Source organism: Desulfurobacterium crinifex (assembly GCF_054656775.1).
The window spans coordinates 894,095-1,009,437 of the sequence record NZ_BAAHXO010000004.1 but is presented as its reverse complement, the minus strand read 5'-3'; the positions used below and the strand labels follow the sequence as shown (position 1 = coordinate 1,009,437).

109 protein-coding genes and 1 tRNA gene (2 of these 110 running past the window's edge) are annotated in these 115,343 nt (G+C 39.8%); 55 read left to right on the top strand and 55 right to left on the bottom strand.

The features are described from left to right. The 5 genes from purB to ACYQ3A_RS07275 all read left to right on the top strand — a co-directional run. Nucleotides 1-245: the final stretch of an adenylosuccinate lyase gene (gene purB, locus ACYQ3A_RS07295; RefSeq protein ID WP_459896552.1), read on the top strand. Its footprint begins 1,078 nt before the window's first position; the window shows 245 of its 1,323 coding nt (coding positions 1,079-1,323); its start codon lies beyond the left edge, outside the window; the stop codon is at nt 243-245. Between the two features lie 216 nt (nt 246-461). Further along, a complete protein-coding gene (gene amrS, locus ACYQ3A_RS07290) occupies nt 462-1,463 on the top strand; it encodes an AmmeMemoRadiSam system radical SAM enzyme (RefSeq protein ID WP_459896551.1) in 1,002 nt (333 codons plus the stop codon). A 28-nt stretch (nt 1,464-1,491) separates the two neighbouring features. Next, nucleotides 1,492-1,950 carry a YbhB/YbcL family Raf kinase inhibitor-like protein gene (locus tag ACYQ3A_RS07285; RefSeq protein ID WP_459896550.1) on the top strand — a complete coding sequence of 153 codons (459 nt, stop codon included), beginning with the start codon at nt 1,492-1,494 and terminating at the stop codon, nt 1,948-1,950. A gap of 14 nt (nt 1,951-1,964) precedes the next feature. Further along, a complete protein-coding gene (locus tag ACYQ3A_RS07280; RefSeq protein WP_459896549.1) occupies nt 1,965-3,221 on the top strand; it encodes an MBL fold metallo-hydrolase in 1,257 nt (418 codons plus the stop codon). Continuing rightward, nucleotides 3,218-4,858 (top strand): hypothetical protein, encoded by a 1,641-nt coding sequence (locus tag ACYQ3A_RS07275; protein ID WP_459896547.1) that lies wholly within the window; start codon nt 3,218-3,220, stop codon nt 4,856-4,858. Before ACYQ3A_RS07280 ends, ACYQ3A_RS07275 begins: the two co-directional genes overlap by 4 nt. 133 nt (nt 4,859-4,991) lie before the next feature. Here the strand turns inward: ACYQ3A_RS07275 and lpxC are convergent, their stop codons facing one another. The 11 genes from lpxC to moaA all read right to left on the bottom strand — a co-directional run bounded on the left by lpxC (nt 4,992) and on the right by moaA (nt 16,086). Next, entirely contained in the window at nt 4,992-5,912 is a 921-nt protein-coding gene (gene lpxC / locus ACYQ3A_RS07270; RefSeq protein WP_459896546.1) for a UDP-3-O-acyl-N-acetylglucosamine deacetylase, read from the bottom strand. 90 nt (nt 5,913-6,002) lie between these two features. Further along, complete coding sequence (locus tag ACYQ3A_RS07265; protein WP_459896545.1) at nt 6,003-7,643, bottom strand: radical SAM protein; 1,641 nt, start codon at nt 7,641-7,643, stop codon at nt 6,003-6,005. A 110-nt stretch (nt 7,644-7,753) separates the two neighbouring features. Further along, a complete protein-coding gene (gene ftsZ / locus ACYQ3A_RS07260) occupies nt 7,754-8,851 on the bottom strand; it encodes a cell division protein FtsZ (RefSeq protein ID WP_459896543.1) in 1,098 nt (365 codons plus the stop codon). 13 nt (nt 8,852-8,864) lie between these two features. Beyond that, the gene (locus ACYQ3A_RS07255; protein WP_459896542.1) at nt 8,865-10,109 is read right to left on the bottom strand and encodes a cell division protein FtsA; all 1,245 of its coding nucleotides are present in this window, start codon (nt 10,107-10,109) and stop codon (nt 8,865-8,867) included. Next, entirely contained in the window at nt 10,088-10,819 is a 732-nt protein-coding gene (locus ACYQ3A_RS07250; RefSeq protein ID WP_459896541.1) for a cell division protein FtsQ/DivIB, read from the bottom strand. Before ACYQ3A_RS07250 ends, ACYQ3A_RS07255 begins: the two co-directional genes overlap by 22 nt. Beyond that, entirely contained in the window at nt 10,816-11,691 is an 876-nt protein-coding gene (locus tag ACYQ3A_RS07245; RefSeq protein ID WP_459896540.1) for a D-alanine--D-alanine ligase family protein, read from the bottom strand. The genes ACYQ3A_RS07250 and ACYQ3A_RS07245 overlap by 4 nt, the downstream gene beginning before the upstream one ends. Beyond that, on the bottom strand, nt 11,688-12,995 hold the full coding sequence (locus tag ACYQ3A_RS07240; RefSeq protein WP_459896539.1) for a UDP-N-acetylmuramoyl-tripeptide--D-alanyl-D-alanine ligase: 1,308 nt from the start codon (nt 12,993-12,995) through the stop codon (nt 11,688-11,690). Before ACYQ3A_RS07240 ends, ACYQ3A_RS07245 begins: the two co-directional genes overlap by 4 nt. Continuing rightward, a complete protein-coding gene (locus tag ACYQ3A_RS07235) occupies nt 12,964-14,424 on the bottom strand; it encodes a UDP-N-acetylmuramoyl-L-alanyl-D-glutamate--2,6-diaminopimelate ligase (protein ID WP_459896538.1) in 1,461 nt (486 codons plus the stop codon). The genes ACYQ3A_RS07240 and ACYQ3A_RS07235 overlap by 32 nt, the downstream gene beginning before the upstream one ends. 100 nt (nt 14,425-14,524) lie before the next feature. Next, nucleotides 14,525-14,821 (bottom strand): YtxH domain-containing protein, encoded by a 297-nt coding sequence (locus tag ACYQ3A_RS07230; RefSeq protein ID WP_459896537.1) that lies wholly within the window; start codon nt 14,819-14,821, stop codon nt 14,525-14,527. A gap of 44 nt (nt 14,822-14,865) precedes the next feature. After that, nucleotides 14,866-15,111: a hypothetical protein gene (locus ACYQ3A_RS07225; RefSeq protein WP_459896536.1), complete on the bottom strand. Its 246-nt coding sequence runs from the start codon at nt 15,109-15,111 to the stop codon at nt 14,866-14,868. After that, nucleotides 15,112-16,086, bottom strand: a complete 975-nt coding sequence (gene moaA, locus ACYQ3A_RS07220) for a GTP 3',8-cyclase MoaA (protein WP_459896535.1) — start codon at nt 16,084-16,086, stop codon at nt 15,112-15,114. Between the two features lie 88 nt (nt 16,087-16,174). Between moaA and ACYQ3A_RS07215 the strand changes: the two genes are divergently transcribed. From ACYQ3A_RS07215 to ACYQ3A_RS07185, 7 genes are all read left to right on the top strand, one after another. Next, nucleotides 16,175-16,744, top strand: a complete 570-nt coding sequence (locus tag ACYQ3A_RS07215) for a TetR/AcrR family transcriptional regulator (protein ID WP_459896534.1) — start codon at nt 16,175-16,177, stop codon at nt 16,742-16,744. Nucleotides 16,745-16,912: 168 nt separating this feature from the next. Beyond that, nucleotides 16,913-17,146, top strand: coding sequence for a hypothetical protein (locus tag ACYQ3A_RS07210; RefSeq protein ID WP_459896532.1), 234 nt, complete (start codon nt 16,913-16,915; stop codon nt 17,144-17,146). Nucleotides 17,147-17,174: 28 nt separating this feature from the next. Further along, a complete protein-coding gene (locus ACYQ3A_RS07205) occupies nt 17,175-18,131 on the top strand; it encodes a ketopantoate reductase family protein (RefSeq protein WP_459896531.1) in 957 nt (318 codons plus the stop codon). Then, nucleotides 18,121-18,381 (top strand): thioredoxin family protein, encoded by a 261-nt coding sequence (locus tag ACYQ3A_RS07200; RefSeq protein ID WP_459896530.1) that lies wholly within the window; start codon nt 18,121-18,123, stop codon nt 18,379-18,381. Before ACYQ3A_RS07205 ends, ACYQ3A_RS07200 begins: the two co-directional genes overlap by 11 nt. Further along, nucleotides 18,378-18,929 (top strand): peptide-methionine (S)-S-oxide reductase MsrA, encoded by a 552-nt coding sequence (gene msrA, locus ACYQ3A_RS07195; RefSeq protein ID WP_459896529.1) that lies wholly within the window; start codon nt 18,378-18,380, stop codon nt 18,927-18,929. Before ACYQ3A_RS07200 ends, msrA begins: the two co-directional genes overlap by 4 nt. After that, nucleotides 18,913-19,656 (top strand): nitrilase-related carbon-nitrogen hydrolase, encoded by a 744-nt coding sequence (locus ACYQ3A_RS07190; protein WP_459896528.1) that lies wholly within the window; start codon nt 18,913-18,915, stop codon nt 19,654-19,656. Before msrA ends, ACYQ3A_RS07190 begins: the two co-directional genes overlap by 17 nt. A gap of 2 nt (nt 19,657-19,658) precedes the next feature. Further along, nucleotides 19,659-20,768 carry an aminopeptidase gene (locus ACYQ3A_RS07185; RefSeq protein ID WP_459896526.1) on the top strand — a complete coding sequence of 370 codons (1,110 nt, stop codon included), beginning with the start codon at nt 19,659-19,661 and terminating at the stop codon, nt 20,766-20,768. On the opposite strand, the gene rsmA is transcribed toward ACYQ3A_RS07185, so the two are convergent. The 3 genes from rsmA to ACYQ3A_RS07170 all read right to left on the bottom strand — a co-directional run bounded on the left by rsmA (nt 20,757) and on the right by ACYQ3A_RS07170 (nt 24,365). After that, complete coding sequence (gene rsmA / locus ACYQ3A_RS07180) at nt 20,757-21,518, bottom strand: 16S rRNA (adenine(1518)-N(6)/adenine(1519)-N(6))-dimethyltransferase RsmA (RefSeq protein ID WP_459896524.1); 762 nt, start codon at nt 21,516-21,518, stop codon at nt 20,757-20,759. The genes ACYQ3A_RS07185 and rsmA overlap by 12 nt on opposite strands. Beyond that, nucleotides 21,515-23,572 carry a molybdopterin oxidoreductase family protein gene (locus ACYQ3A_RS07175; RefSeq protein ID WP_459896523.1) on the bottom strand — a complete coding sequence of 686 codons (2,058 nt, stop codon included), beginning with the start codon at nt 23,570-23,572 and terminating at the stop codon, nt 21,515-21,517. The genes rsmA and ACYQ3A_RS07175 overlap by 4 nt, the downstream gene beginning before the upstream one ends. 178 nt (nt 23,573-23,750) lie before the next feature. Continuing rightward, nucleotides 23,751-24,365: a LolA family protein gene (locus ACYQ3A_RS07170; RefSeq protein WP_459896522.1), complete on the bottom strand. Its 615-nt coding sequence runs from the start codon at nt 24,363-24,365 to the stop codon at nt 23,751-23,753. A 68-nt stretch (nt 24,366-24,433) separates the two neighbouring features. Between ACYQ3A_RS07170 and rsmD the strand changes: the two genes are divergently transcribed. From rsmD to uvrC, 3 genes are read left to right on the top strand one after another with little or no spacing between them, the layout of a single operon-like run. After that, a complete protein-coding gene (gene rsmD / locus ACYQ3A_RS07165) occupies nt 24,434-25,009 on the top strand; it encodes a 16S rRNA (guanine(966)-N(2))-methyltransferase RsmD (RefSeq protein ID WP_459896521.1) in 576 nt (191 codons plus the stop codon). Nucleotides 25,010-25,012: 3 nt separating this feature from the next. Continuing rightward, nucleotides 25,013-25,672: a 6-pyruvoyl trahydropterin synthase family protein gene (locus ACYQ3A_RS07160; RefSeq protein WP_459896520.1), complete on the top strand. Its 660-nt coding sequence runs from the start codon at nt 25,013-25,015 to the stop codon at nt 25,670-25,672. After that, nucleotides 25,672-27,423, top strand: coding sequence for an excinuclease ABC subunit UvrC (gene uvrC / locus ACYQ3A_RS07155; protein WP_459896519.1), 1,752 nt, complete (start codon nt 25,672-25,674; stop codon nt 27,421-27,423). Before ACYQ3A_RS07160 ends, uvrC begins: the two co-directional genes overlap by 1 nt. A 220-nt stretch (nt 27,424-27,643) precedes the next feature. Here the strand turns inward: uvrC and ACYQ3A_RS07150 are convergent, their stop codons facing one another. Together ACYQ3A_RS07150 and gyrB are read right to left on the bottom strand one after the other, a co-directional pair. Continuing rightward, nucleotides 27,644-28,057 carry a gamma-glutamylcyclotransferase family protein gene (locus tag ACYQ3A_RS07150; protein WP_459896518.1) on the bottom strand — a complete coding sequence of 138 codons (414 nt, stop codon included), beginning with the start codon at nt 28,055-28,057 and terminating at the stop codon, nt 27,644-27,646. A gap of 9 nt (nt 28,058-28,066) precedes the next feature. Beyond that, the gene (gene gyrB / locus ACYQ3A_RS07145) at nt 28,067-30,481 is read right to left on the bottom strand and encodes a DNA topoisomerase (ATP-hydrolyzing) subunit B (protein ID WP_459896517.1); all 2,415 of its coding nucleotides are present in this window, start codon (nt 30,479-30,481) and stop codon (nt 28,067-28,069) included. A gap of 70 nt (nt 30,482-30,551) precedes the next feature. Here gyrB and ACYQ3A_RS07140 point away from each other — a divergent pair, with 70 nt between their 5' ends. Both ACYQ3A_RS07140 and mobB read left to right on the top strand, forming a co-directional pair. Further along, nucleotides 30,552-32,309: an ABC transporter substrate-binding protein gene (locus tag ACYQ3A_RS07140; RefSeq protein ID WP_459896516.1), complete on the top strand. Its 1,758-nt coding sequence runs from the start codon at nt 30,552-30,554 to the stop codon at nt 32,307-32,309. Nucleotides 32,310-32,380: 71 nt separating this feature from the next. Next, on the top strand, nt 32,381-33,058 hold the full coding sequence (gene mobB, locus ACYQ3A_RS07135) for a molybdopterin-guanine dinucleotide biosynthesis protein B (protein WP_459896514.1): 678 nt from the start codon (nt 32,381-32,383) through the stop codon (nt 33,056-33,058). 131 nt (nt 33,059-33,189) lie between these two features. Here the strand turns inward: mobB and typA are convergent, their stop codons facing one another. Continuing rightward, nucleotides 33,190-34,992, bottom strand: a complete 1,803-nt coding sequence (gene typA, locus ACYQ3A_RS07130) for a translational GTPase TypA (protein WP_459896513.1) — start codon at nt 34,990-34,992, stop codon at nt 33,190-33,192. Nucleotides 34,993-35,061: 69 nt separating this feature from the next. On the opposite strand from typA, the gene rlmB reads away from it, so the two are divergent. Next, nucleotides 35,062-35,778, top strand: coding sequence for a 23S rRNA (guanosine(2251)-2'-O)-methyltransferase RlmB (rlmB, locus tag ACYQ3A_RS07125; RefSeq protein WP_459896512.1), 717 nt, complete (start codon nt 35,062-35,064; stop codon nt 35,776-35,778). Here the strand turns inward: rlmB and ACYQ3A_RS07120 are convergent. The 13 genes from ACYQ3A_RS07120 to ACYQ3A_RS07060 all read right to left on the bottom strand — a co-directional run bounded on the left by ACYQ3A_RS07120 (nt 35,770) and on the right by ACYQ3A_RS07060 (nt 49,148). Further along, nucleotides 35,770-36,993, bottom strand: a complete 1,224-nt coding sequence (locus tag ACYQ3A_RS07120) for a glucose-6-phosphate isomerase (protein WP_459896511.1) — start codon at nt 36,991-36,993, stop codon at nt 35,770-35,772. The two genes, rlmB and ACYQ3A_RS07120, sit on opposite strands and share 9 nt — an antisense overlap. A gap of 92 nt (nt 36,994-37,085) precedes the next feature. Beyond that, a complete protein-coding gene (gene ppsA, locus ACYQ3A_RS07115; protein ID WP_459896510.1) occupies nt 37,086-39,512 on the bottom strand; it encodes a phosphoenolpyruvate synthase in 2,427 nt (808 codons plus the stop codon). Nucleotides 39,513-39,562: 50 nt separating this feature from the next. Next, a complete protein-coding gene (locus ACYQ3A_RS07110; RefSeq protein WP_459896509.1) occupies nt 39,563-40,414 on the bottom strand; it encodes an NAD(P)H-binding protein in 852 nt (283 codons plus the stop codon). Then, on the bottom strand, nt 40,369-40,491 hold the full coding sequence (locus tag ACYQ3A_RS07105) for a hypothetical protein (RefSeq protein WP_459896508.1): 123 nt from the start codon (nt 40,489-40,491) through the stop codon (nt 40,369-40,371). Before ACYQ3A_RS07105 ends, ACYQ3A_RS07110 begins: the two co-directional genes overlap by 46 nt. 73 nt (nt 40,492-40,564) lie before the next feature. Next, entirely contained in the window at nt 40,565-41,680 is a 1,116-nt protein-coding gene (gene mqnE, locus ACYQ3A_RS07100; RefSeq protein ID WP_459896507.1) for an aminofutalosine synthase MqnE, read from the bottom strand. An 8-nt stretch (nt 41,681-41,688) separates the two neighbouring features. After that, complete coding sequence (mqnE, locus tag ACYQ3A_RS07095) at nt 41,689-42,804, bottom strand: aminofutalosine synthase MqnE (RefSeq protein ID WP_459896506.1); 1,116 nt, start codon at nt 42,802-42,804, stop codon at nt 41,689-41,691. Continuing rightward, a complete protein-coding gene (locus ACYQ3A_RS07090; RefSeq protein WP_459896505.1) occupies nt 42,792-43,217 on the bottom strand; it encodes a metal-dependent transcriptional regulator in 426 nt (141 codons plus the stop codon). Before ACYQ3A_RS07090 ends, mqnE (ACYQ3A_RS07095) begins: the two co-directional genes overlap by 13 nt. A 160-nt stretch (nt 43,218-43,377) precedes the next feature. Then, a complete protein-coding gene (locus ACYQ3A_RS07085) occupies nt 43,378-44,844 on the bottom strand; it encodes an FAD-dependent oxidoreductase (RefSeq protein ID WP_459896504.1) in 1,467 nt (488 codons plus the stop codon). A gap of 19 nt (nt 44,845-44,863) precedes the next feature. Next, on the bottom strand, nt 44,864-45,895 hold the full coding sequence (trpD, locus tag ACYQ3A_RS07080; RefSeq protein ID WP_459896503.1) for an anthranilate phosphoribosyltransferase: 1,032 nt from the start codon (nt 45,893-45,895) through the stop codon (nt 44,864-44,866). A gap of 15 nt (nt 45,896-45,910) precedes the next feature. Then, complete coding sequence (locus ACYQ3A_RS07075; RefSeq protein WP_459896502.1) at nt 45,911-46,348, bottom strand: GIY-YIG nuclease family protein; 438 nt, start codon at nt 46,346-46,348, stop codon at nt 45,911-45,913. A gap of 66 nt (nt 46,349-46,414) precedes the next feature. Next, nucleotides 46,415-47,788 (bottom strand): protoporphyrinogen oxidase, encoded by a 1,374-nt coding sequence (gene hemG, locus ACYQ3A_RS07070; protein ID WP_459896501.1) that lies wholly within the window; start codon nt 47,786-47,788, stop codon nt 46,415-46,417. A gap of 19 nt (nt 47,789-47,807) precedes the next feature. Next, complete coding sequence (gene hemH, locus ACYQ3A_RS07065) at nt 47,808-48,734, bottom strand: ferrochelatase (protein ID WP_459896500.1); 927 nt, start codon at nt 48,732-48,734, stop codon at nt 47,808-47,810. Further along, on the bottom strand, nt 48,735-49,148 hold the full coding sequence (locus tag ACYQ3A_RS07060) for a secondary thiamine-phosphate synthase enzyme YjbQ (protein WP_459896499.1): 414 nt from the start codon (nt 49,146-49,148) through the stop codon (nt 48,735-48,737). A gap of 103 nt (nt 49,149-49,251) precedes the next feature. Between ACYQ3A_RS07060 and ACYQ3A_RS07055 the strand changes: the two genes are divergently transcribed. From ACYQ3A_RS07055 to ACYQ3A_RS07015, 9 genes are all read left to right on the top strand, one after another. Continuing rightward, nucleotides 49,252-49,836, top strand: coding sequence for an FAD-dependent oxidoreductase (locus ACYQ3A_RS07055; RefSeq protein WP_459896498.1), 585 nt, complete (start codon nt 49,252-49,254; stop codon nt 49,834-49,836). 19 nt (nt 49,837-49,855) lie between these two features. Further along, complete coding sequence (gene fabD / locus ACYQ3A_RS07050) at nt 49,856-50,785, top strand: ACP S-malonyltransferase (protein WP_459896497.1); 930 nt, start codon at nt 49,856-49,858, stop codon at nt 50,783-50,785. An 8-nt stretch (nt 50,786-50,793) separates the two neighbouring features. Continuing rightward, the gene (locus tag ACYQ3A_RS07045) at nt 50,794-52,509 is read left to right on the top strand and encodes an adenosylcobalamin-dependent ribonucleoside-diphosphate reductase (RefSeq protein ID WP_459896495.1); all 1,716 of its coding nucleotides are present in this window, start codon (nt 50,794-50,796) and stop codon (nt 52,507-52,509) included. A 16-nt stretch (nt 52,510-52,525) separates the two neighbouring features. Further along, nucleotides 52,526-54,196, top strand: coding sequence for a clostripain-related cysteine peptidase (locus tag ACYQ3A_RS07040; protein WP_459896494.1), 1,671 nt, complete (start codon nt 52,526-52,528; stop codon nt 54,194-54,196). A 2-nt stretch (nt 54,197-54,198) separates the two neighbouring features. Continuing rightward, a complete protein-coding gene (locus ACYQ3A_RS07035) occupies nt 54,199-54,582 on the top strand; it encodes a hypothetical protein (protein ID WP_459896493.1) in 384 nt (127 codons plus the stop codon). Continuing rightward, the gene (thiL, locus tag ACYQ3A_RS07030) at nt 54,569-55,522 is read left to right on the top strand and encodes a thiamine-phosphate kinase (protein ID WP_459896492.1); all 954 of its coding nucleotides are present in this window, start codon (nt 54,569-54,571) and stop codon (nt 55,520-55,522) included. The genes ACYQ3A_RS07035 and thiL overlap by 14 nt, the downstream gene beginning before the upstream one ends. Next, the gene (locus ACYQ3A_RS07025; RefSeq protein WP_459896491.1) at nt 55,519-56,286 is read left to right on the top strand and encodes an undecaprenyl-diphosphate phosphatase; all 768 of its coding nucleotides are present in this window, start codon (nt 55,519-55,521) and stop codon (nt 56,284-56,286) included. Before thiL ends, ACYQ3A_RS07025 begins: the two co-directional genes overlap by 4 nt. A gap of 152 nt (nt 56,287-56,438) precedes the next feature. Beyond that, nucleotides 56,439-57,518 (top strand): type IV pilus twitching motility protein PilT, encoded by a 1,080-nt coding sequence (locus ACYQ3A_RS07020; RefSeq protein WP_459896490.1) that lies wholly within the window; start codon nt 56,439-56,441, stop codon nt 57,516-57,518. Between the two features lie 2 nt (nt 57,519-57,520). Next, on the top strand, nt 57,521-58,735 hold the full coding sequence (locus ACYQ3A_RS07015) for a type II secretion system F family protein (protein ID WP_459896489.1): 1,215 nt from the start codon (nt 57,521-57,523) through the stop codon (nt 58,733-58,735). On the opposite strand, the gene ACYQ3A_RS07010 is transcribed toward ACYQ3A_RS07015, so the two are convergent. Further along, nucleotides 58,727-59,941, bottom strand: coding sequence for a peptidase U32 family protein (locus ACYQ3A_RS07010; RefSeq protein ID WP_459896488.1), 1,215 nt, complete (start codon nt 59,939-59,941; stop codon nt 58,727-58,729). The genes ACYQ3A_RS07015 and ACYQ3A_RS07010 overlap by 9 nt on opposite strands. Nucleotides 59,942-60,034: 93 nt before the next feature. Here ACYQ3A_RS07010 and ACYQ3A_RS07005 point away from each other — a divergent pair, with 93 nt between their 5' ends. Further along, nucleotides 60,035-60,421, top strand: coding sequence for a hypothetical protein (locus ACYQ3A_RS07005; RefSeq protein ID WP_459896487.1), 387 nt, complete (start codon nt 60,035-60,037; stop codon nt 60,419-60,421). 283 nt (nt 60,422-60,704) lie between these two features. Here ACYQ3A_RS07005 and acs read toward each other — a convergent pair whose 3' ends face one another. From acs to ACYQ3A_RS06975, 6 genes are all read right to left on the bottom strand, one after another. Continuing rightward, nucleotides 60,705-62,600: an acetate--CoA ligase gene (gene acs / locus ACYQ3A_RS07000; protein ID WP_459896486.1), complete on the bottom strand. Its 1,896-nt coding sequence runs from the start codon at nt 62,598-62,600 to the stop codon at nt 60,705-60,707. Between the two features lie 21 nt (nt 62,601-62,621). Continuing rightward, entirely contained in the window at nt 62,622-63,272 is a 651-nt protein-coding gene (locus ACYQ3A_RS06995) for a 3'-5' exonuclease (protein ID WP_459896484.1), read from the bottom strand. Continuing rightward, nucleotides 63,273-65,093, bottom strand: coding sequence for a putative nucleotidyltransferase substrate binding domain-containing protein (locus ACYQ3A_RS06990; RefSeq protein WP_459896482.1), 1,821 nt, complete (start codon nt 65,091-65,093; stop codon nt 63,273-63,275). It lies immediately after the preceding gene. 61 nt (nt 65,094-65,154) lie between these two features. Further along, the gene (gene actP, locus ACYQ3A_RS06985) at nt 65,155-66,672 is read right to left on the bottom strand and encodes a cation/acetate symporter ActP (RefSeq protein ID WP_459897439.1); all 1,518 of its coding nucleotides are present in this window, start codon (nt 66,670-66,672) and stop codon (nt 65,155-65,157) included. Nucleotides 66,673-66,761: 89 nt separating this feature from the next. Beyond that, entirely contained in the window at nt 66,762-67,073 is a 312-nt protein-coding gene (locus ACYQ3A_RS06980; RefSeq protein ID WP_459896480.1) for a DUF485 domain-containing protein, read from the bottom strand. A 21-nt stretch (nt 67,074-67,094) separates the two neighbouring features. After that, nucleotides 67,095-68,357, bottom strand: coding sequence for a DcaP family trimeric outer membrane transporter (locus tag ACYQ3A_RS06975; RefSeq protein WP_459896478.1), 1,263 nt, complete (start codon nt 68,355-68,357; stop codon nt 67,095-67,097). A gap of 126 nt (nt 68,358-68,483) precedes the next feature. Here ACYQ3A_RS06975 and ACYQ3A_RS06970 point away from each other — a divergent pair, with 126 nt between their 5' ends. Further along, on the top strand, nt 68,484-69,134 hold the full coding sequence (locus ACYQ3A_RS06970) for a response regulator transcription factor (protein WP_459896476.1): 651 nt from the start codon (nt 68,484-68,486) through the stop codon (nt 69,132-69,134). Nucleotides 69,135-69,329: 195 nt separating this feature from the next. Further along, on the top strand, nt 69,330-70,496 hold the full coding sequence (locus ACYQ3A_RS06965) for an IS256 family transposase (protein ID WP_459896368.1): 1,167 nt from the start codon (nt 69,330-69,332) through the stop codon (nt 70,494-70,496). A 29-nt stretch (nt 70,497-70,525) separates the two neighbouring features. Here ACYQ3A_RS06965 and ACYQ3A_RS06960 read toward each other — a convergent pair whose 3' ends face one another. Together ACYQ3A_RS06960 and uvrB are read right to left on the bottom strand one after the other, a co-directional pair. Next, nucleotides 70,526-73,216, bottom strand: a complete 2,691-nt coding sequence (locus ACYQ3A_RS06960; protein ID WP_459896474.1) for an EAL domain-containing protein — start codon at nt 73,214-73,216, stop codon at nt 70,526-70,528. Nucleotides 73,217-73,317: 101 nt separating this feature from the next. Continuing rightward, entirely contained in the window at nt 73,318-75,309 is a 1,992-nt protein-coding gene (gene uvrB, locus ACYQ3A_RS06955) for an excinuclease ABC subunit UvrB (protein WP_459896472.1), read from the bottom strand. A gap of 49 nt (nt 75,310-75,358) precedes the next feature. Here uvrB and ACYQ3A_RS06950 point away from each other — a divergent pair, with 49 nt between their 5' ends. The 4 genes from ACYQ3A_RS06950 to ACYQ3A_RS06935 are packed head-to-tail and all read left to right on the top strand — an operon-like array spanning nt 75,359 to nt 79,406. Beyond that, the gene (locus ACYQ3A_RS06950; protein ID WP_459896470.1) at nt 75,359-78,091 is read left to right on the top strand and encodes a tetratricopeptide repeat protein; all 2,733 of its coding nucleotides are present in this window, start codon (nt 75,359-75,361) and stop codon (nt 78,089-78,091) included. Further along, nucleotides 78,091-78,669 carry a DUF507 family protein gene (locus ACYQ3A_RS06945; RefSeq protein ID WP_459896468.1) on the top strand — a complete coding sequence of 193 codons (579 nt, stop codon included), beginning with the start codon at nt 78,091-78,093 and terminating at the stop codon, nt 78,667-78,669. The genes ACYQ3A_RS06950 and ACYQ3A_RS06945 overlap by 1 nt, the downstream gene beginning before the upstream one ends. After that, entirely contained in the window at nt 78,647-78,946 is a 300-nt protein-coding gene (locus ACYQ3A_RS06940) for an FtsB family cell division protein (protein WP_459896466.1), read from the top strand. Before ACYQ3A_RS06945 ends, ACYQ3A_RS06940 begins: the two co-directional genes overlap by 23 nt. Beyond that, entirely contained in the window at nt 78,936-79,406 is a 471-nt protein-coding gene (locus ACYQ3A_RS06935) for a DUF8052 family protein (RefSeq protein WP_459896464.1), read from the top strand. Before ACYQ3A_RS06940 ends, ACYQ3A_RS06935 begins: the two co-directional genes overlap by 11 nt. Before the next feature lie 77 nt (nt 79,407-79,483). Here the strand turns inward: ACYQ3A_RS06935 and ACYQ3A_RS06930 are convergent, their stop codons facing one another. After that, nucleotides 79,484-80,794 (bottom strand): nucleotide sugar dehydrogenase, encoded by a 1,311-nt coding sequence (locus ACYQ3A_RS06930; protein ID WP_459896462.1) that lies wholly within the window; start codon nt 80,792-80,794, stop codon nt 79,484-79,486. Further along, the gene (locus tag ACYQ3A_RS06925; RefSeq protein WP_459896460.1) at nt 80,791-81,870 is read right to left on the bottom strand and encodes a glycosyltransferase family 4 protein; all 1,080 of its coding nucleotides are present in this window, start codon (nt 81,868-81,870) and stop codon (nt 80,791-80,793) included. The genes ACYQ3A_RS06930 and ACYQ3A_RS06925 overlap by 4 nt, the downstream gene beginning before the upstream one ends. Before the next feature lie 69 nt (nt 81,871-81,939). Between ACYQ3A_RS06925 and ACYQ3A_RS06920 the strand changes: the two genes are divergently transcribed. Continuing rightward, on the top strand, nt 81,940-82,857 hold the full coding sequence (locus ACYQ3A_RS06920; protein WP_459896458.1) for a glycosyltransferase family 9 protein: 918 nt from the start codon (nt 81,940-81,942) through the stop codon (nt 82,855-82,857). Here ACYQ3A_RS06920 and ACYQ3A_RS06915 read toward each other — a convergent pair. Genes ACYQ3A_RS06915 through ACYQ3A_RS06905 form a run of 3 tightly spaced genes read right to left on the bottom strand, consistent with a single transcriptional unit; the run spans nt 82,849 to nt 86,509 of the window. Beyond that, nucleotides 82,849-84,585: an ABC transporter ATP-binding protein gene (locus ACYQ3A_RS06915; RefSeq protein ID WP_459896456.1), complete on the bottom strand. Its 1,737-nt coding sequence runs from the start codon at nt 84,583-84,585 to the stop codon at nt 82,849-82,851. The two genes, ACYQ3A_RS06920 and ACYQ3A_RS06915, sit on opposite strands and share 9 nt — an antisense overlap. An 8-nt stretch (nt 84,586-84,593) precedes the next feature. Continuing rightward, entirely contained in the window at nt 84,594-85,406 is an 813-nt protein-coding gene (locus ACYQ3A_RS06910; RefSeq protein ID WP_459896455.1) for a polysaccharide deacetylase family protein, read from the bottom strand. Next, nucleotides 85,403-86,509 (bottom strand): glycosyltransferase, encoded by a 1,107-nt coding sequence (locus ACYQ3A_RS06905; RefSeq protein ID WP_459896454.1) that lies wholly within the window; start codon nt 86,507-86,509, stop codon nt 85,403-85,405. Before ACYQ3A_RS06905 ends, ACYQ3A_RS06910 begins: the two co-directional genes overlap by 4 nt. 31 nt (nt 86,510-86,540) lie before the next feature. Here ACYQ3A_RS06905 and ACYQ3A_RS06900 point away from each other — a divergent pair, with 31 nt between their 5' ends. Then, nucleotides 86,541-87,665 (top strand): glycosyltransferase family 4 protein, encoded by a 1,125-nt coding sequence (locus ACYQ3A_RS06900; RefSeq protein WP_459896453.1) that lies wholly within the window; start codon nt 86,541-86,543, stop codon nt 87,663-87,665. On the opposite strand, the gene ACYQ3A_RS06895 is transcribed toward ACYQ3A_RS06900, so the two are convergent. The 3 genes from ACYQ3A_RS06895 to ACYQ3A_RS06885 form a co-directional block, all read right to left on the bottom strand. Beyond that, nucleotides 87,589-88,854 (bottom strand): O-antigen ligase family protein, encoded by a 1,266-nt coding sequence (locus tag ACYQ3A_RS06895; RefSeq protein ID WP_459896452.1) that lies wholly within the window; start codon nt 88,852-88,854, stop codon nt 87,589-87,591. The genes ACYQ3A_RS06900 and ACYQ3A_RS06895 overlap by 77 nt on opposite strands. Next, a complete protein-coding gene (gene thiE, locus ACYQ3A_RS06890; protein ID WP_459896450.1) occupies nt 88,851-89,549 on the bottom strand; it encodes a thiamine phosphate synthase in 699 nt (232 codons plus the stop codon). Before thiE ends, ACYQ3A_RS06895 begins: the two co-directional genes overlap by 4 nt. 48 nt (nt 89,550-89,597) lie before the next feature. After that, nucleotides 89,598-89,672, bottom strand: a tRNA-Val gene (locus ACYQ3A_RS06885). Between the two features lie 63 nt (nt 89,673-89,735). On the opposite strand from ACYQ3A_RS06885, the gene rnr reads away from it, so the two are divergent. The 16 genes from rnr (at nt 89,736) to ACYQ3A_RS06805 (ending at nt 105,211) form a co-directional block, all read left to right on the top strand. After that, on the top strand, nt 89,736-91,850 hold the full coding sequence (gene rnr / locus ACYQ3A_RS06880) for a ribonuclease R (RefSeq protein ID WP_459896448.1): 2,115 nt from the start codon (nt 89,736-89,738) through the stop codon (nt 91,848-91,850). Nucleotides 91,851-92,013: 163 nt separating this feature from the next. Beyond that, complete coding sequence (locus ACYQ3A_RS06875; protein WP_459896447.1) at nt 92,014-92,919, top strand: histone deacetylase family protein; 906 nt, start codon at nt 92,014-92,016, stop codon at nt 92,917-92,919. Between the two features lie 92 nt (nt 92,920-93,011). Further along, nucleotides 93,012-93,686: a tetratricopeptide repeat protein gene (locus ACYQ3A_RS06870; protein ID WP_459896446.1), complete on the top strand. Its 675-nt coding sequence runs from the start codon at nt 93,012-93,014 to the stop codon at nt 93,684-93,686. After that, nucleotides 93,683-94,336, top strand: a complete 654-nt coding sequence (gene upp, locus ACYQ3A_RS06865) for a uracil phosphoribosyltransferase (RefSeq protein WP_459896445.1) — start codon at nt 93,683-93,685, stop codon at nt 94,334-94,336. The genes ACYQ3A_RS06870 and upp overlap by 4 nt, the downstream gene beginning before the upstream one ends. Then, nucleotides 94,326-95,558 (top strand): histidine--tRNA ligase, encoded by a 1,233-nt coding sequence (gene hisS, locus ACYQ3A_RS06860; RefSeq protein ID WP_459896444.1) that lies wholly within the window; start codon nt 94,326-94,328, stop codon nt 95,556-95,558. Before upp ends, hisS begins: the two co-directional genes overlap by 11 nt. Nucleotides 95,559-95,560: 2 nt before the next feature. Next, nucleotides 95,561-96,679, top strand: a complete 1,119-nt coding sequence (dxr, locus tag ACYQ3A_RS06855) for a 1-deoxy-D-xylulose-5-phosphate reductoisomerase (protein WP_459896442.1) — start codon at nt 95,561-95,563, stop codon at nt 96,677-96,679. Continuing rightward, nucleotides 96,670-97,182 (top strand): cob(I)yrinic acid a,c-diamide adenosyltransferase, encoded by a 513-nt coding sequence (locus tag ACYQ3A_RS06850; protein WP_459896440.1) that lies wholly within the window; start codon nt 96,670-96,672, stop codon nt 97,180-97,182. The genes dxr and ACYQ3A_RS06850 overlap by 10 nt, the downstream gene beginning before the upstream one ends. Next, nucleotides 97,157-97,333, top strand: a complete 177-nt coding sequence (locus ACYQ3A_RS06845; protein ID WP_459896439.1) for a hypothetical protein — start codon at nt 97,157-97,159, stop codon at nt 97,331-97,333. Before ACYQ3A_RS06850 ends, ACYQ3A_RS06845 begins: the two co-directional genes overlap by 26 nt. Next, nucleotides 97,333-98,004: a 7-carboxy-7-deazaguanine synthase QueE gene (locus ACYQ3A_RS06840; protein WP_459896437.1), complete on the top strand. Its 672-nt coding sequence runs from the start codon at nt 97,333-97,335 to the stop codon at nt 98,002-98,004. The genes ACYQ3A_RS06845 and ACYQ3A_RS06840 overlap by 1 nt, the downstream gene beginning before the upstream one ends. Then, on the top strand, nt 98,004-99,176 hold the full coding sequence (locus tag ACYQ3A_RS06835) for a 3-deoxy-D-manno-octulosonic acid transferase (protein ID WP_459896436.1): 1,173 nt from the start codon (nt 98,004-98,006) through the stop codon (nt 99,174-99,176). The genes ACYQ3A_RS06840 and ACYQ3A_RS06835 overlap by 1 nt, the downstream gene beginning before the upstream one ends. A gap of 2 nt (nt 99,177-99,178) precedes the next feature. Further along, nucleotides 99,179-100,282, top strand: a complete 1,104-nt coding sequence (gene lpxK / locus ACYQ3A_RS06830; RefSeq protein WP_459896435.1) for a tetraacyldisaccharide 4'-kinase — start codon at nt 99,179-99,181, stop codon at nt 100,280-100,282. Continuing rightward, the gene (locus tag ACYQ3A_RS06825) at nt 100,212-101,072 is read left to right on the top strand and encodes a lysophospholipid acyltransferase family protein (RefSeq protein ID WP_459896433.1); all 861 of its coding nucleotides are present in this window, start codon (nt 100,212-100,214) and stop codon (nt 101,070-101,072) included. Before lpxK ends, ACYQ3A_RS06825 begins: the two co-directional genes overlap by 71 nt. Continuing rightward, complete coding sequence (gene miaA / locus ACYQ3A_RS06820) at nt 101,051-101,959, top strand: tRNA (adenosine(37)-N6)-dimethylallyltransferase MiaA (protein ID WP_459896432.1); 909 nt, start codon at nt 101,051-101,053, stop codon at nt 101,957-101,959. Before ACYQ3A_RS06825 ends, miaA begins: the two co-directional genes overlap by 22 nt. Then, nucleotides 101,956-102,189, top strand: a complete 234-nt coding sequence (gene hfq / locus ACYQ3A_RS06815; RefSeq protein WP_459896431.1) for an RNA chaperone Hfq — start codon at nt 101,956-101,958, stop codon at nt 102,187-102,189. The genes miaA and hfq overlap by 4 nt, the downstream gene beginning before the upstream one ends. Continuing rightward, nucleotides 102,182-103,597, top strand: coding sequence for a hypothetical protein (locus ACYQ3A_RS06810; protein ID WP_459896429.1), 1,416 nt, complete (start codon nt 102,182-102,184; stop codon nt 103,595-103,597). Before hfq ends, ACYQ3A_RS06810 begins: the two co-directional genes overlap by 8 nt. Next, nucleotides 103,598-105,211 (top strand): Rqc2 family fibronectin-binding protein, encoded by a 1,614-nt coding sequence (locus tag ACYQ3A_RS06805; protein WP_459896428.1) that lies wholly within the window; start codon nt 103,598-103,600, stop codon nt 105,209-105,211. Here the strand turns inward: ACYQ3A_RS06805 and ACYQ3A_RS06800 are convergent. The 5 genes from ACYQ3A_RS06800 to argB all read right to left on the bottom strand — a co-directional run bounded on the left by ACYQ3A_RS06800 (nt 105,173) and on the right by argB (nt 110,363). Then, a complete protein-coding gene (locus ACYQ3A_RS06800; RefSeq protein ID WP_459896427.1) occupies nt 105,173-105,844 on the bottom strand; it encodes a Bax inhibitor-1/YccA family protein in 672 nt (223 codons plus the stop codon). The genes ACYQ3A_RS06805 and ACYQ3A_RS06800 overlap by 39 nt on opposite strands. Nucleotides 105,845-106,204: 360 nt before the next feature. Further along, a complete protein-coding gene (locus ACYQ3A_RS06795) occupies nt 106,205-106,609 on the bottom strand; it encodes a hypothetical protein (protein WP_459896426.1) in 405 nt (134 codons plus the stop codon). Between the two features lie 153 nt (nt 106,610-106,762). After that, nucleotides 106,763-107,953 (bottom strand): cytochrome d ubiquinol oxidase subunit II, encoded by a 1,191-nt coding sequence (gene cydB / locus ACYQ3A_RS06790; protein ID WP_459896425.1) that lies wholly within the window; start codon nt 107,951-107,953, stop codon nt 106,763-106,765. Nucleotides 107,954-107,968: 15 nt separating this feature from the next. Next, nucleotides 107,969-109,369, bottom strand: a complete 1,401-nt coding sequence (locus ACYQ3A_RS06785) for a cytochrome ubiquinol oxidase subunit I (protein ID WP_459896424.1) — start codon at nt 109,367-109,369, stop codon at nt 107,969-107,971. 115 nt (nt 109,370-109,484) lie between these two features. After that, on the bottom strand, nt 109,485-110,363 hold the full coding sequence (gene argB, locus ACYQ3A_RS06780) for an acetylglutamate kinase (RefSeq protein ID WP_459896423.1): 879 nt from the start codon (nt 110,361-110,363) through the stop codon (nt 109,485-109,487). 133 nt (nt 110,364-110,496) lie between these two features. On the opposite strand from argB, the gene ACYQ3A_RS06775 reads away from it, so the two are divergent. Continuing rightward, nucleotides 110,497-111,069 carry a UbiX family flavin prenyltransferase gene (locus tag ACYQ3A_RS06775; RefSeq protein WP_459896421.1) on the top strand — a complete coding sequence of 191 codons (573 nt, stop codon included), beginning with the start codon at nt 110,497-110,499 and terminating at the stop codon, nt 111,067-111,069. A 7-nt stretch (nt 111,070-111,076) separates the two neighbouring features. Here ACYQ3A_RS06775 and ACYQ3A_RS06770 read toward each other — a convergent pair whose 3' ends face one another. Next, nucleotides 111,077-112,021, bottom strand: a complete 945-nt coding sequence (locus tag ACYQ3A_RS06770) for an amino acid--tRNA ligase-related protein (protein WP_459896420.1) — start codon at nt 112,019-112,021, stop codon at nt 111,077-111,079. Nucleotides 112,022-112,053: 32 nt separating this feature from the next. Here ACYQ3A_RS06770 and ACYQ3A_RS06765 point away from each other — a divergent pair, with 32 nt between their 5' ends. Next, the gene (locus tag ACYQ3A_RS06765) at nt 112,054-112,770 is read left to right on the top strand and encodes a metallophosphoesterase family protein (RefSeq protein ID WP_459896418.1); all 717 of its coding nucleotides are present in this window, start codon (nt 112,054-112,056) and stop codon (nt 112,768-112,770) included. 1 nt (nt 112,771) lies between these two features. Further along, nucleotides 112,772-114,202, top strand: coding sequence for an aldehyde dehydrogenase family protein (locus ACYQ3A_RS06760; protein ID WP_459896417.1), 1,431 nt, complete (start codon nt 112,772-112,774; stop codon nt 114,200-114,202). Between the two features lie 86 nt (nt 114,203-114,288). Here ACYQ3A_RS06760 and ACYQ3A_RS06755 read toward each other — a convergent pair whose 3' ends face one another. Then, nucleotides 114,289-115,083: a 2-amino-3,7-dideoxy-D-threo-hept-6-ulosonate synthase gene (locus ACYQ3A_RS06755; RefSeq protein WP_459896416.1), complete on the bottom strand. Its 795-nt coding sequence runs from the start codon at nt 115,081-115,083 to the stop codon at nt 114,289-114,291. 84 nt (nt 115,084-115,167) lie between these two features. Next, nucleotides 115,168-115,343 carry the 3' portion of a D-sedoheptulose 7-phosphate isomerase gene (gmhA, locus tag ACYQ3A_RS06750; protein ID WP_459896415.1) on the bottom strand. 436 nt of this gene lie beyond the right edge of the window, so the window shows 176 of its 612 coding nt (coding positions 437-612); its start codon lies off the right edge, out of view; its stop codon occupies nt 115,168-115,170.

Below are 115,343 nucleotides of genomic sequence, written 5' to 3'. Positions count from 1 at the left end.
TTTTCTCCCAGAGAGTTCTTCTCACTCTCATTGAAAAGGGTGGACTTTCAAGAGAGGATTCTTACGCAATCGTTCAGGAAAACGCAATGAAAGTCTGGAACGAAGGGGCAGACTTTAAAGAGCTCCTTAAAGCCGATGAGAGAGTCAGAAAGGTTCTAACAGAAGAAGAGATTGAAGAGATTTTTGACCTTTCCTACCATACAAAACACGTTGACTACATATTCAAGAGAGTCTTCGGAGAGTAATTCAAACTATCACTATACCCCCCCTTTGTAAGGGGGGTATAAAGTTTCCTCCTTTTCGAATGGGAGTGGGAAAATTATTACACTTTCCCTTTGTTTAAAGGGAACTGGGGGAATTAAATAAAACCTAATAGATGTCTTAACTTCCTTTTTTTCTTGCTGTTCTTTCCCTCCAGAAGCACTTAAATTAAGAAACAGAACATGAATCTGGAGGGAGAGATGTCTACTGTTGAAGCCAAATACTGGGAACCACTTGAATCAAATAAGGTAAAGTGCACCCTATGTCCTCGGGGCTGCATAATTCCTGATGGAGGACAGGGATTTTGTCTCGTCAGAAAGAATAAGGGGGGAAAGCTCTACACGAGCGTTTACAGTGAGATAACGTCAGCAAATTACGATCCAGTTGAGAAAAAACCTCTTTACCACTTCTATCCAGGTTCTGTAATTTTTTCAATTGGGACAAACGGTTGCAACCTTGACTGCAAGTCCTGTCAGAACTGGGAGATAGCAAGACAAGAGACTCTGAGACAACTGTTCACTCCTGAAATGGCTGTTGAATATGCAAGACGCTACGGTTCAATAGGTATTGCTTATACCTATAACGATCCAATAATCTGGTTTGAGTATGTAAGAGATACTGCTGAAAAGATGAAAGAAGCTGGACTTGTAAATGTTATGGTAACAAACGGGAACATAAACATAAATGCTCTTAGAGAGCTTTTACCTTTGATAGATGCATTTAACGTTGACCTGAAAGGTATGGATAGGGATTACTATCTGAGATTTTCATCCTTTCCAAATCCCAATGTCTGGGAAGTTTGTGAAGAGATAAAGAAAGCAGGAAAGCATTTAGAGTTGACAAAGTTAATCGTTCCAGGTTTTGATGGTTTCACCGTAGAGTATTTTGAAAGGTTTGGAAAGTGGGTTTCAGAAAATCTTGGTAAGGATGTACCCATTTATTACTCAAGGTTCTTCCCTGCTTACAAGCTGATGGGCACTTCACCGACTCCCCTTGAAGTTATAGACATGGCTTACGATGTTACTAAAGAGTACTTGTACTACGTCTATGTCGGGAATGTCATTGAACCAGAGAAGGAATCAACCTACTGTCCCCAGTGTGGAGCTCTTCTTGTCAGAAGAGTTGGCTACAACGTTGAAGTTCTCTTCAATCCGGACGGTAAGTGTCCAGAATGTGGCAGGCCTGTTGATTTTGTGTTTTAATAGAAAGTAAAGTGATTTGGGGGATAGGATGAGACTTTTCAGTCTAGCATTTGGAAATGGGGAGTATATACCAATCAAATACACATGCGATGGTGAAGATATTTCTCCACCGCTTCTCTTCTTTGACATTCCAGATGAAACACAAAGTTTTGCCATTATAGTGGACGATCCAGATGCGCCATCCGGAGTTTTCACTCACTGGATCATTTACGACATTCCTGGGAATTTCGAAGGACTGCCAGAAGATGTTCCTCCCGCATCTGAACTTGAATATGGCATAAAACAGGGAGTAGACAGGTTGGGCAGGATAGGTTACAACGGTCCCTGTCCTCCTCCGGGAAGACCTCACAGGTACTTCTTCATCCTCTTTGCCCTTGACGTTCCAACAATTGGACTTCCGGCAGGAATTTCAAAGGGAGATTTCCTTAAAGCCATTGATGGACATGTAATTACACAGGATGAGCTTGTGGGTCTTTACGGTAGATAATAAATTTCTCCTCCATGGAAAACTTACTTATACCGATTGGTGGTGGAAATGAGATAGGAGCCAGTTCCTATCTCTATATAGTGGATGGTGTTAAGATTCTCGTAGATTCGGGGATAAGGTTTAACATTAAAGAGCCTTATCCCGATTTTGAACTCCTCAAGAGCATTGCTCCTGAGCTCGATGCAATTTTCATTACCCATGCCCACGTTGATCATTGTGGAAGCATTCATATCCTCTCTTCGCTCTATCCAGAAACTCCAATTTATACCACCCATGAAACTGCCCAGCTTCTCTCCCTCATGGTTGAAGATGCGATAAAGGTCAGATACATAAAAGAAAAAAGTCTGGATGAGTGGAGAGAGTACAGGCTTCTTGATGAAGCTCTGGCAAGGATTGAGAGGAGAGAATTCTACGATACAGTGACAATAAAGGATGTTGAAATTCAGCTTTTTCCAGCTGGACACATACTTGGTGCTGCCTCAGTTCTGATAAAGTATGGAGAATCAAGATCCATTTATCACACTGGAGATATCTCACTTCAATCACAGTCAACAGTTGGATCGGCAGAACTTCCCGATTCAGAGGTTGATCTCCTTGTAACAGAGAGTACTTACTACTATTCAGACAGGAGATTTAACAGGGAAAAAGCAGTTGAGGAGTTCTATGAAACAGTTGTAAGAGTAATTGAGAGAAAAGGAAAAATTTTGATTCCGGTTTTTGCCCTTGGCAGAGCCCAGGAAATCATCCTCCTACTAACAGAAGGAATGAGGTTGGGGAAAATACCTCCGATGACCGTCTATGTTGATGGCCTTGCAAGGGAAGTTTCAAATATTTACGAAAATCTTCTGAACAGGAGACTCTTTAACTATTACGTTCAGCCAGCACCTACTTATGAAGGACTGGACTTTAAGGAGGCCTGTGAGGAAAACTTGAGAGAGGCTGACTGCATAATCTCTACCTCTGGAATGCTCATGGAGGGAACTCCCTCTTATGTTTATGCATCTTTTCTTGCTAAGAATGGAAAAAGCGCAATAGTTTTCAGCGGTTACATGGTTGAAGAAAGTTTCGGATACAGACTTCTCAACGATAGGGAAACTTTTAAAAGCTTTAGATGTGAACTGAAAAAACATCACTTCTCTGCTCATTCAGACAGAAACGAGCTCCAGGAATTGATTGGGAAGTTGTTTCCAAAGAAAATCGTGTTCGTTCATGGCTATCCTGGAAGAGAGGTCAAATATCACGGATTCAACAGAGAGGTGATAAGGTTTTGAGAGTCTATTTGGGTTATCCAGATTCCTTTTCGAGTGAGGGCTCTTTCAGGTTAAAAGACCTGTTCCTGAATGAAATAGGTGTTGATTACGAAACGGTTCCTGTTGAAGTTAAAAGGAAGCTCCTTTCACTCTTGGATAACCTTGAGCAGAAAGAGTACATATATCTTGGTAGTGTTATTTATGATGCCATTGACGTACTTGAGTTTGCTCTCTTTTCAATTTCAGCAGAGAACTTTGAAGAGATAATACTTCCAGGATATCTCTACGGTAAACCAACTTTCCTGATCAGAAATCTCTTTAAGAACTCCTTCAATAGAAGATTCTCCATCTATTACGATTTTAACTTCTTTTCTCCTGAAACAATCGTTGTAAATGTTGGTTATAGAAGAACTTCAGTCTCTATAGGAGGAAAGCTTTTAGCTATTCTGCCTCTTGGGGAGTACCACTTTGTTGATATTCTGGGTAGTTACCTTTTTAACAGGTTTTTAGTTGAAAAGGGGTTATCCAACAGAGACCTTAGAAAGAGTGGATTGAGAGGAGTGCTCCTTGATAGGTTCAGAGGTCTTGCAGGACAGATCCTTTTTAAAGGCAGAAGGGAATTTTTCCTGGAAGAGCTTGGTTACGGAAGATCGATTTCTGCTGAAGAGATCTTTTTAGCTATTTCGCCCTATACAGGGTTCTCAAACTATGGAGATTTTATTGAGAAACCTGTAGATATTGCTTCTTCTATCGTTTTATCACTCTACAACTACGAGGAGATTTTTAAAGAGAGACCGCCTGTTAGGAGTGCTGTTCTAATAGGAAGGCTTACTTTTCCTTTTAAGGAGGTCCTTCAAAGGATTTTCCCCATTCCAGTTCAAGAAATTGATGAAAAGGAATTCCTTAATCTATCTGTTGTTAACCCGGTTTTTAAGGTTTCCGTTAAAAAGGTGGACTTTCCAGCAGACAGCAGAGCTTTGAACTTTAAAACTCCAGATGCAAGTCCGGAAGAAGAGGCTGATATTCTACTTCTAAGAAAATACTACAATAGACAGGATTTGAGAGGGATTTTCCTGATAGAGAGGTTAACAGAGAATCAGCTTGATGATAGAGAAAAAGAACAGTTTATCTTTGAACTTCTTTCCATTCTGAAGAGAAGTACTTACAGAACCAGGGAAGACATATTCTATCTCAACTACGCTATAGCTGCTCTCTCTAAGGTTGATATTCCAGGGGAGCTCTTTCAAAAAGTTCTTGACGAGATGGTAGATAAGGCGTTTAACTGGTTTCTACCCTTTGAAACAAAGATGAATATTCTCTACTTCTGTTACAGGTTTGCAGACAGGATAAAAGATGAAAGATTTAAGGTCTTCCTTCCCCTCCTTTTAACCTACATCAGAGACAAAAAACTGACAGAAGGTGAGAGAAACTTCATCAGAACAGCAGTTGAGTCAATCTTTAAACTTGACTTTTATCGTTACAAAGGCGAGGAAGGCCGTGGAAATGACGGCTGTAATTGTAGAAGAGAGACAGAGGGGGAGAAAAAACTTATTTCCAGTGAAGTAATAGGCTACAGAGGAAACAAGCCCGATTCCAGGGAATGCAGAAAGAATGCTGTACTCTCTTCTTTTGAAGATGAAGAAGAGCGGGAAAATTAAGGTGTTTAAGATCATACATCGAAGGGAAAGAATCCTTAGCGGGTAGTTTATCGGAACACTCTCTCTTAAAACGGGAATAAAGAGAACCACCAATATGAAGAAGATGGTTATCGCTATCTGAACAAGATATTTTCTAATTAATTCCGTAAGCTTCTTCATCTGCAAGGAGAGGAGATAGGGTTTCTCTTTCTTCAGCTTCAAACTCAACCACTTCGTAAGCCTTTTCCTGATAAACGGCTTTAACTAAAGCAGCGTTCAATGCATGACCGGTACGGTAAGCCGTTATCTTTGCAAGTAGGGGGTATCCTAAAATGTAAAGGTCTCCCACGAGGTCAAGTGTTTTGTGGGCTACAAATTCGTTATCCATTCTGAGTCCTGTTTCGTTCAAAATATCGTACTTATCTATAACTATTGCGTTTTCAAGACTTCCACCTTTTGCAAGACCAGCAGCTCTCAGTGCTTCAACCTCATGGGAGAAACAGAATGTTCTTGCCTTAGAGATCTCCTTGAAGTTTTCAAGGTTATGGGTGTAAACAAGTCTCTGATATCTGACTTTTTTGTATGTATGGTCAAAGGAGATTGTATTATCTATTACAAGTCTATCGGAAGGTTCAGCTTTAATCCTCTTGTTATCGTGCTCAATAGATATCTCTCTTGTAAGCCTCAGATACTTTCTCTTTTTCGGCTGTTTTTTTACTCCGAATTCTTCAAACAGGTAAATGTAAGGAGCCGAGCTTCCGTCAAGGATGGGAAGTTCCTCAGAATCAAGGTAAACAAAGAGATTATCTATTCCAAATGCAGAAAGAGCTGCCATCAGATGTTCAACAGTTTGAACACAGATTTCTCCGTTTGAAAGGTTTGTTGCATAGAAAAGCCTTGATAGGTATTCTGGAGAAGCTTTTATCGACGGAGAACCGGGAATGTCTGTCCTAATGAATACTATTCCAGTATCCGGAGGTGCAGGAGTAAGCCTCACGTTTACCTTTCTTCCTGTGTGAAGTCCTATCCCACTAAAATGTATTTCCCTGTTGATTGTTCTCTGAAAAACCTGCATCTGCCTCTCCTGGTAATCGTTCACTGAGGATTATAGTTTAGGAATGTGAAAAATTTCTAAATTCTATGGGAAACTTTTTGCAAAATTGCATTAGTCACAGAGACCACACACCTTGCATCCTGGGAAACAGGTTGGAGTGGACTTTCTCTCAAAGGTATTCTGATATTCTCTCCAGAGATAATCTCTTCGTATTCCACTTTCTACTATGTCCCACGGGAATACTTCATCTTTTTCCCTTTCACGGGTGTAGAGATTGTCAAACCTCAAGCCTCTTTCCTTTAAGGCTTTACGGAAATTTACTCCGTGGATGGCGGATTCGATGGCAGCTTCTCCTACTCTTGTATCTCCACGTGAGACAATAGCTTGAAGAATAGCTTTCTTGACATTTTCATGAGTGAATTTCACATTTGGAATTTTACTGAGTGCTTTTTTAAGAAACTTTATTCTCCTTTCAATTTCAGATTTAGAGTTCATTCCATACCACTGAAAAGGGGTGAAAGGTTTTGCTATGACAGGATTCACACTCAGGTGAATCTCACCAGTTTTTCCTCTCTCTTTCCAGTATTTAAGTGCAATTTCCCTGAATACTTTCGTCATATCAACGATTCCTTTCAAATCCTCTTCCGATTCTCCGGGAAGACCAATAAGGAAGTAGAGTTTTAAGTTCTCTGCACCATGTTGAAGAGCTTTCTCAGCAAAAGAGAAGTATTTCTCATCCGGAACTTTCTTGTTTACTGCATATCTGAGAGATTCACTTCCGGCTTCTGGGGCGATCGTTACAGTTTTCTGTTCTGATTCCTCAATGATTTTGAAAATGTAAGGTGAAGGAGAAGAGGCTTTGAGCGAAGAGAAAGAAGCCTTTACGTTGTATTTTCTGAGGATTCTATAGAGTTCTTCCATTTTAGAGTAGTCTGTTACGCCTGCTCCAATAAGTCCTACCTTGTTTCCATACTTAGATGCTATCTCAATCTCTTTTTCTACAACTTCTATTTCCTTTTCTCTGAATGGAAGTCCCATGTAAGTTGCCACACAGAAACGGCACTTTTCTATACAGCCCCTGTTAAGCTCAATTAGAAACATATCTTTAAAAGTAATATCTCCAGAGAGAAAACAGGAGTGGGAAAAAGTTTTTGGAAAGATTGGAGATCTGAAAATTCTCTTTCTCTCACCAATGATTTTCTCTACAAGTTCGCCATTGTAGAAAAACTGGTACTTTTTACTTACTACTACATTGTCAAACTTATTTAGGGTTTCTGGTTCTCCTCCGGATACTACCATTTCTTTAATTACTTCTTCAAGCCGTCCCTCAGCCTCTCCCAGATAAATGACGTCAAAGATAGGCATAAAAGGTGCAGGGTTGTAGAAAAGACCTATTCCTCCTCCAAAAATTAGTGGATAAATTTTTTCTTTTTCCCTTTCCTCTCTCAGAGGGGGAATTCCTTCTCTATGAAGAATAGAAGCGACTGTAAACAGATGGTCTTCATACGTAATGGAGAAAGCTACAACATCAAACTCTTTAAGTTCTTTTCCAAGAAAGTAAGAGGAATCTGAATCTATAAAAAAGAGGTCACAACTTACACCTTCTATGGAATTGATGAGAGAGTATATTCTGTGAACAGCAAGGCTTGAAAGCCCTACTCTTGTTTCTCCAGGATAAACCAGGCAAATTGTTAAATCGTCTGGATTTAACTGTAAATGGTTACACTCATTTATTAGGATAATTTCAGACATAAATCTCCCAATTTGATTTGAAATCAAAGATAAAATAGTTCAAAAGTTAAAATTTGGAAACTTTATATTAAAAATAAAAAGGGCTGAAAGCCGCAAGAGTAGAGGTAGGATCAATCTTCTTTTAATTGTTCCAGTAGTTTGGATATGTCTATATCAAGATCTCCTATAACTTCTTTGCTTCCCAAAGATGATCCCATGGTTTCATGGTGGTCTCTCTTAAATCCTGTATCAATTCTTAGAGGTCTTCCTTTTTCGTCAAATCCTGTGGCAATTACTGTAACTTCTATGGAACCTTCTAAGGATTCATCAATGCTCACGCCAAAGAAGAAGTTAGTATCATCCCTCTTAGCCCTCTCCTTAATAAGCCCCGCAGCAGCATAAGCCTCATCAAGAGTTAAATCATTTCCTCCAGTAATGTTTACTAAAATCCTACTTGCCCCCTCAACCTGAACATTCTCAAGAAGAGGATTATCAATAGCCTTCCTTGCAGCAGTAAGAGCCCTATCTTCTCCACTCGCCTCTCCTGTACCCATAAGAGCATATCCACCACTATGCATAACTGACTTTACATCGGCAAAGTCAAGGTTAATAAGACCAGGTCTTGTAATAACCTCACTTATTCCCTTAACAGCCTGATAAAGAACATTATCAGCAAGCTTAAAGGCATTAAGAATACTCATATCCTTTGGAGCGACAGTAAGAAGCTTCTGGTTAGGAACAACCATAAGAGTATCTACAAACTCTTTCAGTCTTCTGATACCAGCTTCTGCAAACTCATGTCTTTTTCTACCTTCAAAATCGAAAGGTCTTGTAACAACACCGACAGTCAGGATACCCATATCCTTGGCAATCTTGGCTACAATAGGGGCAGCTCCAGTACCTGTACCACCTCCCATACCGGCAGTGATAAAGACCATATCGGAACCTTCGAGGACTTCTCTGATTTTGGGTTCATCTTCAAGGGCAGCCTGTTCACCAATTTCAGGTTTACCGCCGGCGCCAAGACCCTTTGTGAGCTTCTCACCGATCTGGACTTTTATAGGGATAGAGAGCTTAGAAAGAACCTGGGCATCGGTGTTAACTGCAACGAATTCTACGCCCTCGATACCTTTTTCGAGCATTCTTGCGACGGCATTTCCGCCGCCACCGCCTACGCCAATGACCTTTATTACAGGGCCATGAAAGGCTTCATCTGCTATGTCGAACATGACTCCTCCGGTCTTAGATCAAATCGGTTATAAATCTCCATATACCAGAGAAAAAACCTCCTTTTGAGTAATCCTTTGTGAGATCTTCTTTTATATCTGATAATCTTTTTTTGTTCTTCAAAGACAGAACGTAGTTTGTTACTCCAACGATTGGTGCAAAAGATGGGTCTTTTAGCTTTTCATCCTTTGAGTTCATAACAACAGCAGGAGCTTTGAGTATTTTTGATGTCAGGAGTTCTACGTCAGGAAGTTTTGATAGGCCTCCTGTTAAGTAAACTCTGTTCAGTTCACTGACGAAAGAAGGATCTCTTGAGTGAAGTTCCTCTTTTATATCCTTAAGAAGCTTTTTAAGTTGCATGTGGATGAATATAGGGATAAGAACCTTAGGAACTCTTTTATGGTTTGCTCCATAGTTTATCGTAATAACTTCTTCTGGATTTACGTTAAATGCATAGGCACTTCCGTACTCCTTGAAGAGTCTCTCTGCCTCCTTCCTGCTTACCTTTAACTGCTGAACAATGAAGTCTATAATGTCTTCGCTTCCGAAAGGTATATGTTTACTGAGAACCGGTTTGTCCTCTCTGAAGTAGAAATACTCAGTATTTCCAGCTCCCATGTAGACCATGAGATTGTTGTTAAAGTAAGTTTTTTCATCTTTTATTCCATGAAAGGCTGCCAGAGACTGAAGTACTAACCCTTTAAGTCTCAGGTTTACCTCTCGCAGCAGGGACTCTATCGTCTTCATAGAAGACTTTGCAGCGAGAACAACAAAAGCCTTCATTGTAAGTTCTCTACCGTTGTGTCCTATAGGGTTCTGGATTCCTGTAAGGTTTTCAATAATAAATTCCTGGGGAATAATGTGAATCACCTCGTAGTGGTTTTTAACAGTTTGTCCCAGTTTCTTCATTAGTTCTTTTTGAGCTTTATTTTTAACCTCGTTGACATCACTATATGATATCGTTTGGATTCCAGGGAATGTTATTTTTGATTCAACAACATAGCTCAACGTGTGGGCTCCAGTTATTAACACGTATGCTTCAGCAGGAATCGTTGTTGAAGTTTCCATTTTCAGTTTGTTGAGTGCCGACTTTAAGGAATCCCTTGCTGACTGGAAGTTTACAATGTTCCCACTTTTTATCCCCCTGGATGGGGCTGTTGTTATGGTTATGTTTCTTTTCCCATCCGAATCGACAACAGAGAGAGCTGTTCTTATTGATGAAGTCCCAAGATCTATGGTCAAGATTTTTTGTTCAAGCATTGACTCCTCCCTCTTATTAGCAAGTTGGAGAAACGGAAGTCGTAGACACCGGGAATTAACCCTTTTGCAAGTTTATCAAATTTTATGAAGTTATTCCAGGAATTTCCGCTGTTATCCAGATAAACAATTGTTTTAGTTTCTGGAAAAATCAGGTTTATTCCTATATCTGTTATAGTTATTTCCGGTTTTAATTCTCCAATTTTTAAACTTTTCAATCTCTCCTTTACGAGGGAAATTTCCATCTCAATGATATTTTTTAGTTTAATAAAACCATTTTCCATAGTAAATGGTGAAGTTTTACCTTTGTAATAGTAGAGAGGATCTATAGAGTAAAGTCCCGATTTCTTGTCGAGGACAAAGCCATCCTCTCCAATAAGGTAGGTGTTTCCTGCAAAGAAGATACCCAAGGAGGGTTTAGATTCAACCACTCTAACAATTAACGTTCCATTTTTTAGAGCTATTTCACAGCTTTTTACCCATGGTAGAGCATTTATTGTTTCTTCAAGATATTCAAGTTCTTCAGGATCCATCCTCTCTCCAGGCTTAATAAGAGGAAAAATCTGTTGACTAATCTGGGGTTTCCAGATGCCGTTACCTTCAGATATTTCCAGTTTTACTTGTTTGATTTTCTGAGGTGCTGTCGTGAAACCGTAAACTATAATTCCCACAATGGCAATAATCAGAAGAGAGAGTGTAATTAGCTTTTTCACCCCTTTAGAATCTCCTCTATGAGATCTTCAAATTCCATCCCTGCAGCTCTGGCAGCTTTTGGCAGAAGGCTTCTTTCTGTCATTCCAGGGATCGTGTTAACCTCAAGAATGTAGGGATTGTTCCATTTGTCTATTCTGAAGTCGATTCTGACAGCTCCTTTACACTCAAGGACTTTGAAAGTCTTTTCTGAGATTTTCCTGATTCTTTCTTCAAGTCGGGAAGTGAGTTCAGCAGGAATTTTGTACTGTGTTGTCGGTTTTGTGTACTTTGAGTCGAAGTCGTAAAATCCTGACTCTGTAATGATTTCAACGGGAGGAAGAGCTTTTCCATTGATAACAGCAACTGTTAATTCTCTTCCATCTATGTACTCTTCAACGAGGATTTTCGAGTCGTACTTAAAAGCTTCTTCTACTGCCCTTTTGAAAGACTCCTCATCTCTGGCAAGACTTATTCCTACTGTAGAGCCTGTTCTTGCTGGTTTTACTACACAGGGAAACTCAACAGGTTCAACTCTATCTCCTTTAAAGTATGTCTCCCCAGCAGGAACAGGTATGCCGTAGGTTTTGAGAATTCTCTTGGTTACGTCCTTATCCATACAGATTGCGCTGGTTTCTGTGTTGCATCCTGTGTATTTGAAACCTGTTATCTCAAGAAGTCCCTGAACAGTGCCATCCTCTCCTGGTGAACCATGGAGAACAATGAATACTTTCTCGGGATTAATTTTTTTTAGTTCTTCAACAATGGTTTCATTGAGCTCTATTTCAAAAACTTGATGTCCCTTTTTCTTCAATGCAGAAATTACACTTCTGGCACTTTTCCTTGAAATATCAGCCTCAGGAGAAGGCCCTCCATAAATAACGGCTACTTTCAATTTTTATACCTCTGTCTTATTATTTTTATAACTTCTTCAAATCGATTTCCTCTGGAACCCTTTACTAGAACAGCCCTTCCAGAAAATGAATATTTATTAATAAATTTAATAAATTCTTTTCTGCTTGTAAAGTGGAACTTAATGCCTTCAAACACTTTAAAGGTATATTCGGTCTCTTTGCCGTAAGCTATGAGAGTTTCCACTCCTGCAAGCTTCAGTAATTCCCCAACTTTTTCGTGTTCCTCTTTTGACTCTTTTCCCAGCTCGAGCATTTCTCCAATAATGGCAACTTTTGGTAACTCCTGTAAGGAGAGGACTTTTATAGCATTTTCCATTGATTTTGGATTGGCGTTGTAGGCATCATCTATGAGAATCACGCCGTTGAGCTTTTCTATATGGAGCCTCATTTCTGGTGGTGTAAATGTCCCGATCAGCTCAGGAAGTTCCCAAATGTTGATTTTGAAGACTTCTGCCAGTCCAACAGCTATTAGTGTTGAATTGACAATTCCATAACCCGGAACTCTTGTCAGGAACTGAATTTTTCTACCAAAACTCTCTACTGTGAACTCTGTTTTGTCTGGAAAGAAGTTAACCTCCATTAGTTTGATATCACCTTCTCTGCCAAATGTTATTGTTTCTCTGCTTCTTGATAGTTCTTTAAACTGAAATGGAACTATTGAGAGTGAAGTTCCTTCTGTTATTGAAAGTTTCTCTTCCACAATCTCATCTACGTTTCCAAATCCCTCTGTGTGGGCTTTTTCAACGGTTGTTACTATTGAAATTTCAGGCTTTATAAAATCCACAAGTTCTGGAATTTCTCCTTTTCTGTTTGTTCCCAGCTCCTGAATGTAAACTTCAGCACTTAGAGGAAGGTTTGAAAGGGTGTGGGTTACCCCCAGAATGTTGTTAAAACTCTTGATGTTCCGGTACGTTTTAAAGAACTTGGAGAAAACGTGGTTGAGGAGCTCCTTTGTTGTTGTTTTACCAACACTTCCTGTAACAGCAACGGTTGTTCCTTTGAAGTTTTCTCTCTTCCACTTTCCGATAGATTTGAAAGCTTCAAATGTGCTGTCAACCTCAATCAGAAATTTTCCTTCAGGGACTTTTATAACCTTTTCTGAGAGAGTCCCAGAGGCTCCCCTTTTAAAGGCATCGTCTATAAACTGATGACCGTCCCTATTCCCCTTTAACGGAACAAAGAGACTTCCTTCTTTTATATTCCTTGAATCAAATTCGAAAGATTCAATCTTACCTCTTCCTCTAAGCCTTCCTTTAACTATCTTTGCTACTTCCTCTGCTCTCATAGAACTCTTCTACAACCTCTCTATCGCTAAACTCAAGTTTTTGGTTTCCAATGATCTGGTAGTTTTCGTGTCCTTTGCCGGCTATCAGAACTATGTCGTCTTCTTCTTTTTCACTTAGAGCTCTGAAAATTGCCTCTCTTCTGTCAAGAACTACGGTAACCTTCTTTCTATTTTCTATTCCTGAAAGGATATCCTCGATTATTTTCTGAGGATCTTCACTTCTTGGATTATCGTTTGTAATTATAACTCTATCCGAAAGCTTTTCTGCGAGTTTACCCATTAGAGGTCTCTTTTCTCGATCTCTGTCTCCTCCGCACCCAAAGACCGTTATCAATTTTCCCTTTTTAATCTTCGAGAGTGCTGTTAGCACCTTCTCAAGGGCGTCAGGAGTGTGAGCATAATCAACAAAGATTCCGCTTTTAACCTCCTCAAGCCTTCCGGGAACTCTGATATTGTCGAACAGGTCTTTAATCTCTTCTCCTTCAAAGCCGAGGGCAACGAGAAGTCCAAATGCTGCCGCGACGTTGTAGGCGTTGTAATCTCCTTTCAGATTTGTCCTGATTCTGTATTCTTTCTTTTCAAAATGAAGAGTTATTTCACTTCCAAAAGATCTATTTTCCACAGATTCTATCTTTACTTTTCCGTGTTTTCCATAGGTTATAGTCTTACAGGGGAAGATGGATCTCATACCGGATAAAACTTTTCCAAACTGGTCATCATAGTTTACAAGTGAAACCTTTTTTGTAAGGAAAAAGAGTTTCTCCTTTGAAAGGAAGTAATTGTAGATATTTCCGTGGAAATCCAGATGATCCTGTGTCAGATTTGTGAAAATTGCTCCCTCAAACCTGATACCTGAGACCCGGTGGAGCTCAAGACCATGAGATGAAACTTCAGAAACCACAAATTCCACCCCTTCATCCAGGAACTCTTTCAGTATTCTGTTGTACTCAATTGCAGATGGAGTAGTTCTTCTTGCCGGTTTTCTATTTTCAGGAGTGCCGTACTCCACTGTTCCTGTTATTGCCGTTTTTCTGCCGAGACGATTCAAAACAGTGTAAAGTATGTATGAAGTTGTTGTTTTCCCGTTTGTTCCCGTTATTCCGATTACTCTCAGCTTTTTTGACGGTTCTCCGAAGAACTTTGATGCTATGAGAGCTTCTTTTTCTCTGATATTTTCAACGTAGATAACAGGGATTCCATATTTTTTTGAGTATTCTCGTGCTTTTTCTCTATTATCAGAAATAACGGCTACTGCTCCTTTTTTAACAGCGTCAGGAATAAATCTGTTTCCATCTGTAGAGAATCCTGTTACTGCAAAGAAAAGCGAACCTAAGGTAACAGTTCTTGAATCCTCTGTGATATCTGTTATCTCTGGATTCTTTCCGTAATAGGGAATGCCTGCATAATCTAAGAGCTTCTTAAGTTTCATTTAATCCTTACTGTCTTGAATTCAAAGATAATATAAAAAAGCTTACTAAACCCCCTATAGAAAAGGGGGAAAGTAAGGAGATTAACAACAGAAAAATTATTTACTTCCCTCTGTGAATTGTCTCTTCAAGCTTCTGAATCTTTGCTTCAACTTCTTCAAGAATGTTTTTCTTCTCTTCTTCGCTCATTGCCTCTTCGCCTGATGTGAGTAGATGGTTTATCGATTCTGAGATCTCTTTCACAAGGTTCTTCGCCCTTTCTGGCAGATCACTTTCCTTGATCTGTTCCTGGAGCTCCTCAATTTTCTTGAGAATTTCTTCCTTTCTGGTTGCTGCAACGTAGGCTGCTCCTGCACCTAAAATGCTTCCAATTAAGAACATTATGGAACTCTTCTTCATAATTCCTCCCTTAATAGGCTTTACTTTAATATAGGTCATTTTCTCTATTTTTTTCTAAACTTCCTTATGAACGAAACCGTGTCATTTACCATTTGAAAAGCCTCTGTAAGATTCAGGACAGTTTTTTTAAGCTCAATTACAGCCGGCCTGAGCTGATTGTTTACTGTGTCAACACTCTCCTCAAACTTCTTCAGGAGTCTGTATGTAACAGTAGCCAGTCCAACTGAAGCTATCGTAATTACAACCATGCAAACGGCTATAACTGCAAGAGAGATTTCAGCAACTACCATCTATCCTCCAATCGTAAACATTTTTCTTGAGCATCCAAGACTTTCAAGGGCTTCAATCCCGTTAATGTCAGATTTCTTCAGAAGTGCCTCAGCAATTGCTTTTCTGAGGTGATGTCTTTTATATTCAGGGTTTCTGATTATCGATTTCAGGTTTATCTCTTTATCGCTCATAAGGCACAATCTCAATTTTCCATCAGACGTTAATCTCACTCTATTACATGAATCACAGAAGTGTTCACTGATGGATGGAATGAAGCCTATTCTAGCATTTGTTCCTTCTACAATGAAGGATTTTGCAGGTCCATTCTTTTTGGTCTTAGCTGGGATGAGCTTTCCAAATTCTTTTTCAATTTTCTCTTTTATTGAAGCAATTGAAATAAAGTTTTCCTTGGAGAAAAACTTTCCCCCAACCGGCATGAGCTCTATGAATCTAACTTCCACTCCGTAATCTTCCGATAATTTAATGAATGACTCGATTTCCTCATCGTTGAAACCTTTTATCAGAACTGTGTTCACTTTAACCGGTCCCAGTCCCTCCTCAATTGCTTCTTCCAATCCAAGAAGAATTTTTGACAGGGCATTGATATTCCCAGTTCCCGTTATGAACGCAAATTTCTTCGGTTTCAGGGTATCGATGCTGATGTTGACTCTGTCCAGTCCATGCTCTTTTAAGGATTTAGCTTTTTCTGAAAGAAGATAGCCGTTTGTTGTTAGGGATATATCTTCAATCTCTTTCAGTTCTCTTATCTGGGCTATTAGATTTTCGATACCTTTTCTTACAAGTGGTTCACCGCCTGTAAGCCTGACTGAATCGATGCCAAATTCTGTGAAAACTTTAACAATTTCGGTTATCTCTTCGTATCGGAGTATTTCTGGATGGGGAATAAACTCTTTTGTCCCCTCTGGCATGCAGTATCTACACCTGAAATTACACCTGTCGGTAACAGAAACCCGCAAATAGTTTATTTTCTTCATTTTTAAATCCTCGTTCAAATTCTATCACAAGCACTCAGTATATAATACACGATGAAATAATGAAACAAAGCATACTGGAGGAATTTAATTGAAAGACAGAATTCTTGAAGCAGCTGAAAAAGTCTTTTCTGAGAAAGGTTTTTACGATGCAAAAATCTCAAAAATTGCTGAGTTGGCTAACGTTTCTGTAGGAACTATCTACAGGTTTTACAGAAGTAAAGAGGAACTCTATGGAGAGGTTATAAAGAAAAAGCTTCTGGAAATGGAAAAAGAAGTAGAAGAAGCTGTTGAAGGGAAGGAACCTCTTGAGGCTATAAAAGTCTATGTTAATACCGTTGTTGACTTTTTTTCCAAAGAGCAGGACTTTTTTGAAATATTCATGATGGAGTTGGGGAGTTCATTCATAATAGATACAGAAAGGTTTAACCTATCTGAGTGGTACAGAGATTACGTTAAGAAACTTTCAAAAATTGTTGAAAAGGGAATTGAAGAGGGAATATTTAAGAAGTTAAACCCAGAGGGGATATTCCTCCTTATTTCAGGTGCTCTTGCAAACATTGACTATTTCCGTTTGAAAGGTTTTATAGATATGAAACCGGAAGAGGTTAAAGAGCTCGTCTTAGAAGTGGTTCTCACAGGGCTTCTTAACAGGAAGTAAACTTCAAATTATGTTTTAAGGCTCTATTCCTGGTTCTCCCAGGCTTTTGTTACTGAGCCTAATAACTCAACGCAGGTAATAAGATAGAATTCCCCCTTTCGTAAAGGGGGTGAGGGGATCTATAAGTTATAAATTTTCAAACAACCTCATACAGACCACTCTGCAGCTTTGCTGGAGTTCATAAAGAAAGAAGGAAAAGTTATTGGAGTAAAATATTTTAGTTCTCAATCCTCTACAAACGGTCTTGGCGTGAAAGAGGAGTACTTTGGCAATAAACCAAGGGGTATAAAGGTCATCTTTGTAGGAAGGTTGGAACCTGTTGAAAGCTGGAGCTTACTGCGGGCTTCAAAGACTGCAGTGAAGTATAAAGCTAAGGAACTCTGGAGACATTTGCTTTCCTAATCTAAACTTCAAGTAAGAGAGGTCTGAAATGAGATTTGCAATATTCGGAACCGGCGGAGTTGGAGGATTTTACGGCGGAATGGTTGCCCGCTGTGGTCATGAGGTCGTTTTCATTGCAAGAGGTGAAAAGTTAAAAGCAATGAAAGAAAAGGGATTAACTGTTAAGAGCTTCAAGCACGGTGAATGGACAGTTAAGGAGGATGGAAAAAGAGTTATCTTCACAGACAAACCAGAAGAGGCTGGAAAAGTTGACGTTGTCTTTGTCTGCGTGAAGTCCTACGACACTGAAAATGTTGCTCCAAAATTACCCCCAATGTTAAAGGAAGATACTGTTGTTGTTTCCATCCAAAACGGAATTGAAAATGAAGAGATACTCGCGAAATACGTTGGCGAGAATAGAGTTTTAGGAGCTACAGCGTTTGTAGGAGCTTACGTTAAAGAACCTGGAGTTGTTGTCCATGAAGCAGCAGGTCTTTTAGAGATCGGAGAAATGAGTGGACAACAGTCAGAAAGGGTTGAAAACCTTGTTGAAGAGCTTAAAAAATGTGGAATTGAAGCAAGGGCTTCAAAAGATATCAGATACACCCTCTGGAAAAAGCTGGTCTGGAACGTTGCATTTAATCCTTACTCGGTCATAACGGGAGCAACAGTTGGAGAAATGCTTTCTATGCCGGAAAGTTATGAAATACTGAAAAACTTGATGGAGGAGTGCTACAGAGTTGCTGAAGCCCACGGCGTTAAGTTAAAACCTAAGATCATGGAAAACTACTTAAAATCCTCTCCAGACTTGATGGACTACAAAACTTCAATGCTCTTAGATTTTGAAAGAGGCAAACCGATAGAGTTGGAAGGAATAACAGGAGCCCTAATCAGAAAGGCTGAAGAGAAAGGAATTGAGATTCCTTACAATAGATGTGTTTACGGTACCGTCAAGATCCTCTTAAAGAAGAGAGACGAAAGACTGGAGGAAAAAAGTGGAAATTAAACTCATACTCTTTTCCTCTGAACGCTGTTCAGTCTGTCATGCACTGAAGCCAAAGGTTGAGGAACTCGCCAAGGAGTTCAAAGCTCAATTCGAAGAGGTCTCAATAGACGAAAATCCTGAAGTTGCTGCAAATAGGCTCATCCTGTCTGCTCCAGTTATTCTCCTTGAAATTGATGGAAAAGAAGTAAACAGGTGGACTGGAGTCTTTTCAATTTCTGAGATTGAGAGTTTCCTAAGGAGGATTTTGTGAAAAAAGCAACTTTTGCAGGTGGTTGCTTCTGGTGTCTTGAGGAAGCATTTTCTAAGGTTTCTGGGGTTGTAGAAGTTATTCCTGGATATGCTGGGGGTGATGTTGAGAATCCTACCTATGAAGAAGTTTGCTCCGGAAAGACAGGACACGTTGAAGCTGTTCAGATAACTTACGATCCAGAAAAGGTTTCTTATAGAGAACTTCTCATAACTTTCTGGACTTCAGTCGATCCCACAGATTCAGGTGGACAGTTTGCAGATAGAGGAAGTCACTACAAAACTGTGATTTTCTACCATGATGAAGAACAGAAGGAACTGGCTGAGAAGAGCAAAAAGATTCTTGAAGAAAGCGGTCTTTTCTCTGAAACTATAGCTACAGAAATTAAGCCTTTCAAAAACTTCTACGTGGCAGAGGAATACCACAGGAGATTCTTTGAAAAAGAGCCGATGAGGTACTATTACTATAAAATCAACTCCGGAAGGTCTAAGTACTGTGAGATTGTCTGGGATAAGAAGAATGGAAGGAAACTCCTTGAAGAAAAGCTTTAAAGCCTATGCAATTCAGTTTGAAACAGTCGCAGGTGAGTTTGAGAGGAACTACAGTCGATTTTTAACGTTTCTAAACCTCTGCGAAAAAGGTTCTTTGGTTGTTATTCCTGAGGTTTTCCTCACAGGTTTTTACTATGAAGATATCGAATCTGCCGCAAGGTTCTCTGAAAGGGTCGTTGGTGAGCTCTTAGAATTCTCAAAAGGACTTGAGCTTACCCTCGTTTACACAGTAGTTGAAAAGATTAACAGCAAATTCTTTAATTCTGTTCAAATCATCGATAAAGGGAAACTCCTCCTTTCTCGTCCCAAGATAAAGCTTTTTGCTCCAATGGATGAAGATAAATATTTTGTTGCTGGCAGTGAAAAGGATTTGAAGCTCGTAGAAACTTCCATTGGCGTAATAGCACCCTTAATCTGTTTTGAGCTAAGGTTCTCTGAAATCTTTTTAAAGCTCTTAAAAAGCGGAGCTGAAATCTTCACTGTTTCTGCCCAGTGGGGAAAAGCAAGGAAAGAACACTGGAAAGTTTTAACTTCTGCAAGAGCCATTGAAACACAGCGCTTTCTGGTTGCATCAAACGGTATTGGTGAAATGGCAGGAAACTCAATAATTGTTGATCCGTGGGGAAGAGTCTTATCTTCTGCTGGAGAGAGTGAAGGGATAATTTCAGGGAGAATAGATTTATCTGTAATAAAACAGGTTGAGAGAAAGCTTCCAATGGGGAGGTGAAGATGGGAATCTGGGACTGGCACGATGAAAAGGTAAAAAAAGCAATTAAAAACTCATTTATAAAGAATCTTTGTACATCTAAGGAAGATAAGGTTCTAATCCTTTCAGATACCTACAAAGAAAGGATTGGAGAGCTCTTCTTTTCTGTTGGAACTAACTTTTCAAATTACATCCTCCATCTGACATATCCACCAACGGGAAGACACGGTCTTGAACCACCAGAGGTTGTCTGGAGGGGAACCTTTGGTTCTGAGTTCGTTGAAGAACTAAAATCAAAGGGACTTTTTGAAAGGATACAGAGAAAAGAATTAACTCAAAGCGATGAAGAAGAGATAAAAGAAATTCTCCTTGAAACAACTTCTCCCCTTGATTTGCCATCAGTAGTCGTTTCCGTGAACGAACATTCTCTAAGCCACACGCTTTTCAGGAAGCTCTGTACAAATTTCCTTTCAATGAGATTTGCAAGTATGCCTCTGTTTGAACCATTCATGTTCTACACTTCAATGCAGGCAGACTGGAATCTGGTTGCAAAACGCTCAAAAGTTCTTGCAAGCCTCCTAACAGATGCAACAGAAGCCCACATTACATGTTCACTTGGAACAGATATAAGATTTTCTCTTGAAGGAAGAGAAGGACTGGCAGATACAGGAAAACTCTGTACACTCGGAGACTTTGGAAACCTACCAGCAGGAGAAGCATTTATTGCACCAGTTGAAGAAACAGCTGAAGGAGTCTTTGTAACAAAATATGCACCTACAAGGAAACTGGACGAACCAGTAAAGCTATTCGTCGAAAATGGAAAGGTCATAGAAGTAAAGGGTGAAGAAGAGTTTTCAAAATTCTTGACAGATTTAATCCATCATGAGAAGAATGCAGACAACATTGCAGAGTTTGGGATCGGAACAAACGAAAAAGCAGAAAGGTTTGACAACATACTCGAGGCTGAAAAAATCCTTGGAACCTGTCACATAGCAATTGGAGACAACAGCGCTTTTGGTGGAGAGACAAGAGCAAACGTTCATATAGATCTCCTGATAGATAAACCGACAATTAAACTCAAGATTGGTGAAAAAGAAGTTGAAATAATGAGAGAAGGAAAGTTATTGGTGTAGCTGAAAATCTCGAACTGTATAAAAAAGCTCTAGTAGTTTCTCTGGAGGGAGCTCCTCAGCTCTTTTTTCCATGTATTCTGAAATCTCTTCTGGATAATTTTTGAGTTCCAAATTGCTTTTTAATTTCTTTCTCCGCTGTGAAAATGCTCTTTTCAGGAATTTCTCAAATTCAATTAGCTCTTTTTCTTCCATATCAAACTCTTTCGGAGTCATCATAAAAACGGTTGACATAACCTTTGGAGGAGGAGTGAAAGCCCTTGGAGGAACGTCAAAGAGTTTTTTTATATCAAAGAAGAGAGAAAGAAGTGCCGGCAGATAGCCGTACTCCTTACCTTTTCGTGCAGAAAGCCTATTGGCAACCTCTTTTTGAATCATAAAGATTCCCTTTTCCATCGACTCCCTGTGGTCAAGAAGGTTTCTGAGGATTGCAGTTGAAACGTTGTATGGAAGGTTTCCAAAGTATTTAAACTTTCCATCCAAAGAAGAAAAGTCAAACTTGGTTGCATCGGCATTTACGATTTTAATTCTGTCACTAAACTTTTCCCTTAAATGCTCCACCCAATCCTTATCAATCTCAATAACTATAAATTCCTTTGGATTTCTTTTAAGTATTTCCTCAGTTAGAGCTCCCCCTCCTGGCCCTATTTCAATCACTCTATCTCCAGAAGTAATATCTCCAAAATCAACTATTTTTCTAATTATGTTCTTATCCCTCAAGAAATGTTGTCCCAGTGATTTCTTAAGCCTCATTCCACAACTTCCACTTTCACTTTTACCGACTTAAACCGTGCAGTTCTAACAAGTTCATCCGATTCATCACCAAAAAGGAAGTTAACCTTACTCTTAGAACGATGGAAAGTTACAAAAAGCGTTCCTTTCTTTATATGGCGATTGAATTCAAGAGGTAAAGATTCAGTTTCCCCATACTCTGATTGCAGTTTAACCCTCTTTGCATTCTTCAATTTCTCTCTATCTTCTTCGCTGGCATAGACAACATCTTCCTTAAAAAGCTTAAACTTATCAAGTGTTTTACAGTTTCCAGTCTGAACACTGTTGTTGTAGTGAACAAGAATCCTTCCCGTTGTGAGATAGAAGTCTGAAAATTCTCCTTTTTCAAGGAGCTCCTTTACCATTCCTCTCGGTTTAAACTGGTTATACCTGAAATGTCCCTTTCCATCCGGAGTTGAAAACTTTTCGGTATGAAGAATCTTCGTCCCCTTACCATCTTTAACAGGCCATTGAGGAGAATTGAGGAAGTGCTTCCTTAAAACTTCATAAGTTGCCCCCGAAAATCTCTTTGGTGCTGCTTCTCTGACCTCGTTCCAGACATCCTCTGAATTTGAATAGTTAAATTCTGCTCCCATTCTATTTGCTATTTCTGAGATCACCTCCCAGTCGTCCGGTAGATCTGATCCAAAGATCGGTTGACTGAGATGGAGCCTCCTTTCAGCATTTATATAAACCCCTGTCTTCTCGTAACAACTTTTTACCCCAAAAACAACATCTGCAAACTTAGTAACTTCGCAGGGGAAGAGCTCATTGACAACCAAAAACTCGAGCTTTTCAAGAGCTGAATGAATCTTTCTCTGGTTAGCGTGAACGTGGGCAATATCTTCTCCCATCACAAAGAGTGCCTTTATCCTTCCATCGAAGATAGCATCAATGATGTCTGGAGTCATTAGTCCTATCTCATCCGATCTTCTGTAATCAGGCAAGTAGTAAGGAAGCACACCCATATCACAGGCACCCTGAACGTTGTTCTGCCCACGAAGAGGCATCAAACCTGTTCCTTTCTTCCCGACATTTCCCGTCAGAAGTGCAAGGTTTGCAATTGCCATAACGGCATAACTACCATCAATATGCTCAGTTACTCCAAGCCCCCATAGAAAGATTGTCTTCTTTGAGGCTATTTCTCTTGCAAGTTCTCTGATTCTCTCTGATAAGCCTTCGTAACCAGGTAATCTTTTAAATATTTCAGGATCAGAAAACTCATCAGCAAGAATGGAATTCCTATACTCCTCAAAACCTGCAGTTCTCTGCTCTATGAATTCCCTATCGTAAAGCTCCTCTTCCAGAATTACTCTGGCAACTGCATTCAGAACCAGAAGGTTTGATTCAAAAGGAATCAACAGTCTATGCTGGGCAAACTTAAAGAGTCCAATCTCTCTAACATCGATAACTGCAAGCTTTCCACCCTTTCTTACTTTTTCAATAATTCTATGACTCACTATCGGATGGGCTTCTGTTGTGTTTGAACCTATTACAACAATGAGTTCAGCGTTGTAAATCTCATCAAAAGGTGCAGAGGCTGCTCCTTCTCCAACAGTTTCAACAAGTCCTCTGAGACTTGGTGCATGACAGATCCTTGCACAGTTATCAACATGAGGAGAACCCATAACCTCCCTTGCAAACTTCTGGAAGACATAGGCACTCTCACAGTTCGTTCTCGCTCCTCCTATGGCAGCAAAAGCCTTTCCGCCATACTTATCCTTTATCTCGACTAACTTTTTCGCAACAACATCGTAAGCCAAAGAATACGGAACTTTCACAAAATTTTCATCATAAGTTTCAAAATCATCCACATTTAAACCAGCTTTTATTAGAAAGGATTTCCTTACAAGAGCTCCTTTTATTCTCTTTGGACTGGTTAAAAACTCATGACCAAAGTTTCCCTTGATACAGAGCTTCCCTTTACTTACAATACCTTCTCTTATAGGAACAGCCTTAACTGGAAAAGAACCATCTGTTTCAAATCCCAGTTCACATCCAACACCACAGTAGGTACAGACCGTTTTCTTCAGCACAAAAGACCTCCTGAGTTTCGTGCGAGGTAATTTTACCTGAGAGAAGAAAGATTAAATCTCTTTAATGATAGAAAATTCTATACTTGACAGTTTGTAATTTTTGAATAAATTTACTATTACCCCCTCCTTCCAGTTCCCATGGTACCCTCCCGGCCGGCGTAGGCCGGCCTACCCTCTACTATTTCAAAGACCCCTGAAAGCAGGGAATTAATTTAAAAAGATCCTCTGACACTCCGAGATTTTCGTTAAGCTCTTTTACTATGTAGGTACTTGAAGTTCCGTCTAACTGAACCGTTTTGAAAGCTTTCAGCTTGCAGTTCTCACCTATAAAAAGAATAATCTTTTCAAAGATTGAATCCTTATACTTTGGTTTGAGCTCAAGCACTTCCATCTTTCCATCTCTCTCATCGCTCAAAACTTCAAAAAGTTCATCAAACTTGTCTGGACTATCGAGAATCTGAAAAAGAGGAAAGAGTTCACTCTTTGAGTCAAGCTCCGCCACCTGACACTGCTTATCCGATGGGAAAACAGTTTCTATGAACTTTCCATCTGAAACAACAAAAATATCGCTTCCTCTTGTGTACTCCCAGCGAAATCTCGATGGCTTTTCATAGTAGATAACTCCGCCATACAGGTCAACTTCATTTCCTGCCACAGGAATCTTCGTCTCCTGGGAAAAGACAAGCCTTAACGTTTTAACAGACTTCAGTTTTTTCAGAAAACAGTCTACATTTCCATAAGCAGAAGTTGTAAGAAACAGAACCAAAAACCAGATAGACAAAATCTTCTTCATACTGCTCTCCTTTCCTACATGGCATAATTTATTACTTGGCAGCATTTAAACAAATCCCGGGAGAAAAGATGAGAATAATCGGTGGAAAGTACAAGGGAAAAAGGATAAAGTCTCTTCCCAAACGTTCCGATACAAAACTTCTTAGACCTACAACCGACAGAGTTAAGGAGTCCGTTTTTTCAATTCTCAACAACTACCTCGAGGGAGTCAAGTTTTTAGATCTCTTTGCAGGAACAGGAAACGTTGGGATAGAAGCTATCAGCAGAGGAGCTGGTAAAGTTATTTTTGTGGAAAATGACAAACGTTTCTGCAATCTGATAAGAGAAAACCTTAAAAAGCTTGGTGTAGAAAGGGAAAAGTATGAAATAATCTGTGACGATTACGTAAACGCTATAAAGAAACTTGCAAAAAGAGGAGAGAAGTTTGACTTCATCTATGCAGATCCTCCTTACGAAAAGGGTTACTACACAAGAATTGTGAACATGATAAAGAACTTTAATCTTCTTGATGAAGACGGTCTTCTCATCCTTGAAGAACCAAAGAACACACCTTTTCTACCAGAAGATGAGAAATGGATTGTTGAGAGAAGAGGTTACGGAACAACCCTTGTTACATTTATAAACTTTCATCCAGAAAAGGAGTAAGAGATGTTTGAAATCTCAAAAACAATCGAATTCTCTGCCGCCCATTCAGTTTACTCACAGAAGTTAAACAGTAAATGGACAAAGAATACTTATCCAAAGTGCCGAAGACTTCCCGGTCATGGTCATAACTATAAACTTGTCGTTTACCTAAAATCAAAAGAACTGGATTCTTCCCAGATGGTTACAGACTTTGGACATCTCTCCTGGTTAAAGGAGTTTATAGATGACTGCTTTGACCACAAGCTGATTATTGGAATAGAAGATCCAGCTTTTGAATTCTTTTTCGGCAAATTGGGACTTATAGAAAATGGAAAATGCATCCTGCCGAGAATAGATGGCAAAATACCTGAAGTCGAAGTTATTGCTGTTAATAAAGACTATAAGGTAACAAAACTTGATTTTGAAGAGCTAAACCTTTCAGAGATAAAACAGCTCAAGTTCCTAACTTTCCAGAACTTTAAGATAGATTCAGATTCTTTTGAGGCAGATTTCTACCAGAGACTATTTGATGGAATTGCTCTTTTCAACGGTTCTCCTACATCAGAGAACCTTGCAAGGTTCTTTTTCCACTTTGTAAGCGAAAACATAAAACCTCTTGGAATAGAGTGTTCCAAGGTCTCCATTCATGAAACTCCAACTTCCTGTGCCACATACAGCGGATGATGAGAGAGAAACTCCAGACGGTTCCAGACGCACCAGGGGTCTATTTTTTTAAAGATGGGAAGGGAAGAGTAATCTACGTTGGAAAAGCTCGACGCTTAAAGAATCGTCTCTCTTCCCACCTCAACTGTACAAATCCAAATGAGAAAAGTTACAGAATTGTTAAGAATGCTGCAGATTTTGACTACATAGTTGTGAAAAATGAAAGAGAAGCACTCACCTTAGAAGCAGAGCTCATAAAAAAGCACCTTCCAAGATTCAACGTTCTCCTTAAGGATGACAAGAGTTATCCCTATCTTGTAATCACAGATGAAGAATTCCCAACGGTGAAAATCATCAGAAAGAAAGAGAGTGCAAATGGAAAGCGGTTTGGCCCTTTTATCCCACCAAAGAACGCCAGAGCTTTAAAAGAGCTAATTCATAAGGTTTTCAAACTGAGAAAATGTAAAAAGTTAACTAAACGTTCAAAACCCTGTCTTCAGTACTACATAGACCGCTGCACGGCTCCATGCTGTGGCTATGTCTCAAAAAGTGATTACAGAAAGCAGGTTGAAGGAGCTCTCTCTTTTCTCACAGGAAACGTCAAAAACTACATAAACAGGCTCTACAACGAGATAGAAGAAGCAGCTGAAAATTTGCAGTTTGAAAGGGCTGCCATCCTCAGAGATCAGCTCATAGCCATAAAGAACATTTACGAAAGAGGCTCTATTTTCTTTGAGGATCACCCCAACTGTGACGTATTCTACCTTGAGAAGAGAAACGGACTTTTCTTGGGTGTCAAGTTAACCGTCAGAAACGGCATTATCTACGGAAAGGAAACATTTCAATTTGATCCTATAGACCCCTGGGATGAGAATTTACTCTTAGAAGTTTTCACATATGGAGTAAATGAAATAAACGAAGATATAGTTGGAACCATCTGGATTGAGGGAACTTACGAAAATGAAGAACCTCCAGAAGAGATTTTAACCAACTTCCGTTATATGAGAAACAATATTCCTATTAAGGAGATCCCAGAAGAGATACTTCAGTTTGTCAGGAAAAATAGAACTGTTGGGAGAGTTAATCTAAACTTAGAAAATCTCAAGTCAGAATATGAGAGCGTATTCTTAGACACTTTTCCCGAAAGGGTTGAGGTGTTCGATATCTCTACACTACAGGGAACTGGAACAGTCGGTTCCTGTGTGGTCTGGGAGAAAGGAAGGTTTGTTAAGGACGACTACAGAAGATATAAGGTAAAAACAGTCAAAGGTGTAAACGATTACGCCTCTATGGAAGAAGTTCTAATGAGGCGTTTCAGGAGAATAAAAAATGGAGAGGTTAAAAAACCCGATCTCGTTCTGATAGATGGTGGAATTGGACAGCTTAACGTTGCGATAAAGGTAAGGGACACCTTCGGTCTCGACTTCAGAGTCTTTTCTATTGCCAAAAAGGAAGAAATCGTTTACACAGACGATGGAGAAGTTGTTGAAACGAAAAAATACCCATATCTGTTCAGGTTCTTTACAAATTTGAGAGATGAGGCACACCGGTTCGCTATAACGTTCAACAGGAAAGTGAGAAATAAACTGATGGTAAAGAGTGTATTTGACGGAATTAAAGGGCTTGGAGTTAAAAGAAAAAAGATTCTTGAAAAGTTCTATCCCGATATCAGAGAATTGGCAGAAACAAGCGTAGATGAACTTGTAAAGATAGGAATACCAAGAAAAGTCGCAGAAGAAGTTTTGGAAAGAATAAGGAACTGGCACACTTAGGGCTCAAAAAGGATCCTGTTAATTCCCGACATCTTAGGCAATAGTAAGAATACTGCTTTAAATTACGCTTACGTCATTCTGAGCTAAGCGAAGAATCTCTTTTTATAGTGTAATGAACAAAACTTTTTAGAGATTCTTCGGCTGCAAAGCAGCCTCAGAATGACATTGAACAAATTTTTCTTGAGTATTGATATAAGAACCGAAAAGAAGACAAAAATATTTAAAGTTTCATCAACTTCTTTACAAACTCTTTCCAGTTTCCAAAGGGAACTTCTGTAAAGGATAGCCTCTCGACAACTGAAGGATTCAGAATGTAAACCCAGGCATCAACAAAATCGTTAAAAGGAATGAGCCTTACGGGCTTTTTGATTCTGATATAGAGGCTCCTTTCAGGAAAGTGCTCGTAGAACTCTTCAAAAAGGTCAATTGCTGCAAGGGTGAGGGAATCGACTCTATAAACTTCTCCGAAAACTTTTCCTTCACCTTCAATAACTCCAGGATACCCTTCTTCTAAGTGAAGAAGCTTTGCACCATAGAGAATCCCGTGGGCAACAAACTCTGAATCAAAAAGGAATGCATGGGCAGAAAGCCCAGACATTAAAGTGCCATAAACAAAAAGAAGTTCGTAGTACATCAAACTTCCCTAAATATCAAGGTTTCTTACCTCTTTGGCAAATTTCTGAATAAACTCCTTTCTCGGCTCTACCTTGTCTCCCATCAGGATTGTAAAGATCTCGTCTGCCTTTACAGCATCGTCAACAGAAACTTTGAGGAGAGTTCTATTTTCAGGATTCATCGTTGTTTCCCAGAGCTGGTCTGGATTCATCTCACCAAGGCCTTTGTAACGCTGAATGTAGATACCCTCTTTTCCAACCTGAAGGAGGTAATTGTAGAGTTCTTCAAGGGTCAGAAACTCTTTAACTTCACCCTTCTTAGTTTTAACTTTGTAAGGAGGCTCTCCAAGTCTTTCCCTAATTCTGGACTTTAAGCCTCTTCCCTGTTTATAGAGGTCTGACATCAACAGGTCTTCATTTATCTCGACGGTCTTTTTGAGATAGCTATCAAAAGGAATACGGCAGATGATTCTGAAACAGCAGTGCTCCTTATCCTCTATAAGCTCAAACTCTGTTTCCCTTAGCGATTCTGGAAGGTTCTCCTTTATCTCCTCTACCAGCTTTTCAGCCTTTTCTCTATCGTAGAGATCCTTATAGTCAGCTCTGATTCTAAGGAGGATATTAACAATGTCTCTGTCTCTCTTCCTGGAGAGTATTGAAACAACATTCTCAAGTTTTGAAATATCCTCAACAATTTTCAGTCCCTCTTCTTTCGGAACCTCCTTGCCATCACCGTCAAGGAATGAGACAGAATCGAGGGCAAAATCCAAAACAACACTCTCAAGCTCAGAGTCACTCTTTATATAGATCTCCCTCTTACCCCTCTTTACCCTGTAAAGCGGAGGCTGTGCAATGTAAAGGTGTCCCCTCTCAATAATTTCTGGAAACTGTCTGAAGAAGAAAGTAAGGAGAAGAGTTCTGATATGAGCTCCGTCAACGTCCGCATCTGTCATTATGATTATCTTGCTATAACGGAGCTTACTCATATCAAAGTTCTTACCGATTCCAGTTCCAAGGGCTGTAATTATCGTTTTAATTTCATCGTTTGAGAGAACCTTCTCAATCCTTGCCTTTTCAACGTTTATTATCTTACCTTTGAGTGGCAAGATTGCCTGAAAGCGTCTATCCCTTCCCTGCTTTGCGCTACCGCCGGCTGAGTCACCCTCAACTAAGAAAAGTTCCGTTTTCTCAGGATCTCTTTCAGAACAATCTGCAAGCTTTCCGGGAAGGGAGAACTCCTCAAGGGCACTCTTACGTCTTGTCAGCTCCCTCGCCCTTTTGGCAGCTTCTCTCGCCCTTGCGGCAGTTATCACTTTCTCTGCAATCTTCCTTCCGATATCAGGACGTTCAGTCAAAAAGGCATAAAGTTTATCGTAAACAATAGAAGCAACAATAGGTCTAACCTCTGAGTTTCCAAGCTTTGCTTTTGTCTGACCTTCAAACTGAGGATTTGGAACCTTAACAGAAATTACAGTAACAAGACCTTCTCTTACATCATCTCCAGTTACAGAAATCTTAGCGTTCTTTGGCAGGAGGTTGTTTTCCTCGATGAACTTGATTACAACCCTTGTCAGAGCCGTTCTAAAACCTGCAACGTGTGTTCCACCCTCACGGGTATTGATGTTGTTAACAAAGCTAAAGACTTGCTCTGTGTAGGTTGAATTGTACTGAAGGGCAACTTCAACGAGGATATCGTCCTTCTCTCCTGTTATATAGATAGGCTCAGGAAAGAGAGGATCTTTCTTTTCATTGACTCTCTTAACAAACTCAACAATTCCGCCTTCGTAGTAGAAAACCTCTTCTTTTGAAGGCTCGACTCTCTCGTCTATGAGAGTTATTTTCAAACCCTTATTGAGGAAAGCCAACTCTCTCAATCTATTAGCAAGAATATCCCAGCTAAACTCTGTTACCTCAAATATCTCTGGGTCTGGCTTGAAGGTTACAATCGTTCCCCTTTTCTTTGTCTCTCCAATACACATAAACTGAGTTACAGGATTACCCCTTTCATAAACCTGTTTGTAAACTTTTCCATCCCTGTGAATCTCAAGCTTTAACCACTCAGAGAGCGCATTAACAACAGAAACGCCAACGCCGTGAAGACCACCGGAGTATTTATAAGCTTTCTTCTCAAATTTACCACCAGCGTGAAGAACAGTCATAACAATTTCTGCTGCCGGTTTACCGTACTCAGGATGTATATCAACTGGGATTCCCCTTCCGTTATCCTCAACCGTTATTGAGTTATCTTCGTGGATTATTACCTTTATCTCTGTACAGTATCCAGCAAGGGCTTCATCCACACTGTTATCAATAATTTCAAAGACCAAATGGTGGAGACCGTAGCTTCCAGTATCTCCAATGTACATTCCAGGTCTTTTTCTTACAGCTTCAAGCCCTTCAAGAACCTTTATCGCTGAAGCATCATACTTTTCGTTGTTTGCCATTAACTCTCCTTTCAACGAGAATTTTGTTTAAAATTATAGCAGGAAACTTTGTAAATCAATGGATAAAACGATGAAAGTACTTTTCAAACTGCTGTTTGCTTCAGTCTTATTCATTGCTCTGGTCTTCCTGCCTCTCTTCTTCATTCCAGAGCCAGAAGGGAAAAAAGAGAGCTATTCTCTGGGAAAAACGGTTAACATCGAAAAGGTCAGATTTCTACCGGGGAATTATGGAGGAACTCTATATACTGCAACATCTTCTGATCCAAAAACATTTAACCTTGTAATGGCACACGAAACATCGTCAACAGATGCCGTTGGGGAGCTCTTTGAAGGTTTAACAGAGGTTGACTTAAAAACTTTAAAGCCAAGAGGAGCTCTTGCAGAGAACTGGGAATTCAAAAACAACGGTCTAAAGTGGGTCTTTCACCTTCGAAAAGGTGTTAAGTGGTTTGATGGAAAGGAATTCACAGCTGACGATGTTGTTTTTACCTACAACCAGATCTACTTCAATCCGAAAATTCCTAACTCTACAAAGGACATGTTCCTTATAGATGGAAAACTACCAAAAGTTAGAAAGATAGACAGATATACAGTTGAGTTCGACCTTCCTGAACCCTTTGCTCCTCTTCTCTATTCGCTATCAGCGCCGATATTTCCGAAACACGTCCTTGAAAAGGCTGTAAAGTCCGGAAAGTTTATGGAAACCTGGACTGTTTCTACACCTCCTGAAAAACTCATCGGAACAGGTCCTTACAAACTGGTTAAATACGTTCCAGGACAGTATCTGGTCTATGAAAGGAACAGAGATTACTGGAAGAAAGATGAAGAGGAAAAGACACTTCCCTACATAGATAAAAAGGTCAAGTTTATCCTCCCTGACCAGAACACCCAGCTTTTAAAGTTTAAGGCTGGAGAGCTCGATTTCTATGGAGTCAGAGGTGACGATTTTCCAGAGCTGAAATCTGGAGAGAAAAAAGGAAACTACACAATCTACAACCTTGGACCTTCCCTAACTGCCGATTTTATCTGCTTTAACCAGAAAAAGGGAGCCATACCTGACTGGAAGTGGAAACTCTTTACAAACAGAAAGTTCAGATGGGCAATTTCCCATGCGGTTGACAGGAAAGGAATAATTCTTACAGTTTATAACGGCTTAGGATATCCTGTCTATTCTCCCGTAACCCCTGCAAACAAGCTCTACTATGATCCAGACTATCCAAAGTTCCCCTACAATTTGGAAAAGGCAAAGAAACTCTTAGAAGAGATAGGATTGAAGGACAGGAATGGAGACGGATGGCTTGAAACTCCAGATGGACATAAGGTAGAGTTTAACCTTCTGACAAACTCAAACAATCCTTCAAGAGTCCAGATAGGTGCAATAATCAAGTACGACCTTAAAAGACTTGGAATAGACGTTCACTTCCAGCCCCTCGACTTTAACAACCTTGTTGAAAAGCTCCTCCATACCCACGACTTTGACGCCGTGATAATTGGATTAACAGGGTCAATCGACCCAAACGGTGGCAGAAATGTCTGGATGAGCAGTGGACAGCTCCACATGTGGAATCCGAACCAGAAAAAACCGGCAACGGAATGGGAAGCAGAGATTGATAGACTCTTTGAAGAAGGAGCAAGAGAGCTTGATTTCAAGAAGAGGATTGAAATATACAAGAAGGCATATAGGATAATCTCCTACGAGCAACCATTAATCTACATAGCTGCTCCGTTAGTCCTCGAAGCAGCAAGGAACAGGGTGAAAAACTTCTTCCCCACAGTCTGGGGAGCTTACGAAGCCGAGAGAATGTTTATCGGAAGGTCTAAAGATTAGGAGACCGACTAAATTGTGATTTCACCCTGGTTCGGTATGATTTGTAGAAATTGCAAACTTGGAGGAAGCTCATGGTTCCTGTTATTTCCTTTATCGGATATCACAATTCAGGAAAGACAACGTTTGCAGCGAAAGTTGTTGAAATACTCAAAAACAAGGGATACAGAGTAGCCGTCCTGAAGTCAACAAAACACAAGGGTGTAATAAAAGATACAGAAGGAAAAGACAGCTACAAATATAAAGAAGCCGGGGCTGATGCCGTTGGTATCGTTACTCCAGAAGAACTTATCCTCTTTCAGAAAATTGGAGAGATTGACCTTAAATACCTTTCCTTCCTCCTCTTCGACGACTACGATATTGTTATATGCGAAGGCTTTAAGCACTCCAACGTTCCAAAGTTCGAGGTAACAAGGAAAGAGCTAAACCAACCAACTCTTCTTGGGCAAGTGGAAAACGTTATTGGTGTTATATCTGATTACAAAGTTGAAGGAGTCAGAAACTTTTCCATAGATAATCCTGAAGAAGTGGCTGAATTTATTGAGAAAAATTTCATTGAAAAAAGAGAAGACCAGTTCTCTGACGAAGTTGAACTCTTCATTAACGGAAATAGAGTTCCCTTAAAACATTACGTTCGAGCAACCCTGAAAGAAATTCTTTTCGGTTTTGCCAAGCCACTGAAGGGCATTGAACATCCAATTGAAAAGATGGAAATTAGAATTGTTATTGGCAGAGGAAAAGAGGTTAGTTAAAGAAAAACTTCTTAATTAAATAGGTAGTGACAGCAACTTGAATAAGTTTTATAGAAACCGAGAGGAGGATCAACCTCCTCTTCGGCATGGTTTTTACTTTTTGATAAAGCTGCTTTAATCTGCTCAATTCTCTATCCCATTCTCTGCTTCTGGTACCTCTTCCTCTCATTTGGATCGAGAAACTTCTTCCTGAGTCTGATAGACTCTGGAGTTACTTCAACGAGCTCATCTTCTTCAATCCACTCTAAAGCTCTTTCAAGTGTCATCTCAATGGGTGGAGCAAGTTTTATAGCTTCATCACTTCCAGCAGCTCTGATATTTGTCAGTCTCTTACCTCTTATAGGATTAACGTCGATGTCTCCTTCCCTATTGTGCTCGCCGATAATCATTCCTTTATAGACTTTATCTCCTGGTTTTACAAAGAGCTTTCCTCTATCCTGAAGGTTGTAGAGGGCGTATGCTGTTGCAACGCCATTTTCCATTGAAACAATTGCTCCGTTCTTACGTCTATAAGGAGCTCCCGAAAACTCTCTAAACTCTAAAAAGGTGCTGTTCATTATTCCTTCACCCTTTGTGTCTGTGAGAAACTCACTTCTGTAGCCTATCAAACCCCTTGAAGGAATGACAAACTCAATTCTGGTTCTTCCTGCTCCCATTGGAGACATGGAAACCATTTCACCTTTTCTTTTTCCAATTTTCTCAATAACAGCTCCTGTAAACTCGTCTGGAATATCAACAACGAGGAGCTCAAAAGGCTCCAGCTTTTTACCATTCTCCTCTTTAACGATAACTTCAGGTCTGCTTATCGAGAACTCGTAGCCCTCTCGCCTTAGAGTCTCTGCAAGAATAGCAATCTGGAGTTCCCCTCTTCCAGAAACCTTGAATTTTCCTTCTCCGAGCTCCTCAAATTTCATCGCAACGTTTGCTCTCATCTCTCTCTGAAGTCTGTCCTTCAACTTTGTGGCGGTTACATGCTTTCCTTCCGTTCCAGCAAGAGGCGAATCGTTAACACTTATAAAGACACTTATTGTTGGCTCTTCTATATGAAGTGGAGATAGAGGAACTGGATTCTCGTAGTCTGCAATTGTGTCACCGATGTTGAGCTCCTCAAACCCTGCAACTGCAACGATGTCACCAACAGGTACCTCGTCAACTTCAAGCCTCTCAAGACCTTTAAATGTGTAGAGCTTTGTAATCCTTCCTTCTCTAATCTCTCCGTTCTGCCCAATGACTTTGGCTGCCATTCCCCTCTTAACTATTCCGTTGAAAACCCTCGCAATTCCAATTCTTCCAACGTAATTGTCGTAATCAAGTGTAAAGACCTGCATCTGAAGTGGAGCATCAGGAGAGCCAGATGGTTCAGGAATATGGCTGATTATCGTTTCAAAGAGCGGTATCAAATCGTTATTATCTTCTTCAAGGTTGAGTTTGGCATACCCGTTCTTCGCAGATGCATAGATAACTGGAAAATCCAACTGCTCCTCAGTAGCGTCCATATCAACGAACAGGTCAAAAACTTCATCAACAACTCTATCAGGCTCGGCTGCAGGTTTATCTATCTTGTTAACAACGAGAATCGGTTTAAGTCCAAGAGAAAGTGCTTTCCTGACAACAAACTTTGTCTGAGGCATAACTCCTTCTTGAGCATCAACAAGGAGCAGAACCCCATCAACCATTTTCAGAACCCTTTCAACTTCACCGCTGAAGTCTGAGTGGCCGGGAGTATCAATTATGTTTATCTTGTAGTCTCTGTAGAAAATAGCTGTGTTCTTTGAGAGGATAGTTATTCCCCTTTCTCTCTCAAGATCAAAAGAATCAAGAACTCTCTCTTCTTCAAGCTTCCTTAGGGTTCCGCTCTGCTTCAGCATCTCATCAACAAGTGTAGTTTTCCCATGGTCAACGTGGGCAATTACTGCAATATTCTTAATTTTCATGAGCTCTTCTCCAGTCTTTATTTTGGATTGATAAAAAGTATGAGAAAATTGAAACTTAACAAGGAGGAAGTGTTGAATCTGGTTATCTGGGGACGTAATACGGTTGAAGAAGCGATAAAGTCTGGAAAGAGGTTAGAAAAGCTTTACCTTCAGTATGGTCACTATTTTGAGCCTAATTTCCTCAACTGGTTAAAGAAGAAAAACGTTAAATTTCAGTGGGTAAAGAAACAGCAGCTCGAAAAGCTGGCGAAAACTAAGAAACATCAGGGAATAGTGGCAATCCTATCACCAATAGATTACGTTTCTCCCGAAGAGTTATTCAAGAAAACTATTGTAACAAACAGTTTTTTCGTCGTTCTTGACGGAATAACAGAACCTCAGAATTTAGGAGCTATCGCCAGAACTGTAGAGTCTTTTGGAGGAGTTGGAATCCTTTTACCAGAAAAGGGTTCTGCACCGATAAACGAGGTCGCTGTTAAATCATCATCAGGAGCTCTTTTTCATCTAATGGTTTCAAGGGTTTCTTCCCTATCTGAAGCTCTATTCTACTTTAAAGAGCTCGGTGGTAAACTCTATGCTGTTGAAACAGGCGGAGAGGACATAAGAAATATCAAACTTCAAAAACCCTTAGGACTTATCCTTGGTTCCGAGGGAAGGGGTATAGAAAGAGCCCTTCTGAAACTTTCAGATAAGATAGTAACAATCCCAACCGTTGGGAAAACCCCATCCCTCAACGTCTCGGTAGCAGCAGGAATAACTATCTGGAACGTGTTTGCATCAAGTTAAAGAACCTATCTCTAAATTTTTGAGTTTTTCGTAAGCTATCTTTTTCCCGATCTCCACCGCAGGCTGACCATAAGGATTTACTCCCATAAGCTTTGCAATGATTACTGTAGCCATCATATAACTCATGAATATGTATCCCATATTCCATGGAGAAAGTTCATCCATCCTGATCTGAACCACCGGTCTCCCACGACTTAGAAGAGCTTTAACTGTTCCCTCAAACTCTGCTCTCATAACGTCTGAAAGTTTTTTATTTGATATGAAATCAAGTATCTCTGTTTTTTCGGGAAGAGAAATATTTTCAGGGTAATTTTCAATCATGAAAAACTGGTAAACCTTGTCATCCTGACCATCCATAAAGAGTTGAAGAACCGAATGTTGAGAGGAGGTTCCTATTGCTTTCATAGGTGTTTGACCTTTTCCATCTTTCCCAAGACTTTCTGCCCAGAGCTGAGCGTACCACTCAGTAAACTCTTTCAAATAGTTTGAATAAGCCATTATTACAGAAATTGTCCTATTCTTGAGATAGTGAAGATATTTATAAACTCCCAGACGAATTACAGGTTCTGGATTTTCAACTGCTGAACGCGCTCCGCTCAATAATTCCTCAATGCTATAGTCTATAAATTCAGCAGGTACAAGCCCCACAGATGTTAAAACAGAAAACCTTCCACCAATTTCTGGAGGAATAGAAAAGAAAAGTGAATCAAGTCTACTTGCCAACTCCTCAAAACTATTTCCTGGATCCCCAATAAAAATCATGTGTCTTCCAGGATTTTCAATTTTCCTTTTCTGAAACTCATTGATTATGATGTTCAACAGAGTAACTGTCTCAAGAGTCCTTCCTGACTTACTGATAAAGGCAAAAGCTGTTTTCCTCCAATCAATTGAATCCAAAGACCTCTTTATATAAGTAGGATCTACATTGTCAAAAAAGATCAGCTTCCTACCATAAACAGGCTCTCCAGCCGTTACAGTGTTGTAAATGGCTTTTGTTCCAAGGGAAGAACCTCCCATACCTACAACCACAAGAGTATCAAATCTGTCTTTAAAATCTCCCATTGTTCTTTTGATTTCTCCCAGATCTGTCTGTAGAGATTTAATAAATGGCATTTCATTCTCATTTATCAGACCGTAAAGATTCTGTTCTTCTATCATTCTCTGAATATCCAATTCTGAAATACCAGATCCATCAAATGAGAAAACCACCGCCATTCCCCTTCCTCCTTAGTTAAACTATGGAATATCTACACTCACCTGTCCTTCTAAGCATTATATCAAAAACCGCAACACTTTTTCTTCCACCTTCAGTGAACTCCAAGCTCTTTTTCAATCTCATAAACAGCTTTGATAACTTCAAGGATTGAGTCGGGATTAATCGATATAGAATCGATCCCTTTTTCAACCAGAAATTTGGCAAAACCTGGATGGTCTGAAGGAGCCTGACCACATATTCCGACTTTCCTTCCATACCTCTTACCGTTTTCAATAGCCCAAGCAACCATTCTTTTAACGGCTCCGTTTCTCTCATCGTAAAGATGAGCAACAAGGTTGGAATCTCTATCTACTCCGAGTGTTAGCTGTGTAAGGTCGTTTGAACCGATCGAAAAGCCGTCAAAGATTTCAGCAAACTGTTCACCAAGAATGACATTTGAAGGTATCTCACACATCACATAAATTTCTAAACCATCTTTCCCTCTTTCAAGCCCATACTCTTTCATAACTTCCTGTACCCTTCTTCCCTCCTCAGGAGTCCTACAAAAAGGAATCATCACTATAACGTTTCTCAGTCCCATTTCCTCTCTAACTTTCTTTATGGCAAGACATTCAAGACCAAAAGCCTCTTTAAACTGAGGGGAATAGTACCTTGAAGCACCTCTCCATCCGAGCATCGGATTCTCTTCCTTAGGTTCAAAGTATTTCCCACCTAATAGACTTGCATACTCGTTTGACTTAAAGTCTGAAAACCTTACAACTACCGGTTTTGGATAGAAAGCAGCAGCAATCTTTGCAATACCAAAGGAAAGTTTATCGACGTAGAACTGTCTTTTATCATCATAACCAACCGTTTTCTTCTCTATCTCTTCTGCAAGCTCAGGATCTCTTTCCTTAATCTCCTCAAAGTTTATAAGAGCATTAGGATGAATCCCTATGTAGTTGTTTATGATGAACTCTTCCCTTGCAAGTCCAACTCCACTGTTTGGAAGAAACGAAAGATCAAATGCTCCTTCCGGTGTTGCTATGTTAAACATTATCGGAGTTTTTGGCTCTGGAAGAGTTGAAAGGTCAACCTCCTCAACTTCATAGGCAATCTTTCCATCATAGACATACCCTGTAGTCCCTTCAGCACAGGAAACTGTAACATACTGTCCCTCTTTGAGAACCTCTGTTGCATTGCCAGTTCCAATAACAGCAGGGACTCCCAATTCTCTTGCAACTATCGCTGCATGGCAGGTTCTGCCTCCTCTATTTGTAATAATTGCAGCTGCCTTTTTCATTATCGGTCCCCAGTCAGGGTCGGTCATATCTGTTACCAGTATATCCCCTTCTTCAAATTTATCTGCATCCTCAACAGACAGGAGAATTTTTACCTTTCCTTCTGCTACCTTTCTTCCAATAGCTATACCAGAAACAAGTACTTTCTCTTTTCTTTCCTCAGGCGGTTCAGTTATCCTGTAGATCGTTAATTTGTTATGGCCACTGCGGGAATGAATTGTCTCAGGTCTTGCCTGAAGGATGTAAAGTCTATTAAGTTCCCCATCCTTTGCCCACTCCACATCCATAGGTGTCCAGCTTTTGTTCCTTTGAGAATAATAGTTCTCTATCTCAACTATCCAGTTAGCAAGAGTCAGAACTTCGTCATCCGTAAGACAGAACTTTTTTCTGTCCTCAGGGGAAACAGCAACCTCCTTCGTTGGCTCCTCTTCACTATCACCGTATATCATTTTTATCTTTTTATCACCAAGCTTTTTCTCTATTATTGACTTGTAACCTTCCTTCAGCGTTGGTTTAAAAACAAGCCACTCATCAGGAGTAACAGCACCTTTAACAATCATCTCCCCAAGACCATAAGAACCTGTAATGAGGACTACGTCTTTAAATCCACTCTCAGTCTCAACTGAAAAACCAACACCCGCTGAAGCTAAATCCGACCTGACCATTTTTTGAACGCCCGCAGATAGAGCAACCTTGAAGTGATCAAAACCAAAAGCTTCTCTGTAAGAGATTGCCCTATCTGTAAAAAGAGAAGCAAAGCAGTTCTTTATTGCGTTAAGAAGATTTTCAATGCCCCTGATGTTTAAGAATGTCTCCTGTTGACCAGCGAAAGAAGCTTCGGGCAAGTCCTCTGCAGTAGCGGAGGACCTTACTGCAACGTCAACATTTTCTGTGTTGTATCTCTCCGAAAGTTCAAAGTAGTACTCTTTTATTAAGTTTTCTAAATCCTTTGGAAATTTGCCGTTACTTATCAGTTCCCTTATTTTCTCTGCTCTTCTGGAAAGATCATCAATATCGTTTATATCAAGTCCCTTAAGAATTTCCTTTATTCTATCAACGAGACTATTGTAGTCTAAGAAATATCTATAGGCATTCGCTGTTACAATAAAGGCATCTGGAATATTTATACCTTTTGGAGAAAGAACTCTCATCATTTCACCAAGAGAGGCGTTTTTCCCCCCAACGAGAGGAACATCTTCAATACCAACTTCTTCAAGCCAAAGAACCAGTTTTTCCATCTCTCCCTCCACTCTTCTTCATTTATTCATTCTATCAAACATACCTATAGCTAATCACAAACCAGTCCCGGTAAAGGCGTTATTCCCAAATTTTTAAAGCCATCAACCAAACAAACGTTATCCATCTCCATCATGTAGTATTGATCAAGAGTCATTCCAACACCAAGGAAAGCAAGCGGCAGAAGAATCTGCTTTGGAGCTTCTATTACTATTCTTCTTTTGCCAACACAAGAAAGGACAAATTGAAAGAGTTCCTTCAGAGAGACCACTTTTTTCCCACAGAGTTCATAAGTTCCTGTTATATCTTCAAATATTGCTTTCCTTATTGCCCTAACAACATCCTTTACATTTACCGGCTGAACTCTGTACTTCGGGACAATGATCAAAGGAGTAAGTTTTGAAATCAACTTCAGATCTTCAAAAAGCTTCTGTCCTCTCCCCATAACTATTGATGGTCTAAAAATCACGTAAGAAATACCAGACTGCTTTATGTATTCTTCAGCCTGAAACTTTGTCCTGTAATATCTGCTTTTCGTTTTATCAGTAACGCCAAGGGCTGAAATCTGAATAAACTTTTTGACTCCCGATTTTAAAGAAGCATCAACCAATAGCTTTGTATAGTGAAAGTGAACTTTTTCAAAGGTTCCTTCTTTTGATTCTTTCAGAATTCCAAGAAAGTTGATAACTACTTTAGGTCTATAGATTTCAACTGCCCTCTGGAGGTTTTCTTCTGAGAAAGGAATAAAAGTAGCTGAAGGATACTTCTCTTTTACTTTTTCATTTCTCGAAATGAGAAGGAGCTCCTCCTCCGGGAGCTCACTTATAAGGTGGGTTGCAATAAACCCCGAAGCACCTGTTATGAGGATTTTTGCTTTTTCTTCTCTTCTAACGTGTGTTTCCATGCCAGTATCGCAAAAGAGAGTGGTAGAGCTATTGCAATAATTGTACAGATTATTCCAAGGATTGTATTCTCAGACATCTTTACCCCCAGAACAGATTATCTGGGTAATAATATACTAATTTCACAATAAAGACAAAAAGATAAAGTTTTGCTAATCATATATTTTTATAACGTTATAGAGAGTATCCCTCTCAACAGGAATCTTTCCTGCTTCCTTTATAAGCTTTATGAGTCTATTCTTTGGCATGTACTCTCCAGCTTTTGCTCCGGCAGCTTGAGTAATATCCTCCTCCGTAACTGTTCCATCTATGTCATCAGCTCCAAACTGGAGAGCAACCTGAGCAATTTTCTCTCCTAACATTATCCAGTAAGCCTTTACGTGCGGAAAGTTATCAAGGAGAAGCCTTGAAACGGCTATAGTCTTAAGCTCATCAACTCCCGTTGTATAAGCTGCTCCGGGAATCTCCGTATTAAGAGGATGGAAAGCAAGTGGAATAAAAGTTTGAAAACCTCCCGTTTCATCCTGAGCTTCTCTCAGTCTCAAAAGGTGATCAACTCTATCAGCGTAACTTTCAATATGTCCAAAGAGCATCGTTGCGTTTGACTTCAAACCAAGTCTATGAGCAGTTTTATGAATTTCTATATACTCTTCACCAGATATTTTGTCTGGACAGATTTTCTTCCTTATCTCTTCTCTTAATATCTCTCCGCCGCCTCCTGGAATTGAACCAAGTCCCGCCTCTATCAAGTCTTTTAAAGTTTCATCAATGCTTCTTTTTCCCTTCTCCGCTATGTATTTGATTTCCTCAGCGGTATAGGCTTTTATGTGAATGTCCGGAAAGTTCTCCTTAACAGCTCTCACTATTCCAACGTACTCATCGTATCCCCACTCTGGATGAAGCCCTCCAACAATGTGAACTTCTGTAAGTCCAGGATTCTGTTTTCTGTAACCCTTCAGTTTTTTCAATATCTCCTCAACAGTTAGCTCGTAAGCTCCCTCTTCTCCTTTTTTCTTTCTGAAGGCACAGAATTTGCATGTTCCAACGCAGATATTTGTAGGAGTTATGTGGACATTAACATTGAAATAGGCAAATTCGCCATTCTTCTTCTCAGCAACATAATTCCCAAGAAGTCCCAGAACCGGAAGGTCAAAGGAATTGAAGAGTGTCAGTCCATCTTCAAAGGAGAGTCTTTCTCCGGAAAAAACCTTTTCAACAATAGGAATTAACTTTTTATCCTTTACAAGAGAAAGAATAACCTCTTCCATCAGCACCCCTAATCGTAGACTTTGAGAACGTTATAAACTGTATCCCTCTCCACAGGTACTTTTCCAGCTTCTTTTATAAGCTTTATGAGTCTCTCTTTCGGCAGAAAAGAACCTGTGTTTGCACCCGCAGAGTGGGTAATTGACTCCTCAACAACAGTTCCATCAAGGTCATCAACTCCAAAATGAAGGGAAACCTGAGCAAGCTTCTCTCCAAGCATTATCCAGAAAGCCCTTATATGAGAAAAGTTGTCTAAGATAAGTCTTGCAACAGCAAGCATCTTGAGGTCATCAAATCCAGTTGTTAGATTGCCACCGAGTTCGGTGTTCTCTGGATGGTAGGCAAAAGAGATAAAAGCCTGAAAGCCTCCAGTCTCGTCCTGGAGCTCCCTCAGTCTCAAAAGGTGGTCAATTCTATCTTTATAACTCTCAATGTGACCATAGAGGATTGAAGCATTTGTTTTTAAACCGAATCTATGAGCAGTTCTGTGAATCTCAAGGTACTTAGCAGAAGAAAGCTTCTCTGGACAGAGTTTCTTTCTTAGCTCCTCGTTGAAAATCTCAGCTCCACCACCGGGCAGTGAACCAAGTCCCGCCTCTATTAAATCGTGAAGAACCTCCTCAACACTCTTCCCAGAAATCCTTGAGAGATAATCAATTTCCTCTGCGGTAAACGCCTGGATGTGAACATTCGGGAAATTCTTCTTTATTTCTTTCAAAAGAGTTATGTAATAATCGTACTTCCAGTCCGGATGTAGACCACTAACTATGTGGACTTCGGAAACACCTTTGAAAGATTCAATCTTTCTCAAAACTTCTTCTATTGACAGCTCATAAGAACCAGCATCTCCCCTACGCCTTCTAAAGGCGCAAAACTTACAGCTTCCAACACAGATATTTGTAAGGTTTACATGTCTATTAACAACAAAATAGACAAGATTTCCGTTCTTTTTCCTATTTACAAAATCAGCAAGCCTTCCAAGAGTTAAAAGGTCTTCTGTCTCAAAAAGCTTAACTCCATCCTCAAACGAGAGCCTTTCACCGGATAGAACTCTCTCTGCTATCGGAATGAGCTCTTTATCCTCCACAAGCTCTGGAACAAAGAATTCAGTCACTATTCCTTCCATACAAACCCCTTAAACTCTTCAGAAAGTCCTTTCTCCTTGAAGAACTCAATTAATCTTTGAATTCTCTCAACTGTCTCCTTCGAAAGGTGGTGCTCCATTAAACACCCTTCTTCCTCTGCAACTTCTGGTGGAAGTTGAAGAACAGTTTTCATGAAATCTATGAGAACTTCGTGCTTTTTGTAGAGACTCTCTGCATAATCCTTTCCCTTTTCGGTTGTCCTGACGTAGCCATAGGGTTCATAGAAGATATATCCCCTTTCTGAAAGCCTCCTCAAAACCTCAGTAACCGTCGGCATTTTTACGTTTCTCTCTTTGGCTATTTCCTTAACCCTTGCAACACCGTTCCTCTTCTCTATGAGGTAGATTGTCTCAAGGTAATCCTCAAGCCTTGGAGCTAACTTTTCCTCTTTCATTGTCTCCTCTGATAACTTAGTTAGGTATTTCTAAATTATAAAATATAACAATTTAAAATCTCATAATAAATAACCTCAAGGTGTTCAATCGTGCTGTCATTCTTCTGGCTTTACCCTCAAAACGACGATAAAGTATCTTTTTGACAGAGTACCAACAATTTTAACTCTTAACCTTTATTCCACAATGTTGGCACAGTGAAGCTTCAGAAACTATAGAAAGATTCTTTCCTGAAGTTCTCTCTGGTTTTAGTCTGTAAAAGTCAACCATAAACCATGCTCTATCCCACAGACCAAGCCTTTTAAGAATTTCATAGGCTGCAGTCCTTCCATCTCTAACTGCCTCAATTACAGAAGAGACACCGTTGAGGGAATCTCCAACTACAAAGATCCCGTTTTCAAAAAGTTTTTCTCCCGAAACACCAAAAGTTTCAAAAATCTCTCTATCCTTCTCAAAACCAATGGCAGGAACTAAATAATCAAACTCAACCTCTCCGCAAGAGAATCTAATTTTGTTATCTTCAATCAGTTCCGGCTGGCAGTTTGTATAGATTCTCACTCCCTCTCTCACAGCAGTGTCTACCTCTCTCTGCTGAGCTCTCACATTTTTAGTCTCTCCTCTATAGAAGACAAGGGCTTCTCCACCATTTCGAACTGTAAGCCTTGCAACATCAAAGGCTGTATCTCCTGCTCCAACGATTACAACTCTCTTAGCCTTTAATTCCGGTGGAGTTTTCAAAAATGAAAGAGGATAAAGAATCACTGGATTCCCTTTGATTGGAATATCCAGCTTCTTTGCCTTTTGAGCTCCAGTTGCAATGACAATGAAATCGTAGCCTTCCAGCTTTGATCTGATTTCGCTGTTTAAGAAAACCTTAATGTTTTTAAACGAGGTTATGAACTCAATTTCCCTTCGTAGAAAAGCTTTATCAAGTTTAAAGTCGGGTATCAGGTTTAAAAGTCCTCCAAGCTCACCTTCCTTTTCAAAAAGCTCAACTTTCACACCTGTTGAGGCAAGGTAGTAAGCTACGGTTAATCCAGCAGCCCCTCCACCTATGACAGCAACTTTTCTATCAACAATTGGAAAGACTGGGTCTCTCTCTATTATTTCAATTTCCTCAAGGACTCTTCTCCCAAACTCTCTGTGAACCTCTCTTATCCTAAGTGGTCTCTCAGGAAGAACTCCACACTTTGTTTCGCACTGAGCAGGACAGATCTCTCCAAGAGTAAAGGAAAAGGGAGCTCGTGTCACAAAAGAACCAAAAGCCTTTCTGAAATCTCCTATACTTGAGTAGCTCATAAAAGTTGGAACGTTGACGTTCGCAGGACAGAAATCCTCACAGGGAGAAGTTTCCCTTTTAGCCCCTCTTCTGGCATCAAGAGCCTGAATGACGTAGAGGAGAAGCTGAGCCAGAACAAGTGTAACTGAACCATAGTTAATTCCAAATCCTATGAGGTAGAGGTAATAAAAAGGAAAGAGAAAAATCAAAAGAAACGAAATTCCGGAAACCCAGCGTTTCTGGTAGAGTTGTCCAAGTCCTGGGAACAGAAGTGAAAGGTAGAAAGCTTTTTTGCGCTCTTTTAGAATCTTTTTTCCTTTTATATGAAACTCAAAATCGGGAAAGTTCACTGCTTTTAGCCCCTTGATGCTAAAAACTGTTTGTCACTTTAACGACTTTACAGAGGAGCTCGTAAGGCTTTCCTTCCTCTATAATTGAATTGGCAAGCTCTATCCCCTCTTCTACAGAGCTTACTTTCTCTGCTGCAAGGAGTGCAAAAGCAGCATTTAGGAGAACAACGTTTCTCTTTGCTCCTTTCTCTTCTCCCGTCAGAACTCTTCTGACAATTTCCTTGTTCTCTTCCAGGGTTTCGCCACCCTTTATCTCCTCAAAAGAGGCTCGCCTGATGCCAAAATCCTCTGGAGAGACTACGTAGCTCTTTATATCACCGTTTGAAATTTCTGTAATCTTTGTCACGTCGCAGATGGTTATCTCGTCTGTTCCATCTTTCCCATGAACGATAAAGGCTTTTTTAGTTCCAAGCTTCAAGAGAACTTCACCCAACTTTTCAGTCAGGTAGTCTGCAAAGACTCCCATGAGCTGTCTCTTAGCTCCAGCCGGATTTGTCATTGGACCAAGGAGGTTAAAAACCGTTCTAATTCCAAGCTCTTTTCTCGGTCTTACAACAGAAGCCATTGCAGGATGAAACTTTGGAGCAAACATAAATCCAAAGTTTGTCTCTTCTATACACTTTGCAACCTGCTCCGGCGTCAGATCTATTTTCACCCCAAAAGCTTCTAAGATATCTGCACTTCCGCACTTGCTCGAGACAGACCTGTTTCCATGCTTTGCAACAGGAACACCGCAGGCAGCAACAACAAGGGCAACGGTTGTAGATATGTTAAAGGTTCCTCTCAAATCTCCACCGGTTCCACAGGTGTCAACTATTCTCTCCCTTATATCTTCGGAAAGCGGAACTTTCAGGCTCTTCTCTCTCATTACAGAAGTTGCACCTGCTATCTCCTCTGTTGCCTCTCCCTTTGATCTGAGAGCAACTAAGATTCCGGCTATCTGAACGTCTGTCAGTTTTCCATCCATTATCTGTGTGAAAAGGTCTCTTGTTTCCTCAAAAGAGAGATTTTGCTTTTCAACGAGCTTATTTAGAATCTCTTTAACTTCCATCTTCTTCTCCGCCTGTCAGATTTCGAAAATTTTAACATTGAATTCTTCAAGCAACCGTTTTCTTAAGTTTTCAATTTCACTAACTCTGAATAAGTGAGATGGACAGTTACAATCGGTTGAACCAAAACCGATAATAGGTTTTTCTGTCTCAGATATTAAATTGGCTAAGGAACATTCAACTTTTTTATCTTCAATAATCCAAATCTCAAGGACTTTAAAAGAATTGTCCGTTGAAATGAAATCTAAATGCCAGTGCTTTTTCTTTTCCTTTTTGAGATGTCTTGAAATTCTTTTCCTTAAACCACCGCTCCCAAAGGCTGAACCAACATAAACATAAATGCCTTTCTTGAGTGAAAACTGTTTACCGCTTTTAACTTTGAATGAAAGAGTGTCTATCACAAAAAGAATGCAATAAGTTCCTTTTGTTTCCGGAAACTCAAAGCTGAAGCTCATTAAAGAGTCTCTCTATCCCGCCTTATAGCTTCAATAGCTGAGACTTCCCAGTCACTCAACCTAACCTTAGCCAACAAGAATTCTCCTTGCAACCTCTTCTGCTGCTTTCGTGCAGTCGTTGACCCCAACTCCAGTGTAGGCATTGTTGCAAAGATAAAGACCGGGATATTTACCAATTAGTTTAAATATTCTTTCCACCTTCTCAGTATGTCCAACCGTATAGTGTGGAATACCCTTTTTGTGCTTGAAGACCTTTATCTTTTCTGGATAGTGGCGGATTTTCATTATTCTTTTGAGCTCTTTGAGAGCAATGTTTACAAGCTCATCATCTGGCAGGAGTGCAAGTTCAGGCTGTCTTGCACCACCTATCATAACTCTTATCAGGACTTTCCCTTCTGGAGCTCTATTTGGAAAGACCGAACTATCCCAGAGAGCTCCAAGGATCTTTCTCTTTTCACTCCTTGGAATAAGGAAACCAAAACCATCAAGGTTGTGTCCAAGTCCTCTCTTTTCAAATCCAAGAGCAACAACGGAAATTGGAGAGTACTCTATCTCTGAAAGGAGCTTAGAAAGTTCTGGATCCAGATCTTTTAAAAATTTAGCAGTTACATAAGCCGGCGTTGAAAGGACAACAGCTTCAAAAGTTTCTTCATAAACTTCATTCCCTTTTTTATACTTTATCTTCCAGCCTTCCTCTACTCTATCAAGACCTAAGATTTCCACTCCTGTCTCAACAGAATCTCGTAGGAACTCACTTAGAGAATCAATTAAATCTTTTACTCCTCCTTTAAAGGAAGTGAGAACTCCTCCGGGACCTGCTGGACCGCTTGACTTCTTCCCACTCTTCTTTGCTTCTTTCATCTTTGCTATGAGACCCTTTATAAGACCTCCATACTGTTTCTCAAGGTAATAGATGGCTGGAAAGGAGGCTTTGAGGCTGAGTCTGTCAGGGTCTCCAGCAAAAATTCCCGCAACCATTGGATCAAGGAGCTTCTCAAGGGCTTCCTCTCCGATTCTCCGCCTTGCAAATTCTGAGAGACTTTCATCCTTAGGATCTTTTTTCGGTGGGACAAGAAACTCTCCAACAAGCCTCAGTTTTCCTTTCCACGAAAGTAAATAAGAACTGAGAAAAGCTATCGGATTTTCAGGAAGCCTTACAAGTCTTCCATCTGTGTATATGAACCTCTTCCTTGCTTTGTCAGAGCTCCTGTAGAGCTTACTCTCAATTTCAAGCTCTTTCACAAGGTTTAGAGTGTAGGGTTTTCCATCAAGAAAGCCATTTGGCCCTGTTTCTATTATGTAACCATCCTCATGGAGCGTTTTCATCTTACCGCCGCAAGTTTCTTCCCTTTCAAAGACTTTGACTTCAGCTCCACCCTTTCGTAGGTAGAAAGCTACTGAAAGTCCGGAAATTCCAGCTCCTATAACGGCAACCTTCACAAATCCTCCCCTAAACAGTTTAGTGTTTTCTTAATTTATCAATTTCCAAAACAATTGCATCTATCAGAAGAGGACTTTTGTGGTCAAGCTTCACTCTCCTATAGTCCAGTCCAAATTCCTGTGCAACCTCTCCATATTCAATGTCAAGCTCAAAAAGGGTTTCAATGTGCTCTGAAACAAAGCTTATCGGGAAAACAACGACCTCTTTTCTTCCCTCTTCTGAAAGCTTTTTTAAAACCTCCTCAGTTGATGGCTCAAGCCACTCTATCGGGCCAACCTTACTCTGATAGGAAATCCTGTATGGAACGTCTGGAAACTTCTCCATCACAGATTTTGCCGTGTCCTCAATCTCTCTTACGTAGATATCTCCCTGCTCAACAAAGTATTTTGGAAGACTATGGGCTGAAAAGAGTATCAGAGGCTCCTTTAGGTCTTTGAGCTCTTTTTCAATTAAATTCTGAATCCACCTTATATAGAAAGGATTTCTGCACCAGGATTTGACAAAAGTGTAGTTAACTTTTCCTCCTAAAAACTTTTCAACATCTCTGAAGCAAGCCCCAGCAGTTGCAGTTGAGTACTGGGGATAGAGTGTGAGAACATAGAGTTTATCTGGACTGTACTTCTCAATTTCCCTGGCAACTCTTTCAAGTAGAGGTTCCGAGTAGAGCATTCCAACAAAAGTTTTAAGCCCTGTCTTCTCTTCAATTAGCTCAGCCTGTTCCTGAGTGTATTTCACAAGAGGGCTTCCACCACCGATTGCCTCGTACTGGGGTTTTACCTTTGGAGCTCTTAAGCTCGAAATCAGATAGGCTAAAGGTTTCTGAAGAAAAGCAGGAACTCCAAAGTTTATAAGGTCTCTATCTGAAAAAAGTCTATAAAGGAAAGGCTGAATTTCTTTAATAGAAGATGGAGCTCCCATGTAAGTTAAAAGAACAGCTTCTTTCATCTATTCTCCAATTATTTTAATAATAACTCTCTTTGGTCTCTGACCGTCAAATTCAGCGTAAAAGATCTCCTGCCAGGGACCAAGGTCTAACTCTCCATTAGTTATCGGAAGAACCACTTGAAGGTGAACTAAAAGGTTTTTAAGGTGAGCATCTCCGTTAACCTCACCAGTCCTGTGGTGTCTATAGTTTGACTTAAACGGTGCAAGCCTTTCCAACCACTCCCAGATATCTTCGTGGAGTCCTTCCTCATCGTCCTGAATAATGACCGCTGCTGTCAGATGCATCGCAGAAACAAGGCAAAGACCCTCTTTAACACCAGACTTTTTGACAGCTTCTTTTACAGTATCTGTTATTCTGATGAGCTCCCTTATTTTTTTGGTATTGAACGTCAAGTACTCGGTATAGGCTTTCATCTCACCTCCGAATAGCTTAAAAGCAATGATACCAAAAGTTTCGAACATGATTTTTCGAATTTTATGCTATTATCATAGCTATAGCATTCTCGAGGAGGAGGAAATGTACGACGTTGTAATCGTCGGAGGAGGTCCAGCAGGACTTTCCTGCGCTCTAACGCTTGCAGATGGAGCAAAGAGATTCGATTTTGCTAAAGGAAAGAAATTTGTTGTCATTGATTCAGTAAATTCTGATGCTCTTAAGGCAGTTCTTAACAACGTTCCAGGCATAAAGAAAGGGACAACAGGAGAAGAGTATCTTAAGTTTCTGACAGCACAGGTTGAAGAATTTGAAGAGGTTAACCTCGTTGAAGGAGAGGTTTCTGAAATCTCAGGGAAGAAAGGAAACTTTACAGTGGTACTCTCTGACGGTAGGAAACTTCAGGCAAAACTTGTTGTCCTCGCTACAGGTTTTCACTCTTTTGAAATAAAGTGTGATGGTGTTGAGGTTATCCCCCATCCAAAAACTCCAAGACCTGGAAAAATCGCGCTTAAACCTACAAAAGAGGGAATCTTCGTTGCAGGTCTTGCTGCCGGTGTAATTACAATGATTGTTGCTGCAGTTGGAAGCGGCGTTGAGGTAGCCTGCGACATACTTTCAGAGTGGGCTGGAAAAATTGTTGTAGGTCACGACTCAATAAAACAATAAAGAGTAAAGGAGAGAAAGGATGGCGGTTGCATTCATCTTTCCTGGTCAGGGTTCTCAGTACAGTGGAATGGGAAAAGAGCTTTTTAACGCTTTCCCGGAAGCAAGAGAGGTATTTGAAGAAGCTTCTGAAGGCGCAAAAGTTGACATAGCAAAGCTTTGTTTTGAAGCTCCAGAAGAGGAGCTAACCCTTACATATAATGCACAACCAGCAATATTCTCCGTCAGTATGGCAGTCTTAAAAGTCCTTGAGAAAGCTGGCTTTGACGAAAAACCGGTTATAGTTGCAGGTCACTCCCTCGGTGAGTTTTCTGCTGCCGGCGCAGCTAAGGTATTTTCTGTTCACGATGGAGCTCTCCTTGTAAGAAAGAGAGGAGAGTTTATGCAGGAAGCTGTACCACCCGGTGTTGGTGGAATGACAGCAGTAATAGGACTCCCTTCTGAGAAAATAGAGGAAGTTCTAAAAACCGTTGAATCTGGATTCATTCAGGTGGCAAACTACAACAGCCCAGAGCAAACAGTAATCTCTGGGGAGATTAAAGCCCTTGAAGAGGCTGAGGAAAAACTCAGAGAAGCTGGCGCAAAAAGAATCGTAAGGCTTGCAGTTTCAGCTCCCTTTCACTCAGAGCTCATGAAACCTGCTGCAGAAAAGCTAAAAGTCCTGATGGAAGAGATTACGTTCAAAAACGCTGAAGTTCCAATTATCAACAACGCCGACGTTAAGCCCATGAAAAATCCAGAAGAGATAAAGGACTCCTTTTACAGACAGATGTTCTCTCCAGTCAGATGGGTTGAGGACGTTTTAAAGATGAAGGAAATGGGGATTGACACTTTCTACGAAATTGGCCCAAAGAATGTTCTGAAGGGACTCATAAGAAGAATCGATAGAAGTCTGAAAGTCATAAACGTTGAAAAGCCAGCAGACATAGAGAAGCTTTTAAACCAAACCTAAGGAGAGAAATGCTCTCTGAAACAGCACTTGAAATACTGAAAGCAAGGTATCTGAGGGCAGGGGAGACCCCCGACGAGATGTTCAGGCGGGTTGCAAAGGCAGTTTCAATGGGGGAGCTCCTCTATCACCCTCCCCAATTTGCAGAGAAGTGGGAAGAGAAGTTTTACACTGTAATGAAAAACCTTGAATTTCTTCCAAACTCTCCAACGCTGATGAATGCCGGAACGGAGCTTGGCCAGCTTGCTGCCTGCTTTGTTCTACCTGTTGAAGACTCGGTCGAGGAAATCTTTAATTCTGTCAAGTTGATGGCAATAATCCAGAAAAGCGGTGGAGGAACAGGTTTTTCCTTCTCTCATCTGAGACCAGAAGGAGATATTGTCAAACTGACAAACGGTATAGCCTCTGGCCCCGTTTCATTCATGAGGGTTTTCGACTGTGCAACAGACTCGATAAAGCAGGGAGGGAAAAGACGTGGAGCAAACATGGGGGTTCTCTCTATACACCACCCCGATGTCAAAAAGTTCATAACCTGTAAAAGAGACAAGAAAAGCTTTCAGAACTTTAACATATCTGTTGCAGCAACGGATGAGTTCTTTGAAAAAGTAAAGAGTAATGGAGAGATGGAACTTAAAAACCCAAGAAACGGTGAGGTCTGGAAAAGAGTAAAAGCAAAAGATCTGTTTGACCTTATAGCAGAGTCTGCCTGGGATTCAGGAGACCCCGGAATTCTCTACATAGATGAAATAAACAGGAAAAATCCAACTCCAGACCTTGGAAAAATAGAGGCAACAAACCCCTGTGGAGAAGTCCCTCTCCTTCCTTACGAGGAATGTAACTTAGGTTCAATAAACCTTGCAAAAGTGATAAAGAACGGACAAATAGATTGGGAAAAACTTGAAGAACTGGTAGAAATTAGCGTCAGATTTCTTGACAATGTAATAGATGTTAACAGGTATCCAGCAAAAGAGATAGAAGTCATGGCAAAAGGAAACAGAAAAATAGGCCTCGGAGTGATGGGATTTGCCGAGCTCTTAATAAACATGAAAATCCCTTACAACAGTAATGAGGCTTTAGAACTTGCAGAAAAAATAATGTCCTTTATAAACAAAAAAGCTTTTGAAACTTCCGTTAAGCTTGCAGAGAAAAAGGGTAGTTTTCCCAACATAGAAAAGAGCATCTACAAAGGAAAAAAGGTTAGAAACGCCACAAGAACAAGCATTGCTCCTACTGGAACAATAAGCATGATTGCAGGAACAACCCCAAGCATAGAACCTCTCTTTGCCATAGCCTATGTAAAGAGGATTCTCGAGGACAGAGCAGCCGTTCAGATAGACCCATTTTTCCTTAAGTATGCTGGAAACACACTCTCGGAAGAACAGCTAAGAGAGATTCTGAAAACAGGAAGTATTCAAAAAATCCCTGGAATTCCAGAAGATGTAAAAAGGATTTTCATAACAGCTCTTGATATACCTCCAGAATGGCACGTTAAGATGCAGGCAGCTTTTCAAAAGTATACGGACAACTCTGTTTCAAAGACTGTAAACTTACCGTACAATGCTACAGTTGAAGACGTTAAGAAAGTTTTCTGGCTGGGATACCAGTTAAAGTTAAAAGGAATTACTGTCTTTAGATACGGTTCAAAAGAAGGAGTGATAGAATTTGGGATTGAAAACCTAGAGATTGAAAAACTTATAAAAAGTAAAGCGTGCAGTTGTCAACTTTGATTTTGGAGGCTCTACTTTGAGGAAGCTTTCACTCGTTGCCATTTTGTCTTCACTTCTTTTTTCCTGTGGTAGTGGTGGGGGTAGTGAAAATATAACTATAAGTGGAAAGGTTGTTGCAAGTAGTGTAAAGGGTTTAAAAGTATGTATAAAGAACTCCGATACTTGTAGTCTGACGGATGAGAATGGAAACTTTTATCTTAAATCGCCTGCTCCTTTCCCTACCTTAAACTTTTACGTAGATAACATTCTGCTTGCAGACTACACCCTTAAGGAAAACGGAGAGATCATAACTCCTTTTAAGATGGCGGAAGGAAATGAAACTGTTGGAGATATTCTTTCAAAGATTATTCACGCTTTTGGCGGTGACGTTAACGGTACAGAACCTGTAATTGACCTTAGCAATATATCCGATGTATCTATAAATGATCAATCTATCGATTCAACCAATTCAATAGAAGATTACCTTAGATCGGGAGAAACTGTAAAGGTAGAGTTTTATAGTGATGGAAAGACTTACGCAGTTGAGTGCTATCCATCAAACTCAACTGTTAAACTTTGTGAAGACTCAAACTGCACCTCCGTAAACTACCGTCAGTGGCTCGTCCTTATTTATATGGATGGTGATAATTCTCTTGGCAGTACAAGAGAGAACTCTTACGTCTCTTTTGACCTCTCCGAGATGGAAAATGTCCTCTTTCCACCTCAGGTAAAGGTTGTTGTTCTTGTTGACTACTATGGAGATACGGGAGGAGAAATATATGAAACAGACGACACCGGAAAGCTGGAAAAAGTAGCCGATACTAACGAACTTAACATGGGAGATCCAGAAACGCTGGTTAACTTTGTTAAAGAGTATATGGATAAATATCCGTCTCCAAAGAGAGCTCTAATCTTCTGGGATCACGGAGATGGCTGGAGGTCTGTAAACTATCAAACAAGGTTTTCAGCAATTGACGAAACAGATGGTGATACACTCTTTATGTTTGAAACCGAAAATGCTCTAAAATATTTAAGTGACAATGGCTACAAGATTGATCTTATCGGTTTTGATGAATGTTTAATGGGAATGATTGAACCACTTTACGATATAAAGGACTTCGCTGAGTATTTTGTTGCTTCAGAAGCTCTTGAACCGGCAGATGGCTGGAATTACGAAAGAGTTTTTGGAAAGCTTTCCTCAAACCCTTCATCTTCTCCTGAAGAGTTTGGAAAGATGATTGTTGATTCCTTCAAGGAAGAGTATGAATATTATAACTCCGACCTGACTCTAACCCTCTTTAAAAGTAGCGATATTGACTACATAGTTAACAATCTCAATCAGTTCGTCAGCTATTTGGATAGCACCAATTACGAAAACTTTAAGAGTGCAAGAGAAAACTCCTGGGAAGTTCCGAACTGGGAAGGTGGAAACTATGTTGACCTTTACTCTTTTTTGAGCAACTTTTCTTACGACAGTGCAGTAAACATAAGGCTTAAAATAGATAGTCTTTACAAGTTCAGGAAAGGAAACTTGAACGGAATTTCTATCTACTTCCCAATTAGCGAAAGCAATATAGATGAATGTTACTATGTGGCTTATCCTCAAACCTGCGAATTTAATGGAGAAATTGTTAATGGTTACTACAATCCGTTTACAGATACGGAATGGGACGAGTTCCTAAAAGAATATTATACCTTGACGGAGTGAAGATGAAACTTTTAAGGAAATTTCTGAATTTTACTCTCGTTGTTCTCTTCTTCTCTTCCTGCTCTTCTGTTACATTGAACGGAGAAGCTCGTTTCAGGCTCGAAACGATCGGTAATATAAAAAAGAACTGTAATAGATTCACTGGTAAAGAAGTTGTTATAAGAGCCAAATATATGGGATGGAATTGTCCTGCAGAATGTAGGAATCCTGGAATTACAAGGTCGGACTCCTGTATAGTTGATTCTACCGGTTGTATCTACTTAGAAGCAACAGGGGGGCTTGATCCTCTTACAGATCGGGGAAAAAGATACCTCTTTAAAAGCATTGTGAAAAAGTTTAACAATACCTGCTACCTAAAGGTTGTAAAGGCTGATGAAACTAAGTGAATTTGAACTCATAAGCAAGTTGACAAAAAAGCTTTCTTGTCCTTCTGAAAAAGTTGTAGTAGGGATTGGTGATGACGCTGCTGTTGTGAAGTTAAACGACTCTTACCAAATCATTACTTCAGATGCTCTTGTTGAAAACTCCCACTACAAAAGAAAGTGGATAGGTAGGATTCCAGAGCTTTACTATTACTTAGGAAGAAAACTTTTATCAATCTCTGTAAGTGATGTTGCCTCTATGGGAGGAGCCCCCGAGTTTGCAATAGTTAACTTAGGAGTATCCAGTCAATCAGAGGAAAAATTATTAGAATCGCTTTACGATGGTCTTTCAGATGCTTGTAAGGATTACAACGTGTCAATTATTGGAGGAGATACGGTAGCTTCAGAAACGGAATTTTTTGACTCAACACTTACAGGAAAGAGCAAAGGCTACATGTTAAGATCTTCAGCAAAACCTAAGGATTTGGTTGCAGTAACAGGAACCTTTGGAGATAGCAGAGCTGGACTTGAGATTCTTTTGGAAAACAGACCGATTGACAATTATCTTATTGAAAGGTTTCTCAATCCGTCTGCAAGAGTAGAAGAAGGTAGAGAGGCTTTAAGCCTTGGCGTTCGGTGTGGAACAGATGTTAGCGATGGACTGATCTTTAACCTCTATACGATTTCTGAGAGTTCCGGGGTAAAAATAAAAATTTTCAGTGATAGAATACCTCTTTCTGAAAGGCTTATTTCCTACGCAAGTAGCCGTGAAAAGGCTCTTCAATATGCCCTGTTTGGTGGAGAGGATTACGAACTCATAATTACCTTTCCTGAAAATCTACTTGATAGTGTAGAAAGAATTGGATTTAAGGTCATAGGAGTTGTCTCCGAAGGGAGCGGTGTTTTCGTTGATGGAAAAAAAGTTCAGAAAGTCGGATTTGACCACTTAAGGAGAACAGAATGAACATACTGGATGCCATCATACTGGGAATAGTTGAAGGAGTTACCGAATTCCTTCCCATCTCTTCAACGGGACACATGATTTTAGTTTCTTACCTTCTCGGATTGAAACAGAACTCCTTTGAAAAAACTTTTGAAATTGCTATTCAGCTTGGAGCTATCCTGGCAGTGGTCTCCATCTACAGAGAAAAGCTCACCCACAATCTTGAACTGTGGAAAAAGTTAATCGTAGCCTTTATTCCCACAGGGATAATAGGCCTTGCGTTACACCACTACGTTGAAAAGCTGTTCAACCCGTTTGTTGTCAGCGTTGCGCTAATATTCTGGGGAGCAGTTTTTATCGTAATCGAGCTCCTATATAAAGAGAAAGAACATCACATATCTGAACCCGAAAAGATAAGTTATCTAAAGGCTGCAATGATTGGAATTTTTCAATCCCTTGCAATGGTTCCGGGAACATCCCGTTCCGGAGCCACCATCATAGGTGGTCTTCTCCTTGGAATGAAAAGGGTAGCTGCAACAGAATTCTCCTTCCTCTTAGCCATTCCAACAATGTTTGCTGCAACAGGTTTTGAAATGGTTAAGAACTTTAAAGAATTTACCCCAGAAGGTGGTGTTGTTTTACTCGTTGGCTTTGTTACAGCTTTCGCATCTGCCTACATTTCAGTTAAGTGGCTTTTAAACTTTATAAAAACCCACACATTCATTCCATTTGGAATTTACAGGATTGTTATAGGTTTTCTCTTTCTAAAACTGTTCTTGTTATAATTCCAAAAATAGACAATGGGTAGCTTCTCATTAAGATGCTACTTGTGGGAATCTCTACTTGAGACCCCTTAGGGATTCTGAACCTGCTAAAGCAGGTTCAGAGTGACGATAAAGCATTTTTTGCACAGAATACCAGACTATGGAACGGAAGTATGACAGTAAATATTATTGATCTTTTAAAGGAAGTCGTTGAACGTAAAGCGTCAGACCTTCATATTGCACCCGGAAGTCCTCCAAGATTGAGAATTAACGGAAAGCTAATTCCCGTTGAAGGTTATGGCGTCCTTTCTCCATCAGACACCAAACAACTCATATACAGTGTCCTAACCGATTTTCAAAAGAAAAGGTTAGAAGAAGACCTGGAGTTGGATTTCTCTTTTGGAATAAAAGGACTTGCAAGATTCAGAGGTAATGCTTATTATCAAAGAACAACCTTAGCTGCTGCCTTCCGTTTGATTCCTTACGAAGTTCCAAAATTTTCAGAACTTGGATTACCGCCAGTAGTAGAAAATTTTGCTCATAAAGATAAAGGACTTGTACTTGTTACAGGTCCTACAGGTTCAGGTAAATCAACAACTCTTGCTTCTTTGATAAATATCATTAATGAAACCTATCCATACCACATTATAACGATAGAGGATCCCATAGAGTTTGTTTATGAACATAAGAAATCCCTTGTAACTCAAAGAGAACTGGGAGTAGATACAAAATCCTTTGCAAATGCCTTAAGAGCTGCTCTTCGTGAAGATCCAGACGTTATTCTGGTCGGTGAGATGAGAGATCCTGAAACAATTGAAGCTGCTCTCACCGCAGCCGAAACTGGGCACCTTGTGTTTTCTACTCTACATACAAATTCAACTATAGAAACAATTAACCGTATAATCGATGTCTTTCCCCCAGAAAAACAAGTTCAAGCTAGAATTCAGTTATCTTTCGTTCTGGTCGGTGCTATTGCCCAAAAACTTCTAAGGAGAAAAGACGGAAAGGGACGGGTCGCCGCTGTAGAAGTTTTTATTCCTACTCCCGCTATAAGAAATCTCATAAGGGAAAACAAACTTCATCAAATATACTCGTTAATGCAAACAGGACAGGCTGCTACAGGAATGATAACTATGAATCAATCACTTGCAAAGTTATACACTGAAGGTCTTATAACTATTGAAGAAGCCAAAAAGGTATCTCCAGATGTAAGGGAACTTGAATCACTTATCAAAGCCTATTCTAAAAGATAGCGATGGCAATATACACATACGTTGGCAGAGATGTTCTTGACAGAAGGAGAAAAGGAAAGATAGAAGCAGACAATGAAGAACTGGCAAGGGAGCTTCTTTTCTCTAGAGGAATAGTTCGCATAGAAAAGCTTAAAGAAGATAAGTCATTTTTCAAAACTGAATTAGACTTTTCCTTCCTCAATAGAGTAACTCTAAAAGACATTCTTGTATTTACCAGACAACTGTACGCCATGGTACATGCAGGTATTCCCATTGTCGCTGCACTTAAAGTTATAAAAGAGCAAATCTCAAACAAAAGACTTAAACAAATCACTGGAGATCTTGCTTCCCATATTGAAGAAGGTGGAAGGTTTTCAACTGCCCTTTCAAAGTACAAGAATGTTTTTGGAGATCTTTACATTAGTATGATAAAAGCAGCAGAAGAGTCAGGTACACTGGAAGAAACTCTTAAAAAACTATCGGACTACCTTGAAAAAATTGAAAAACTTAGAGGAAAAATCAAAAGTGCCCTCTCTTACCCCGTTTTCGTTCTGGTGATAACTACAATAATAGTAGGAGGTATTCTCGTTTTTGTAGTTCCTACGTTTAAAGCTCTCTATGAGGATTTAGGAGGCGAGCTTCCAGCTCTTACACAGCTTGTAATCAACACAAGTAACTTTTTGAGAGACTATATTGGTTGGATTGTTTTGGGATTTGTTGTGACTATTGTTCTACTGATTCAATTACGAAAAATCAAGCAAGTAAGATATGTAATGGATTCATTCTTTCTCCGCCTTCCAATTTTTGGAGAACTAATCCTAAAATCTAACATTGCGAGTTTCTCTCGAACACTGTCTTCAATGATCGGAAGTGGTCTTAACATCCTCGATGCGCTTTCAATAGCAGGAGAAACAGCAAACAATGAAGTTTTGAGAAAAGCTATAGATGGAGTCAGAGAACAGGTTGAAAAAGGAGTCAGTATCTCAGTTGCACTTTCAAGATACAAAGTTTTTCCACCAATGCTCATTAATATGGTAGCAATTGGAGAAGAGGCAGGAACCTTAGATGAGATGCTAACCAAAGTTGCCGACTTCTACGAAGAGGAAGTAGATAGAACTGTTGATGCTTTGACATCTTTGATAGAACCAATGATGATGGTAATCATAGGAGGAATTATCGGATTTATCATCATCGCTATGTATCTACCAATTTTCAAGATGGGAGAACTACTAAAGTGATTCTTTCCTTCTCAATATTGCGTTTTCTGGAATTTTCAGTTCATCCTCTAGTTCTAAAACAGCTATCTGATTCGGATGAGCAACTTCTACCACTTCAAGTGTATCTTTCCTGAAAATCCGAATGCCTCTTATAAAGGTCTTTCTTGTTTTAGCATCTGGAGTAAAAATCTCTACTTCATCACCAACCTTTAATGCATTTCTTACATTCCACTTTCCATCTTTAAAGACTGCAAGAAACTTGTAGTTTCTTATGTAGGAACTTGTCTCGTAGTGCTGGAGATTCTTTCCGTTTCCTGAAAGAAATCCTATGGTGTAAGGTCTGTGACTAACTTTTTTAAGCTCTTCAAGGAGAAGTGGAAGTTCTTTTCTGAATGTTTCCCTGTCATTTAAAATCAGATCAACAGCTCTCCTATAAACACTCGTTGTAACAGCAACGTAGTAGGCACTTTTTACTCTTCCCTCAATTTTCAAAGAATCAACACCAGCATCTATCAGCTCTCCAAGAAGTGGAAGAGCACAGAGATCCTTTGAGTTGAATATATATGTCCCTTTTTCATCCTCCTCTATCGGTATAAACTCTCCCGGACGGGTCTCTTCAACGAGATAGTACTTCCATCGACAGCTTTGAGAACACGCACCCTTATTACTTTCCCTGTAAGAGAGGTAATTGGAAAGAAGACATCTTCCAGAGTAAGCCATACACATTGCTCCGTGGACAAACACCTCGACTTCCATATCTGGGACTCTCTCTTTGATTTCCCTTATCTCATCTATTGAGAGTTCCCTCGCAAGGACAACTCTGCTTACCCCAAGGTCTCTATAAACCTTCACAGCTCTATAGTTTGTGGTGTTTGCCTGCGTGCTTATGTGAACATCAACTTCAGGGGCTATATCCTTAACTGTGGAAAGAACACCCAGATCTGAGACGATGAACGCATCTGGATGAAGTTCCTTAACCTCTTTTATAAACGTCTCTATTCCTTCAAAATCGGAATTTCTCGCAAAAGCATTCAACGTTACATAAACCTTTCTGCCTCTTTTGTGGGCGTAATCGATTCCTTCCGCCATCTCTTCAATGGTGAAGTTGTTCGCCTTTGCCCTGAGGTTAAAAAGTTTACCTCCAAGGTAAACTGCATCAGCTCCGAAATCTATTGCAAACCTTAGCTTTTCAAGATTTCCTGCCGGTGAAAGGACTTCAGGTTTCATTCATTTCCCATGAAAATGTTTTTTCTATGTGAGAAAATATAAGCAATTCCCTTCAACAGACAATTAAACATTAAAAAGGAGGCTAAATATAAGATGTGGAACAACCCTTTAACATGGCAAATATTAACAGCAGTCATAGGAGGTATAACAATTATATTAGGTATTTCTCAAGTCATTTTAATTAGAAAGAAGAAAGAACTCTGTTATGAATTATTACAGAATATACCACTAATAAAAATCGATAGCAATGTTAAGAACAGAATAGAAATATTCTTTGACGGAAAGAATGTTAGTGATGTTTCTTTAATTTTATTTAGAATTATCAATTCTGGAAATGTTCCCATAACTAGAGACGATATCATTAAACCTATCATTGTAAACTTTGGTGATAACTCTAAGATCCTAGAACTTTCTATTGAGAGAAAAAAACCACCTAACATAGAAATGGACATTATTACTAAAAAAATTTTGTTCAAATAAATCCCACTCTTTTAAATCCAAAAGATAATATAACTTTTAAAGCTTTAGTAAGTCAGCTCGAGAAAATACAAGTGACTGCCCGCATTGTTGATGTAAAAGAAATCAAAGATTTAACGTATAGAAGAGAATTATATAAGAGCATATTAGAAAACACGTCTATACCACCATTATCTCCATATCTTGCTCTAACCAAACTCATCAAAGAAATAATCTTTAAGAGATAATTTCTTGCTAATAAGTTCAAGAAAATATTAAAGGGAGGGGGCAGAAGCCCCCACTACAATTAATCTTCAAGAGTTGAAAGGTCTCCTGGATCCATTCCCAGTTCTTTGGCTTTGAGAACCCTTCTCATGATCTTACCGCTTCTTGTCTTTGGAAGTTTATCCACAAACTCAATTTCTGATGGGACTGCAAGAGCTCCAAGCTCCATCCTAACGTGGTATTTGAGATCGTTAACGAGTTTCTCAGAAGCGCTGTAACCCTCCTTGAGAATTACAAACGCTTTGATTGTCTCTCCCTTAACAGGATCAGGCTTACCAATAACAGCAGCTTCTGCAACCGCTGGATGGGAAACAAGAGCTGACTCAACTTCCATCGTTCCTATTCTGTGTCCGGAAACGTTGATAACGTCATCCGCCCTACCAAGGATCATTATGTAGCCGTCCTTATCCTTAACTGCAACGTCTCCAGCTGTGTAACAGTTTGGAATGGTGTTCCAGTACTGCTCGTACCTTTCTGGGTTCTTGAAAATAGTCCTCATCATGGAAGGCCATGGATACTTAATAACAAGGAATCCACCTTTGTCAGCCTCAACAGGATTTCCTTCTTTATCAACAACATCTGCAATAACACCGGGAACAGGTTTACCAGCTTTACCTGGTTTCATTGGAAGGCCATCGATTGTTGTAATCATCACAGCACCGGTTTCTGTCTGCCACCATGTATCAACAATTGGACATTTTTCTTTACCAATAACTCTGTAATACCAGAGCCATGCTTCTGGGTTGATAGGTTCACCAACAGAACCAAGAAGTCTGAGAGATGAAAGATCATACTTGTTAGGCCACTCTTCTCCAGCTTTCATGAACATCCTGATAGCAGTTGGTGCTGTGTAGAAGATGTTTACACCGTACTTTTCAATTATCTTCCACCATCTTCCAAAGTCTGGATAGTTTGGAGCTCCTTCTGCAATAACCTGTGTAGCTCCAGCAACAAGAGGTCCATAAACGATATAGCTGTGTCCTGTAATCCATCCTGGGTCAGCAGTACACCAATAAACGTCATCCTCTTTCAGGTCAAAAATAGTCTTCATTGAGTAGTAAGTTCCAACCATGTATCCACCAGTTGTGTGGAGAACACCCTTCGGCTTACCTGTAGAACCAGATGTGTAGAGAATGAAGAGAGGATCTTCTGCATCCATCACTTCTGGCTCACAGTAGTCAAGGTGTCCATCGATAAACTCGTAGAAATCAACTTCCTTTTCACCAATAAGGTCAACCTTTGGCTCCAGCCTTCTCAGAACAACAACCTGCTCAACGAATGGAAGATCCATAATTGCTTCGTCAACAATTCTCTTGAGAGGAATTGCTCTTCCTCTTCTAATCGTTACGTCTGCTGTGATTACAAGCTTTGCTTCTGCATCCTCTATCCTGTGTCTGAGAGCTGGAACGCTGAATCCTGCATAGACAACTGAGTGGATAGCTCCAATCCTTGCACAGGCAAGCATTGCAGCAACCTGCTCAACAACAAGAGGCATGTAGATTACGACTCTGTCTCCCTTCTTGATTCCGGCAGCCTTCAGAGCATTTGCCAGTTTGTTTACCAATCTGTAAAGTTCACCGTAGGTAACAACCTTTTCGTTTCCAAGCTCATCTTCCCAGAAGAACGCAACTTTGTTTTTCTTTCCATTCTTGACGTGTCTGTCAAGAGCGTTGACAGTTATGTTTGTCTTTCCACCAACAAACCACTTTGCATAAGGGTAGTTCCACTCAAGAACCTTTTCCCACTTTTCGTACCAGAAGAGTTCTTCGGCAACACTTGCCCAGAATTTTTCAGGATCTTCCTTGAACCTGCTGTACTCAGCTTCGTAGTCCTTTACGTTTGCCTTTTCTACAAACTCTTTTGGCGGATAGATAACGTTTTCCTTTTTCAGCAGGTGGTCGAGCTTCTCTTCTGCCATGGTTACCTCCTTTTATGTGGTTTAAATGTTAACTGCTTTTTTCCAGTTAATTCCTGTTTTTACAAAGTAGAGAAAGACAAAGGCAGAAATAAGACAGTCACACATAGCATCGTGCCTCTTTTCCACTTCAATTCCGAGCTCTTTCGCCATCTCATCGAGACTCTTTTCCTCTGATATACGGCTGGTTAGATACCTTTTCCTTAGACTCAACTGGTAGAGCTGCTGAAGATCTATGTAGGGGTTAAGAATCTCAAAACCGAAAAACTTCTTTGTGTATTTTGAAATCATTGCTATATCAAACGTTACAAAGTAACCCAGGAGTACTGTTCCTCTTATGTAATCAAGGAAATCAGGCAAAACCTCTTTTATGGATGGAGCATTCTGGAGTTCCTCTTCCCTGATCCCATGAATCAACACATTTTCCTTATCTAAATTTCTCCCAGGTTTAACAAGAGTGTAAAACGTAGTTGAAAAATCAACTTTAAAATCGATTATCTTCACTGCTCCTATTGAAATGATTTCATCATTTTTGAAATCAAGCCCAGTTGTTTCGAGATCAAAAGAACAGAAAACAACGTTCTCTGGTTTACTAAGGTTAACCTCTTTAAAAAATCTCTTAAAATGAGGATTATTTCTGTACATAAACTTTTTTATTTCTCTAACAACACCCATTTATACCCTCAATCTAAAGTGAACTCCCAGCATCTCCTGAAATCTTGAGATTACTTTAAAGGCATCTTTTAGTAAATCTCTTTCAAACTTTGTTAATTTATCTGGATTTATGTAATTATCTGGCTTCAGCCCTTTGCTAATTTTATCCAACTGATTCTTCAGTCTAAGAGCTTGGAGAAATTTAAAAGTTTCAATAAGCTCTTCGCTAAAATCCTTTCCTATCCGATCCTTTAGAAGTTTCAATCTCTCTACCGTGTTTGTTTCACTTATGCCATTTTCAAGAGCAAGTACCCGAACACCCTGAGTGATGGGAAAAATTCCACCTCTCTTGAGATCGAGCTCTCCCTTGTGTTCTCCACTCTTTTCAAGGACAAACCTCTGAAAAATGTTCAGAGGAAGTGTTGCCTCAAGGACTTTATAGACCATCGCCACAAGGAAATTTCTGTAGTTCTTTGCCAGTTTATTTACAAAATCCCGGAGTTCCTCTGCCAAACTCCTATCTCCATAGACAGGTCTAAAGTCAAGAAAGATACTCGATTTCAGGATACTTTTCCCATCCGGTCTGGAAAACCACTCTTCAAGAGTATATTTCCAGCCATCAAAAGATTTCACCCACTCTGAATTGGAAGCCATAACTTTTCCAGGACACTCTGGAAAGCCTATTTCAAGCAAAATTTCTGTTATGGCTTTCCCAAGCTTTAAGAAATACTCTCTCTCCTCTGGATTCCTGTAGATTATTGCGTTATCAATATCGGTCTTTATCGTTTGCTCTCTTCTCCCTTCACTACCAAGAACCAGAAATGCGAAATCACCTGTCGGCTTTCCAACTCTTTCAAAAGCAAGTTCTACAGCCTTTTTAATGAACTTGTCGTTTATTTCACTTATGTAACGTTGGAGAATTACTATGTCCTTTCCTGTCTTAAAGAGAGGTTCTATTGCCTCCTCTACAGAAAGGAAAAGCCGTTTAAGGTTTTTAATCTCCTTTTCAGCCTCTATCTCTTTTGCAAGGAAAACAAAGTTTCTCGACTGCTGAATAAAAATTGTTCTATCTTCCAGAACTCCAATTATTTCTCCATTTTCAACTACTGGAAGCCTTTTTACATTGTTGTTAATCATTTTTATAATTGCTTCAAAGACAAAATCATTACTATTTATCATTAAAACAGGAAAAGTGGCTATCTCTTTTGCTTTTACATCTAATGGATTCAATCCTTTTGCAACAACTTTTGTCTTTATATCCATATCTGTGATAATTCCAGTCTTTTTTGATTTAACCAGACAGTAGGAAGTCCCTTTCTCTACCATTTTTTCTGCTACAACTTTTATGTTTTCACCTTCCTCACAGAAAACAGGAGGACTAAGTCTCAACTCTCTAACAGGAAGAAGTGATATAGTGTCCTCTACACCTGGCTGAATCTTTCTATAACCTTCACTGAGCCTTTCAATAGTTGTCTTTGTGAAAAACTCCTTAAACTGTGGGTATTCCTCCAGAATTTTTTCAAAAACTTCTCGGGGAATCATGTAGAGAATCGAATCTTCAGCAGCCTTTACAGTAAACGTTGAAGGCTCTTTGAATATTATCGATGAAGCTCCAAAGAAATCTCCCTTTTCAAGAATATCAACGACTTTTCCATCCTTCTTAACAATACAGCTTCCTTTAACAATTATGTAGAGATACTTAACCTCTTCACCTTCTTTCAAAATTTCTGCATCTCTTCTCACATAATCGGCAACAATCGCTTTAGCTAAAAACTTCATCTCTCCTTCAGGTAAATCTTTAAAAGGCTCTATTGTTTTAAACAGCTTTACTGGATCAAGCATGTTCTCTCCTGACTTAGACTAAAAAGCAGGGAGGGAGGTGCCTCCCTGCCAAAGTATTTATCTACTCAGCACCAATTCCCAGATACTTCCTTACTTTCATTTCCTCAAACTTCTCTTCTGCTTCAGGTTCTTTTGTGAAGAGAGAAACGATAATTCCAACAATAAACGCTGCAGTCATTGAGATGATTGCAGGGTTCTTGTAAGGGAAGATAGGAGCAGGATTCTTGAGAATATCTACCCAAACAGTCTTACTGAGGATGATGAGAATAACTGAGAGAACAAGTCCAGTTATCATGCTTGCGACAGCTCCAGCTGTTGTAAACCTCTTCCAGGAAATGGACATGATTAAAGCTGGGAAGTTTGTACTTGCCGCAATGGCAAACGCTAAACCAACAACAAAAGCAATGTTCTGATCCTTAAACGCAATTCCAAGGACAATTGCAATGATTCCGAGGAGAAGAACAGCAATCCTTGTAATCTTTATCTCTTGCTCTTCAGAAGATTCTCCCTTCCTGATAGCACCAACATAGAGGTCGTGGGAGAGGGCACTTGCTCCAGCAAGTGTAAGTCCAGCGACAACTGCAAGGATTGTTGCAAAGGCAACTGCTGAAATGAAACCAAGGAACGCATCACCACCGAGGGCTTTGGCAAGGAGTGGAGCCGCCATGTTTCCACCCTTACCGATCGAGAGAATCTTATCAAGACCAACGAGAACAACAGCTCCAAAACCGATAACAAAAGTGAGGATGTAGAAGTATCCAATGAAACCTGTCGCAAAGAAAACAGACTTCCTTGCTTCCTTAGCGTCTGGAACCGTGTAGAACCTCATCAGGATATGAGGAAGTCCTGCCGTACCAAACATAAGAGCAAGACCAAGGGAAATAGCGTCAATCGGGTTGCTAACAAGTCCACCTGGCTGGAGCCACCTTTCACCCGCAGTTTCCTTAACGGCCTTAAAGAGCGCTTCAGGGCTAAAACCAAAGAGCGCAAGAGTCCAGATTGTCATTATTGTTGCACCGGAAAGAAGGAGAACTGCTTTGATTATCTGAACCCATGTTGTTGCAAGCATTCCACCAAAAAGAACGTAAGTAATCATCAAAGCACCAATGATGATAACCGCAATGTCGTATGGAATTCCAAATACCAATTGAATCAACTTCCCGGAACCAACCATCTGGGCAATGAGGTAGAGGATGACAACCGCTATTGAACCAAGGGCTGCAAGTATCTTTATCGGTCTAAGCTGAAGTCTGTAGGCTACAACATCGGCAAAAGTGTACTTACCAAGGTTTCTAAGAGGTTCTGCAAGCAAGAACATGATTATAGGCCAACCAACCAAGAAACCGATGGAGTAGATCAATCCATCGTAACCTTTTGTTGCAACCATACCTGCAATACCGAGGAACGAAGCAGCACTCATGTAGTCACCAGCTATGGCAAGTCCGTTCTGAAAACCGGAGATGCTCCTTCCCGCTGCATAGAATTCTGCTGCAGTCCTTGATCTTCTTGCGGCCCAATAGGTAATTCCAAGGGTTATCGCTATGAAGACTATGAAGAAACCTATAGCCACAGGGTGCATTCCAACAATAGCCTCCCCTGCAAAGGCAGGACTGCTCAATCCCAGCAACACCCCAATTGTTGTCAGTAATTTCCTTGACACTCCCATTCCTACCTCCTGAACTTTTCTCTGAGTTTTCTAACCGTCGGGTCATAATTGCTGTTTGCCCACCAGATGTAGGCACCTGTAAGAAGCCAGGAGAAAACAATTACTCCGATACCAATTATGATTCCAATTGTTGTTGCACAACCATCGCAGATAGGAGTTGAAAGAAAAGCTTTCCCGTAAGCAAGCATCAGGATAAAGGAGTAATAAACAACAAGCATAATAACAGTGAAGATTGTTACAACTCTGGTTACGTTTCCTACAAGATTCTGAAACTCTGGATCACCAAGAATTTTCAGGAGTTCTTCCTTTTTCATACCCTTCCTCCTTTAGTTTATTTACCAGAGGTAGATAGCTGAAGCTATGTACCTTTCCCCATGCTCAACAGTTCCATCATAGAGAGTCTCCTGATGATCAACTTCAAATCCAAACGTTACGTTTGGAGCAAACTTGTAAAGGATGTTTCCAAAAGCTCTCCAGTTCTTCTCGTAATCACCAGAAAGCTTTGCATCATCGTTATCAGGATCATTCATACCCGCACCGAAATTGAATCCAACCTTCTTAAATGGTTTCATACTGAGCTGGATAAATCCACCTCTTGTTTGAAGTTCCTTAACTTCTGTTCCGTCAAGATAGTGGGGGTTTGTAAACACCAGGAAATCCCTCGATGTAAGTCCTTGACCTACATAAGCTTCACCCTTCACCGCCATCGGGAAGATGAGGTTAAATGGAATGTTCCATTCAACAGCTATAAGGTAGTCATCAACATCACCTTTATAGGTTGCAATAACATTACCAGCATTGTCTTTCTTATCTATACTATCAGTTCCTTGTCTGTAAGCACCACCGAGAGCAATGTAAAGTGGTTTCCCTGTTCCAAAAGCATCACCTTTATAAAAGACTTTTGCTCCCACCCATGGCATTCTCATTCCAACATGGTCTGTTGTGGCAGTACTCTTCCACACTGTTCCAAGGATTCCAAAACCATTACCAAAGTTTTGAGTTATAGTAACCTGAGGTACTCTGTCCCAGAGGTTACCAGAAGCTCCCATGCTCAAAAAGTCAAGGGTTGATGCCATTTGAGAAGCAATAGGAATGTAGTCCTGACCGATTCTGATGTTTGTTCCCTGACCGTTGTTGAGGTTAATGTAGGAGAGTCTAATTCTGAATCCTCCATTATCATCGTTATTTACAACTTTTCCGTAAAAGTCTGCTTCGACTCTTCCTGTTACCTTCCAGTCGTCAACCTGAGGGCCGTTAATGATAAAGCCAATACGGGTATCCTTCATGTTGAAGGTAGAACGGTCTTCCCTATCACCCACAGGAAGCTTTGTTATAAACTGGTCTGTTCCCATGTTGTGGGTGTCGTAGATAGCATCAAGCTTGATTTTTCCGTAGATCTTGATGCCACTCTTTGCACCTGTTACGGCTTTTGCTCCCACTCCTTTCTGGGATTCAAGCTCTACAAGTTTTGCCTGGAGCTTTGCCATCTGCTCCTGGAGTTGCTGAATCTGGGCTTTCAAAGCCTCAACATCTTCCTGCGCAAACGAAGGAGAAACCGCAAGAGCTGCAAGCAATGTCGCAGTCAGTACCTTCCTCATAGCACCTCCTTGTTACATTTTGTTGCCAATATTGTAACAAAATTTTAAAATTTCCTTATACAAGTTGATTAGAAATAACTGTTAATTTCTTGTAAAAAACATGTTAAACGGATGTAAAAGGGAGCCATGAAAATTCTTCTGATAGAAGACGATAAAAGTGTTGCCAAAGAGATTTACGACATCTTTACCGACTACGGATTTGATGTTGAAATAGGCAGCAGTAGAGACGACATATTTACGAAAAATGGTTATTCTCTTCTCATACTTGATCTTGCCCTTCTGGGAGTTAAGGGGCTTGAAATCTGCAAGAAGGTGAAAGAACAAAAGGGTATCCCCATCATTGTTCTTAGTTCCGTTTGTGACATCAACGTTAAAGTCAGATGGTTTGAAATGGGAGCTGATGATTTTCTGGTGAAACCGTTCAGCACAAGGGAGCTCCTCGCTAGATGCATTGCCATAATGAGACGCTACAGAGAAAAGTTAAAGAACGTCCTTGAGTTTGAAGACATAATTCTGAAAAAGAAAGAGGGTAGAGTTATCATCGGCGAAAGAAGTATCGACCTGACCAGGATAGAACTCCAGATCCTGGAGCTCCTAATTAAATACCAGGAAGAAGTCCTGCCTAAGGATTTCATCCTTGAGAAAATTTGGAAAAGCAAGAAAAACGCTCGTACTCTTGACGTTTATATCCACAGGCTAAGAAAGAAGTTGGGTGAAAAAGGAAAACATCTGAAAACGCTGACAAACGTTGGCTATATACTAACCAGAAACGTTTAGTTACCGTGGCATTGGTATAACAACTGAATATGTGATGCAGAAACAGTTTGAGATACTCAAGAAGCTTAAGATTAAGAGAACCTTTCTCTTATTACCTCTATCGGTTCAGGCTTTCCTAAGTAGTAGCCCTGGGAGTAATCAACTGGGAGTGTCCACCCAAGTGTGTAAAAATTAAACCTAAAGGAGGGTGGACACATGAAAAAGAAATATGATCCAGAACTCATTAAGGATGATCTTAAAAAGCTCATCCAACAAACATTAAAAGAAGCCTTAGAAGCAGAGCTTGAAGAGTTCCTTGGCTATTCAAAGTATGAGCGTACTAATTCTAACAACTCCAGAAACGGCTATATCTCCAAGACTGTTAAAACCGCAGCTGGAGAAGTAGAGATTGAAACTCCAAGAGATAGAAAGGGAGATTTTGAACCCAAAATAGTCAAAAAACGCCAGACAGTCCTTGAAGACCTGGAGAACAAGATAATAGCCCTATATTCAAAGGGAATGACAGTAAGAGACATTCAGGAATTACTCTCCGACATGTATGGAATGGACATAAGTCCTTCTTTGATTTCAAAGATTACCGACAGACTAACTCCGAGAATAGAAGAATGGCAGTCAAGACCACTTGAAAGAATTTACGTTATCCTTTATATAGACTGCATCTTTTACAAAGTACGACAAGATGGCAAGGTAGTAGATAAAGCAGTTTACGTGGTCATAGGGGTAAATAAAGAGGGACGAAAGGAACTCCTTGGTTTTTGGATAAATGAGAGCGAAAGTGCCAGCTTCTGGTTCAAGGTACTAAATGACCTAAAAAGTAGAGGAGTCAAAGACGTTCTGATATTTAGCGTGGATAATCTGTCAGGAATAGGGAAAGCCATAAAAGGAGTATATCCTCAAGCAGAAATACAAAAATGTGTAGTTCACCAGATAAGGAACTCATTAAGATATGTATCGTGGAAAGACAAAAAAGAATTATCATCGGATCTCAAGAGGGTTTATGGAGCAGCTACACTTGAGGAAGCAGAACTTAGGATGAACGAGTTTGAAGAGAAATGGGGAAGTAAATACCCACACGTAGTAAGGAGTTGGAGAGCTAATTGGGAAGAGCTTATGGCTTACTTTAAGTATCCGCTTGAACTCAGGAAACTTATGTACACGACGAACATCATAGAGAGTATTAATAGTAAGTTCAGGAAGGTAACAGATGGAAAGAGGGTATTTCCGAGTGATATGTCAGTTCTTAAGAACCTCTATTTAGCTGCTTTGGAACTTGCGAAAAAATGGAACAGAAGTGTTATCAAGGATTGGGGTATTATTTACGGGCAGCTGTCAATAATTTTCGAGGAGAGGTTAGAGGCATGATAGAATTTACACAGTTCTATGGACACTCCCTAATCAACTCCTAACATTTTAACCATTTCGTATATATTTTGATCCGAAACAAACTCAGCAATGGTTTTTATCTTCAGTTCCTTAGAGAAAGAAACCACAGCTTCAGTTAAAATACGAGCCCCCTTATCTTCTGATATTCTCTTTATGATAGAACCGTCTATCTTCAGATAATCAACTTTCAACTTCATCAAGTGTTCAAGGTTGGAGTAACCTGTCCCGAAATCGTCAATGGCAAACTTGCATCCAAGCTCTTTTATCTTTGATATAAAACCGTAGAGGAGGTTGTAATTTTCTATCTCTTCTGTTTCAAGAATTTCAAAAGTTATTTTTGAAGGATCGGCAAATTTCTTCACCTTATTGAGTATAAACTGTACAGTTTTTTCCGAAATCAAGTCTTCAAAAGAGAGGTTTATTGAGACCTCAAATGGCAGTCTTTCGAAGTCGTTGAAAACCTTCTTAACAATATTTCTTGTTATCTTTGGATATAGTTTTGATTTCTTGGCAATTGAAAGAAACTTCCCAGGAGGGACAATGCTCCCATCTTCATCTATTAGTCTTGCAAGAGCCTCAAACTTTTCAACTTTTCCTGTCTTATTGTTTACTATTGGTTGATAAAAAGGAACTATCTTATCTTCTTCAATTGCTTTTTTAACCTTTCTAATCCACAGCATATTTTCTAAGTAGTTTTCCTTCTTTCTATCTTCACCTTTCAGGAATACAATTTTTTTCCTCTCTCTTTTCGCCTCGTTTAGTGCCATATCTGCATGTATTAACAATTTCTCCTTTTCCTCTTCTCCTTCAGCTATACCCGCCGTAAAGTTAAGAAAAATATCAAAGTCATTACACTTAAATGCTTTATCTTCCAGGGAACTAATTGTTTCACTACAGTAATCCGAAAACTCCTTTAGATTTATTTTTCCTTCCTCCAGATCATAAAGAAGTGCAAATTCGTCTGAATAGACTCTATATAGACGAACTCTTGACTCAAGCTTCTTCAATTCCTCTGCAACCTGCTTAAGAATGGAATCTCCACACTCCTCGCCGTAGAGTTCATTTAAATACCTGAAGTCAGAAATATCCATAACACATATTGCTGGTCTATGTAGCTTTTGAATGTCTTCAAGGAGTTTAATTCTGTTTGGTAATCCTGTTACTGCATCGTAGTTGAGAAGATATTGGAGCTTCTGCCTGTTCTCTTCAAGCTCAGTTATATCATGGCAGACAATTAAAAACTCTAAAATCGACTTATCCTTCTTGAAAACAGGAACAACCGTAGTGTCAATTATGCACTTTTCACCATTTTTCCTTCTTCCAACAAGCCTTCCCTTCCAGAGCTTTCCCACTTTCATTGAAGAAAGCATTTCTTTTAAGGTTTCTTTATTAGTAAAAGTCTCATAGAGGAAAGTTATTGGCTTTCCTATGATTTCATCTGCCGAAAAGCCACTCAATTCTTCAAACTTCTTGTTCGCGTAGATTATTATTCCATCAGGGTCTGTTTTGAAAATAATATTGCTTGTATCTATAGCTATTTTGTAGTCTCTCAGAAGAGTTATCGTCTCCTTCAGCTTCTCAATGGCTGTATTGAGAGTGCTTGCAACTACGGCAATTTCATCTTTCGTCTCTACTCTAAGCTTTACGTCTAAGTCTCCTTCTGAAATTCTCTTTGCTACAAAGAGTATAGAATCAAGAGAACTAACCGTTACTCTATAGATTAAGAAAACTATATAGAGTATGAACCCTGAAAGGAGAAAAAGAGCTGAACTTTTAAAAAGGAGATTACTTATGAACAACGATTTTTTATCCTCAAGAACCTTATTCAGGTAAGAAGAGGTTAAGTCATAAACTCTGAATATTTCATCAACTGTAACTGTTGATGTATTGAAGTAATCAACTGGACTCAAAAGCTTTGTTTTACTTTCAATCAAAAAGTGATTCTCAACAATCTCAAGGAACTCCTTTACCCTATTCTTGGCTCTCTTAAGACTCCTGAGAATTTCCTCAGGAACATCAATGTTTTCTATTGTCCAGAATACCACCCTTTCATATCCAAATAGACTACCATAGAGCTCAATGATTTTTCTTCTCTCTTCTTCCGTTATATTTCCTCTTGCAAGAATTCCACTTCCAAGACCTCTAATCCTTCCTGCAGTTTCAATTAGCTTTGGAATCTCAAGCAGAGCTGTATCCGCCAATGTCCTTACAATTAGATCCGGCTCAGTAAGAATTCCATGCTTAAAAGCTTCACTTTTGAGAAGCGATAGAAATTCACTAATCAGTTTAGTATGCCTCTCAAAAGATTTTTCGGGAGAGTAAAGATCATCCTCTATCTTAAGCTTTCCAAAAACTTCTTTAAACCTCTTAAGTTTTTCTTTTACCCTTTCATCCTTACAGTGTTCTATGCAGTTTGAAAGAATACTATCTATTTCAGACTCCAGCTTTCTAATCCTTCCCTCTACCTCTTTTCCTCCATTGAGGTAGAGAAACGTTAGACCTCTATGTCTTTGTATTAGAAGAACCAACCTTGTATGAACTTTTAGATGCTTCAATCCTTCCAGTTCGTTATTTATTTTGTCAATTTCCCTTAATCCAGAAAATACAGTATTAGCTACAATTACAAGTAGTGGAAAAATCAGAAGAGCAACCAAAAGAAGGAGTCTTTTTTTGAGAGTTAAGTTCTTGAGAAACTTCATAACATCTCCTTAGATTACTTATAAATATAACAAATTCCTTATATTTAATTTAAGGTAAAATCTTTACAGTCCCCCTCTCTGTGAGATAGGAACCAAAGATTCTATGCAGGAATTAGCAATTTTCTAAGTTCTTTTATCTTATCTCTTAATTCTGCTGCCCTTTCAAACTCCCAGTTTTTAGCTGCTTCTCTCATCTCCTTTTCAAGGCGAGCAATCTCCTCAAGGAGCTCCTCTTCTGTCTTCGGAACTCTCTCATTTTCTTTAATCTTTATCCTATAGAACGGTGTTACACCCGCATCTTCAAGAATGCTTGTCTCAAGGTTTCTCTTAACAGTCTGGGGCATTATACCGTACTTCTCGTTGTACTCCTTCTGAATTCTCCTTCTCCTCTCTGTCTCCTCAATTGCTTTCTTCATCGATGGAGTTATCCTGTCAGCATAGAGGATTACCTTTCCATTTACATTTCTTGCCGCTCTACCAATTGTTTGAATAAGAGAAGTTGTTGACCGCAAAAAGCCCTCTTTATCTGCATCAAGAATTGCAACAAGTGATACTTCTGGCAGATCAAGCCCTTCTCTTAAAAGGTTAACTCCAACGAGAACATCAAATTCACCGCTCCTCAATCCTCTTATAATCTCAACCCTCTCAACGGAGTCTATCTCTGAATGCATGTACTTGGCTTTTATTCCCTTTTCAAGGAGATACTCCGTAAGCTCTTCGGCACTCCTTTTTGTAAGGGTTGTGATTAAAACCCGCTCGTTCCTGTTTACTCTTTCTCTGATTTCAGAAAGAAGGTGATCTATCTGACCCTCTGTTTTCCTTACCTCAACCTCTGGGTCAAGGAGTCCCGTTGGTCTGATTATCTGCTCAACAACCTTCTCAGAAACCTCAAGCTCAAAAGGCCCCGGTGTTGCAGAAACAAAGATTGCCTGAGGAACTCGTTCTAAGAACTCCTCAAAGTTCAGAGGTCTATTGTCATAAGCTGATGGCAATCTAAAACCGTGTTCAACGAGGTTGTACTTCCTCGCCCTGTCTCCTCTCCACATGGCCTTGATTTGAGGAATCGTTACGTGGGACTCGTCTATGACAACAAGGAAATCATCAGGGAAGTAATCAAGAAGGGTAAACGGAGGCTCTCCAGGTTCCCTGCCGTCAAGGTGTCTTGAGTAGTTCTCTATTCCTTTACAGTGGCCAATCTCAAGGAGGAGCTCCATATCGTACCTTGTTCTCTGTTCAAGCCTTCTTGCTTCAAGCTCTTTTTCCTCTTTCAAAAAGTAGTCTATCCTCTCTTCCAATTCCTTCTCTATCGACTGAACAGCTTCAACTATCCTTGCATAGGGGGTTGCATAGTGGGAAGCAGGATAGACAGTATAAGAGTCAAACTCCTTTAGGACTTTCTGGTTGAAGTAGTCAAGCATAACTATTGAATCAACCTCATCTCCAAAGAGCTCAATCCTTATAAAGTGATCTTCAACATCAGCAGGAAAGATGTCTATGACGTCCCCTCTTACTTTAAAAATTCCTGGCTTTAGCTCGTACTCGCTTCTCTCATATCCAAGAGTCACAAGCTTTCTTATTACCTCATCCCTTTCAATCTCCTCTCCAACCTGAAACCTTAACGATAGATTCCTGTAGTAGTCTGGAGAACCGAGACCGTAGATGCAGGAGACAGAAGAGACAACAATGACATCCCGCCTTGTAAGGAGAGAAACGGTTGCTGAGTGTCTCATCCTGTCTATTACAGGGTTAATCGAACAGTCCTTCTCAATATAAAGATCTCTGCTTGGGATATAGGCTTCAGGCTGGTAATAATCGTAGTAGCTGATAAAGTACTCAACCGCATTCTCAGGAAAGAAGTTCTTTAGTTCGTGGTAGAGCTGGGCTGCAAGAACTTTGTTGTGGGAGATAACGAGGGTTGGTTTCTGAACTTCCTCAATTACCTTTGCAATTGTGTAGGTTTTACCACTACCGGTAATGCCCAGAAGGGTCTGATACCTTAAACCCTTTTTAATCCCTTCAGATAATTCTCTTATAGCTTTAGGCTGGTCGCCTCTCGGTTCAAAAGGAGAAATAACTTTAAACCGCTTTTCCATAGGAATATAATTTAAGACTACTTTAAAAAATTTGCTGTCTGGGGAAAAAATGAGACTTAAAGTTTTAGCTCTTTCCTTAATCTTCTATTCCACAGCTTTTGCTTCCGATTTTAACCTTGGTGTAAAGCTCTACAGGGATGGACTTTATTCATTGGCAGCAAAGACTTTCAGCGAAAACCTGGAAAAACTTTCACCGGAAGAGTTTAAAAAATTTTACCAGGTTATATACCAATCGTTCCTGAAATCCAAAGACTTTGAAGATCTGAAAAAGTTTGTTAACTACTGGGAAAAGAACTTCCCAGATTTCAACAAAGGAGAGCTTTTAGCCCTAAAAACTGTGTTAGAGCTCCGCGCTGGAAAACCAATTCAAAAAGTGATAAATCAGGATGAACTCCTTAAACTCTCCATTAACAACAAGATTCAGTTCTTCAAAACTCTTTCAAATTATCCACTCTCCTCCGACGACCTCTTCTACATCGCCAATCTCTCATCGAAGAACACAGACCTGAAAGGCACCCTCAAAGAGAGCTCTTTTCTGAAAAAAACGTTACAGATTGCACTTAAAAAAAACGATTACCGGCTGATCGACCTCATATTTGACAATTACGGCAAATGGTTTAGCTCCCCAGAAGAAATCCTCGAATACGTCAAATACCTCGAGAGGAAGAAACGATTTTCTGAAGCTCTCGTCGAAGCGGAAAAACTCTACAAGAAATATCCATCCGATAACGTCAGAATTGAACTTGCAAGGGTTTACTACCTGAATGGAAAATATCAGGAAGCTCTCCAAACCTTAAAAGACCTTAACTCAAAAGAAGCAAAGTATCTAAAAGCATGGTGCTACTTCAAACTGGGTCATCCTGAAAAGATTCCGGAAATTATTGGACTTAATGTATCAAAACCTGAAATCCCAGATAAGTTAAAAGTTCTCTTGGATTTTTTCAGATGCGACTTTCACTTTGAAAAGCTCAAAAAGCTCTATCCCGAGCTATATCCAAAAGCATACATATTCTCTTTTTCAACGGATGTACCAGAAGAGGTTGGCTCTTACCACGACCTTGGTTACATCTACTACGAAAGAGGACTCTACAGAAAAGCCCTCTCCTATCTCGAAAAAGCCGTTCAGAACACATCAGACAAACTTCTCATGCCGAGAACTCTCTATCTCCTTGGCAAGCTTGGCAGCTTCAACACAGAAGTTGCTTCTGTTGTCTATACACAGTTGATGAGGAGCTATCAGAACACTCCCTTTTACAGAGAAGCCATAATCCCTGCTGCCAGAACCTACCTCTACAGCGGAAATACAGTCCTTTCAGTAAAACTCCTGAAGTACGCAGAAAACCAGCTTGGACTGAAGACCGACGAAGTTAAAAAGCTGCTGGGACTTGGCTACACAAACGAAAAGGACTTTAAAAATGGAGCTCTTTATCTCTCAAGAGTTTCATTTAAAGATGGAGATACAAATACATACTTGGCATTTGACCTATTTCAGATTGGAAACAGAAAGAGAGCCTATGAAGTTCTAAAAAACCACTTGAAGACAAACGGACTCTATCCAGAAATTAACGGTGGCAGACTGGTCTATCTCTCAAAGCTCCTGCAGAAAGAATCGGACTTAAAGAAATTCCACTTTACGTCACCATCTGTTCAGCTAATGGCTGCCATAACCTCAAACAACATCAAAAAGGTAGAAAAACTACTGCCCCAACTCTCCGGAAACGAAAAAATTGCTGCTGCTCTTTACCTCTCCCTTACTTACGAGAAGTCAACACCTGACAGGGCAATGGAATACCTTACAGTCATCTTCAACCACTCCACCGATGAGGTAGTATCAAACTTCGCCAGACAAATGGTCAACCACCTCGCATTTAAATCAGGAAGCTTTGAACCTGTGCTCTTCAACGACCCTCAGTTCATAGCATACAACCCTGAAAATGGAATAACATCTGTTGATACCCTCATATCAAAGGCCGAAGATTACATCTCAACAGAGGATTACGGAAAAGCTTATGGACTGCTAAAACTGGCACTTGAAAGGACAACCTCAGATGAAATCAGAAAGAGAATCATAGAGAAACTGGTGGACATAGACCTGAAGGAGAAGAACTACTCCAGAGCTCTGAAAGACGTGGAGCTCCTGCCAAACAGAAATCAGTCCGATAAGGATCTCAAGAACTTCCTCACGTTCAAGATCTTCCTGAAGCTCGGAAGACTTGTGGATGCCTACACTGCAGCCCAGTCTATAAAGGATATCAACAACGTTCCTGAAAATGAGAGAAGTTCCTTCTTGGCTAAACTCGCCAACTACTACAAGTTAATGGGAGATAAAGAAAAAGCATCAACTATTGTTGACAAACTCGTAAACTCAGGAAACCTCTCAACTATTGATTACGACGATCTTATAAGGCTTGCAATCTTTGCCGAAAAAGAAGAAAAGCTCGACGAAGCCGAAAAACTGATTAATGAAGCCATAAAAAAGGCAAAGACAAAAGAGCAGAAAGTTGAATCCCTCTTCTGGAAAGCTTCCATTCAAGCTGAAAAAGGCAACATCGATGAAGCAATCCTCAACTATATGAAGATAAATTACGAATACAGCGATGTTGAACCCTGGGCTTCCACATCACTCTACAGAGCAGCTCAGCTTTTTGAGGAAAAAGGAGATTACAAACAGGCTCTCAAGCTCTATCAGAAAGTTGTGAAGCTGAAGCAAGGAACAAAAGAAGGCGAAGTGGCTGCAGAAAAGGTAAAATCTCTTTTGCAAAAGATGAAAAAGGAGGAATGATGGCAAAACAGAATAGATTTCTGAAACTCCTTGCAGATAGAATCGCAGACAACCTCTTAGAAAAAGAGTACGTTATTGCAGATAATCCAGAAGAGTTCAAGAAGAAAGTGTACGACATCCTTTACAATGACTACATCACAGAAAAAGAGCTGGAAGAAGAAGCTGAAAGAATTATTCAGGAAAACGCCGAAGAGGTTACATACAGAGGAGTTTCCATCCACAAGGCGAGAAAGCTCATAAAGGAAAAACTGGCGAAAGAGAGAGGAATTGCCGTAGTTGGTAACATTTTCTCCAGAGAAAAAGCCAACTACCTTGCTGGAAAGGTTCTCAAACTCATACTGACAGATGAAGAACTGGACTACACACAGGAAAGAGGTGTCATAAGGGCAACTATCGTCAAATCCTTTGAAGAGATTGCAAAACTCAGAAAAGAGATAGACGAAAAAGTTAGAGAAAAAATAGCTTCTCACTCAAGACCCATTTACGAGGGAACTCCTGAATGGTATGCCCTTTACAGGCGCTACTATAATGAAGAACTGATTGAGAGAGGACTAATTGATACAGAATCTGAAGTGTAGGTTCAGATATCTTATCCTTTTCTGGATCTTTTTCGCCCCCTGGGCCTTCTACAGTTATTTTCTGGGGGATAACTCCCTCTCTACTTACCGAAAGTTAAAAGAAACCTATAAAGAGCTTAAAAAAGAAGAGAACTACTGGAAAAACCGGAACGAAATCCTCAAAGAGAGGATTACTGCTTTTGAAAAGAACAAGGATTTTTACTACCAGAAGCTTGCCAGAGAAATGCTTTTAAAGGGAAAGAAAGACAAAGAAGAGGTAATCCTCTTTGTTAAGTGAGAAAGTTAAGAAAAAAGTTCTACCATATGGTGAGTTTCTGGAACCTTTTACTGTAAGCAGAATCACTTTTGACTTTTTCGTCCATCTTGAAACCAGCTTAGTGCATACAACCTTTTTTATGAAAGACTACGAAATAAGGAGCTTTCTATACATCTTCGGGAAAAGATATCAAAAACTCATACTCAATGATTTTAAAGACCTGTGGAATATCTTTCCAAGAGTTTCAAAAAAACTCCTAAAAACTCCAGAAGACCACTACCTCTCCAGTTTTATTCTTCTTTTGGAAGCTGAGGAGACTGAAGAAGCTGTAAAAAAGGCTGTAAGAAATTCCTTTATTTCAAAAAGCATCTGGTTTGGCTTCAAGGGGTCCTACAACGTAGGAATTACCCTGCTTTTAAATGAAGAGATAATCTGTCCGGAAGAGGTTAAACCATACATTTCGTGGATTTTCGAAACTTAAAGAACCTCAAAAAAAATCCCCCAGTCCCCTTTAGAAAAGGTAATGTAAATCCAGCATAGATTTGAGTATAGACTTCCTTACAATCGCCAGAGAACTACCTCTTTAAATTCTTCCCTGTTGTAAATTCCCTTCACGTCCATAACTATTGGCTTTGAAACAGAAATCTTTTCGAAAAATTCAGGTGTTAGCTTCCTGAACTCCTCGTGCTTTACAGCAACCACCACAGCATCGTAAGGTGCCATTTCCTCTGGAGACTTCAGGAGCTCTATTCCGTATTCCTCTTTCACCTCCTCAGGGATTGCATGAGGGTCGTAAACGTGCGGCTTTACTCCGTAACTCTCAAGCTCCCTGTAAATATCTATCACCCTTGTATTTCTGACATCTCTGATATTTTCTTTAAAGGTAAAGCCAAGTATCAGAACCTTTGAGTTTAAAATCTGTTTCCCCTCCTTTATCATCTGCTTAACAGTACTCTCCGCAACAAATTTACCCATATAGTTGTTTATTCTCCTCCCCGCTAAGATAACTTCTGGATGATAACCCAGCTCCTGAGCTTTAAAAGTCAGGTAGTAAGGATCCACTCCGATACAATGTCCTCCTACGAGCCCGGGCTCAAACTTCAGGAAATTCCACTTCGTCCCTGCTGCTTCAAGAACGTCCCTCGTGTCTATTCCCATTTTGTGAAAGATGAGAGCGAGCTCGTTCATAAGGGCTATATTTAAATCTCTCTGGGTGTTCTCTATTACCTTCGCAGCTTCAGCAGTTCTTATGTCTGGAGCTTTATGGATACCTGCTTTAATTACCGAGCCATAGATAGAAGAAAGGAGCTCCAAAGTTTCTCTATCACAACCAGAAACAACTTTAACTATCCTGTCTATCGTATGCCTCTTGTCTCCAGGGTTAACCCTTTCTGGCGAGTATCCAACCTTAAATTCTTCCATATATTTAAGCCCTGACTCATTTTCAAGAATTGGAACACAGATCTCCTCTGTAACACCCGGATAGACAGTCGATTCATAGACGACAACAGTTCCCGGTTTCATAAATCTTCCAACAGTCTCAGAGGCCTTCTTTACAGGAGTCAGGTCAGGAATCTTATGCTCATCAATTGGAGTAGGAACTGTAACTATCACAAGTCTGCACTCAGAGAGCTTATCTGGAGAGTCTGTGTACTCTATATGAATACTTTTCAGCTTTCCACTCTCAACTTCTCCAGTCCTATCAAAACCTTCCTTTAGTTCCTCTATCCTCTCACTGTTTATGTCAAAACCTACAACCCTGAACTTTTCAGCAAGCAGAACTGCTAAAGGTAATCCGACGTAACCAAGACCGACTACAGCTATCTTTTCCTTTCCAGATAGAAAATCCTCAAAAACTGGAAATTTCATCTCAGGAGCTCCTTATAAAGTTGTAAAGTTTTTTCTGTAACGTTTTTTATATCAAATCCTTGCGCTGTTCTCCTTGCGTTCTCTTTCATGTTTTCGTTGTTTAAGTTTTCCAATCCCTTGAGCAGTCCCTGATACAGAGAATCAACGCTCCCCGGTTCAACTGCTATTCCGTTCTCCATGTGTTTCAAATAACTCTTTATCCCACCAACGTAAGAAGCTACAACAATCTTTCTCATTGCCATTGCTTGAAGAAGAGAACTTCCTAAACCTTCATTTATCGAAGGAAAAACAAAAAGATCTGTATCGCTAAGTATTCGAGGAACATCCCTCCGAAATCCAAGAGGAATAACCTTATTTTTCAGGTTATATTGATTTATCAAAGAATAAGCCATCTCACTCTGCGTGTCTCTACCTGCCAGAATTAAAACAAACTTTCTTTCAGGATAAGTATCTATAAGTTTTTTAAAAGCAGGAAAAAGAATATGTTGACCTTTAACTTCTGAAAAGTTGGCAACCTGAGTAAGTATTAACGTATCTCTTGAAAGGTTCAATTCTTCTCTAAGTACTGATTCTATGAATGGCTGGAACCTGTCAAGTTCTACCCCAGAAGGTATATAGTGTACTTTTCTTTTTAGAAAAGGATTCTTCTTCAGTTTCTCACATATTTCATAGGATATACCAATAATTGCATCAACATTCAAGTTATACTTCGTAACGGCAGAAAGATAAGATATATCAAAAAGAACCCGTCTCGTATAAACCAACTTCGGTCTTGAATTAGTAAAGCAAGAAGCCAGCCATACAAACCAGTGGGCTTTTGATATGTGGGTATTCACAATATCGTAATTTCCAATAATTCCTGCCAGTTTCTTTGCTTCAGAAAAACTGAACTTTTTAGTATTAGGAAAATAGACTCTTTCTATTCCAAGCTTTTCAGCCCTCTTATCCAGCTCACATCCTTTAAATGTAAGAATGTGAGTTTCATAACCCATACGGTTCATATACTTTGCCAGCAGAAGACACTGCTCCGTTCCACCGCTCCAGCCTCTTGCAGTTGTCGCTTGAAGAATTCTCATTTAAATTTCTTCTCCGTATAATTTTCTTGAATCAAAAGTTGAACGAATTTTAACCGATGGGTAGCTTTAATGAAAATACTATTGATACAGATTAGACAACTTGGAGACGTCCTTCTCTCCTCTCCGCTTGCAAGAGTTATAAAAGAAAATCTGAAAAATACAGAAGTTCATTTTCTTACCTCCCCTATTGGGAGAGAAATTCTAAAAGGTAACCCCTTTATAGATAAAATTCTAACCATTAAAGAAGGTTTAACTGGGGAACTCCAGACAATTCTTTCAGTACGACAGGAAAATTACAATGCAATTGTAGATGTTCAAAGAACAGGAAGATCTAAGAGGATTACGCTTTTTTCGGGAACTCCTCTCAGAATTGCATTCAAAAGAGAAAAAGAGAACTTCTACTACAATAGACTTATTGAGTGGAAAAATTATGGCTACACTGCATGGGAAAGAATGGAGCTTTTAAAGGGAATCGGAATAGAAAATCCAGTTAAACCATATCTACCAGAGCTTTTCGTCTCTGAAGAAGAAAGTAATAGAGTAAAAAAGCTTATCCCCGAAGGAAAGTTTGCCATCTTAGTTCCAACCGCAAGGAAGGTTGAAAAGATGTGGAATCTTGAAAACTTTGCCAGACTCATAGATTTCATGAAGAAAAAGCTAGGCATCCCTTCAGTTGTCTGCTATGCGCCCGGAGAGGAAAAGTTTATTGAGGAGCTCAAAAGCCTCTCAAAATCTGGTTTTATTTCCCCAGAAAAATCACTTTCAATAAAAGAGCTGGCACTTCTGATTAGAAAGGCCTCTCTCTTTATCGGTAACAACTCCTTTGCCTCCCACGTAGCTGTCTCCCAGAAAACAAAAACCATCGTAATTGACAGAAAAAAATCAGGCTGGTTTCCACCTGTTGAGTTTGTAAAAGAGGTTCATTCGAATGGAGAGTTTCCCGATTTTGAAAAAGTAAAGAATACTGTTGAGGAATTCTCAATCTGAAGGTTGTGAAAACTGTATATCACAAAGTTTCTTGTAATCCTCAAGGTTTTCATAAAGTTCCTTGTGACTTCCAACTCCTGTAACTTTGCCTTCTTTCAAGAATATTATCAAATCACTGTTAACAACAGTTGAAAGCCTGTGGGCAATTGCAATGAGGATCTTATCTCCAAACTTCTCATCAAGAGCTCTCTGAACGGCAAACTCTGTCTCAGAATCAAGGGCACTGGTAGCTTCATCTAAAATCAAAATATCTGGATTTTTCAAAACAGCCCTTGCAATTGCAATTCTTTGTTTCTGTCCACCAGAAAGCTGAATTCCACCTTCGCCTATCAGAGTATCATAACCCTTAGGAAGTGATTCTATGAAATCGTGAATGTTTGCAATCTTAGCTGCTGTAACTATCTCTTCAAAAGAAGCCTCAGGCTTTCCAACCGCTATATTCTCTCTTATTGTCCCTCTAAAAAGAATAATGTCCTGACTAACAACACCTATTCTTTTTCTGTAAGGCTTTAACTTGAGCTCCCTCAAATCAATGCCATTAACTACAATCCTGCCTTCTGTGGGATCATAAAACCTTGGAATCAGATTTACCAGTGTACTTTTTCCACTTCCAGTCTTTCCAACAATTGCATATTTTTTTCTTTTTTCAAAAGAAAGGTTTATCTCCTTAAGAGTAAAGTTTTCAGAGCTTGGATACTTAAAAGAGACGCCCTTAAACTCCAATTTCTCTATCGGCTTCTCAAGTTCCTTATCACCATCTTTTAACTGGTACTCATCAGGTAGATCCAGGATTCTTTTTACCCTCTCTGCAACAGATATTGACTGTTGAATCCTGTTATAGCCCTGTCCAAGCTTTCTGATTGGCTCGTAGGCCATTATAAGGGCAATGATAAAGGAAAAAAACGCCCCAGCTGTCAACTCTCCAGCAACTATCTTTTTTCCACCGTAAAATATTAAAAATCCAACAATTACAGCAGCAGTTATCTCAACAATTGGCGGATAAAGCCCTTCCACTTTTTTAATCTTCATAAACTCTCTCAGATATCTGTTGTTGTCTATTCGGAATAATCTCGAGAAATTTTCCTCCAATCCAAAGAGCTTTATCTCTTTTATGTTTTTGACACCTTCAAAGAGATGGTTTGTTATAACGGCAAGCTTATCCTGCATTCTATTAGTGTATTTCTTAATCTTTTTACCAATCCTTGAGATGAGAAAACCTATTAGAGGAAGCCCTATAAATCCGAGAACTGCCAGTTCAAAATCCTGATAGAAAACAACCCCTATCAGACCAATAGCTGTCAGTAAGTTTCTTGTAAAGGTTGCAACCTGACGTGAGGTAAAGTCCTGAAGAAGAGAAGTGTCGTTTATTATCTTTGAGATAAAAGCTCCCGGCGGCTCAATCAAAAATTGCTCAAGCGGAAGCCTTAAAACTTTTTCATATAAATCATCTCTAAGCCTTGCAATAACTTTCTGACCTATGTATGCCATTGTATAGTAGTTAACAAAAAAGACTATACCTTTCGCAAGAACAAGCCCAAAGAGAATAAAGGGAATTAAAGTTATCATCCTTTCATTCTTTGTGACAAAAACCGTATTAACCATATCCTTAACAAAGTAAGCAAGGTAAGAGGTAATTCCTGCGTTGAGAAGTAGAGTCACAACAGCTACAACAAAAAGAAATTTCAAATCCTTTAAGTAGCTAAATATCCACCATGGAAACTTTTTCATGGGAGCTCCTAAAACGCGTAAAGCAAAGTTCTCGTCTTAAACCAGAACATACTCTTTTTCTCACTCACTGCAAGCCTTTTTATGCGACAGAAATCATCTCTATTCCAACCTCTTTCAGTAGTGAAGCAGAATCTATAACCAACATTTTTAGCTACATTCACAACCTTTTCATCGTATATTCCCCATGGCCACGCTATAGCATCAACCTCCTTGTTTAACTTTTCCTCTACTATCTTCTTAGACTCTCTAAGCTCTTTCTCTGCCTCTTTATAATCAGCTACAAGAATGCTTGTTAGCTCTATTCCCTCTTTAACTTTTTTCCTTTCTTCCTCACTCAGCGAATAAATTCTCCAGTCGCTACGGGATTTAAAGGGTTTCCCCTTTCCTACAGCTGCTCTATGGGAAAGAGCATGGGAGTGAACATCAACAAGATCAGACATAGCTCTTAGCTCACCCCATGAAAGAAAAGCCGAGTTGTTACCATCCAAAAAGGAGCGCTTAAACGCTTCAAAAGTCGAAACCTCTGAAACCATAGAATTACTTCTAACTTCCTCACTATCTAAAACCCTTTGAGGAGAAACAAACAGAACAGCAGGAACATTGTATTTTCTTAGAACTGGATAAGCATAGAAAAAGACATCTGAGAATCCATCGTCAAAAGTAATTAGAACAGAAGGAAAATGAACACTTCCCTTAAGCTCTTCTATCTTAAGAATCTGAAAGTATCTCCTTAGGAACTTTATCTGCTCCTCAAAAACTTCTGGCTTTACCCCAAATTCAGGATGAATCCTATGATAAAGTAGAACAGTAAAACCTTTCATAAAACCACCTTATATGGAAGATTTTCTGATAGAACACCTTCATAAAAATCAAGCAGTTTATCAACATACCTTTCTATCGTAAATTCTTGTGCAATTTCTCTAGCTTTGCGAGAAAGTTTCTCATAAAAATTTTCATCTGCCAGAAGTCTATCCAGTGCATTAGCTATTCTTCTTGGATCAATAGGAACTATCAAACTACATTCAGAAGCTACCTCTTTTGAAGGAACATTAGGAGAAATAATTGCAGGAAGTCCTGCATACATGGCTTCAAGATGAGTTATAGGAAATCCTTCATAAGAAGAAGGCATGAGAAGGATATAAGATGTTTTAAGAATCGCAGGAACATCCCTTCTATATCCTGTAAATATGATCTTTTTAGCCAATCCGAGAATTTTAGCCAAATCCTGAAGCTTTTCTCTCTCCTTTCCTTCTCCAACTATGAGCAACCGTGTATCATGATGTTTCTTTTCAATCAATGAAAACGCTTTTATCGCAACATCAAAGTTTTTCTGTTTTACCAGTCTTCCCACACACGTAATGTACTTCACTCCATTTTCCAACTCCAAACTTCCTTCCTCTTTGAATTTTTCAATATTTATTGAATTGTAAAGAACATAATGTGGCTTTCCTGCTACATTGTGCTCTTTTTCCACAACTTCAAAAACCTCTTTAGACACAGAAAGAAAGACATCTGTTCTATAAGAAAGCAACTTGTTAAATATCCTCCTCTCTATTCTTGTTTCTCTTTTTATGTTATGAATGTGAGTTACAATCTTAAAACTGCTTAAGCCGATAGAAGCTATCCTGGTAAAGTAGTCTCCAGAAAACTGCATTGAATGTACAATATTAGGTTGATAATTTCTGATAAAATCCCTAAGCCTATAAACAGTTTTTACTTTAAAAGTCTTTATATCCCTCTTTGAGCTTCCAAGATTGATCACAGGCAATCCACCTCTCAAGAACTCTTCTATTTTTTCACCTGTTCCCGATAGATTAACTATCTTAAAATCAACACTCCTCTCTAAGAATTCAAGAGCAATATCAAATAGCAAATTCTCTATACCACCAAATGGCAATCCACCAACGACAAAAAGAACTTTCAAAAACTCCTCCTATGCTATAAATTTGTTTGCTATGAAAATCAGGCTAATTATAGGAAAATTCTCAACTTACGGTGGAGCAGAAGTAGTAGCGTACCGTTTTGCCAAATTCCTCTACGAAAGAGGACTTTTGCTTGAAGTTGTATGTGGTAGAAAAGAAGTAGATGATTTTCCAGGAAAAGTACTGGAGCTTGGATTCCTAAAACCTGGTAGATTTCTAAAGACTTTTTCTTTTCAAAAGAAAGTTACGCAGTATCTAAAAGAAAAAGCTCATGATAGTAACGTTGTTAATTTTTCTTTCTCAAAAGTGTTGGGATGCCACGTTTACAGAAATGGAGGAGGAACTCATAAAGGATTTTTAGAAACTTCTATCAGAGCTTATAAGGGATTGGAAAAAATAAAAAAAAGAATTTCAAGAGCCTCAAATCCTATTAATTACTACAATCCTTTCTTAGAAAAACAGATCTTCCTGTCAACTAAAAAGATAATAGCTGTTTCTACAAAAGTAAAAGACGAAATACTCAGATATTATGGACATCAGCTTGAGAAGAAGATAAAGGTTATACCCAACGGAATCAACCAAAAAAAGTTTAATCATGAAAAAAAGAATAAATACAGAACTCAGGAGCGCATGAGGCTTAATTTTAAAGAAAACGATTTTGTTATAGGTTTCGCTTCAAGTAACTTTAAACTTAAAGGACTTGAATACTTAATAAAAGCACTTCAATATCTTGATTCCCAAAAGAAGCTCCTCATTGCAGGTGGAAGAAATCCAGAGTACTATCTTTCCCTTGCAAGAAAGTTGAAAATAGACAATAGAATTAAATTCCTAGGAAAAGTTTCAAAGATGGAAAACTTTTATTCTGCAATAGACTGTTTAGCCCATCCTTCATTTTACGACACTTTTGGAAACGTCATAGCTGAAGCCCTCTCTATGCATGTCTCTGTTTTAGTTTCAAAATATACAGGAGCTAAAGACCTGGTAATAGATGGAAAAAATGGATTTTTGATAGATGAGATTAATGAGAAGAGGTTAGCTCAGCTTATAGGAAAAGTTTCCGAACTCACCCCAGATTTCTCTGTTAACCAGATACTTTCTGACGAAGAAGTGTTTTCTCGCTACCTTGCTGTAGCAGAGCAAAGTTTAATCCAAGAATAAACATCAGAGCAAACTGAACTTCTGCATCCGTAAAGTTGTTTTCGAAAAAGCCTGCAACTAAAAAGCCAACATAACCAGCAAGAAGAGTTTTTATTAATACATCGTATTTAGTTCTATTCCTAAGATTTTTATAGAAAATAATTCCCCAGAAAGCAATATAGCCTAAAAGACCTACGACTCCATATTTCGTAAGAAATTTTAAGTAGATGTTATGAGTTTCTCCTCCATGGAAGTGTCTTTTTAAAACTTTCTCTGATGGAGAATGTTTACCTGTTATTTTTTCAAAACTTGAAGAAAACCTTCTCCATGCGTAATCATCAGCTTTGTAATCCGCACCGAATAACTTTTCTGTAAAGGAATAATCTTTAATAAAGGCATTAAGATGAGAATTCCACAGTACTAATCTATCAAGGTTACTCCAGTTGTCTTTTGTATTTGTAACACTTTCAAATCTATGTTTTACAAAGGGAATGTTTACTGAAAGAGCACCAAGGAATACCAGAGAAAGAACAGCTATCCAGACCTCTTTTCTTTTCTTACCAATCGAAATTACAAGCAGTACGAGGAACACTCCCAATCCAAGCCAGTAAGAACGACTGCCGTTAAATATCAGTGCTAAGAATAGAAAAAAGGAAGTTGTTAGATATAAAGACTTTCTAAAATAGAGGAACGACCCAGTGAAAAGTGTGAAAAGAAGAAAGATAACTCCACCTGTAGTCAACCAATGATTGAGAAGACCTCGAGGACGCACCGTATTTGCATGAAACTCTAACGAACACCAATCTATGTGTTTAATGTTTTGCCAGGTAAATGCTTCAAAAATCACAGAAAATGATAGAACAATAGAAGAAATCGCAAGTAGAAGAAGGAGTTTTTCGAGGTAATCTCTTTTCAACAACGTTCTATAAACTGTAAAGTATGGAACTAAATGCTGATTAAAATCAGTTTTAAGGATTTTTGCAGGAAATTTTATCAATGCTTCTAAAAGTTGAGGTGTCAACAAAAAGAGTAAAGGTTTTAAAGAGGGGAAAGGAGCAGCTTTCTTTGAAATCAACAAAAACAAAAGCCCTAAAAGACCAATTCCAGAAGCTATATTATCCAAGGCTATTGAAGTCGGAATACTAATCGCAAATAGAAAAGTCGAAAAAACAACTAACCTTTCTCCCCAGATCTCTAATCGAGAAATCAATCAATCTCCCTCTCTTTCAGCCTCAAGACATTCTCATACGGATCTCCATTTTCAAAAGCAGCACGAACAACAGCAACTCCTGCGGGCTTGCACTTAAGAACATCATCTATATTCTTTTCATTTATTCCACCTATAGCAACAACAGGAAGCTCCGATATCCTTACAGCTTCACAGAGAGCTTCAACTCCCGTAACAGGATCAGGATTTTCCTTTGTAGTTGTTGGGAAAACGGGACCAAATCCTATGTAATCTGCAAGTTTTTCTTCATTTGCTTTTTTGACCTGATCTATGTTGTGGGTCGAAAGACCAACAATAAATTCCTTTCCAGCTATAGTTCTTACAGCATCTACAGGTAGATCATCTTGACCAACATGAACCCCATCAGCTCTAACGGCAAGTGCTAAATCTAACCGATCGTTAACAATAAAAGAAACATGATGATGCTTTGTTACTTCTCTAACTATCAGGGCCTCTTCGTACATTTCTTTTGCAGTTTTTTTCTTTGCTCTGTACTGAACAACGGTAGCACCACCAAGGATTGCTCTTTCTACGGCTTCACAAATATTGGAAGCATCCAAGAATCTTTCATCAGTGATTACGTAAAGGGAAAGATCTATCTTGGAAGATTGGATGGTTAGATGATTGGAAGGTTGGTTATGGGGGATTGAACTTTGATTTTTTTCGCACTTTCTCAAATCTTCCGACCTTCTAACCTTACTAAAGCCTAATCTTCCGAAAGTCAATGGTAGGGCCGAGGGGTTTCGAACCCCTGACCTCCACCGCGTCAAGGTGGCGCTCTCCCACTGAGCTACGGCCCTATATTTGACACAAGGATAATATAATAGTTTCAGAAAAATTGGCAACAATTCTCCGGAGGAAATATGAATATAGAAAAAGGAATTTTCGAAGCTCTTGAAAAGCTAAACAAACCCTTAAAAGCAAGGGAAATTGCAAAGTTCTTAGGGATTCCCCCAGAAGGAAGAACCGAGCTCCGCGAAAAGCTTAAAGAGCTGGCAAAACAGGGGAAACTGGTAAAGCTAAAGGGGGCAAAGTACGCTCTTCCAGAAAAGCTCAACCTTGTTGTTGGAAAACTCTGTGTTTATAGAGAAGGTTATGGTTTTGTTGACCCAATAGATGGTGGAAAGGGTGTCTTTGTTCCTGGCAGGAACATGAGAGGTGCAATGAACGGGGATATCGTCGCTGTCGAGATCGTAAAAGAGTTCAAAGATGGTAGAAAGGAAGGGAAGATAGTTTCAATCATTGAAAGGTCTGTCAAAAAAGTCGTTGGAAGAGTGGAAAAGACAAGAAGGCACTGCTTTGTTATCCCAGAGGATAAAAGGATCCGATACGATATTCTCCTTACCTCTGAAGATTGCGAAAAGGTTGAAGATGGAGATTTTGTCGTCGTTGAGATAATCTCCTATCCTTCAGAGACAAGAGGACCAGTTGGAAAGCTCCTGGAAAATCTTGGAAGAACTGGTCCAAAACTTGACATTGAGCTCATTATTAGAAAGTACGATCTCCCTACAGAGTTTCCACCTGAAGTTCTTGAAGAAGCAGAAGATATTCCAGATAAAGTTTCAGAAGAAGAAATAAAAGGAAGAGTTGACCTTAGAGAACAGCTCTGCTTTACAATTGACGGTGAAAATGCAAGAGACTTTGACGATGCCGTTGCAATTGAAAAGCTTCCAGACGGCAACTACAAACTCTATGTTCACATTGCAGACGTTTCCCACTATGTAAAACCTGGAAGTGCCCTTGATCTTGAAGCCTACAAGAGAGGAACCAGCGTTTACTTTCCAGATAGATGTATTCCCATGCTTCCAGAAAAACTCTCAAATTGGATCTGCTCCCTTAATCCACACGTTGACAGGCTCACTTTCACATGCGAAATGGTAATAAACAAGAAAGGAATGGTTATTGACTACAAGATCTATGAAAGTGTAATTCACAGCAAAGCGAGACTTACCTACACAATTGCTCAAAAGATTGTAGATGGAGATAAAGAGGCAATAGAGAAATTTCCTCACGTAGTCGATTCCCTTAAGACAATGCACGAACTTGCTCAGATACTCTATAAGAAGCGTTACAAGAGGGGTTCACTTGATTTCGACCTTCCAGAACCTGTTGTAGTTCTTGGTGCTGAAGGTGAACCGATCGACATCTACAAAGCTGAAAGACTCTGGTCTCACAGGATAATTGAAGAGTTTATGATTGCTGCAAACGAGACCGTTGCTGAGTATATGTTCTGGGCAGATTATCCAAGTGTTTACAGGATTCACGAATCCCCGGATAGGGAAAAACTCCAGGAATTTCTAAACTTTGTTAGATCTCTTGGGATAAGAGTTCCAGCAGTCAAAAACGATATTCAACCCAAATTGCTTCAAAAGATCCTTGAAGAGGTAGAAGGTAAAGCTGAAGAAAAATTGATTAACTATCTAATGCTCAGGACTATGGCAAGGGCTAAATACTCTCCAGACAACATTGGACACTTCGGACTCGCGTCTACCTACTACACCCACTTTACCTCTCCAATCAGACGTTACGCAGACCTGCAGCTCCACAGACTTATAAAAATGGCACTAAATGGAGAGTTCACTGCTGAGAGTATTCCCGTCTGGGAAGAGAAACTTGAAATTGTATGTAAACACGTAACTGAAAGGTCAATAAATGCTGATGAAGCTGAAAGGGATGTCATTGAACTCAAGAAACTTCAATACGCAAAGAAGCACATAGGTGAAGTCTTTGAAGCAATAATCAGTGGTATCTCTGAACAGGGACTCTACATAGAGACAATTGAACAGGTAATACCCGGCTTTATCCACATTGCAAGTTTGAAAAACGACTACTACATATGTGTTCCTAAGCAGTATTGTCTTGTTGGTGAGAAGACCAGAACCGTCTTCAGAATTGGAGATAGGCTTTTCGTAAAACTGATAAATGTTGATATTGAAAACAGAAAGGCAGACTTTGAGTTTGTGAGGAAACTGAAGTAATTTTAAAATCCTCCAAGTTTCCCCCTCGTGGGGACACTCCTTCAATTCCTCCCTTATAGGGGAGATAAAGGGATAAGGAGAAAAAGTTCGGTACACACAGTTGTCCTATGACTTATGGATAATGAGTTTAGGAAAGGGAGAACTAAACTAAAGGGTTCAAGATATGAAAACAGCTGTTATTTACGATGACATATACCTTAAACACGATTTACCAACACACCCAGAAAACAGTCTGAGACTTAAATACTTCCTGAAAAGTCTGCCTGAGTTCAACTTTCCTGTTCTGAAACCTAAAGCTGTAAGCTATGAACTACTGAAAGTTATACACAGTGAAAATTACATAGAAGAGGCGAAGCTTTCCTGCAAGGAATATGCTCCTGGTTTTTTCGATCCAGACACTTACTACAACGAATACACATACGATGCGGCAATTTTTGCAGCAGGAGCTGTTGAAAGGGGAGTTGAAATTCTCTTAAAAGGCGATTATGAAGCAGTTTTCTGCGCAGTCAGACCCCCGGGACATCATGCTGAAAAGGATAGAGCGATGGGCTTTTGCATTTTCAACAACGTTGCAGTTGGAGCTGTAAAAGCTCTTCTTTCTGGACTTGAAAGAGTCTTCATAGTCGATTTTGACGCACACCATGGAAATGGAACTCAGCACACGTTTTATACAAATCCTCAAGTTTTCTACTTTTCAACTCACCAGTACCCCTTCTATCCAGGAACAGGAAGTGAGAAGGAGAACAATGACCATATCTTGAACGTTCCAATGGCAGAGGGTTCTGGTGATTTAGAGTATAAGAAAGTCTATGGAGAAATTTACAGAGAAGCACTAAGGAGATTCAAACCTGAAATAATCCTCGTCTCTGCTGGGTACGACCTCCACAGAGACGACCCACTTACAGGACTTGAAGTAACTGATGAGGGGATTCGATTTATCATTGAACAGCTATTGCTATCCTCTAAGGAACTCTCTGTTCCAATTCTTTTTACTCTGGAAGGGGGATATAACCTTTATGCCCTTGAAAGGTGTGGAAGAATAACCTTTGAACTTCTACAATCACTCTAAACGTATTGATTTTTCCTTGTTTTCAATTCAGCATACAGGGTTGAAATTGTTACAATTTCGGTAAACAACTTTAATTATTTTAGGAGGTTTCTTTGAAAAAACCACCATACAAAGTCTACAGGAAAAAGAAAGAGGAGAAACCGCCTGTTCACATTCCAGAAAAGATAGATACCCCTGAGGCAGAGCAACTTGTTGATGACCTATACAAAGTTGGAAACTATTTGCTAACCCACTGGAAGAAAATTGCAGCAGTTCTGGGAGTTATCTTCATCATAGGAGGTAGTTATCTGGGATACGTGTGGTACCGGAGCTCCATTGAACTAAAAGCTTCTCAAATTGTTGATGAGGGATTCTTCAAGCTTGAGGAGGGCAAAGAAAAAGAAGCAGTTAAACTCTTCCGTGAAGCTGAAAAGAACTACCCTGAAGCACCTTCCACACTTGTTGGTAGATTTCTCAAAGGCAAAATTGAAAAGGAAAACAGGGAATTCACATTCTTAATAGAGAAAAACCGCTATCTCACCTCACCACCGTCAAAGAGCTCCCTGATTGCCAGCCATATAGAAAATGGGAAATTGGTCGAAGCAGAAAACATAATATCCCGGATGAAGAGGGACAAGGACTGGACTTATCCAGAAGCTCTTTACGACAGCATTATCATTGCACTCAAAAAAGGAAATAGAGAAAAAGCAATGGAGCTCCTCGAAATTCTCAAGGGAGATTACAAAAATCTCCCAATCACAACCCTTGCAGAGAGGCTTTTAGAATGAAATTAAAAGTTATTGAATCCTCTCTTTCAAAAATCTTCCTCACTATTTTAAGAGACGTAAAGACGAACTATCCCAAGTTTAGAGAGTACCTTGAAAGAATCTCAGAAATCCTCATCTCTGAAGCTCTTGTCAATGTGAACCTGAAAGAATCTGAGATAAAAACTCCCCTTTCAGAAACAATAGGCTTTGAACCGGAAGAGGAAGTTGTCTTCATTCCAATTTTAAGAGCAGGTCTTTCAATGGTTCCTCCAGCGCTAAAGGTTTACCCTTATGGAAGGCTGGGATTTATTGGAACGTATAGAAACGAAGAAACTCTTGAACCTGTTAACTACTACGTTAAATTTCCTCTGATTAAAAATGCCAGGTACTTAATCCTTGATCCAATGCTTGCGACAGGTGGAACTGCTTCCCAGTCAGTAAAAACTTTGATAGAAGCAGGAATTAAAGAGGAGAACATAACCTTTGTCTCTGTGGTCTCTGCCCCAGAAGGAGTGGAAAAACTGAAAGAATTTGAAGGACTCACAGTCGTAACAGCAGCAGTTGATGAAAAACTCAATCAGGATGGATATATTGTTCCAGGTCTTGGAGATGCTGGCGATAGATTCTGTGGAACAGAAAACGTGGAGGTAGTGGAGTCCCATGGAATTTAAAGCAGTTAGAGGAGTTGAGGATTTAATTCCTCCAGAAAGTGAGAAGTTTGAAAAAGTAGTTGAAATATTCAAGGATGTTGTCAAGAAAGCAGGTTTCAGAGAAGTTATCCTACCAATATTTGAAGAAGCAGGACTCTTTTCCCGAAGCGTAGGGGAAACAACTGATATTGTTCAAAAAGAGATGTACGTATTTGAAGATAAGGGTGGAAGGGTAATTGCCCTCCGTCCTGAAGGAACAGCATCGGCAGTCAGGGCTTACATTGAGCATGGTGTTTACGCAAAGGAACCTTTCACAAAGTGGTTTTACGTTGGTCCTATGTTCCGATTCGAAAGACCTCAGGCCGGAAGAAAGAGACAGTTTTTCCAGGCTGGATGTGAAGTCTTTGGTTTATCGTCTCCGGGAGCGGATGCTGAAGTAATAAGAGTAGCTGCCGATATCCTTGACTCTCTCAAAGTTGATTGCTCACTGGAGATCAATTCGATAGGATGTGAAAAGTGCCGTCCAGAGTACAGAAAAGCCCTTATTGAGTTCCTTGAGCAGAGAAAGGAAGAACTTTGTGAAGACTGTCTGAAAAGGTTTGAGAGAAACCCTTTAAGAGTTCTGGACTGCAAAGTTGAAAGTTGTCAAAAAGTTGTTGCTGAAGCACCCAAGATAACAGATTTCATGTGTGATGAATGCAAAGAACACTTTGAAAAATTAAAGGAATACCTGCAAACCTTAGACGTAAAGTTTACAGAGAATCCTCTTCTTGTCAGAGGGCTTGATTACTATACAAGAACCGTTTTTGAATTCAAGTCAGAAAGGCTTGGAGCTCAGAGCACAGTTCTTGCCGGTGGAAGGTACGATAAACTCATCTCCCAACTTGGAGGTCCGGAAACCCCAGCTCTCGGTTTTGCAATGGGAATAGACAGGGTAATGCTCCTCATCCCTGAGAAAGAAGAAGAAAGAAACGGTGTGTTTGTTGTAACAAGAGGAGAAAAAGCTTACAAAGAAGGATTGAAGCTAATAGAGTTCCTGAGGAAAAAAGAAATAAGGGCTGAGATGGATCACAGACAGGGAAGCTTCAAGGCTCAGATGAAAGCTGCTGATAGAGTAAAGGCAAAGTATGTTGTAATAATCGGCGAAGCAGAGGTGGAAGAAGGATTTTTCTCCCTCAAAGAGCTCGAAACAGGAAAACAGGAAAGAGTTGATACTCTTGAAGTACTCATAGCAAGGCTTTAAAGATGAAGAACGTTTTAATCCTTGGTTCAACAGGTTCAATTGGAGAGAACACTCTTGACGTAATCTCAAGATTTCCAGAAAAGTTCAGAGTAAAGGCACTCATAGCAGGAAGTAACGTCAAAAAGCTAAAAGAACAGGCTGAAAGGTTTAAACCTGACGCTGTTTGTCTTGTAAATTCCAATGAAAACTTATCATTTGATGGCAGGTTCTACACAGGGCTTGAAGGGTTAAAAAAGCTTATTGAAGAAACTGACTTTGATATATGTGTCTCTGCTATAACAGGTTCAGCAGGTATTTTACCTACCTACTGGGCTTCTAAAAAAGGCGCCAGAATTGCCCTCGCAAACAAAGAATCCTTAGTGTGTGCAGGAAAGTTCATTGTAGAGACAGCTAAGGAGATTATTCCTGTTGACAGCGAACACTCGGCAATATTCCAATGCCTCAACGGAGAGAAGAGAGAGAATATCAAAGAGATAATACTCACAGCATCTGGAGGACCTTTCAGGAAGAGAAGAAACCTCGAAAACGTAACCGTAGAAGAGGCTCTGAAGCATCCCAACTGGGATATGGGAAAGAAGGTAACAATCGACTCTGCCACTCTGATGAACAAAGGACTTGAGGTTATAGAAGCCTACTGGCTGTTCAACTTGAAATTAGATCAGATAAAAGTTGTCATTCACCCCCAGAGCATAGTCCATTCCTTTGTCAGGTTTATTGACAACTCTGTCCTTGCACAGCTTGGTGTACCTGATATGAGAATTCCGATTAGTTACGCTCTCAGCTATCCAGAAAGATTGCCGCTTGAAACTCCTGAGCTGCACTTAGACCTTTACGGCCTGAATCTAACTTTTGAAGAACCGGACTTTAAAAGATTTCCTGCCCTAAGACTTGCCTATGACGCCTTACGCCTTGGCTACCCTTACCCTATTGTTCTCAACGCCGCTGACGAGATAGCTGTAGAGCTCTTCCTGAATGGAGAAATAAAGTTTACAGAAATTCCTATCCTGATAGAGAAGACCCTGGAGAAATCGGAATTCAGAGAACCAGCTTCCATCGAAGAGGTCATTGAAATAGACAGAGAAGCGAGGAGAATCGCTCTGGAGATCGCCAGATGCCTTTAGAGAAGGGGCTGGTTCATGTATATACAGGAAACGGTAAGGGAAAAACCTCTGCTGCCCTTGGCCTCTGTATGAGAGCCCTTGGAAGAGGATTAAGGTGTTGTTTTATACAGTTCATAAAAGGTGTTGTCACCGGAGAGATGATCACAGCCAGCAAACTTTCTGACTTCTGCTTTATCCAGACAGGCAGACCGGGATACGATTTCAAAGTGATTGAGGAAGACTACCGGAGAGCCGAAGAGGGAATAAAAATAGCTGAAGAGAAGATAAAGGAATTTGACGTTCTGGTTCTCGATGAAATAAACGTCGCCGTTCACCTGAAACTCATTCCGGTAGAAAGAGTGGTAAAGTTAATTAAAGGAAAACCAAAGCACGTTGAATTAATTCTCACAGGGCGGTACGCCAGAAGGGAAATTGTAGAACTTGCAGACTATGTAACAGAGTTAAAATTGATAAAACATCCTTACTACAGAGGTATCAATGGGAGAGAAGGCGTTGATTTTTAAACTGATAGCCGCTTCTGTCATACCTCTTCTTCTTTCTGGCTGTGTTCCTCTACTGGTTGCAGGTAGTGCAGGTGCCGCTGCTGGTTACTACGCAGGTAAGCACTACAACATAGAGGTAGAATCACCTATAAAGGTTGAGAAGAAGGAATAATGTCCATCATACATATATCAGAACTTTTCATATCCATTCAGGGCGAAGGGATTGATGCGGGAGCTCCGTCATTCTTTATTAGAACCTCCGGTTGTTCAATAGGCTGTAAGTACTGCGACACAAAGTATTCCTGGAGCAGAGGCAAGGAGTGGAAGATCGATGATCTGATTGAAGAAGTTCTAAAATCCGAAATCCCTGAAGTTGTTATTACAGGTGGAGAACCTGTTGAGGAGAAAAATCTGCCAGTTCTTATCAGGAAACTCTCATGTATAGATTCCATCAGAAAAATAACCCTTGAAACCTGTGGACACATTTTCAGAAATGACCTCGGAGCTCCAAAGTTAAAAATCGTTCTTTCCCCAAAACCTCCCACAATGGAAGTTGAATTTCCTGAAAGAGCTCTACAGAAGTTTCTGGCTACTTACGAAAATACCTATATCAAGTTTGCCGTTTACGACAAAAAGGACTTGGAAGTTATTAGACAGTTTACCTACAGAAACGCAAAACTCATAAGAAAACCTATAGTAATCCAACCCCTTGAAGTCCCTTTTGAAAACTACGTTGAGACTTCAAAACGGGTTTCTGAACTTGTTATTGCTGACAGAGAGTTTATCAACGACTTTGAAATCAAAATAATTCCACAACTCCACAAGTTAATCGGGTTAAAGTAATGGGTATTTTCTTTTACAATCTGCTCCTGCTCTCTACTATTTCCCTCTATCCGGCAGTCAAATTTGCAACAAGAAAGAGAGGAAGCGTATCTCTTCTCAACAGGTTCAAAACAGATTTTCCGGAACTCAAAGGAAAAATCATGCTTCACCTTGCAAGCATCGGAGAGGTCAACTCTGTCAAACCCCTTGTAAACCGGATAAAGGATAAAGTCGCTCTCACAGTGTTTACAGATTATGGACTTGAAAGGGCAAAAAAGACCTATCCAGAAATTCCATCACGAATTCTTCCCTTTGACTTCTATCCAGTAGTGAGAATCTTCCTTGAAAAGAACCGACCAGAGAAAATCTTGATATATGAAACAGAAATCTGGCCCTCTCTCCTCTATCTGGCAGGAAAAATGGAAATTCCTGTTTTCATGGTGAGCGGTAAAATTTCTGAGAGAAGTTTTGAAAATTACAGGAAATTCAAATTCTTCTTTGGACCACTCCTTAAAAATATTACTTTCCTTGCAAGGTCTCAAAAAGATTCGATGAGGGCTAAGGAGTTGGGATTCAGAAAGGTGGAGTTTGTAGGAGATCTAAAATTTGACGTAGAAAAACCTGAACAGCTTTCAGATCTCCACATAGAAGGGAAAAGGAAAGTCATCATCTGGGGCAGTACTCACCCTGGAGAAGAGGAAATCGCCTTTGAGATTCACAAAAAGCTAAAGGAAAAGTTCCCTGATATCCTCACAATCATCGCTCCAAGACACATAGGAAGGGCTAAAGAGATAAATCCACCATCAAGATTTGCACTTAGAAGCGAAACAAAAAACATTACTAAAGACGTTGAGTTCTACATAGTTGACACAATAGGAGAACTCTCTTCTCTCTACAGATTTGGTGATGTGATAGTAATAGGCGGTAGTTTCATTCAAGGAATAGGTGGCCATAATCCCGTTGAAGGAGTTCTTTGGAAAAAACCTGTAATACTTGGTATCTACGGAAAGGATTTTCTCGAAATTGCACAGCGGTTAAAGGCACCTGTTCTAAAAAAGGAAGAACTTTTACCATTTGTAGAAAAGCTCCTCTCTGATGAGGTATTTCACAAAGAGGTCTCAGAAACTATTTTTAAGTCCTATCAAAAGGAAAAAGGTGTTACCGACAGGATATTGAAGGCTATAGGAGAATAAGTTTGAATCTAAACAAGCTAAGATTAAAAGTATTGAGGAAAGAGGGAATTGGAGCTCCGCTCTTTCCCCTTTTCTGGTTACTCTCGGTAGCTTACTGCGGCGGAGCAGCTTTTAGAAACTTTCTTTACAACGCTGGCATTCTGGAATCGACATCCTTTTCACTTCCCGTTATCTCCGTAGGAAACGTTATCGCCGGTGGATCAGGTAAAACCCCTCTTACAGAATCGATATACCTTATCCTTGAAGAGTTGGGATTTTCCCCTGCCATTGTAACAAGAGGATACAGAGGAAAGGAGAAAGGACCCATCTTTGCAACAGATAATCCGGAACGCTTTGGAGATGAAGCTTCAATCTACGCCCTCAAAGGTTACAGAACAGTCGTCAGCAAAGAAAAACTTAAAGGAATAGAGTTTGCATTCTCCAAAGGTTCAAACGTCGCAATCCTTGACGACGGGTTTCAGTACAGAAAAGTTGTTCCGAAACTTAACATTGTGGCGATTGACCCATTTAACCCCTTTGGAGATGGATACTGCCTTCCCTTAGGTCTTCTGAGGGAATCCATTAAAAACCTTGAGAGAGCAGACTGTTTTGTGGTCACAAGAAGTAATCTCGTTGATATGAAAAGGCTCGAATCCTTAGAACTTTACCTGAAAAGCTTTAGAAAACCCATATTCTTAGCCGAACAGACGTTCAAATTTTGGGTAAACGAAAGGTTTGAGAGAACAGAACCACCAGAAGAAAAAGAAATCGACGTCTTTTGCGGAATCGGAAATCCTTCACAGTTTGTTGAAATGTTGATAAGGATGGGCTATAAAATCCGAAACTACCTCGTATTTAACGATCACCACTCCTACACCGAAGAGGAGATTGAAAAACTTAAAAGCTTGAAAAATCCGGTAACAACCGAAAAGGATCTAATAAAGCTCAGAAACTCTGGAATCAGAGCAAAAGCACCTGTTTTAAGACTTGACGCTTACGGTCTAAAAGAATTTATAGTATCAAACATCAAAAACGTTGAAAGGGTTGAGGAAGAAGTTGAAGGAGATTTCCTACCTTCTGGAGTATCTACTTTTAAAGGGGAGTCTCTCTTTAATAGAGAAGGTTAATAGGGAAAAGGCTTTTAAAGCTGGTGATATTCTGGCTGATATTCTCTATAACTACCCCAGGATAAAAAGAGTGACGGAAGAGAATCTCCAATTTACGAGATTTCCTGTTGAAATTGGAAAAGAGAGCCTTAAAAATTTCTTGCGGTGTTCAATAGACTTTGTTCGCTCAAAAAACTACTCATTTGAATACCTGAAAGGTATCTTTAAACCTGTTGATCCATCAGTCGTTCCACCAGAAGGAGGAATCCTCCTTACAGCCCACATCGGAAACTGGGAGCTTATGGGAGCACTATTCTCAGTACTTAGTGATGGAAAGCTCTCAGTCGTTGCAAAACCGATGAAAAATTGGAGAGTGGACAGGCTTATAAACTCTATCCGTCAAAAATGGGGAATAAAAGTTATTCCAACAGGGAACATAATTGAGATAGTAAAAGATCTGAAGAGGAAAAGGTACGTTGGAATTCTCCTTGATCAGAGACCAAAAGTAAAAGAGGGAGTTCTCACAAAATTCCTCGAAAGAGAAACTTACACAAACAGGGGAGCAGCAATCCTCAGCATAAAGACGGGAAAGCCTGCAATTCCAGCATTCTGTTTCATGGAAGGAGACAAATACTCAATCGAGGTCTATGAACCGATTTATCCAGATGGTAAAACTGTTGAAGAACTTACTCAGGAATATGCAAAAACCATTGAAAAAGCTGTAAGGAAACACCCAGAACAGTGGTTCTGGTTTCATAGAAGATGGAAAAATTCTCCGGAGTTTAAAAAGTGGAAAGAGAAAAGCCGCTGATAATCATAACAGGTCCAACAGCAACTGGAAAAACAGACTTCTCCATAAAACTTGCAAGGGAGATTGGCGGCGAAATAATCAGCGCCGACTCAATGCAGGTCTATAGAGGACTTGATATAGGAACAGACAAAATCTCAAAGGAAATAAGGAAAGAGATTCCCCACTACTTGATAGACATCAGAGAGCCTGACGAACTATTTTCCGTTGCTGACTTTGTGAGAGAAGCAGATAAAGCTATAGCCGAAATAAGAAAAAAGGATAGATACCCGATTGTTGTTGGTGGAACGGGTTTTTATATAAGAGCTCTACTCTACGGTCTTCCGGATGTTCCTCCCGGAAGTGAAGAGATAAGGAAAGAACTAAAGAAACTGTCAAATGAGGAGATTTACAATCTACTGCTTGAAGTTGACAGAGAGTCAGCAGAGAGAATAGGAAAAAACGACAGAAAGAGACTAATAAGAGCTTATGAGGTCTATAAACTAACAGGAGAACCTCTCTCTTCATTCAAATTCCCCGAAAAACCTCGCTATAGATTCTTAGGTTACTTCCTCTACAGAAACAGACCTGAGCTCTACAGGAGAATTGAAGACAGAGTTGATTCACAAATAGAGAGAGGGCTCATCGATGAAACTAAATGGCTCCTCCATTTCGGGAAAGATATAACAGCCTTCCAGGCTCTCGGTTACAAGGAGATGCTGGAGCACATAGAGGGAAGAAAATCTCTTGAAGAGGCAATCAGACTTCTTAAAAGGAGAACCAAGCAGTTTGCAAAAAGACAGTTTACGTGGTTTAGGAAAGAACCTAAATTTAAATGGGTAAATCTATCAGAAATTCCGGAAGAAAAACTGATAGAGATGATAAAAAAAGATCTAAGGGAGGAGCAATGAACCTACAGGACACTTACCTCAACAGACTAAGAAAAGAGAGAATCCCAGTTAGCATCTTCCTTTCAAGGGGAACAAGACTTCAGGGGGTAATTACGTTCTTTGACCAATTTACAATCCTGCTTGAAAACGGAGGAACACAGCAACTGGTTTATAAGCACTCCATAGCAACAATAGTGCCATCAAGACCTATCAAGAACCTCTTCAAAGAAGAGGAAAAAAAGAGTGAGTAAAACTATTCTTTTTGGTGGGCTGACTCCACTCCACGAATTGTTTATGAAGGGAGCCGTCGAAAGCTTAGGTTACAAAGTCGAGTTTCTACCAACTCCAGATAACTGTTCTCTTGCAATTGGTAGAGAGTTCTGTAATAGAGGAATGTGCAATCCAACCTATTACACGGTTGGTAATCTCATCAAGTACCTTCAGGAAAAGAGCTCAGCTGGTATAGACGTTGAAAAAGAATACATGTCTGTAACTATAGGCGCCTGTGGTCCCTGCAGATTCGGCATGTACGAATCTGAGTATAGACATGCTCTAAAAGCGGCTGGCTTTAAGAACTTCTCTTTCTCAATACTCAACCAGAGTAAATTCTCTTCAGAAGGAGAACTCAAACTTACACCCTCGCTTGTCTGGAAACTGGTAAAAGCCGTTTGGGTTGCAGACATTGTAAGGGATCTTGGCTATCAGCTTAGACCTTACGAAGTTATACCTGGCTCTGTAGATAAAACCATTTCAAGATCAAAAGAAGAAATCTACCAGATCTTAAAAAAAGGTGGAAAGGTCAAGGATTTAATTTCAGTCCTAAGGCTTTTTAGAAAGAGACTTGAAGGTCTTCAGTTTGACTATACAAGAGTAAAACCCGTTGTTAGCGTAATTGGAGAGTTCTGGGCCCATACAACTGAAGGGGATGGGAACTATCATCTCCACAGATGGCTTGAATCTGAAGGTGCTGAAGTAAGGGTCGAGTCAATAGCAGGATGGATAGATTACCAACTCTTTATTGAAGAAGAGAAAATTAAAGCTGATATCAAGATAAAAGGTTTGACAGCAGATAGAATTAAAAAACTTCTTGCAGTAAAAGGAATGGCAGTAACGTTTAGAACGCTCTACAACATCTTTAGAAAAATCTTCGATTTCAGACCCAAACCACTTCCATCTCAAAGATATTTGGCAAAGATATCAAAACCCTACTTTGACTACTTTGTGGTCGGTGGTGAAGGACATCTTGAAGTTGCAAAACACATCTACAACGTAAAAGAGAAAAAAGCTCACATGACAGTTTCTGTAAAACCTTTTGGCTGCATGCCTTCAACCCAAAGCGATGGAGCTCAGGTAAAAGTCCTTTCAGACTACCCGGAAAGCATCTTCATCTCAATTGAAACCTCTGGCGACGGAGAGGTAAATGTAAAGAGCAGAGTTCAGATGAAGCTATTTGAAGCTAAAAAATCCGCGCAAGGAGAGTTTGAAAAACTCCTGAGCAGTCTCAAGATTCCAGAAACTGCATTTAAAGAAGCTTTTAGCCTAAGAGAACCCTTTATAAAACTCTCAAAGAATTACATTGGAACAGCAGCAAGAGCTTTAAAGGCAAACGAGAAACTGATTCGCTCTTCAGCTCTTCAGATTCAGGAATCGGGAGCATAGGTGGACTATCTGTTCATAGAAAAATGTAAAATAGAACTTGAAAAAGAGCTTCAGAAAGAGAGAATATCCAGCGTTCACGCCGATTCTAAAAGCTTTTCATTGAAGTTCAGAAAAGGTTTTCTCAACATCTATGCAGGGCAGCCAAATGCCCTTTTCTTTTCTGATTTTGGTATAGCAAAAGAGAAGAATTCCAGGTTCAAGGCACTTGAAGGAACCTTTGTCAAATCCGTTAAACTTCCAGTTATCGACAGGGTAATTGAGATTGAAACGGTAAAGATCCTTCCATCTGGAAAAACTGAAACCTACTATCTTATCTTCGAGCTTACAGGAAAGAACGCAAACGTTTTTCTGCTTGATAGAGAAAGAAAAATCATCTCAACGTTGAGAGAGGTTAAGAGCTCTGTAAGACCCCTTGAAAAAAATGATACTTATACCTTTCCTCCACAGGAGAAAAAGGAGTTTCATCAGCTTCATTTTGGAGAAGCAACCAAGGAGGGAATTGAGAAAAACCTCCACAAATTCGCTGCCGGGATATCTCCCTTAAACGCAAAGGAAATTGCCCATCTATTTGAAAAGCTGGGAAGTCTTGAAAAAGCGTACGAAGAGTTCCTCAAGAAACACAGATTGTCAAATAGCGCTTACCTCTACTACGAAGAAGATAAGCCAAAGTACATGACAACGTTTCTCTACCAGTCGCTTGAGAGACTGAGGTTCAAAGAGTTCTCTGGAAAACTTCCCTACACAGAATGCTGGAAAACCTACTATTTAGAAAAGGTTGAAAGAGAAGAACTAAAATCACTGAAAAGAAAGCTTCTAAGAGATCTGGAAAAGAGAGTTGAAGCGCTTAAAAAAGAGCTCCAATCTCTCAAAAGCAGAGAAGAACTCCTGAGAGAAGCCGAAGAGAACAGGAAACTGGGAGAGCTCCTGAAGTACAATCTGAACCTCATAAAACCAGGAGTGAAAAACGTAAAAGTCTTTGACTATTACACCAATCAGGAAGTGGAAATATCTCTCGATCCGAAACTTTCTCCACAGAAAAATGTCGAAAAGTACTTCTCAAAGTACAGAAAACTCAAAAGAAAGGTAGAACACGAAGAAACCTTGAGAAAAAAACTGGAAGAGGAGCTCCTTGAACTGGAATTTCTGAAGGAAACGATAAATGATAAAGAAACTCTGGAAGAGCTTCAGGATCTCATTCCGGAAGAGAAGAAAAAAGAGAAAAAGAAGAAAAGCTTCAGAATATATACCCTGCCCTCAGGAAGAAAGATTATAGTCGGTAGAAGCAGCAAAGAGAACGAATTCCTCTCCATGAAACTTGCGAATCCGTGGGATATCTGGTTCCACGCAAAAGAGATACCCGGCTCTCACGTCATACTAAGACTCAACAGAGAGGAAAAACCATCAGATGAGGACATTCTCCTGTCTGCCGCCGCAGCGGCTTTTTTCAGTAAGGGAAAACAGTCAGGAAAGGTTCCGGTCGACTATACAGAGGCAAAAAACCTCAAAAAGCCAAAGGGAACACCCCCTGGCTTTGTAATCTACGAAAACGAAAGAACAATAGTCGTAAATCCAGACCTATTCTCTCCTCTCGCCAAAGAGTCTGAGAAGAGCTAAGAAAAGGTTGATTAAATCCAGATACAGAGCAAGAGCTCCAAAGAATGCATTCCCCTCAGTGTAAGCCATCTCCTCAAGCTTCTGAATATCGTAAGCAGTCAACCCTAAGAAGACAAGAACAGTCACAACGCTAATTGCAATCCCAAGACCGGCGGACTTTACAAGGAAAATGTTCAGAAATGACGCAACAATAATACCGATCAATCCAACAAAAAGGTAAGTTCCAAATCTTCTGAAATCCACCTTTTTACTCATCGCAAGAAGAGCCATTATCCCGAAAAGAATAGAAGCAGAGAGAAATGCAGTGATAATTGACTTTCCTGTATACATGACCAAGATTGGAGCAAGAAGCACTCCCTCTGCTGCTGAAAAGAGGTAAAACGCCACTCCTGCAAGGAGACCATTATTTCTGAGAAGTCCCGTAGCAATCACAAGAACAAAAGAGAGAACTGCAAAACCTATAAATCCCCACTTACCAAAAGCAAACACAAGTCCGGAAGTAAGAGCCAAATAGGATGTAATAGCTGTAAGCAATAGACCTAAGAACATGTTCAGAAAAACCTTTCCGAGAAAAGCATTAAAAGAGGTTGTCTCTGTTCTCTCCATAACCACTGGATTTCTTTCAAACTCCATAGTTCCTCCAGATTATGAAATTTTCTGCATTTGGACTTTGGAATATATAGCCTTTTATCTTCATAGAAAAGAAGACACTTAAAAGATTATCCCATAGAAAATATAAAAACTCCTTCTTTTACGAAGAAGACTGGGGGGTTTTTATTTTGGTTGAAAATAGAGGATTTACAGATGGCAAGCTGGGTTAAGGAAATACTTTAGCAAGAAGAAAATTTTGAAAATTTTTGGAAAAGTCTGAAGAACAGAATTGAAAAGGGGGACAGCCCCCCTTACTTCATTGTAATGATAGTGAAAGAAGTAATGAGAACAATCAAAATGTATATTCCAAAAACCCCATAAAACATAAGCTTTTTAATTGGGCTATTTTCCATCCTTCCCTCCTTCAATTGAGGCTTTTAAAGTGTTGAGCTCCGTCTCAAATCTATCTCTGTTCAAGAAGACGACTACATAATGCCCTACAATTCCTTTAAGGGCAAACATAGCGCACAGAATAAACACAAGCCTTGAGAGGAAGTGAGCAGTTGTACCGGGCTCAAAAACAACTTTCCAAAGGTATAGAAACGGTAAAAGCAAACCTCCACCTATTAACAAAAAGTAGGTAAAAAGGTTGGGCTTAAAGAAGCTAAGTTCTTCTCTTAATTCCTCTTTCAAAAACTTTTCAACCTCTTCCCAATTTCCAGTTTGTCCATAGAGCTCATAAGCCTTATCTATCAACTCCTTTCTACCTGCAAAGAACCTTTCTTTAAGCCCAATAATCGCGGACATTTACACTCCTCTCAAGAATTTAAGGAAAGGGGGATTAAACCCCCTCACCCTCCAATTTAGACTTTGCAAGTGTATATGTCAGCCACGCAACACTTATCCACCAGATAAAAGCTATTATAAGCCACATAACTACCTCCTTTAACCTTAATAAGCTTATCCACGAGCCTCTTCAATTTCTCTCTTGATGGACTCAGAAGAAATCTTGAAGAGGAACATCTTGTAAACCCAAGCCTGGTAAGCAATAACGATTGGTGTAAAGATGATAGCTGCCACGAGCATAACCGTCAGAGTGAGAGTACTTGAAGCACCATTGTAGATGGTAATTGAGTGCTCAAGCCCAACACTGGAAGGAACTGCCAGTGGATAAGCACCGAAGAATACTGCAAAACCTGCAAAGACGAACGTTAAGGATGAGAAGAGGAATGCTTTTGCTCCATTCATGTTTTTAACAGCCATTAAGTAGCCAACCGCTGAAAGTGCAGCAAGAACAATGAGGATAAGCTCGATAACAGGGAATCTGAAAAGAGCATGCTCAAGAACACCATTGTTAAGCATTGAAGCTATCTGCTGAAGCATATCCTCTGGAAGGTTTAGGTACCTGACATTTTCTGGATTGGAAATCTTAAATGAGATTGTATAAGCAACTCCAGTACACACAACGTACATTACAACGAATGGAAGCCAAAGCTTGAGAGCGATATTTCTTGCCCTTTCAGCAATCTCACCCTCTGTCTTCCAGATAAGCCAGGAGACACCGTGGAGGATGATAAAAAGAACAGTTGTTACACCAACAAGGAGTCCAAATAGACCATGGAACGTAAGTGGATTAATAAGATTGATAAAGCTAAGTGGGAACTTTTCAGCATAAACAAAACCTGCAAGAGGATCGCCTTCAATACCCATATTCTTAATTGGAATTCCAGCAAGAATATTACCGATAGCTACACCAATAAGAAGAGCAACTATAAAACTTGACCAGAAGATACTCTGATCCCAGATCTTCCTCCATCCTGGATCCTCTTCTTTACTCCTGAACTCAAACGAAACTGCCCTGTAAATTAGAGCAAGGAGAACTACAAAGAGTGCTATGTAAAGAGAGCTAAAGAGTGCTGCGTAGAGTTCTGGAAAGGCTGCAAAAGCGGCACCACCAGCAGTGATAAACCATACTTCGTTACCGTCCCATACAGGACCAATGGCATTGATCATAACTCTTCTTTCAATATCGGTCTTGGCAATAATTGTGTGAAGAATTCCTACCCCTAAGTCAAAACCGTCCGTAAGAATGTATCCAGCAATGAGCACCGTAACTAAGAATGCCCATATTGTAGGCAAATCAAAGTGCATCTCTCACCTCCTCCATTAATAGAGTTCTGCTTCTTTCTCTGGACCCTTGGTTGCAAACTTGGCGATAAGATAGAAGTCTGCAATAGCAAGGGCTGTAAATGTAACAGCAAAGACAACATAAGTAATGACAACTTCCACATTTGTAAGAGGAGATACAGCTTGAGCAGTTTTAAGACCTATTCCTGGCATCAGAATTTTTCCGTAATCATCCGTAAGTGGATAAACAATCCATGGCTGTCTTCCAACTTCTGCAAACGCCCATCCAAGCCAGCAAGCAATGTAAGGTAATGGAAGAGAGTAGAGTGCCAGTTTCAGGTAGCCTGTACTGTTCTCAAGATTTCTAAACTTCATGAGCCCTACAAGGAAGAGAATCACAAAGTAGAATCCAAGATAGACCATCAAGTGGAATGCCCAGAAGTTGAAGTTAACAGGTGGAATGTAGTTTCCTGAACCAAACTGAGCTTCAAACTGTTTCTGAAGATCTTTGATACCTTTAATCTCAGCATTGAAATCGTGTGCAGCAAGGAAGCTAAGAAGACCTGGAATTGGAACTGGAATCTCAACAACGTTCTTCTGAGCCTTCTCATCAGCCCATGCAAAGAGAAGGAGATTTGCACCTTTCTTAGTCTCCCAAAGAGCTTCACCTGCAGCAAGTTTTGTTGGCTGAGTTTTAGCAACTTCATGGGCATGGATGTCACCAATTACTACTTCACCTACAGAAGCGATAAGTCCAAAAACAAGAGCGATGTATGCAGACTTCTTAAAGAACTCAACATGCTGCTTCTTGAGGAGGTGGTATGCACTTACAGCAAGAACAAATACTGCTGAAAGAACCATTCCAGCTGTAGCTGTATGCCAGAACTTAACGTCCGCAACTGGGTTAAATACTATTGCCCACCAATCTTTCATCTCTGCTCTTTTACCTGCAAGTGTCTGAACAACCTCAGCACCTACCGGGTGCTGCATCCATCCGTTGGCAACGAGAATCCAAAGAGCTGAGAGGTTTGAACCGATAGATGAAAGCCATGCAGCTAAGAGATGAACTCCCTTTGGCACCTTATCCCAACCAAAGAGAAAGACTCCCATGAAGGTTGACTCCATGAAGAACGCAAGAAGTCCTTCAATAGCAAGTGGTGCACCGAAAATGTCTCCAACGAACCTTGAGTAGACCGACCAGTTCATACCGAACTCAAACTCGTGAACCAGTCCTGTAGCAACCCCCAGTGCAAAGTTGATGGCAAAGAGTTTAGCCCAGAACTTTGCCATGTCCCGGTAGATCTCTTTGCCTGTTGCGTAGTGAAGCGTCAACATGATTGCAGACAGCGTTGACAGCCCTAAGGTTAATGGTACGAAGATAAAGTGGAAGAAGGCTGTCATCGCGAACTGCAGTCGCGATACCAGTAGTACGAAGTCCATCGCGGCACCTCCCTGAAAGTTTTTATCCCCTTATTCTTTAGATTTTAAGCACAATTATTATACCAAAACTTACTAATTACGGTTAACATTTCATACACTGTATATTAGTAATTTTTTATATTATCTCTGTACCGATACCTTCCTGTGTAAAAATCTCAAGGAGAACAGAATGCTTCACCCTTCCATCTATGATATGAGCCTTTTTTACCCCTCCAGTTAATGCAATTTCACAAGCTTTAACCTTTGGAATCATACCCCCAGAAATTGTTCCATCTTCAATTAAACCCGACAAATCCCCTCTTGCGATAGATTTTATCAAATTACCTTTTTTATTCTTTATTCCTTCAACATCCGTTAACATTATAAGTTTTTCAGCCTTTAAGGCTGCTGCCACCTCTCCCGCTACCAAATCTGCATTTATATTATAAGCTTCAAAGTCCTCACCAATTCCGACGGGAGCTATTACTGGTATAAATTTGGACTCAAGCAGTTTAGTGACAATATCTGGATTAACTTTCTTAACCTTCCCTACGAATCCAAGATCAATAATCTCCGGTGCCTTCACTTCAGACAAATACTTCTTAAAATCAATTTTTTCGGCAACTATAAGATTCCCATCTTTGCCAGACAATCCGACTGCATTTCCACCATGGGAATTAATGAGCTTAACAATTTCCTTGTTTACTTTCCCTACAAGAACCATTTCAACTACATTCATAGTTTCTCTATCCGTTACTCTCATACCACCAACAAACCGAGTAGGTATCTTCAGCTTCTCAAGGAATTCTCCAATCTGAGGTCCCCCTCCATGAACTATAACAGGATTAATTCCGATGTATTTAAGAAGTACAACGTCCTCAGCAAAAGCACGTTTTAGTTCTTCCCTTATCATTGCATTGCCGCCATACTTAATAACTATTGTCTTCCCATAAAATTTCTTTATATACGGAAGCGCTTCCAAAAGGATTGATGCTTTCTCTATAAGCTTTTCCACTCTACTCCTCCAGATTAAGATTGTGTTGAAACTCAATTATAAAAGAGTTATTCCTTATATCTGAAGAGGCTGTTTATTCTTCAGATGCTAAAATCTTCTCTCTCCTCTTTGGAAACCACGCATGGAGATAGGAATGGAAAGAATTGTTGTTGGAATAACAGGAGCAAGCGGTTCCATCTATGGCAAAAGGATTGTAGAAATCTTAGTCGCGAACAGCTATCTGGTTGACATTATCTTCTCAGAAACTGGAAAAAAAGTGTTTGAATACGAAACAGGAATTACAGTAGAAGAGTTTATAAACTCCCTTCCAGAAGAACAGGTTACACTCTTTGATCATAACGACCTATTTGCACCTCCTTCAAGTGGCTCCTATAGAACTATTGGAATGATCATAGCTCCCTGCTCAGCCGGAACCCTCGGACACATAGCATTGGGAATTACAGACAATCTGATACACAGAGCTGCAGATGTAACGCTGAAGGAAAGAAGACCCTTAGTGTTGGTCTTCAGGGAAACCCCATTAAACAGAATTCACATTGAAAACATGTTAAGAGTCACAGATGCCGGAGCGACAGTACTGCCTGCATCTCCCGGATTCTATGGAAAGTCAGAAACAGTAGAAGATCTGGTCAATTTTGTAGTTGAGAGGGCTCTTAGAACTTTAACAGGAAAGGAATTTAATCTGGTCAAAAACTGGGGAGAATAATCACTACTCACTGTTCTCCATTCACTTCTTTTATTAACTTTCCTACGGGAAAAGGAATTACATCTTTAATAGCCTTTCCTGTGATCAACATGATGAGTCTGTCAAAACCAAGAGCCACACCTTCACAGTCTGGAAGTGGTTTTTCTCTAAGAAGTCTTAAAAAGCCTTTATCCAATGCCCGTTTTCCCTTCTCAAGAAATTTCTTTCTGTAACTTTCGAAATCTGTAAGCTCCGTATAACCATTTGCTAACTCAAGACCACAAACATAGAGCTCGAACCTCTCTGCAAATCCATTACTTACTTTAGCCATTGCTGAGAACTTCTCGGGATAGTTGTAAAGAAAAACAGGTACTTCAAACTGTGAAAGAGCTGGTTCTACTTTATCGACCAGAAGCCTGAAAAATCCAGATTCATATTCTTTCTCTCCAGAAACTTTAATAACTTCTTCTTCATCAAGAAGATTCCTGACTCCGGCAAATTCTATGAAAGCCTCTTCAACTGTGATAGCTGTGTAATTATCAACCTTCACTCTCCTTCCTCTGTAGGAAAGCTCTTTTTTACCTGCAGCTTTTGTGCAGTGCTTTAGGAGCTCAAAAGTTTCCTCCATTCCTTTTTTGTAGTCTGCTCCTGTTCTATACCATTCAACCATTGTAAACTCGACATTGTGAGACTCTGTTACTTCTCCATCTCTAAATACCTTACAGATTTGATAAATCCTTGGAATGCCATGCCAGATAATTCTTTTCATAAAAAACTCAGGGGAAGTGTGGAGAAACCAGTCAAATTTCTTTCCCGAAAAGTCGGAAAATAGAGTTCTGACGTTAACAACATTTGAATCGGGATTTTCATAGGGAACAAGTACCGGGGTTTCTACTTCAATGAACTCCTGAGAATCAAAAAATTCCCTTACAGTTTTAAGAATTCTGCTTCTCAACTTCAAAATATCTTCCATTTCGGAGAGCTCCGTAATAAACTTAAATTGCTATGAAGATAGGAATAATATCCGATATACACGGAAATCTCCACGCCCTCCAGGCTGTGGCAGAAGAATTAGAAAGAGAAAAGGTTGATGAAATCTGGTGCCTCGGTGACGTTGTTGGATATGGAGCTTTCCCCAACGAATGTCTCCAGTGGGTTAAGGAGAACTGTAAATACTTCATTCTGGGAAATCATGAACTGGCACTTTTGAATTTAATAGACCTATCAATGCTAAACGACTATGCCGCAAGAGCAATTATTTGGACAAAAGAGGTTATAAAAACAGAATTTCTGGATTTTCTCATAACAAAAGGAGTTCAGATACTAACCTCTCAATTCCAGTTGGTTCATGATACCCCGGAATCACCAGGAAGTATGAAGTACATACTAACCCTCGAAGATGCTTACTACAGTCTCATCAGACAGGTCAGACCTGTTTGCTTCTCTGGTCACACCCACATACCTGCAGCATATAAACTCGAAAGTGCAAATCCGGATAGAATTAGAGCATCAATCATCAATATAGAAAAGGGAAGATATTTAATAAACCCAGGAAGCGTGGGACAGCCGAGGGATAAAAACCCTAATGCCGCTTTTATAATCCTTGATGAAAAAACCGTTTATTTTAGAAAGGTAAAATACGACGTCAAATCTGCAGCAAAGGCAATTTTGAAAGCAGGACTTCCTGAATTCTTAGCAGCAAGATTACTTTTGGGGGTATAGAATGAAGGGTTACATGTTGATAGCCGGAAAAAAAGTCTACAAGCAGGAAGAGATAGAAATTCACTTTCCCTATGACGGCTCTTTGGTTGGAACCATTCCAAGAGGGAAAAAAGAAGATGTTGACCTTGCAGTAGAGGCTGCAAAGAAAGGGTTCGAAAAGATTAAAAAGATGACAGCTTATGAAAGATACCAGTGTCTTCAAAAAGCCGCAAGGATAATTTCAAGGAGAGCGGAAGAATTCGCAGAAATCCTCACCCTTGAAGTCGGGAAAACGATAAAAGAGTCAATGGCAGAGGTTGGAAGAGCAATAAACACAATAACGCTGGCTGCAGAAGAATCAAAGAGAATTCTCGGGGAAGAAGTTCCATTTGATGCTGCTCCAGGAATCAAAAACAAAGTGGGATTTTACAGGAGAGTTCCTCTTGGGATTATTGGATGCATAACACCTTTTAACTTTCCTTTAAACCTCACCTGTCACAAAGTGGCTCCTGCACTTGCAGCAGGAAACAGCGTAATCATTAAACCGTCTGAAAACACCTCACTAACAGTGATAAAGTTAGCTGAAGTCCTGATTGAAGCTGGATTCCCTCCAGAAGCGGTGAACGTCGTAACAGGATACGGAGAGGAAGCTGGAGATGCCTTAGTCAGGAACGAAGATGTAAGGATGATTACATTTACGGGAAGCGTTGAAACTGGAAAAATCATAATGAGTAGAGGCGGACTTAAAAAATATGCAATGGAGCTTGGCTCAAACGCAGGTGTTTATATAGATGAGGATCAGGACTATAGGCTCAAAGAAATAGCTGAAAAAGTTGCAAGAGGTGGTTTTGCCCTAGCTGGTCAGGTCTGCATCTCCGTTCAAAGGGTCTTCGTCCATGAAAAACTGTTTGATAGTTTCGTTAAAGAAATCACAGACTTTTCAAGAACACTAAAAGTAGGAGATCCCAGAAAATCAGACACCGACATGGGCCCTGTAATCGATAAGAACGCTGCAGACAGGATAATTGAATGGATAGAAGAGGCTAAGGGGCTCGGAGCAGAAGTTGTATATGGTGGAAATAGAATATCAGATACATTGATTGAACCAACGGTTGTTATAAATGTTCCTGAAGAGGCCAAACTGTTTAAAAAAGAAGTCTTTGGACCAGTAATTGTTGTCAATAAAGTCTCTTCCATTGAAGAGGGAATAAAACAGGTAAATAACTCCCCTTATGGTCTCCAGGCTGGAATATTCACAAACAACCTGAAAAACGCCTTTAAGTTTAGCGAAGAGGTAGAATGCGGTGGAATCATGGTAAACGAGATTCCAACATTCAGAGTTGATCAAATGCCTTATGGTGGAGTGAAAGAGAGCGGAATAGGAAGAGAAGGACCTCACTTTGCAATAGAAGAAATGACAGAGATTAAAACAATCTGTTTTGATCTGAATTAATCCCCCCCTTCGTTCCCCCCCTTACAGGGGGGGAATGATTAAAGTTCCATCTTTCGTAAAGGGGGTTGGGAAAATTAACTTTTTCTTTACTTTAAATACTCAGCAGCTTCCTTTGCAGACTTTCCTTCGTGAACTATAGCAGCAATTGCTCTTACTATTTTTTCAGGGTTGTCATGCTGGAAGGCATTTCTTCCGATGGAAACACCTTTAGCTCCAGCCTTCATAGCTCCTTCAACCATTTCAAGTATTTCCATATCGTTGCTCATCTTTGGACCACCGGCTATAACAACCGGAATTGGACAACCCTCTGTCACTTTTCTGAATGATTCAGGATCTCCCGTATAGGCAACTTTTACAATGTCAGCTCCAAGTTCGGCTGCAACCCTTGCACAGTGAGCAACTACTTCTGGATCAAACTGGTCTTTTATATGTTCTCCTCTTGCATACATCATTGCTATTAACGGCATTCCCCATTCAAGACAACTTTCAGAAACTCTCCCAAAATCTTCAAGCATTTTATCTTCGTTAACGTCTCCTAAGTTAACATGAATTGAAACTCCGTCTGCTCCAAGCTTTATGGCTTCTTCTACGGTACAGACAAGAACTTTTGTATTTGGCTTGGGAGAAAGAGAAGTACTTGCTGACATATGAACAATCAATCCAACGTCTTTACCCCTTTTTCTGTGACCATGCCTTACAAGACCTTTATGAATAATAACTGCATTGGCTCCACCGTTTGCAACTCTATCTATGGATTCTCTGATGTCTATTATTCCCGGAATTGGACCCATAGAAACACCATGATCCATCGGAATTATTACAGTATTTCCCGTTTCTCTGTTGATAAGTCTCTCCATTCTTATAGCTTTTCCTATTTTCATAATGAAAACCTCCCGAAATAGTTTTCAAAAATTGTAAAAATCAAGTTTGGGAATTTTAACAGGAATTTTTGTTTTCAGAATAGACTACTGCTGACACCCCTCCCCAACGGGAGGGAAATAGTTGTCATAGGAATAGAGATACTTTTCGATGAAATCACAGAGAATATGACCCAGGGTTATGTGAACTTCTTGGATTCTTGGGGTTGAAAAGCTCTTAACCACAAAACAGTGATCAGCTATCTTCGATAACTCACCCCCAT

Coding starts and splice junctions, on each gene's coding strand:
- ACYQ3A_RS06800 (WP_459896427.1), bottom strand. CDS start 105,844: ATGGAGTTTGAAAGAAATCCAGTGGTTATGGAGAGAACAGAGACAACC.
- ACYQ3A_RS07240 (WP_459896539.1), bottom strand. CDS start 12,995: ATGAGAGCAGAGGAAGTAGCAAAGATAGTTAAAGGAAGGCTTAGAGGA.
- ACYQ3A_RS06950 (WP_459896470.1), top strand. CDS start 75,359: ATGAGACTTAAAGTTTTAGCTCTTTCCTTAATCTTCTATTCCACAGCT.
- cydB (WP_459896425.1), bottom strand. CDS start 107,953: ATGCACTTTGATTTGCCTACAATATGGGCATTCTTAGTTACGGTGCTC.
- ACYQ3A_RS07110 (WP_459896509.1), bottom strand. CDS start 40,414: ATGGAAACACACGTTAGAAGAGAAGAAAAAGCAAAAATCCTCATAACA.
- ACYQ3A_RS07025 (WP_459896491.1), top strand. CDS start 55,519: ATGAACATACTGGATGCCATCATACTGGGAATAGTTGAAGGAGTTACC.
- ACYQ3A_RS06900 (WP_459896453.1), top strand. CDS start 86,541: ATGAAAATCAGGCTAATTATAGGAAAATTCTCAACTTACGGTGGAGCA.
- ACYQ3A_RS06990 (WP_459896482.1), bottom strand. CDS start 65,093: ATGCTTGATCCAGTAAAGCTGTTTAAAACAATAGAGCCTTTTAAAGAT.
- ftsZ (WP_459896543.1), bottom strand. CDS start 8,851: ATGTTCGACATAGCAGATGAAGCCTTTCATGGCCCTGTAATAAAGGTC.
- ACYQ3A_RS06840 (WP_459896437.1), top strand. CDS start 97,333: ATGTCCATCATACATATATCAGAACTTTTCATATCCATTCAGGGCGAA.
- ACYQ3A_RS07205 (WP_459896531.1), top strand. CDS start 17,175: ATGAGATTTGCAATATTCGGAACCGGCGGAGTTGGAGGATTTTACGGC.
- ACYQ3A_RS07090 (WP_459896505.1), bottom strand. CDS start 43,217: ATGAAAGAGGAAAAGTTAGCTCCAAGGCTTGAGGATTACCTTGAGACA.
- ACYQ3A_RS07055 (WP_459896498.1), top strand. CDS start 49,252: ATGTACGACGTTGTAATCGTCGGAGGAGGTCCAGCAGGACTTTCCTGC.
- ACYQ3A_RS07265 (WP_459896545.1), bottom strand. CDS start 7,643: ATGTCTGAAATTATCCTAATAAATGAGTGTAACCATTTACAGTTAAAT.
- ACYQ3A_RS07230 (WP_459896537.1), bottom strand. CDS start 14,821: ATGAAGAAGAGTTCCATAATGTTCTTAATTGGAAGCATTTTAGGTGCA.
- ACYQ3A_RS07010 (WP_459896488.1), bottom strand. CDS start 59,941: ATGAAACCTGAAGTCCTTTCACCGGCAGGAAATCTTGAAAAGCTAAGG.
- ppsA (WP_459896510.1), bottom strand. CDS start 39,512: ATGGAAAAACTGGTTCTTTGGCTTGAAGAAGTTGGTATTGAAGATGTT.
- acs (WP_459896486.1), bottom strand. CDS start 62,600: ATGGCAGAAGAGAAGCTCGACCACCTGCTGAAAAAGGAAAACGTTATC.
- mqnE (WP_459896506.1), bottom strand. CDS start 42,804: ATGGAAGGAATAGTGACTGAATTCTTTGTTCCAGAGCTTGTGGAGGAT.
- ACYQ3A_RS07045 (WP_459896495.1), top strand. CDS start 50,794: ATGCTCTCTGAAACAGCACTTGAAATACTGAAAGCAAGGTATCTGAGG.
- ACYQ3A_RS06785 (WP_459896424.1), bottom strand. CDS start 109,369: ATGGACTTCGTACTACTGGTATCGCGACTGCAGTTCGCGATGACAGCC.
- trpD (WP_459896503.1), bottom strand. CDS start 45,895: ATGGAAGTTAAAGAGATTCTAAATAAGCTCGTTGAAAAGCAAAATCTC.
- ACYQ3A_RS06930 (WP_459896462.1), bottom strand. CDS start 80,794: ATGAAATTTCCAGTTTTTGAGGATTTTCTATCTGGAAAGGAAAAGATA.
- ACYQ3A_RS06835 (WP_459896436.1), top strand. CDS start 98,004: ATGGGTATTTTCTTTTACAATCTGCTCCTGCTCTCTACTATTTCCCTC.
- ACYQ3A_RS07075 (WP_459896502.1), bottom strand. CDS start 46,348: ATGAGCTTCAGCTTTGAGTTTCCGGAAACAAAAGGAACTTATTGCATT.
- moaA (WP_459896535.1), bottom strand. CDS start 16,086: ATGAAGAAAATAAACTATTTGCGGGTTTCTGTTACCGACAGGTGTAAT.
- ACYQ3A_RS07035 (WP_459896493.1), top strand. CDS start 54,199: ATGAAACTTTTAAGGAAATTTCTGAATTTTACTCTCGTTGTTCTCTTC.
- ACYQ3A_RS07120 (WP_459896511.1), bottom strand. CDS start 36,993: ATGGCGGTGGTTTTCTCATTTGATGGATCTGGTATTTCAGAATTGGAT.
- lpxC (WP_459896546.1), bottom strand. CDS start 5,912: ATGCAGGTTTTTCAGAGAACAATCAACAGGGAAATACATTTTAGTGGG.
- ACYQ3A_RS06945 (WP_459896468.1), top strand. CDS start 78,091: ATGGCAAAACAGAATAGATTTCTGAAACTCCTTGCAGATAGAATCGCA.
- ACYQ3A_RS06760 (WP_459896417.1), top strand. CDS start 112,772: ATGAAGGGTTACATGTTGATAGCCGGAAAAAAAGTCTACAAGCAGGAA.
- ACYQ3A_RS07140 (WP_459896516.1), top strand. CDS start 30,552: ATGAAAGTACTTTTCAAACTGCTGTTTGCTTCAGTCTTATTCATTGCT.
- ACYQ3A_RS07160 (WP_459896520.1), top strand. CDS start 25,013: ATGTTTGAAATCTCAAAAACAATCGAATTCTCTGCCGCCCATTCAGTT.
- hisS (WP_459896444.1), top strand. CDS start 94,326: ATGGAATTTAAAGCAGTTAGAGGAGTTGAGGATTTAATTCCTCCAGAA.
- fabD (WP_459896497.1), top strand. CDS start 49,856: ATGGCGGTTGCATTCATCTTTCCTGGTCAGGGTTCTCAGTACAGTGGA.
- upp (WP_459896445.1), top strand. CDS start 93,683: ATGAAATTAAAAGTTATTGAATCCTCTCTTTCAAAAATCTTCCTCACT.
- ACYQ3A_RS07015 (WP_459896489.1), top strand. CDS start 57,521: ATGGCAATATACACATACGTTGGCAGAGATGTTCTTGACAGAAGGAGA.
- ACYQ3A_RS06970 (WP_459896476.1), top strand. CDS start 68,484: ATGAAAATTCTTCTGATAGAAGACGATAAAAGTGTTGCCAAAGAGATT.
- typA (WP_459896513.1), bottom strand. CDS start 34,992: ATGAAAATTAAGAATATTGCAGTAATTGCCCACGTTGACCATGGGAAA.
- rnr (WP_459896448.1), top strand. CDS start 89,736: ATGAATATAGAAAAAGGAATTTTCGAAGCTCTTGAAAAGCTAAACAAA.
- ACYQ3A_RS06775 (WP_459896421.1), top strand. CDS start 110,497: ATGGAAAGAATTGTTGTTGGAATAACAGGAGCAAGCGGTTCCATCTAT.
- ACYQ3A_RS06845 (WP_459896439.1), top strand. CDS start 97,157: ATGGGAGAGAAGGCGTTGATTTTTAAACTGATAGCCGCTTCTGTCATA.
- uvrC (WP_459896519.1), top strand. CDS start 25,672: ATGAGAGAGAAACTCCAGACGGTTCCAGACGCACCAGGGGTCTATTTT.
- hemH (WP_459896500.1), bottom strand. CDS start 48,734: ATGAAAGAAGCTGTTCTTTTAACTTACATGGGAGCTCCATCTTCTATT.
- amrS (WP_459896551.1), top strand. CDS start 462: ATGTCTACTGTTGAAGCCAAATACTGGGAACCACTTGAATCAAATAAG.
- ACYQ3A_RS06770 (WP_459896420.1), bottom strand. CDS start 112,021: ATGGAAGATATTTTGAAGTTGAGAAGCAGAATTCTTAAAACTGTAAGG.
- ACYQ3A_RS06960 (WP_459896474.1), bottom strand. CDS start 73,216: ATGAAGTTTCTCAAGAACTTAACTCTCAAAAAAAGACTCCTTCTTTTG.
- ACYQ3A_RS07005 (WP_459896487.1), top strand. CDS start 60,035: ATGTGGAACAACCCTTTAACATGGCAAATATTAACAGCAGTCATAGGA.
- gyrB (WP_459896517.1), bottom strand. CDS start 30,481: ATGGCAAACAACGAAAAGTATGATGCTTCAGCGATAAAGGTTCTTGAA.
- ACYQ3A_RS07255 (WP_459896542.1), bottom strand. CDS start 10,109: ATGCTTGAACAAAAAATCTTGACCATAGATCTTGGGACTTCATCAATA.
- ACYQ3A_RS07280 (WP_459896549.1), top strand. CDS start 1,965: ATGGAAAACTTACTTATACCGATTGGTGGTGGAAATGAGATAGGAGCC.
- ACYQ3A_RS06920 (WP_459896458.1), top strand. CDS start 81,940: ATGAAAATACTATTGATACAGATTAGACAACTTGGAGACGTCCTTCTC.
- ACYQ3A_RS06965 (WP_459896368.1), top strand. CDS start 69,330: ATGAAAAAGAAATATGATCCAGAACTCATTAAGGATGATCTTAAAAAG.
- rsmA (WP_459896524.1), bottom strand. CDS start 21,518: ATGAGGCTTAAGAAATCACTGGGACAACATTTCTTGAGGGATAAGAAC.
- ACYQ3A_RS06795 (WP_459896426.1), bottom strand. CDS start 106,609: ATGTCCGCGATTATTGGGCTTAAAGAAAGGTTCTTTGCAGGTAGAAAG.
- ACYQ3A_RS06850 (WP_459896440.1), top strand. CDS start 96,670: ATGCCTTTAGAGAAGGGGCTGGTTCATGTATATACAGGAAACGGTAAG.
- ACYQ3A_RS06980 (WP_459896480.1), bottom strand. CDS start 67,073: ATGAAAAAGGAAGAACTCCTGAAAATTCTTGGTGATCCAGAGTTTCAG.
- ACYQ3A_RS06910 (WP_459896455.1), bottom strand. CDS start 85,406: ATGAAAGGTTTTACTGTTCTACTTTATCATAGGATTCATCCTGAATTT.
- hfq (WP_459896431.1), top strand. CDS start 101,956: ATGAACCTACAGGACACTTACCTCAACAGACTAAGAAAAGAGAGAATC.
- actP (WP_459897439.1), bottom strand. CDS start 66,672: ATGCACCCTGTGGCTATAGGTTTCTTCATAGTCTTCATAGCGATAACC.
- rsmD (WP_459896521.1), top strand. CDS start 24,434: ATGAGAATAATCGGTGGAAAGTACAAGGGAAAAAGGATAAAGTCTCTT.
- ACYQ3A_RS07185 (WP_459896526.1), top strand. CDS start 19,659: ATGGGAATCTGGGACTGGCACGATGAAAAGGTAAAAAAAGCAATTAAA.
- ACYQ3A_RS07105 (WP_459896508.1), bottom strand. CDS start 40,491: ATGTCTGAGAATACAATCCTTGGAATAATCTGTACAATTATTGCAATA.
- uvrB (WP_459896472.1), bottom strand. CDS start 75,309: ATGGAAAAGCGGTTTAAAGTTATTTCTCCTTTTGAACCGAGAGGCGAC.
- ACYQ3A_RS07170 (WP_459896522.1), bottom strand. CDS start 24,365: ATGAAGAAGATTTTGTCTATCTGGTTTTTGGTTCTGTTTCTTACAACT.
- dxr (WP_459896442.1), top strand. CDS start 95,561: ATGAAGAACGTTTTAATCCTTGGTTCAACAGGTTCAATTGGAGAGAAC.
- ACYQ3A_RS06925 (WP_459896460.1), bottom strand. CDS start 81,870: ATGAGAATTCTTCAAGCGACAACTGCAAGAGGCTGGAGCGGTGGAACG.
- mqnE (WP_459896507.1), bottom strand. CDS start 41,680: ATGGAAGAGGTTATTCTTTCTCTTGTAAAGGATAAAAAGTTAATTCCT.
- mobB (WP_459896514.1), top strand. CDS start 32,381: ATGGTTCCTGTTATTTCCTTTATCGGATATCACAATTCAGGAAAGACA.
- ACYQ3A_RS06875 (WP_459896447.1), top strand. CDS start 92,014: ATGAAAACAGCTGTTATTTACGATGACATATACCTTAAACACGATTTA.
- ACYQ3A_RS07235 (WP_459896538.1), bottom strand. CDS start 14,424: ATGAAACTTAAGAAGCTCTTAGATTATGCAGGCATTCCCTATTACGGA.
- ACYQ3A_RS06975 (WP_459896478.1), bottom strand. CDS start 68,357: ATGAGGAAGGTACTGACTGCGACATTGCTTGCAGCTCTTGCGGTTTCT.
- ACYQ3A_RS06765 (WP_459896418.1), top strand. CDS start 112,054: ATGAAGATAGGAATAATATCCGATATACACGGAAATCTCCACGCCCTC.
- ACYQ3A_RS07020 (WP_459896490.1), top strand. CDS start 56,439: ATGACAGTAAATATTATTGATCTTTTAAAGGAAGTCGTTGAACGTAAA.
- ACYQ3A_RS07225 (WP_459896536.1), bottom strand. CDS start 15,111: ATGGTAGTTGCTGAAATCTCTCTTGCAGTTATAGCCGTTTGCATGGTT.
- ACYQ3A_RS07060 (WP_459896499.1), bottom strand. CDS start 49,148: ATGAAAGCCTATACCGAGTACTTGACGTTCAATACCAAAAAAATAAGG.
- thiL (WP_459896492.1), top strand. CDS start 54,569: ATGAAACTAAGTGAATTTGAACTCATAAGCAAGTTGACAAAAAAGCTT.
- ACYQ3A_RS06995 (WP_459896484.1), bottom strand. CDS start 63,272: ATGGGTGTTGTTAGAGAAATAAAAAAGTTTATGTACAGAAATAATCCT.
- ACYQ3A_RS06915 (WP_459896456.1), bottom strand. CDS start 84,585: ATGAAAAAGTTTCCATGGTGGATATTTAGCTACTTAAAGGATTTGAAA.
- ACYQ3A_RS07285 (WP_459896550.1), top strand. CDS start 1,492: ATGAGACTTTTCAGTCTAGCATTTGGAAATGGGGAGTATATACCAATC.
- ACYQ3A_RS07150 (WP_459896518.1), bottom strand. CDS start 28,057: ATGTACTACGAACTTCTTTTTGTTTATGGCACTTTAATGTCTGGGCTT.
- ACYQ3A_RS06755 (WP_459896416.1), bottom strand. CDS start 115,083: ATGAAAATAGGAAAAGCTATAAGAATGGAGAGACTTATCAACAGAGAA.